The 109,512-nt window shown below is 63.1% G+C and carries 114 protein-coding genes, 2 tRNA genes, 5 pseudogenes and 1 riboswitch (1 of these 122 only partly in view); of the genes and pseudogenes, 68 read left to right on the top strand and 53 right to left on the bottom strand.

All coding sequences use genetic code 11. From position 1 onward, the window contains the following. On the bottom strand, positions 1-360 hold the 5' portion of the coding sequence (locus tag NP945_RS03835) for an Lrp/AsnC family transcriptional regulator (protein WP_164749052.1). The gene continues 120 nt to the left of window position 1, outside the view; 360 of the gene's 480 nt are visible here — the first part of the coding sequence; the start codon lies at positions 358-360; its stop codon lies beyond the left edge, outside the window. 106 nt (positions 361-466) lie between these two features. On the opposite strand from NP945_RS03835, the gene NP945_RS03830 reads away from it, so the two are divergent. From NP945_RS03830 to NP945_RS03795, 8 genes are all read left to right on the top strand, one after another. Then, entirely contained in the window at positions 467-1,675 is a 1,209-nt protein-coding gene (locus NP945_RS03830; RefSeq protein WP_256745620.1) for a diaminopropionate ammonia-lyase, read from the top strand. After that, positions 1,672-2,898, top strand: coding sequence for a Zn-dependent hydrolase (locus NP945_RS03825; RefSeq protein WP_256745619.1), 1,227 nt, complete (start codon positions 1,672-1,674; stop codon positions 2,896-2,898). Before NP945_RS03830 ends, NP945_RS03825 begins: the two co-directional genes overlap by 4 nt. A 17-nt stretch (positions 2,899-2,915) precedes the next feature. After that, positions 2,916-4,088, top strand: coding sequence for a M20 aminoacylase family protein (locus NP945_RS03820; protein ID WP_256745618.1), 1,173 nt, complete (start codon positions 2,916-2,918; stop codon positions 4,086-4,088). Between the two features lie 402 nt (positions 4,089-4,490). Next, the gene (locus NP945_RS03815) at positions 4,491-4,664 is read left to right on the top strand and encodes a hypothetical protein (protein WP_127321275.1); all 174 of its coding nucleotides are present in this window, start codon (positions 4,491-4,493) and stop codon (positions 4,662-4,664) included. 89 nt (positions 4,665-4,753) lie between these two features. After that, positions 4,754-6,847: an ATP-dependent helicase gene (locus tag NP945_RS03810; RefSeq protein ID WP_256745617.1), complete on the top strand. Its 2,094-nt coding sequence runs from the start codon at positions 4,754-4,756 to the stop codon at positions 6,845-6,847. 17 nt (positions 6,848-6,864) lie between these two features. Further along, positions 6,865-7,644: a 4-hydroxy-tetrahydrodipicolinate reductase gene (gene dapB, locus NP945_RS03805; RefSeq protein WP_256745616.1), complete on the top strand. Its 780-nt coding sequence runs from the start codon at positions 6,865-6,867 to the stop codon at positions 7,642-7,644. A gap of 396 nt (positions 7,645-8,040) precedes the next feature. Next, entirely contained in the window at positions 8,041-8,244 is a 204-nt protein-coding gene (locus NP945_RS03800) for a DUF680 domain-containing protein (RefSeq protein ID WP_256745615.1), read from the top strand. Between the two features lie 47 nt (positions 8,245-8,291). After that, entirely contained in the window at positions 8,292-8,519 is a 228-nt protein-coding gene (locus NP945_RS03795; RefSeq protein ID WP_127270735.1) for a DUF680 domain-containing protein, read from the top strand. 137 nt (positions 8,520-8,656) lie between these two features. On the opposite strand, the gene NP945_RS03790 is transcribed toward NP945_RS03795, so the two are convergent. The 4 genes from NP945_RS03790 to purM form a co-directional block, all read right to left on the bottom strand. Further along, complete coding sequence (locus NP945_RS03790; RefSeq protein WP_256745614.1) at positions 8,657-10,963, bottom strand: excinuclease ABC subunit UvrA; 2,307 nt, start codon at positions 10,961-10,963, stop codon at positions 8,657-8,659. A 189-nt stretch (positions 10,964-11,152) separates the two neighbouring features. Then, positions 11,153-11,668, bottom strand: a complete 516-nt coding sequence (locus NP945_RS03785; RefSeq protein WP_256745613.1) for a histidine phosphatase family protein — start codon at positions 11,666-11,668, stop codon at positions 11,153-11,155. A 15-nt stretch (positions 11,669-11,683) separates the two neighbouring features. After that, positions 11,684-12,397 carry a phosphoribosylglycinamide formyltransferase gene (gene purN, locus NP945_RS03780; protein WP_127270790.1) on the bottom strand — a complete coding sequence of 238 codons (714 nt, stop codon included), beginning with the start codon at positions 12,395-12,397 and terminating at the stop codon, positions 11,684-11,686. Next, positions 12,394-13,473 (bottom strand): phosphoribosylformylglycinamidine cyclo-ligase, encoded by a 1,080-nt coding sequence (purM, locus tag NP945_RS03775; protein ID WP_027037916.1) that lies wholly within the window; start codon positions 13,471-13,473, stop codon positions 12,394-12,396. The genes purN and purM overlap by 4 nt, the downstream gene beginning before the upstream one ends. Positions 13,474-13,712: 239 nt before the next feature. Here purM and NP945_RS03770 point away from each other — a divergent pair, with 239 nt between their 5' ends. The 3 genes from NP945_RS03770 to hdaA are packed head-to-tail and all read left to right on the top strand — an operon-like array spanning position 13,713 to position 16,150. Continuing rightward, on the top strand, positions 13,713-14,270 hold the full coding sequence (locus NP945_RS03770) for a CDP-alcohol phosphatidyltransferase family protein (RefSeq protein WP_127398435.1): 558 nt from the start codon (positions 13,713-13,715) through the stop codon (positions 14,268-14,270). After that, positions 14,242-15,444 carry an AI-2E family transporter gene (locus NP945_RS03765; RefSeq protein WP_127270784.1) on the top strand — a complete coding sequence of 401 codons (1,203 nt, stop codon included), beginning with the start codon at positions 14,242-14,244 and terminating at the stop codon, positions 15,442-15,444. Before NP945_RS03770 ends, NP945_RS03765 begins: the two co-directional genes overlap by 29 nt. A 1-nt stretch (position 15,445) precedes the next feature. Next, on the top strand, positions 15,446-16,150 hold the full coding sequence (gene hdaA, locus NP945_RS03760; protein WP_256745612.1) for a DnaA regulatory inactivator HdaA: 705 nt from the start codon (positions 15,446-15,448) through the stop codon (positions 16,148-16,150). An 8-nt stretch (positions 16,151-16,158) separates the two neighbouring features. Here the strand turns inward: hdaA and NP945_RS03755 are convergent, their stop codons facing one another. Both NP945_RS03755 and NP945_RS03750 read right to left on the bottom strand, forming a co-directional pair. Then, complete coding sequence (locus tag NP945_RS03755; protein WP_256745611.1) at positions 16,159-16,446, bottom strand: hypothetical protein; 288 nt, start codon at positions 16,444-16,446, stop codon at positions 16,159-16,161. 93 nt (positions 16,447-16,539) lie between these two features. Next, positions 16,540-16,616 (bottom strand) — tRNA-Pro (locus NP945_RS03750). A 140-nt stretch (positions 16,617-16,756) separates the two neighbouring features. Here NP945_RS03750 and NP945_RS03745 point away from each other — a divergent pair. Continuing rightward, positions 16,757-17,062, top strand: a complete 306-nt coding sequence (locus tag NP945_RS03745) for an ETC complex I subunit (RefSeq protein WP_023812590.1) — start codon at positions 16,757-16,759, stop codon at positions 17,060-17,062. Positions 17,063-17,109: 47 nt separating this feature from the next. Next, positions 17,110-17,186 (top strand) — tRNA-Arg (locus tag NP945_RS03740). 84 nt (positions 17,187-17,270) lie between these two features. On the opposite strand, the gene NP945_RS03735 is transcribed toward NP945_RS03740, so the two are convergent. Genes NP945_RS03735 through NP945_RS03725 form a run of 3 tightly spaced genes read right to left on the bottom strand, consistent with a single transcriptional unit; the run spans position 17,271 to position 18,154 of the window. Beyond that, on the bottom strand, positions 17,271-17,549 hold the full coding sequence (locus tag NP945_RS03735) for a hypothetical protein (RefSeq protein ID WP_256745610.1): 279 nt from the start codon (positions 17,547-17,549) through the stop codon (positions 17,271-17,273). Positions 17,550-17,588: 39 nt separating this feature from the next. Beyond that, positions 17,589-17,870 (bottom strand): helix-turn-helix transcriptional regulator, encoded by a 282-nt coding sequence (locus tag NP945_RS03730; protein ID WP_127270073.1) that lies wholly within the window; start codon positions 17,868-17,870, stop codon positions 17,589-17,591. After that, positions 17,867-18,154 (bottom strand): hypothetical protein, encoded by a 288-nt coding sequence (locus NP945_RS03725; RefSeq protein WP_164749088.1) that lies wholly within the window; start codon positions 18,152-18,154, stop codon positions 17,867-17,869. The genes NP945_RS03730 and NP945_RS03725 overlap by 4 nt, the downstream gene beginning before the upstream one ends. Before the next feature lie 307 nt (positions 18,155-18,461). Here NP945_RS03725 and NP945_RS03720 point away from each other — a divergent pair, with 307 nt between their 5' ends. Both NP945_RS03720 and NP945_RS03715 read left to right on the top strand, forming a co-directional pair. Further along, on the top strand, positions 18,462-18,683 hold the full coding sequence (locus tag NP945_RS03720) for a hypothetical protein (RefSeq protein WP_127270071.1): 222 nt from the start codon (positions 18,462-18,464) through the stop codon (positions 18,681-18,683). A 253-nt stretch (positions 18,684-18,936) separates the two neighbouring features. Next, positions 18,937-19,725: a GGDEF domain-containing protein gene (locus NP945_RS03715; protein WP_127319257.1), complete on the top strand. Its 789-nt coding sequence runs from the start codon at positions 18,937-18,939 to the stop codon at positions 19,723-19,725. Positions 19,726-19,770: 45 nt separating this feature from the next. On the opposite strand, the gene NP945_RS03710 is transcribed toward NP945_RS03715, so the two are convergent. Further along, positions 19,771-20,529, bottom strand: coding sequence for a glycosyltransferase family 25 protein (locus NP945_RS03710; protein ID WP_256745609.1), 759 nt, complete (start codon positions 20,527-20,529; stop codon positions 19,771-19,773). 374 nt (positions 20,530-20,903) lie between these two features. Between NP945_RS03710 and NP945_RS03705 the strand changes: the two genes are divergently transcribed. Further along, positions 20,904-21,866 (top strand): glycosyltransferase family 4 protein, encoded by a 963-nt coding sequence (locus NP945_RS03705; RefSeq protein ID WP_256745608.1) that lies wholly within the window; start codon positions 20,904-20,906, stop codon positions 21,864-21,866. A 133-nt stretch (positions 21,867-21,999) separates the two neighbouring features. Beyond that, on the top strand, positions 22,000-23,226 hold the full coding sequence (locus NP945_RS03700; protein ID WP_256745607.1) for an anion transporter: 1,227 nt from the start codon (positions 22,000-22,002) through the stop codon (positions 23,224-23,226). A 76-nt stretch (positions 23,227-23,302) separates the two neighbouring features. Here NP945_RS03700 and NP945_RS03695 read toward each other — a convergent pair whose 3' ends face one another. Next, positions 23,303-23,890: a TetR/AcrR family transcriptional regulator gene (locus NP945_RS03695; protein WP_256745606.1), complete on the bottom strand. Its 588-nt coding sequence runs from the start codon at positions 23,888-23,890 to the stop codon at positions 23,303-23,305. 87 nt (positions 23,891-23,977) lie between these two features. Here NP945_RS03695 and NP945_RS03690 point away from each other — a divergent pair, with 87 nt between their 5' ends. Next, on the top strand, positions 23,978-24,808 hold the full coding sequence (locus NP945_RS03690) for a crotonase/enoyl-CoA hydratase family protein (protein WP_127319249.1): 831 nt from the start codon (positions 23,978-23,980) through the stop codon (positions 24,806-24,808). A 104-nt stretch (positions 24,809-24,912) separates the two neighbouring features. Here NP945_RS03690 and NP945_RS03685 read toward each other — a convergent pair whose 3' ends face one another. The 5 genes from NP945_RS03685 to NP945_RS03665 all read right to left on the bottom strand — a co-directional run bounded on the left by NP945_RS03685 (position 24,913) and on the right by NP945_RS03665 (position 29,050). Continuing rightward, positions 24,913-25,221 (bottom strand): cupredoxin family copper-binding protein, encoded by a 309-nt coding sequence (locus NP945_RS03685; protein ID WP_256745605.1) that lies wholly within the window; start codon positions 25,219-25,221, stop codon positions 24,913-24,915. Positions 25,222-25,232: 11 nt separating this feature from the next. Then, on the bottom strand, positions 25,233-25,757 hold the full coding sequence (locus NP945_RS03680) for a DUF4142 domain-containing protein (protein ID WP_256745604.1): 525 nt from the start codon (positions 25,755-25,757) through the stop codon (positions 25,233-25,235). Positions 25,758-25,872: 115 nt separating this feature from the next. Continuing rightward, a complete protein-coding gene (locus tag NP945_RS03675) occupies positions 25,873-26,547 on the bottom strand; it encodes an RNA polymerase sigma factor (RefSeq protein ID WP_256745603.1) in 675 nt (224 codons plus the stop codon). 132 nt (positions 26,548-26,679) lie between these two features. Next, complete coding sequence (locus tag NP945_RS03670) at positions 26,680-27,741, bottom strand: HPP family protein (RefSeq protein WP_256745602.1); 1,062 nt, start codon at positions 27,739-27,741, stop codon at positions 26,680-26,682. Between the two features lie 130 nt (positions 27,742-27,871). Then, positions 27,872-29,050: a cystathionine beta-lyase gene (locus NP945_RS03665; protein ID WP_127269118.1), complete on the bottom strand. Its 1,179-nt coding sequence runs from the start codon at positions 29,048-29,050 to the stop codon at positions 27,872-27,874. 454 nt (positions 29,051-29,504) lie between these two features. Between NP945_RS03665 and NP945_RS03660 the strand changes: the two genes are divergently transcribed. The 7 genes from NP945_RS03660 to NP945_RS03630 all read left to right on the top strand — a co-directional run bounded on the left by NP945_RS03660 (position 29,505) and on the right by NP945_RS03630 (position 36,548). Then, on the top strand, positions 29,505-30,140 hold the full coding sequence (locus NP945_RS03660; protein WP_023814117.1) for a DUF1326 domain-containing protein: 636 nt from the start codon (positions 29,505-29,507) through the stop codon (positions 30,138-30,140). A 9-nt stretch (positions 30,141-30,149) separates the two neighbouring features. Continuing rightward, the gene (locus NP945_RS03655; RefSeq protein WP_256745601.1) at positions 30,150-30,995 is read left to right on the top strand and encodes a DUF2182 domain-containing protein; all 846 of its coding nucleotides are present in this window, start codon (positions 30,150-30,152) and stop codon (positions 30,993-30,995) included. Between the two features lie 441 nt (positions 30,996-31,436). Continuing rightward, positions 31,437-32,465: an amino acid ABC transporter substrate-binding protein gene (locus NP945_RS03650; RefSeq protein WP_023814120.1), complete on the top strand. Its 1,029-nt coding sequence runs from the start codon at positions 31,437-31,439 to the stop codon at positions 32,463-32,465. 62 nt (positions 32,466-32,527) lie between these two features. Continuing rightward, complete coding sequence (locus NP945_RS03645) at positions 32,528-33,715, top strand: amino acid ABC transporter permease (protein ID WP_256745600.1); 1,188 nt, start codon at positions 32,528-32,530, stop codon at positions 33,713-33,715. A 9-nt stretch (positions 33,716-33,724) separates the two neighbouring features. After that, entirely contained in the window at positions 33,725-34,882 is a 1,158-nt protein-coding gene (locus tag NP945_RS03640; RefSeq protein WP_127321837.1) for an amino acid ABC transporter permease, read from the top strand. Positions 34,883-35,020: 138 nt separating this feature from the next. Then, on the top strand, positions 35,021-35,770 hold the full coding sequence (locus tag NP945_RS03635; RefSeq protein ID WP_031213892.1) for an amino acid ABC transporter ATP-binding protein: 750 nt from the start codon (positions 35,021-35,023) through the stop codon (positions 35,768-35,770). A 109-nt stretch (positions 35,771-35,879) separates the two neighbouring features. Further along, complete coding sequence (locus NP945_RS03630; RefSeq protein ID WP_256745599.1) at positions 35,880-36,548, top strand: TIGR02117 family protein; 669 nt, start codon at positions 35,880-35,882, stop codon at positions 36,546-36,548. A gap of 238 nt (positions 36,549-36,786) precedes the next feature. On the opposite strand, the gene NP945_RS03620 is transcribed toward NP945_RS03630, so the two are convergent. Continuing rightward, entirely contained in the window at positions 36,787-38,028 is a 1,242-nt protein-coding gene (locus tag NP945_RS03620; protein WP_256745598.1) for an FAD-dependent monooxygenase, read from the bottom strand. Between the two features lie 19 nt (positions 38,029-38,047). Continuing rightward, the gene (locus NP945_RS03615; RefSeq protein WP_023814125.1) at positions 38,048-38,293 is read right to left on the bottom strand and encodes a zinc-finger domain-containing protein; all 246 of its coding nucleotides are present in this window, start codon (positions 38,291-38,293) and stop codon (positions 38,048-38,050) included. A 247-nt stretch (positions 38,294-38,540) separates the two neighbouring features. Between NP945_RS03615 and NP945_RS03610 the strand changes: the two genes are divergently transcribed. Then, positions 38,541-40,742 (top strand): RNA degradosome polyphosphate kinase, encoded by a 2,202-nt coding sequence (locus NP945_RS03610; RefSeq protein ID WP_127810804.1) that lies wholly within the window; start codon positions 38,541-38,543, stop codon positions 40,740-40,742. Beyond that, positions 40,742-42,277 (top strand): exopolyphosphatase, encoded by a 1,536-nt coding sequence (ppx, locus tag NP945_RS03605; RefSeq protein WP_127408977.1) that lies wholly within the window; start codon positions 40,742-40,744, stop codon positions 42,275-42,277. The genes NP945_RS03610 and ppx overlap by 1 nt, the downstream gene beginning before the upstream one ends. Before the next feature lie 236 nt (positions 42,278-42,513). On the opposite strand, the gene NP945_RS03600 is transcribed toward ppx, so the two are convergent. The 4 genes from NP945_RS03600 to betI form a co-directional block, all read right to left on the bottom strand. Further along, positions 42,514-42,930: a DoxX family protein gene (locus NP945_RS03600; RefSeq protein WP_256745597.1), complete on the bottom strand. Its 417-nt coding sequence runs from the start codon at positions 42,928-42,930 to the stop codon at positions 42,514-42,516. Between the two features lie 154 nt (positions 42,931-43,084). Further along, positions 43,085-43,504, bottom strand: coding sequence for a DoxX family protein (locus NP945_RS03595; RefSeq protein WP_127332224.1), 420 nt, complete (start codon positions 43,502-43,504; stop codon positions 43,085-43,087). A 236-nt stretch (positions 43,505-43,740) separates the two neighbouring features. Beyond that, complete coding sequence (fumC, locus tag NP945_RS03590) at positions 43,741-45,138, bottom strand: class II fumarate hydratase (RefSeq protein WP_256745596.1); 1,398 nt, start codon at positions 45,136-45,138, stop codon at positions 43,741-43,743. 362 nt (positions 45,139-45,500) lie between these two features. Further along, positions 45,501-46,139 (bottom strand): transcriptional regulator BetI, encoded by a 639-nt coding sequence (betI, locus tag NP945_RS03585; protein WP_256745595.1) that lies wholly within the window; start codon positions 46,137-46,139, stop codon positions 45,501-45,503. An 81-nt stretch (positions 46,140-46,220) separates the two neighbouring features. Here betI and choX point away from each other — a divergent pair, with 81 nt between their 5' ends. Together choX and NP945_RS03575 are read left to right on the top strand one after the other, a co-directional pair. Further along, positions 46,221-47,159 carry a choline ABC transporter substrate-binding protein gene (gene choX, locus NP945_RS03580; RefSeq protein WP_256745594.1) on the top strand — a complete coding sequence of 313 codons (939 nt, stop codon included), beginning with the start codon at positions 46,221-46,223 and terminating at the stop codon, positions 47,157-47,159. A gap of 8 nt (positions 47,160-47,167) precedes the next feature. Further along, positions 47,168-47,980, top strand: coding sequence for an alpha/beta fold hydrolase (locus NP945_RS03575; protein ID WP_256745593.1), 813 nt, complete (start codon positions 47,168-47,170; stop codon positions 47,978-47,980). Here the strand turns inward: NP945_RS03575 and NP945_RS03570 are convergent. Next, complete coding sequence (locus tag NP945_RS03570) at positions 47,977-48,756, bottom strand: NIPSNAP family protein (protein ID WP_256745592.1); 780 nt, start codon at positions 48,754-48,756, stop codon at positions 47,977-47,979. The genes NP945_RS03575 and NP945_RS03570 overlap by 4 nt on opposite strands. Before the next feature lie 242 nt (positions 48,757-48,998). Here NP945_RS03570 and NP945_RS03565 point away from each other — a divergent pair, with 242 nt between their 5' ends. After that, on the top strand, positions 48,999-49,652 hold the full coding sequence (locus NP945_RS03565) for a TetR/AcrR family transcriptional regulator (protein WP_256745591.1): 654 nt from the start codon (positions 48,999-49,001) through the stop codon (positions 49,650-49,652). A 20-nt stretch (positions 49,653-49,672) separates the two neighbouring features. On the opposite strand, the gene NP945_RS03560 is transcribed toward NP945_RS03565, so the two are convergent. Continuing rightward, positions 49,673-50,266 (bottom strand): hypothetical protein, encoded by a 594-nt coding sequence (locus tag NP945_RS03560; RefSeq protein ID WP_256745590.1) that lies wholly within the window; start codon positions 50,264-50,266, stop codon positions 49,673-49,675. 109 nt (positions 50,267-50,375) lie between these two features. Between NP945_RS03560 and NP945_RS03555 the strand changes: the two genes are divergently transcribed. Further along, on the top strand, positions 50,376-51,506 hold the full coding sequence (locus NP945_RS03555) for a metallophosphoesterase (protein WP_256745847.1): 1,131 nt from the start codon (positions 50,376-50,378) through the stop codon (positions 51,504-51,506). A 58-nt stretch (positions 51,507-51,564) separates the two neighbouring features. Here the strand turns inward: NP945_RS03555 and NP945_RS03550 are convergent, their stop codons facing one another. Next, a complete protein-coding gene (locus NP945_RS03550; RefSeq protein WP_027037831.1) occupies positions 51,565-51,744 on the bottom strand; it encodes a CsbD family protein in 180 nt (59 codons plus the stop codon). Between the two features lie 196 nt (positions 51,745-51,940). Here NP945_RS03550 and NP945_RS03545 point away from each other — a divergent pair, with 196 nt between their 5' ends. The 7 genes from NP945_RS03545 (at position 51,941) to NP945_RS03515 (ending at position 55,467) form a co-directional block, all read left to right on the top strand. Then, on the top strand, positions 51,941-52,594 hold the full coding sequence (locus tag NP945_RS03545) for a glutathione S-transferase family protein (RefSeq protein WP_128309027.1): 654 nt from the start codon (positions 51,941-51,943) through the stop codon (positions 52,592-52,594). A gap of 425 nt (positions 52,595-53,019) precedes the next feature. Next, positions 53,020-53,229 carry a cold-shock protein gene (locus NP945_RS03540; protein ID WP_010915421.1) on the top strand — a complete coding sequence of 70 codons (210 nt, stop codon included), beginning with the start codon at positions 53,020-53,022 and terminating at the stop codon, positions 53,227-53,229. A 365-nt stretch (positions 53,230-53,594) separates the two neighbouring features. Then, a complete protein-coding gene (locus NP945_RS03535) occupies positions 53,595-53,822 on the top strand; it encodes a hypothetical protein (RefSeq protein WP_013532399.1) in 228 nt (75 codons plus the stop codon). Continuing rightward, a complete protein-coding gene (locus NP945_RS03530; protein WP_013532398.1) occupies positions 53,822-54,229 on the top strand; it encodes a hypothetical protein in 408 nt (135 codons plus the stop codon). The genes NP945_RS03535 and NP945_RS03530 overlap by 1 nt, the downstream gene beginning before the upstream one ends. Position 54,230: 1 nt before the next feature. Continuing rightward, positions 54,231-54,398 (top strand): hypothetical protein, encoded by a 168-nt coding sequence (locus NP945_RS03525; RefSeq protein ID WP_127319514.1) that lies wholly within the window; start codon positions 54,231-54,233, stop codon positions 54,396-54,398. A 55-nt stretch (positions 54,399-54,453) separates the two neighbouring features. Then, complete coding sequence (locus NP945_RS03520) at positions 54,454-54,774, top strand: YkgJ family cysteine cluster protein (protein WP_256745846.1); 321 nt, start codon at positions 54,454-54,456, stop codon at positions 54,772-54,774. Positions 54,775-54,855: 81 nt separating this feature from the next. Then, complete coding sequence (locus tag NP945_RS03515) at positions 54,856-55,467, top strand: LysE family translocator (RefSeq protein WP_127270585.1); 612 nt, start codon at positions 54,856-54,858, stop codon at positions 55,465-55,467. Positions 55,468-55,554: 87 nt separating this feature from the next. Here the strand turns inward: NP945_RS03515 and NP945_RS03510 are convergent, their stop codons facing one another. From NP945_RS03510 to NP945_RS03495, 4 genes are read right to left on the bottom strand one after another with little or no spacing between them, the layout of a single operon-like run. After that, the gene (locus NP945_RS03510; protein ID WP_127396149.1) at positions 55,555-55,941 is read right to left on the bottom strand and encodes a nuclear transport factor 2 family protein; all 387 of its coding nucleotides are present in this window, start codon (positions 55,939-55,941) and stop codon (positions 55,555-55,557) included. Between the two features lie 16 nt (positions 55,942-55,957). Further along, positions 55,958-56,404, bottom strand: coding sequence for an OsmC family protein (locus NP945_RS03505; RefSeq protein ID WP_256745589.1), 447 nt, complete (start codon positions 56,402-56,404; stop codon positions 55,958-55,960). A 33-nt stretch (positions 56,405-56,437) separates the two neighbouring features. Then, a complete protein-coding gene (locus tag NP945_RS03500; RefSeq protein WP_256745588.1) occupies positions 56,438-56,692 on the bottom strand; it encodes a zinc-binding dehydrogenase in 255 nt (84 codons plus the stop codon). A gap of 26 nt (positions 56,693-56,718) precedes the next feature. Continuing rightward, the gene (locus NP945_RS03495; protein WP_256745587.1) at positions 56,719-57,444 is read right to left on the bottom strand and encodes an NAD(P)-dependent alcohol dehydrogenase; all 726 of its coding nucleotides are present in this window, start codon (positions 57,442-57,444) and stop codon (positions 56,719-56,721) included. 101 nt (positions 57,445-57,545) lie between these two features. Here NP945_RS03495 and NP945_RS03490 point away from each other — a divergent pair, with 101 nt between their 5' ends. Continuing rightward, positions 57,546-58,154, top strand: coding sequence for a TetR/AcrR family transcriptional regulator (locus NP945_RS03490; RefSeq protein WP_128290248.1), 609 nt, complete (start codon positions 57,546-57,548; stop codon positions 58,152-58,154). Positions 58,155-58,305: 151 nt separating this feature from the next. Here the strand turns inward: NP945_RS03490 and groL are convergent, their stop codons facing one another. From groL to NP945_RS03475, 3 genes are all read right to left on the bottom strand, one after another. Next, the gene (gene groL, locus NP945_RS03485) at positions 58,306-59,961 is read right to left on the bottom strand and encodes a chaperonin GroEL (RefSeq protein ID WP_127379092.1); all 1,656 of its coding nucleotides are present in this window, start codon (positions 59,959-59,961) and stop codon (positions 58,306-58,308) included. Between the two features lie 64 nt (positions 59,962-60,025). After that, positions 60,026-60,322: a co-chaperone GroES gene (gene groES, locus NP945_RS03480; RefSeq protein WP_006203049.1), complete on the bottom strand. Its 297-nt coding sequence runs from the start codon at positions 60,320-60,322 to the stop codon at positions 60,026-60,028. Between the two features lie 165 nt (positions 60,323-60,487). Further along, positions 60,488-61,285, bottom strand: coding sequence for a class I SAM-dependent methyltransferase (locus NP945_RS03475; protein WP_256745586.1), 798 nt, complete (start codon positions 61,283-61,285; stop codon positions 60,488-60,490). A 112-nt stretch (positions 61,286-61,397) separates the two neighbouring features. On the opposite strand from NP945_RS03475, the gene NP945_RS03470 reads away from it, so the two are divergent. Beyond that, on the top strand, positions 61,398-62,249 hold the full coding sequence (locus tag NP945_RS03470; RefSeq protein WP_256745585.1) for a hypothetical protein: 852 nt from the start codon (positions 61,398-61,400) through the stop codon (positions 62,247-62,249). Positions 62,250-62,276: 27 nt separating this feature from the next. On the opposite strand, the gene NP945_RS03465 is transcribed toward NP945_RS03470, so the two are convergent. After that, on the bottom strand, positions 62,277-62,903 hold the full coding sequence (locus tag NP945_RS03465; RefSeq protein WP_189367763.1) for a TetR/AcrR family transcriptional regulator: 627 nt from the start codon (positions 62,901-62,903) through the stop codon (positions 62,277-62,279). Positions 62,904-63,027: 124 nt separating this feature from the next. Here NP945_RS03465 and NP945_RS03460 point away from each other — a divergent pair, with 124 nt between their 5' ends. From NP945_RS03460 to NP945_RS03450, 3 genes are read left to right on the top strand one after another with little or no spacing between them, the layout of a single operon-like run. Continuing rightward, entirely contained in the window at positions 63,028-64,215 is a 1,188-nt protein-coding gene (locus NP945_RS03460; protein ID WP_256745584.1) for an MFS transporter, read from the top strand. Between the two features lie 13 nt (positions 64,216-64,228). Then, complete coding sequence (locus NP945_RS03455) at positions 64,229-65,506, top strand: D-arabinono-1,4-lactone oxidase (protein WP_256745583.1); 1,278 nt, start codon at positions 64,229-64,231, stop codon at positions 65,504-65,506. After that, a complete protein-coding gene (locus tag NP945_RS03450; RefSeq protein ID WP_256745582.1) occupies positions 65,506-66,645 on the top strand; it encodes a DSD1 family PLP-dependent enzyme in 1,140 nt (379 codons plus the stop codon). The genes NP945_RS03455 and NP945_RS03450 overlap by 1 nt, the downstream gene beginning before the upstream one ends. Positions 66,646-66,649: 4 nt before the next feature. On the opposite strand, the gene NP945_RS03445 is transcribed toward NP945_RS03450, so the two are convergent. Next, positions 66,650-67,483: an AraC family transcriptional regulator gene (locus tag NP945_RS03445; RefSeq protein ID WP_127331504.1), complete on the bottom strand. Its 834-nt coding sequence runs from the start codon at positions 67,481-67,483 to the stop codon at positions 66,650-66,652. A 255-nt stretch (positions 67,484-67,738) separates the two neighbouring features. Continuing rightward, positions 67,739-67,946: riboswitch (cobalamin riboswitch) on the top strand. Positions 67,947-68,107: 161 nt separating this feature from the next. On the opposite strand from NP945_RS03445, the gene NP945_RS03440 reads away from it, so the two are divergent. From NP945_RS03440 to NP945_RS03430, 3 genes are all read left to right on the top strand, one after another. After that, positions 68,108-68,896 carry an ABC transporter ATP-binding protein gene (locus NP945_RS03440; protein WP_127267057.1) on the top strand — a complete coding sequence of 263 codons (789 nt, stop codon included), beginning with the start codon at positions 68,108-68,110 and terminating at the stop codon, positions 68,894-68,896. 49 nt (positions 68,897-68,945) lie between these two features. Continuing rightward, positions 68,946-69,893 carry an ABC transporter substrate-binding protein gene (locus NP945_RS03435; protein ID WP_256745581.1) on the top strand — a complete coding sequence of 316 codons (948 nt, stop codon included), beginning with the start codon at positions 68,946-68,948 and terminating at the stop codon, positions 69,891-69,893. A gap of 135 nt (positions 69,894-70,028) precedes the next feature. Next, positions 70,029-71,015, top strand: coding sequence for an iron ABC transporter permease (locus tag NP945_RS03430; protein ID WP_256745845.1), 987 nt, complete (start codon positions 70,029-70,031; stop codon positions 71,013-71,015). A 24-nt stretch (positions 71,016-71,039) separates the two neighbouring features. Here the strand turns inward: NP945_RS03430 and NP945_RS03425 are convergent, their stop codons facing one another. From NP945_RS03425 to NP945_RS03410, 4 genes are all read right to left on the bottom strand, one after another. After that, complete coding sequence (locus NP945_RS03425; protein WP_292141403.1) at positions 71,040-71,888, bottom strand: metal ABC transporter permease; 849 nt, start codon at positions 71,886-71,888, stop codon at positions 71,040-71,042. Continuing rightward, positions 71,888-72,748: a metal ABC transporter permease gene (locus NP945_RS03420; RefSeq protein ID WP_127267054.1), complete on the bottom strand. Its 861-nt coding sequence runs from the start codon at positions 72,746-72,748 to the stop codon at positions 71,888-71,890. Before NP945_RS03420 ends, NP945_RS03425 begins: the two co-directional genes overlap by 1 nt. Then, positions 72,745-73,605: a manganese/iron ABC transporter ATP-binding protein gene (locus tag NP945_RS03415; RefSeq protein WP_256745844.1), complete on the bottom strand. Its 861-nt coding sequence runs from the start codon at positions 73,603-73,605 to the stop codon at positions 72,745-72,747. Before NP945_RS03415 ends, NP945_RS03420 begins: the two co-directional genes overlap by 4 nt. Before the next feature lie 86 nt (positions 73,606-73,691). Continuing rightward, positions 73,692-74,636, bottom strand: coding sequence for a metal ABC transporter substrate-binding protein (locus tag NP945_RS03410; RefSeq protein ID WP_372337955.1), 945 nt, complete (start codon positions 74,634-74,636; stop codon positions 73,692-73,694). 144 nt (positions 74,637-74,780) lie between these two features. Here NP945_RS03410 and NP945_RS03405 point away from each other — a divergent pair, with 144 nt between their 5' ends. Further along, positions 74,781-75,209: a Fur family transcriptional regulator gene (locus tag NP945_RS03405; RefSeq protein ID WP_023813521.1), complete on the top strand. Its 429-nt coding sequence runs from the start codon at positions 74,781-74,783 to the stop codon at positions 75,207-75,209. Positions 75,210-75,273: 64 nt separating this feature from the next. Here NP945_RS03405 and NP945_RS03400 read toward each other — a convergent pair. Then, positions 75,274-75,570 (bottom strand): annotated as a pseudogene (locus NP945_RS03400) (phosphatidate cytidylyltransferase); the annotation flags it as partial. 274 nt (positions 75,571-75,844) lie between these two features. On the opposite strand from NP945_RS03400, the pseudogene NP945_RS03395 reads away from it, so the two are divergent. From NP945_RS03395 to NP945_RS03360, 8 genes and pseudogenes are all read left to right on the top strand, one after another. After that, positions 75,845-76,029 (top strand): annotated as a pseudogene (locus NP945_RS03395) (2-aminobenzoate-CoA ligase); the annotation flags it as partial. Between the two features lies 1 nt (position 76,030). Continuing rightward, positions 76,031-76,176 (top strand): annotated as a pseudogene (locus tag NP945_RS03390) (tryptophan 2,3-dioxygenase family protein); the annotation flags it as partial. A 42-nt stretch (positions 76,177-76,218) separates the two neighbouring features. Beyond that, a complete protein-coding gene (locus NP945_RS03385; protein ID WP_127270513.1) occupies positions 76,219-77,355 on the top strand; it encodes an ABC transporter substrate-binding protein in 1,137 nt (378 codons plus the stop codon). 137 nt (positions 77,356-77,492) lie between these two features. Beyond that, positions 77,493-78,413 (top strand): branched-chain amino acid ABC transporter permease, encoded by a 921-nt coding sequence (locus tag NP945_RS03380; protein ID WP_127270515.1) that lies wholly within the window; start codon positions 77,493-77,495, stop codon positions 78,411-78,413. Positions 78,414-78,421: 8 nt separating this feature from the next. Beyond that, positions 78,422-79,393: a branched-chain amino acid ABC transporter permease gene (locus NP945_RS03375; protein WP_256745579.1), complete on the top strand. Its 972-nt coding sequence runs from the start codon at positions 78,422-78,424 to the stop codon at positions 79,391-79,393. Continuing rightward, positions 79,386-80,135 (top strand): ABC transporter ATP-binding protein, encoded by a 750-nt coding sequence (locus tag NP945_RS03370; protein WP_127321152.1) that lies wholly within the window; start codon positions 79,386-79,388, stop codon positions 80,133-80,135. Before NP945_RS03375 ends, NP945_RS03370 begins: the two co-directional genes overlap by 8 nt. After that, positions 80,132-80,818, top strand: a complete 687-nt coding sequence (locus tag NP945_RS03365; protein ID WP_127271619.1) for an ABC transporter ATP-binding protein — start codon at positions 80,132-80,134, stop codon at positions 80,816-80,818. Before NP945_RS03370 ends, NP945_RS03365 begins: the two co-directional genes overlap by 4 nt. A gap of 33 nt (positions 80,819-80,851) precedes the next feature. Beyond that, positions 80,852-80,986, top strand: a pseudogene (locus NP945_RS03360) (iron chelate uptake ABC transporter family permease subunit); the annotation flags it as partial. Positions 80,987-81,022: 36 nt separating this feature from the next. Here NP945_RS03360 and NP945_RS03355 read toward each other — a convergent pair. The 6 genes from NP945_RS03355 to NP945_RS03330 are packed head-to-tail and all read right to left on the bottom strand — an operon-like array spanning position 81,023 to position 86,820. Beyond that, positions 81,023-81,958 (bottom strand): phosphatidate cytidylyltransferase, encoded by a 936-nt coding sequence (locus tag NP945_RS03355; RefSeq protein WP_127267053.1) that lies wholly within the window; start codon positions 81,956-81,958, stop codon positions 81,023-81,025. Further along, positions 81,958-82,620 (bottom strand): 1-acyl-sn-glycerol-3-phosphate acyltransferase, encoded by a 663-nt coding sequence (locus NP945_RS03350; protein WP_127267052.1) that lies wholly within the window; start codon positions 82,618-82,620, stop codon positions 81,958-81,960. The genes NP945_RS03355 and NP945_RS03350 overlap by 1 nt, the downstream gene beginning before the upstream one ends. Beyond that, positions 82,617-83,060: a hypothetical protein gene (locus tag NP945_RS03345; protein WP_127267051.1), complete on the bottom strand. Its 444-nt coding sequence runs from the start codon at positions 83,058-83,060 to the stop codon at positions 82,617-82,619. The genes NP945_RS03350 and NP945_RS03345 overlap by 4 nt, the downstream gene beginning before the upstream one ends. Beyond that, entirely contained in the window at positions 83,057-84,382 is a 1,326-nt protein-coding gene (locus tag NP945_RS03340) for a phosphatase PAP2/dual specificity phosphatase family protein (protein WP_256745578.1), read from the bottom strand. The genes NP945_RS03345 and NP945_RS03340 overlap by 4 nt, the downstream gene beginning before the upstream one ends. 5 nt (positions 84,383-84,387) lie before the next feature. Continuing rightward, the gene (locus tag NP945_RS03335; RefSeq protein WP_164748934.1) at positions 84,388-86,172 is read right to left on the bottom strand and encodes a bifunctional alpha/beta hydrolase/class I SAM-dependent methyltransferase; all 1,785 of its coding nucleotides are present in this window, start codon (positions 86,170-86,172) and stop codon (positions 84,388-84,390) included. A gap of 39 nt (positions 86,173-86,211) precedes the next feature. After that, positions 86,212-86,820, bottom strand: a complete 609-nt coding sequence (locus NP945_RS03330) for a CDP-alcohol phosphatidyltransferase family protein (protein ID WP_127381491.1) — start codon at positions 86,818-86,820, stop codon at positions 86,212-86,214. 194 nt (positions 86,821-87,014) lie between these two features. On the opposite strand from NP945_RS03330, the gene NP945_RS03325 reads away from it, so the two are divergent. The 3 genes from NP945_RS03325 to NP945_RS03315 all read left to right on the top strand — a co-directional run bounded on the left by NP945_RS03325 (position 87,015) and on the right by NP945_RS03315 (position 90,511). Next, positions 87,015-87,494 (top strand): MarR family winged helix-turn-helix transcriptional regulator, encoded by a 480-nt coding sequence (locus NP945_RS03325; RefSeq protein WP_127267049.1) that lies wholly within the window; start codon positions 87,015-87,017, stop codon positions 87,492-87,494. Further along, complete coding sequence (locus tag NP945_RS03320; protein WP_127271614.1) at positions 87,491-88,672, top strand: HlyD family secretion protein; 1,182 nt, start codon at positions 87,491-87,493, stop codon at positions 88,670-88,672. Before NP945_RS03325 ends, NP945_RS03320 begins: the two co-directional genes overlap by 4 nt. 306 nt (positions 88,673-88,978) lie before the next feature. Then, on the top strand, positions 88,979-90,511 hold the full coding sequence (locus NP945_RS03315) for a DHA2 family efflux MFS transporter permease subunit (protein ID WP_127331522.1): 1,533 nt from the start codon (positions 88,979-88,981) through the stop codon (positions 90,509-90,511). Between the two features lie 2 nt (positions 90,512-90,513). Here NP945_RS03315 and NP945_RS03310 read toward each other — a convergent pair whose 3' ends face one another. Continuing rightward, entirely contained in the window at positions 90,514-90,987 is a 474-nt protein-coding gene (locus NP945_RS03310) for a CAP domain-containing protein (RefSeq protein ID WP_256745577.1), read from the bottom strand. Between the two features lie 206 nt (positions 90,988-91,193). Here NP945_RS03310 and NP945_RS03305 point away from each other — a divergent pair, with 206 nt between their 5' ends. Then, positions 91,194-91,766 carry a GNAT family N-acetyltransferase gene (locus NP945_RS03305; RefSeq protein WP_127269392.1) on the top strand — a complete coding sequence of 191 codons (573 nt, stop codon included), beginning with the start codon at positions 91,194-91,196 and terminating at the stop codon, positions 91,764-91,766. Here NP945_RS03305 and NP945_RS03300 read toward each other — a convergent pair. Continuing rightward, positions 91,763-92,125 (bottom strand): helix-turn-helix domain-containing protein, encoded by a 363-nt coding sequence (locus NP945_RS03300; protein ID WP_256745576.1) that lies wholly within the window; start codon positions 92,123-92,125, stop codon positions 91,763-91,765. The genes NP945_RS03305 and NP945_RS03300 overlap by 4 nt on opposite strands. A gap of 106 nt (positions 92,126-92,231) precedes the next feature. Between NP945_RS03300 and NP945_RS03295 the strand changes: the two genes are divergently transcribed. After that, positions 92,232-92,948, top strand: coding sequence for a glutathione S-transferase family protein (locus NP945_RS03295; RefSeq protein WP_256745575.1), 717 nt, complete (start codon positions 92,232-92,234; stop codon positions 92,946-92,948). Between the two features lie 136 nt (positions 92,949-93,084). On the opposite strand, the gene NP945_RS03290 is transcribed toward NP945_RS03295, so the two are convergent. Next, entirely contained in the window at positions 93,085-94,308 is a 1,224-nt protein-coding gene (locus NP945_RS03290; protein WP_256745574.1) for a TadE/TadG family type IV pilus assembly protein, read from the bottom strand. A 300-nt stretch (positions 94,309-94,608) separates the two neighbouring features. Between NP945_RS03290 and NP945_RS03285 the strand changes: the two genes are divergently transcribed. After that, complete coding sequence (locus NP945_RS03285) at positions 94,609-95,433, top strand: DUF2189 domain-containing protein (RefSeq protein ID WP_256745573.1); 825 nt, start codon at positions 94,609-94,611, stop codon at positions 95,431-95,433. A 10-nt stretch (positions 95,434-95,443) separates the two neighbouring features. Here NP945_RS03285 and NP945_RS03280 read toward each other — a convergent pair whose 3' ends face one another. Then, complete coding sequence (locus tag NP945_RS03280) at positions 95,444-96,076, bottom strand: LysE family translocator (RefSeq protein ID WP_256745572.1); 633 nt, start codon at positions 96,074-96,076, stop codon at positions 95,444-95,446. Positions 96,077-96,207: 131 nt separating this feature from the next. Continuing rightward, a pseudogene (locus tag NP945_RS03275) lies at positions 96,208-98,192 on the bottom strand (pilus assembly protein TadG-related protein). A gap of 230 nt (positions 98,193-98,422) precedes the next feature. On the opposite strand from NP945_RS03275, the gene NP945_RS03270 reads away from it, so the two are divergent. Then, complete coding sequence (locus NP945_RS03270) at positions 98,423-99,283, top strand: TIGR01459 family HAD-type hydrolase (RefSeq protein ID WP_256745571.1); 861 nt, start codon at positions 98,423-98,425, stop codon at positions 99,281-99,283. Between the two features lie 6 nt (positions 99,284-99,289). Then, positions 99,290-100,270 (top strand): bifunctional riboflavin kinase/FAD synthetase, encoded by a 981-nt coding sequence (locus NP945_RS03265; RefSeq protein ID WP_256745570.1) that lies wholly within the window; start codon positions 99,290-99,292, stop codon positions 100,268-100,270. 18 nt (positions 100,271-100,288) lie between these two features. Here NP945_RS03265 and NP945_RS03260 read toward each other — a convergent pair whose 3' ends face one another. Continuing rightward, positions 100,289-100,843: an HdeD family acid-resistance protein gene (locus NP945_RS03260; RefSeq protein ID WP_127331536.1), complete on the bottom strand. Its 555-nt coding sequence runs from the start codon at positions 100,841-100,843 to the stop codon at positions 100,289-100,291. A 194-nt stretch (positions 100,844-101,037) separates the two neighbouring features. On the opposite strand from NP945_RS03260, the gene NP945_RS03255 reads away from it, so the two are divergent. The 3 genes from NP945_RS03255 to NP945_RS03245 all read left to right on the top strand — a co-directional run bounded on the left by NP945_RS03255 (position 101,038) and on the right by NP945_RS03245 (position 105,925). Then, complete coding sequence (locus NP945_RS03255) at positions 101,038-101,844, top strand: MipA/OmpV family protein (RefSeq protein ID WP_127331538.1); 807 nt, start codon at positions 101,038-101,040, stop codon at positions 101,842-101,844. Positions 101,845-102,077: 233 nt separating this feature from the next. Continuing rightward, entirely contained in the window at positions 102,078-105,038 is a 2,961-nt protein-coding gene (gene ileS / locus NP945_RS03250; RefSeq protein WP_256745569.1) for an isoleucine--tRNA ligase, read from the top strand. 206 nt (positions 105,039-105,244) lie between these two features. Further along, positions 105,245-105,925: a hypothetical protein gene (locus tag NP945_RS03245; RefSeq protein WP_127271160.1), complete on the top strand. Its 681-nt coding sequence runs from the start codon at positions 105,245-105,247 to the stop codon at positions 105,923-105,925. Positions 105,926-105,961: 36 nt separating this feature from the next. On the opposite strand, the gene NP945_RS03240 is transcribed toward NP945_RS03245, so the two are convergent. Next, positions 105,962-106,411: a nucleoside deaminase gene (locus NP945_RS03240; protein ID WP_127271509.1), complete on the bottom strand. Its 450-nt coding sequence runs from the start codon at positions 106,409-106,411 to the stop codon at positions 105,962-105,964. A 281-nt stretch (positions 106,412-106,692) separates the two neighbouring features. Here NP945_RS03240 and NP945_RS03235 point away from each other — a divergent pair, with 281 nt between their 5' ends. Both NP945_RS03235 and rsmD read left to right on the top strand, forming a co-directional pair. Further along, positions 106,693-108,831, top strand: coding sequence for a pseudouridine synthase (locus NP945_RS03235; protein ID WP_256745568.1), 2,139 nt, complete (start codon positions 106,693-106,695; stop codon positions 108,829-108,831). After that, on the top strand, positions 108,831-109,385 hold the full coding sequence (gene rsmD / locus NP945_RS03230) for a 16S rRNA (guanine(966)-N(2))-methyltransferase RsmD (protein ID WP_127810766.1): 555 nt from the start codon (positions 108,831-108,833) through the stop codon (positions 109,383-109,385). The genes NP945_RS03235 and rsmD overlap by 1 nt, the downstream gene beginning before the upstream one ends. Positions 109,386-109,512: the final 127 nt, after the last annotated feature.

Here is a 109,512-nt window from a genome sequence, read left to right as displayed (position 1 = left end):
CATGTCGGCCACGGTGATGACCAGGATGAAATCGGCCTCGCCGGTGACGTAGTAGCATTGCTGAACCTCGGGGGTTGCCGAGAATTGCCGCTTGGCCGCATCGATCAGTTCGGCACGTTCGCTCTCGAGTTCCACCTCGACGAAGATGGTGATCGGCTGGCCGACCGCTGCCGGCTCGACGACCGCGACATTGCCGGCGATGACGCCGGTCTGCTCCATGCGCTTGATGCGGCGCTGCACCGCCGGCGCCGACAGGTTCACCGCCTCGCCGATCAGCCGCTGCGGCGTCGTGTTGTCGCGCTGCAGGATGGCAAGGATGGCGAGATCGAAACTGTCGAGCATGGGTGGCGATACAGGCAATGGAGAGGTCCTCGGCGAAACAAACTTGCATTTGGGAGGCCATATTGCAGCGCCCTTTGCACCGATCCTGCAATATATTCTCGCCGAACGCCAAGGAGGCCTGCCAGTGTTCCTGCTCAACCGCAATACTCTGCATCGCCTGCCACTCGATCCGGCCGATGCCGAAATCCTCGGCGTGGCCGGCGCTGACACGGTCGAGCGTTTTTTCAGCCATCGCGACGATCACCTGATGACGCCACTGCATGCGCTGCCGGCGCTCGCCAGCGAATTCGGACTTGGCGCTATCCATATCAAGGATGAAGGCTTTCGCCTCGGCCTCGGCAGCTTCAAGGCTCTGGGCGGCGCTTATGCCGTCTTCCGCCTGGTGCTGGAGGAGGCAGGCAACCGGCTTGGCCGGCCCGTCGATGTTGCCGATCTCGATCGGCCTGATGTACGGGCCGTCACTGCTGCGATGACATTTGCCTGTGCGACCGACGGCAATCATGGCCGCTCCGTTGCGCAAGGCGTGCAACTCGTCGGCGCGCGGGCGGCGATCTTCGTCCACGCCGGCGTCAGCGAGGAGCGCATAGCGGCGATCGCCCGCTATGGTGCCGAGATGATCCGCGTCGACGGCAACTATGATGATTCGGTCAGGCAGGCCGCCCAGGTTTCGGCCGAGAAGGGCTGGACCGTCGTGTCCGACACCTCATGGCCGGGCTATGAACGGATTCCTGGCCTGGTCATGCAGGGCTATACGGCGATCGTGCGCGAAGCGTTGCGTCAGCTCCCTCGGACACCAACCCACGTCTTTGTGCAGGCTGGCGTCGGTGGCATTGCCGCCGCGCTGGCCGGTCATCTCGCCATCGTGCTCGGTGACGCCAGGCCGACCTTCATCGTGGTCGAGCCGGCGCGTGCAGCCTGTGTTTTTGCGGCCGCCCAGGCCGGGCACCCGGTCAAGGTCGCGCATGGCCGGCCGACGGTGATGGCCATGCTTGAATGCTACGAGGCCTCCCCGGTAGCCTGGCGGGTGCTGGCGCGCGCCGCCGATGCCTTCATGACGGTGGATGAGACCGACGCCATCACGGTGATGCGGCGGTTGGCCCGGCCGGCCGGCGGGGATCCGGTGATCGTCGCCGGCGAAAGCGGCGGTGTTGGTCTTGCCGGGCTGATCCGGGCGATGGCTGACAACCCGACCGAGCTTGGACTGGACGGCAAATCGCGGGTGCTGGTGATCAACACCGAAGGTGCCACCGACCCGCATCGCTATGCCGAGCTGGTCGGCATGAGCCCGGCCGATGTGCTGGAAGGCAAGAGAAAAGCCGAGGCAACGGCATGATCGCCATCGATGCACAGCGCCTGCTTGGCCGTATCCGCGAACTCGGTGCCGTCGGTCGCGACGGCGAGGACAGGCTGATCCGGCTGGCCGCCTCCGACACCGACAAGCAGGGCCGCGATCTCTTCGTCGGCTGGCTGCGGCAGGCCGGACTCGATGTCGCCATCGACCGGGTCGGCAATATTCTCGGCACCTGGCAAAGCCCGGACAACAGGGAGCAGGCGCCGCTGCTCATCGGCTCGCATATCGACACCGTCATCGATGCCGGCATCTATGACGGCTGCTACGGGGTGCTTGCCGGGCTGGAAGTGATCGAGACGCTCAAGGCGACAGGCTTTTCGCCGTCGCGCCCGATCGCGGTCGCCGCTTTCACCAATGAGGAGGGCGTACGCTACACGCCCGACATGATGGGCTCGCTGGTCCACGCCGGCGGCATCGATGCCGAAACGGTGCTGGCGGCTGTCGGCACCGACGGCAGCGTGCTGGGCCAGGAGCTCGCCCGCATCGGTTATGCCGGCGACCGGGAACCCGGCTTCCTCAAACCGCATGCTTATCTCGAACTGCATATCGAACAGGGGCCGGTGCTGGAGCGTGAAAGCGTGCCGATCGGCGCGGTGGAGAATCTGCAGGGCATCTCCTGGCAGCGTATCACCATAGACGGCGTCGCCAATCATGCCGGCACCACGCCGATGTCGATGCGCAACGATGCCGGCCACGCCGCCGCCCGGACCATCACCTTCCTGCTCGACCGGATCAAAGCCTCGAACGCGCCGACGGTGGCGACCGTGGGTACGATCCGCTTCGAGCCGAATGCCATCAACGTCATTCCCTCGCGCGCCGTCTTCACCATCGATCTGCGCGACCCCGACGAACAGCGCCTCCAGGCGGAGGAGGCGGCGCTTGCCGCCTATCTCGAGCAGCTTGCCACCGATGAGAACGTGACGATCTCGGTCGAGCAACTGGCTCGCTTCGAGCCGGTGATCTTCGACCTTCGCATCGTCGAGCTGATCGAGGCCGCCGCGAAACGCCGTGGCCTTGGCGTCAGGCGCATGACGTCCGGCGCCGGCCACGATGCACAGATGCTGGCGCGCATCGCACCGGCGGCCATGATCTTCGTGCCGAGCGCCGATGGCATCAGCCACAGTCCGCGCGAACACACCGAAGATTCCGAGCTTGTTGCCGGGGCCAACATCCTGCTTGATGTGGCCGCGCAACTGGCAAACTAGGTCAGAAGGGGCGGAAAATGTCTGAACTCGATCGCGATGCGCTGAAGCAGGAAATGATTTTCTGGCGGCGCGATCTGCACGCGCATCCCGAATTCGGTTTCGAGGAGAAGCGTACCGCAGCCTTCGTCGCTGCCAAACTGCGTGAGTTCGGCCTCGATGACGTCAGCGAAGGCGTCGGCGGCACCGGTATCGTCGGCACGTTGACGCGCGGCAGCGGCAATCGGGCGATTGCGCTCAGGGCCGACATGGATGCACTGCGCATATCAGAACAATCGGACGCACCCTACCGGTCCGGCAATCCTGGCATCATGCATGCCTGCGGCCATGACGGCCACACCACCATGCTGCTCGGCGCGGCAAAGCTGCTGGCAGGTGAGGGCGGTTTCGACGGCACCGTGCGCTTCGTCTTTCAGCCGGCCGAGGAATGGGGCAGGGGCGCACTCGCCATGCTCGACGATGGGCTGATGCAGCGCTTTCCCTTCGACGAGATCTTCGGCCTGCACAACATGCCCGGCTTGCCGATCGGGCATTTCGAGACCCGTGCCGGCCCCATAATGTCGGCCGAGGATATCTTCGAGATCGTGCTCAAAGGGCTCGGCGGCCATGCCGCGCGGCCGCATGCGGGCAATGAGACGCTGGTCGCCGCCTGCGCGCTGGTCACCAATCTGCAGACCATCGTCTCGCGCCGGCTGAGCCCGGCCGACATATCGGTGGTTTCGGTGACCGAGCTGATCACCGACGGCACCCGCAACGCTCTGCCCGGCCTTGCCCGCATCCTCGGCGATGCGCGCAGCTTCCGCCCCGAGGTCAGCGCCGAGATCGAGCGGCAGATGCGCATCATTACGCAGGGCACCGCTGCCGCCTACAATGTCGCGGCCGAGGTCAATTACAGCAGGGAGTTCGTGCCGCTGCGCAACGATGCCGAACTGGTCGATGCAGCATTTGCCGCCGCAAGGCAGGTCTTCGAACCCGGCAACATCGCCGTCGCTCGCGAGCCGATGACCGCCTCCGAGGATTTCGCCCGCTTCCTCGACCATGTGCCGGGCTGCTTCGTCTTCCTGGGCAATGGCGAGGGCTCGGCGCCGCTGCACAATTCCAGCTACGACTTCGACGATGAGGGGCTGTTGTTCGGCACGAATTTCCATGTCGCGCTGGTCAGGCAACGATTGGGTGGCGAGGCGGGAAGATGAAGGAGATTGCCGGGATGCTGGCCGGGACAAGCTTGTGACGGACCGGCGACCGATAGGGCAGTGCGCCTCGGTACGCTTTTAACAAAGATAATCCGCCGATGACGCAGGGGAAAGACTCAGCTAGCCTTACCTGTGCGGCGGACCTAATTATCCGCTTGGCCGGCGCTTCACTCCTCCCAAGCGGCGCCGGCCTTCTTCTCCAAAAGTCCGTCCGGGACGCCACAGCGGGTTGCGGCAGCACGCGAACCCCGCAAACGCCAAGTTCCGCCTCCGGTTGCCTCGAGAATGCATCGGGGAGCGCTGGCGAAACCGCCCTCCATCTTCGACTGCGCGCGTGGACGATTGGCAAGGGAACCAAAGGCGGTTTCCCCGGTTGGTTCTACTCCAAAGGAGTGTTGCACTATGTTCCGTCTGCTCGTCGCCGGCGCCTTCGCCTATGTCACTTATCGTATCGCCAGGAAGATGGTCGAAACCGTGCCCGATACGGTCGACCCGCTGCTATTGCCGCCGTCGAAGCATGATCGCGAGACCTTGCGGCGGCAGTCGGCCGACATGGGTGTCGATCCGCAACGCTAAAGACAGGGATGTCGCGCTTCGGCCTGTCTAGCACGAGGCCAGCCCCGCATCGATATTGCGAACAAAGCAGAAACGATGCTTGATGGGCGATGAACCTCGCCACTGCTGATTCGACCTTTCGGGACCCGACCGTCCAGCCTGCCTATCTCGCCCGGCTCAACGATGCCCAGCGCCAGGCAGTCGAGCACGGCGACGGCCAGATAGCCGGTCCGCTGCTGGTCATTGCCGGCGCCGGTTCGGGCAAGACCAACACGCTGGCGCATCGCGTCGCTCATCTGGTCGTCAAGGGGGCAGACCCGCGCCGCATCCTGCTGATGACGTTTTCGCGCCGCGCCGCGTCCGAAATGGCCAGGCGCGTCGAGCGTATCGCCGGCGAAGTGCTCGGCCGCGATGCAGCTGTCATCACCGATGCGCTGACCTGGGCGGGAACCTTTCACGGCATCGGCGCGCGGCTGCTTCGCGACTATGCGCTGGAGATCGGCCTCGACCCTGCCTTCACCATCCATGACCGCGAGGACTCCGCCGACCTGATGAATCTGGTCCGCCACGAACTCGGCTTCTCGAAGACGGAAGCGCGTTTCCCCACCAAGGGCACCTGCCTTGCCATCTATTCGCGCGCCGTCAACGCACAGGCGCCGCTCAACCAGGTGTTGGGTTCCGCCTTTCCCTGGTGCGCCGGTTGGGCCGAGCAGCTGAAACAATTGTTCGCCGGTTATGTCGAGGCCAAGCAGGCGCAAAACGTGCTCGATTACGACGATTTGCTGCTCTACTGGGCGCAGATGGCGGGGGAGCCCGAGATAGCAGCGCATCTGGGCGGGCGTTTCGATCATGTGCTGGTCGACGAATACCAGGACACTAACCGCTTGCAGGCTTCGATCCTGATGGCGCTGAAACCCGACGGCGCCGGGCTGACGGTGGTGGGCGACGATGCACAGTCGATCTATTCGTTCCGTGCCGCCGAGGTGCGCAACATCCTCGACTTCCCCAACCAGTTCGCGCAAGCCGCCGACGTCGTGATGCTGGAGCGCAATTACCGCTCGACCGAAACCATCCTGGCGGCCGCCAATGCGGTGATAGGCGAAGCCTCGGAACGCTTCACCAAGAACCTGTGGTCGGAGCGCAAGTCCACCGACAGGCCAAAACTGGTGAGCGTGCGCGACGAGGTCGAGCAGGCCAATTTCGTCTGCGATACCATCCTGGCCGAGCGCGAGGCCGGCACGGCACTGAAATCGCAGGCGGTGCTGTTTCGCGCCTCGCACCACAGCGGGCCGCTGGAGATCGAGTTGACGCGGCGCAATATTCCCTTTGTCAAGTTCGGCGGGCTAAAGTTCCTCGATGCCGCTCACGTAAAGGATGTGCTGGCGGTGCTGCGCTTTGCCGAAAACCCGCGCGACCGGGTCGCCGGCTTCCGCGTGCTGCAACTGATGCCGGGCATCGGCCCTTCGGCTGCCGCGCAGATCGTCGAGACCATGACGACGGCGCTGGACGAGGCCATGGGGCTGGCCGGCTGGCGTCCGCCGCAACGCGCCGCGGATGACTGGCCGGGCTTCGTCTCGCTCTATTCCGGCCTGCGCGCCGGCGCCAAATGGCCGGCCGACCTCGAACAGATCAGGCTGTGGTATGAGCCGCATCTGGAGCGCATCCACGAGGATGCGACGACGCGGCGCGCCGATCTCTTGCAACTTGAACAGATCGGTTCGGGCTATGCTTCGCGCGAACGCTTCCTGACAGAACTGACGCTCGATCCGCCGGACGCCACCAGCGACCAGGCCGGGCCGCCGCATCGCGACGAGGACTATCTGATCCTGTCGACCATCCATTCGGCCAAGGGCCAGGAATGGAAGAACGTCTTCGTGCTCAACACGGTCGACGGCTGTATCCCGGCCGATCTCGGCGTCGGCACCAAGGAAGACATCGAGGAGGAGCGCCGGCTGCTCTACGTGGCGATGACGCGGGCCAAGGACAATCTCAACCTGGTCATGCCGCAACGCTTCTTTCCGCACGGCCAGGCGGCGCGCGGCGACCGCCATCTCTATGCCTCGCGCACCCGCTTCATCCCGGCTTCGATCCTGGCTGCGTTCCAGCAGGTGTCCTGGCCGAGCGCACAGGCGGCACAGGGCAGGGCGGCTCGGCCGGAGGTGCGCGTCGACATCGGCGCGCGCATGCGCGGCATGTGGAAATAGCTGCGGGATAGCGCCCCATGTTGAAACCACCGGTCAGGGTCGCCATAGCGGGTGCGCTGGGCCGCATGGGCCGCGAGATGGCGTCCGCCGTGCACGGCGACGCGCGGCTGGCGCTCGCCGCCCGCTTCCACCGGCCGGGCAGTATCGGAGAAGGGCTGGTGAGCCGCGACGAGGCGCTTGCCGTGGCCGACGTGGTCATCGACTTCACCACGCCGGCTGCCTCGGCTGATCTGGCCAGCATTTGCGCCGAGCGCGGCGGGCCGGCCCTGGTCATCGGCTCAACGGGCTTCGATGCTGATGAATCGGCTGCTATCGCCGACGCCGCGAAAACAATTGCCATCGTGCGCTCCGGCAGCTTTTCGCTCGGGCTCAACATGCTGGTCGGGCTGGTCGAGCAGGCGGCGCGGGCACTCGATCCCGGTGACTGGGACGTGGAGATTGTCGAGGCGCATCATCGCCACAAGGTCGATGCGCCATCGGGAACGGCGTTGATGCTGGGGCATGCCGCAGCCGGTGGACGCGGCATCGACCTGGACACGGTCGCAAGGCGTGCACGCGACGGCGTCATCGGCTCGCGGCCGACCGGCGAGATCGGCTTTGCGGTACTGCGTGGCGGCAGCATCATCGGCGAACACAGCGTCAGATTCTGCGCCGAGGGCGAGACCTTGACCTTGTCGCATGCAGCCGGCGACCGCGTCATGTTCGCACGCGGCGCCATCGCCGCCGCGCTCTGGCTCGAGGGACGTCCGCCCGGCGAATATGACATGCGCGACGTGCTGGGCATGACCGGCCTATAGCGGCCGGTTTGTCGTCCCGGTTGGACGTACGCACCCATATCTCGTCCACCTCCGCACCGAAAAAAGAACGCTGGAGGGGTCAGGTCTCTTCAAACCGAACCGTTCGGTTCGATTTCTGTTGACGGACTGTATAGCAGATGGTGAACGCTGGCCTGGTTGTCGGCCTCGGATAGTGGGAGAAGAATCTCACTAAAGATTTGATTTCGAACAATAAAATTATGACCGCCGGGGGCCTGTGCCAAATTTCAAGGCCCGGATTCAAGCTGCGGAGGAACATCTTCGTGATTGGAATCCGCGGCAGGGCAAACCCATCTCGGGGTGGTCCGAGCGACGCGAAATTCCTCCCAAGGGCACGCCACCAGACGGACAGAACAAAGAAATACTGGAGTAACTAAAATGACCAAGATCGCTCTTACCGCCGCCGCCATCCTCGTTGCCACGGGGACTGCTTTTGCCGGCAGCGACAACTATGGCTCGGCCAACGCCAATCAGCCTGCCGTCACTGTCGACCATTCGGTCACCGCTTCGACCTCGAAGTCGACACAGACCGTCCAGGCCCCAGCGTCGCAGGGCGCTGACCGCAATCTCTTCGGCCGCTAATCGCGACTGCCGATATCAACCCAATCTTGAATTCAGGAGTAAACAAAATGACCAAGATCGCTCTTACCGCCGCCGCCATCCTCGTCGCCACGGGCACCGCTTTTGCCGGCAGCGACAACTATGGCTCTTACAATGCCAACCAGCCGGTTGCGAACCAGTCCGTGTCCAACATCGACACCACACACACCGGCTCGATCCCGAAGTCCGTAAAGACGCAGGGTGATGCCAATGCCAAGGTGCCGGCTCAGTCGGGCCAGGGCATCTGGGGTCGTTGATTTTCTGAAGTCTGCGACCACAAAGAGCGGTGGGCTTTGCCCGCCGCTCTTGTTTTATGCGTTGGGAAAATATTTCGAAATGACGAGCAGTCGGCTAAAGCTCGCCGGGCGCCGGAAAAGTGCTCCACATCCATAATTCAGGTTTCGAGTGATGCACCCGCCCTGATCCAGGGCGCCGTCTGAGACGTTTCCGAGTTGATCATCTCGATCGGATTGCCCTTGAAGATAACGCTGCCGCCATTCTGCCCGGCGCCCGGACCCATCTCGATAATCCAGTCGGCTTGTGTGATGACGTCGAGATTGTGCTCGATCACCAGCAACGTGTTGCCGCTGTCGGCCAGCCGCCCCATCAACCTGACCAGCCTTGCGACATCCGACATGTGCAACCCTGTTGTCGGCTCGTCGAGGATGAAGATGCGTCCGGTATTCTGCAACTCCGTTGCCAGCTTGATGCGCTGGCGTTCACCGCCAGAGAGACTGCTCAGGGGTTGGCCAAGCGTCATGTAGTCAAGGCCGACCTCGGCCACACGGTCGAGTGCCGGGCGGATGTCCGGCTCGTGGAAGAAGCGCTGGGCGTCTGAAACGCTCATGCTCAGCACGTCGTCGATGTTCTTGCCGCGAAGTTTGTAAGCGAGCACCGCGTCGGTGAACCGTCGGCCGTGGCAGACCTCGCAAGCGCTGACGATGGTGTCCATGAAGGCCATATCCATGCGGGTGACACCGAGCCCTTTGCACCCCGGACAGGCCCCGGCCGAGTTGGAACTGAACAAAGAGGCACCGACGCTATTGGCTTCGGCGAATAGTTTTCGGATTGGGTCGAGGACCCCTGTATAGGTCGCCGTGTTCGAGCGTATGGAGCCGCCCAGCGCACCCTGGTCGATGCATACGGCGTCGGGGTAGCGACGCGAGAACACGCCGTTGATCAGTGAACTCTTGCCCGAACCGGCAACGCCGACGACCGCAGTGAGCACCCCTTGTGGAATGTCGACGCTGACGTTCTTGAGGTTGTGGAGGTTGGCGTTGCGCAGCTTCAACCAGCCTGTCGGGGGGCGCAGCACCGCTTTCGGGTGCGGTCGGGCCTTCATGAAGCGGCCGGTTAAAGTGTCGGATCGTTCGAGATCGGCCACCTTGCCCTCGAAGACGACGCGCCCACCACTCTCGCCCGCGCCCGGACCCATATCGATGACATGGTCGGCGATGGCGATGATCTGAGGATCGTGCTCGACCACCAGCACAGTGTTGCCCTTGTCGCGGATCTCTCGTAGCAGCGCGATCATCTGGTTGACGTCGCGAGGATGCAAACCGATGCTCGGTTCATCGAACACATAGGTCAGATCGGTGAGACTGCTGCCGAGATGCCGGAGCATTTTGACGCGCTGCGATTCCCCGCCCGATAGCGTCGATGTTTGCCGGTCCATGCTGATATAGCCGAGCCCGATGCCAGTCATGTGGTCAAGTCGGGCGCAGAGCGCCGCGACGATCGGCACAGCCGCGGTCGTGGAAATTTCCGCGACAATGGGCACAAGATCGCTGGCCGGCATGGCGGCAAGGTCGGCTATGCTGTTGCCGTTGATCTTGCATGCCAGGACTTCCGGCCGCAACCGCGCCCCATGGCAATCCGGGCATAGCCCGCTGGTCACCACGCTCTCCAGCGCCTCGTTCCGGTCTGAACTCGACCGGTTGTGCAGAAAGCTGCGGTGAAAGCGCGGGATCAGCCCCTCATACATCGAACTCGCCCACCAGCCTTTGGCCGGATGCGGCGGCTTGTGTGGCTCGGCATTCAGCAAAAGCTCCCATTCCTCGGGACTGTAGTCTTCGAATTTCTTGTCGTTGTCGAAATAACCCGACAGCACATAGCGCTTCCAGCGCGCGCTGCCGACAGCGAGAAGCGGGAAGCGGATAGCGCCATCGTTGAGTGATTTCGAGCGGTCGAGCAGTGCGTCGACATCAACCGTGGTGATGGCGCCGATCCCCTCACAGCGCGGGCACATGCCGTCCGGATGGTTGAAGGAAAAGACGCTGGACAGGCCGACAAATGGTTCGCCGACCCTGGAAAACAACAGTCGCAACAGGGCTTGGATGTCGGTGGCTGTGCCGACGGTCGAGCGGGCATTGCCGCCTAGGCGCTTCTGATCAACAACGATCGCCACCGCCAGATTCTCGATCAAATCCACGTCTGGCTGTCCATAGTGCGGCAGGCGATGGCGGGCGAAGGAACTGAAGGTCTCATTGAGTTGGCGCTGCGATTCCGCCGCGATTGTATCGAATACCAGCGAGGACTTTCCCGAACCCGAGACGCCGGTGAAAACGGTGATCAGCTTTTTTGGAATGTCGATGCTGACGTTCTTGAGATTGTGCTCGCGGCTGCCGACGACACGAATGGCCTCATGACTTTGCAGTTCGTGAGACCGCCAGGCGGTTTTGCGCAGGGGAGATCCGGTCATTTCCGGCTCGCGAGTTCAGTCAGCGGGATGGCGCACGTGCGGACCGGTTCGCTCGATTATCGGCGGCCCATGTGGAAAAACTCGCTATATGCGGTCTGGTTCCCAACCAGGGCGGCTTCGCTGGAACATGCGATCGGCAACGTGCCCGACGCGTCGTTTTGCATGGGACGAAGCCGTGCGGGACAGGTCTTAGCGGAGATCCTTCGGCCTGAGGCAATGCGTCAGCCGCGCTCCGCCGAAGGCGAGATCCGTCCAGTCGGTGTCAACGGTGAAACGGGCCAGCGCCGCGGTCGGGAATTTTTCCTCAAGCCGGTTCCGAGCCGAGCCATCCGATTGCGAACCGGCAAGGCGTCGTGCGAATTCTTCCAGGCCGGGATTGTGGCCCAGCAACAGAATGGTGTTGGTTGCGGCCTTTACCTTGCGCAGCCCGGCGAGAATGTCCGCCGCCGTCGCTTCGTAGAGCGCTTCGACAAATTCGACAGGCGCCTCCATGGGCCACTCGGCCGCCACCAGCCGCCAGGTCTCACGGGTGCGCAGCGCCGGCGACACCAGCGCCAGGTCCGGCAGCCAGCCGCGCGCCGCAAGTTCGCGCCCCATCAACCGGGCTGCCCTCGATCCGCGTTCGGCCAAAGGCCGGTCGAAATCATCAAGGCCAGGGTCGTCCCAGCTGGATTTGGCGTGACGAAGCAGGAAAAGCTGTTTCATCGTCACGCTCTCGCCTCACGGCGTGATGCGCGCCAGATGCTCGAGGTCGGTTTCCTCGCGCAGCGGGTCGGGGGCCATCACCACCGAAGTGCCGTTGTCGGCATCGTCGGCGAAGTGGGCAAGCACGGTGCGGCCGGCCTCCATGCGCGCCTTGCCTTCGGCAACCAGTCCTAATGCCAGCGGATAGAGCCGGTGCTCGGCCTTCAGCACGCGGGCTGCCAAAGTATCGGCGGTGTCGCCGACCATCACCGGCACGGCCGCCTGTGCGATGATCGGACCGTCATCCATCTCGGAGGTGACGAAGTGCACGGTGCAGCCATGGATGCGGATGCCGGCGGCCAGTGCGCGCACATGGGTGTCGAGCCCCTTGAACGCCGGCAGCAGGGCAGGGTGGATGTTGATCATGCGGCCCTGCCATCTCTGGACGAAGCCGGGGGTGAGGATGCGCATATAGCCGGCCAGCGCCACGATCTCGGCGTTGAAGGCCGCGAGCGCCGCGTCTATTGCCGCGTCATGCGCCTGCTTGCTGCCATGGTCGGCACGCGAGACGATCTGCGTGGCGATGCCGCGCGCTCTGGCGATGCCGAGCCCGGCGGCGTCCGCCTTGTCGGAAATGACACCGACGATCTCGGCCGGGAACGCCGGGTCGCTGGCCGCGGCAATCAGCGCGGTCATGTTGGAGCCGCGCCCCGAGATCAGGACGACGGTGCGTTTCCTCTGCGCGTTCATAGGCCGATCGAGCCCCGATAGATGACGCCGGCGTCGCGGCGCGGCACGATGCGGCCGATCGGCGTCACCGTCTCGCCGGCCTCCTGCAGCACGGCGGCGACCTGTGCTGCCTGGCCGGACGCGACCGCCAAGATCATGCCGATGCCGCAATTGAAGGTGCGCATCATCTCTTCCGGCGCCACGCCGCCGGTCTTGGCCAGCCACGAAAACACCGCAGGAACGTCGATCGCCTCGAGATCGAGTTCGGCCGAAAAATCCTTGGGCAGCACGCGCGGGATGTTTTCCGGGAAGCCGCCGCCGGTGATATGGGCGAGCGCCTTGATACCATGCGTGTTGCGGATCGCCTTGAGAATCGACTTCACGTAGATGCGGGTCGGCTCGAGCAGCGCCTCGGCCAGAGTGGCCTCGTCGTTGAACGGCGCCGGATCGCTCCACGACAGACCGCTGACGGCGACGATGCGGCGCACCAGCGAATATCCGTTCGAGTGCAAGCCGGAGGAAGCCAGGCCCAGCAGCACGTCGCCTTCGACAATATCGTCGGTGGGCAGCAATTGGCCGCGTTCGGCGGCGCCCACCGCAAAGCCGGCGAGGTCGTAATCATTGCCGTGATACATGCCGGGCATCTCGGCCGTCTCGCCGCCGATCAGCGCGCAGCCGGCCTGGCGGCAGCCCTCGGCAATGCCGCCGACGATCGCGGCACCCTGGTCGGGATCGAGCTTGCCGGTGGCGAAATAGTCGAGGAAGAACAGCGGTTCGGCGCCTTGCACGACGATGTCGTTGACGCACATGGCGACGAGGTCGATGCCAATCGTGTCGTGCTTGCCGGCATCGATGGCGATCTTGAGCTTGGTGCCGACGCCGTCATTGGCCGCCACCAGCACCGGGTCGGTAAAGCCCGCGGCCTTGAGGTCGAACAGGCCTCCGAAACCGCCGATCTCGCCGTCGGCGCCCGGCCGCCGCGTCGCACGCACCAGCGGCTTGATCTTCTCGACCATGAGATTGCCCGCGTCGATATCGACACCGGCCTCGGCATAGGTGAGCCCGTTCTTGCGCTTGTTCACGTCGCGCTTGCTCATTTCTGGTGCCCGTTCAACAATTTTCCTTGTCGCGGGCTCTTCGCATGAACGGTTTCTGTCCGCAAGGATAACGGCCATTTCGGCCCATAAAACCGTGGACAGGGCGCGCATATAGGCGCTCGTGATTGGCGAAAGCCAAGCTGAAAGCCGCTCTCCCGTGAGGGAGATCGGCAGCTTCTCCCTTGTTGCCACCCGCCATCTTCATCATCTATCTCCGACCAAGAGGAGGTGCCAAGCATTTGACCATCCCAAACCTGATCACCATCCTGCGCCTTATCCTGGTGCCGGCGGTGGTGCTGGCGATGCTGCAGGCGCGCTGGGACTGGGCTTTTGCCGGGTTCCTCGTCGCCGGGATTTCCGACGGCGTCGACGGGTTCATCGCCCGCCGTTTCAACCAGCAGTCCACGCTCGGCGCGTATCTCGACCCGGTGGCCGACAAGCTGCTGCTGGTTTCGGTGTTCGTGGTCATGAGCTTCATCGGGCAATTGCCGCTGTGGCTTGTCGTCATCATGGTGTCGCGCGACGCATTGATCGTCTGCGCGGTGGTGTTGTCCGCCGTCATGACCCATCCGGTCGAGATGAAACCGTTGTTCGTGTCGAAGGCCAACACCGCGATCCAGATCGTGCTGGCCGCGCTTGTGCTGGGAGAACTTGCCCTTGCCGTTCACCTCGACCCGCTGAGGTCAGCCCTCATATTGCTGTCCGGGGTCTTGACCGTGGCTTCGGCCGCAGCCTATCTCGTCACTTGGCTGAGGCACATGAGCGGCTATGGCGAAGGCTCCACTCCGGACATCTGAGACAGAAGCGGCAGCGATCGAGGCCGCGGCCGCCGACATCGCCGCGTCCGCGACCTTTCGCCGGCAGATCTTCTTCTGGCTGGCCGGTGCCGCGCTGCTGGCGCTTTTCCTCTATGTTTTCAGCGCCATCCTGCTGCCCTTCGTCGCCGGCATGGTGCTGGCCTATTTCCTCGATCCCGTTGCCGACCGGCTGCAGCGGCTCGGCCTGTCCCGTTTCATGGCGACGGTGGTCATCCTCATCACCTTCCTCATCGTGCTGGTGCTGGCCTTCGTCATCCTCATTCCGGTTCTGGCCACGCAGATGGCCGATTTCGCCGGCAAATTGCCGGAATATCTGACCCGGCTGCAAAGCCTGATCACCTCGTTCGATCCGAAATGGCTGGAACAGAAGTTCGGCGTCAACGCCAACAGCTTGCGCGACGGGCTGAATTCGCTGCTGACCTCGGGCTTCGGCCTGGTCACCACCGTCTTCACCTCACTGTGGAGTTCCGGCATGGCGCTGGTCTCGGTGGTCAGCCTGTTCGTGGTGACGCCGGTGGTCGCCTTCTACATGCTGCTCGACTGGGATCGCATGGTGGCGGTCATCGACGGTTGGGTGCCGCGCGACAACGTCCAGACCGTGCGCGCCATCGCTCGTGACATCAACACCGCAACAGCCGGTTTCGTGCGCGGCCAGGGCACGCTGTGCCTGGTGCTGGGCGCCATGTATGCCACCGGGCTGACGCTGACCGGACTGAATTTCGGCATCCTCATCGGCCTGTTCGCCGGGCTGATTTCCTTCATCCCCTATGTCGGATCGCTGACCGGGCTGGTGCTGGCCGTCGGCGTCGCCTTCGTCCAGTTCTGGCCGGACTGGACGATGATCGTCGCGGTCGCGGTCGTGTTCTTCATCGGCCAGTTCATCGAGGGCAACATCCTGCAGCCGCGGCTGGTCGGCAAGAGCGTCGGCCTGCACCCGGTATGGCTGATGTTTTCGCTTTTTGCCTTCGGTGCGCTGTTCGGCTTCGTCGGCTTGTTGATCGCGGTGCCGGCTTCTGCGGCCGTCGCCGTGCTGGTGCGGTTCGCCATTGCCCGCTATCTCGAATCGCCGCTCTACAAGGGCCGCGGCGCGGCACCTGTGCCGCAGCTCCCGGCCGATCGCGGCGGCGGCCACCGCACGCAACCGCGTCGCTGAAGTGACTGCCCAGCCAACCGACCCGCCACGCCAGTTGCCGCTCGACCTCGGCCATGGCACCGGCTATTCGCGCGACGAACTCGTCGTCTCCGGCACCAACAACCAGGCGGTGGCGCTGGTCGACCGCTGGCCGGACTGGCCATCGCCGGTGGTGGTGCTGGCCGGTCCCGCGGGTTCGGGCAAGACGCATCTGGCCTCGATCTGGCGCACGCGTGCCAATGCGGTGGCGGTCGACGCCAGGCGCATCGGCGACAGCATTGCCAATCTCGGCGCGCGGCCGGCACTGATCGACGATGTCGATACCGGCGCGGTCGATGAACAGGGCCTGTTCCATCTGATCAATGCGGTGCGTGGTGCCGGCTCGCAACTGCTTCTGACGGCGCGCCGCTTTCCCTCGGCCTGGGGTGTGGGCCTGCCTGATCTTGCCTCGCGGCTGAAGGCGGCTGCGACAGTCGAAATTCATGAGCCCGACGATCTCCTGCTGGCAGGCGTCATCACAAAACTCTTCGCCGACCGTCAGATCGAGGTCGAACCGCATGTCGTGCAGTATCTGGTCCGCCGCATCGAGCGCTCGCTGGCGACAGCGATGCGCGTGGTGGAGCGGCTCGACCGGACCGCGCTCGAACGCAAGACGCCGATCACCAGGGCGCTGGCAGCCGAAACCGTCAACGCCATGGATGAAGGGCAGGGCGAATTCGAGATTTAGCTGAGAGGTCAGTCCCAGAGCCACATTCTGGCGAAATGACGGACGGCGAGGTAGACGGCAGAGTGAGCGGCGATATAGCCGGCGGCGACCAGCACAAACATTCCGATACTGACACGCCAGGAGCGGAAGACGACGGCGCCTGGGGCCTGCCTCGCCTGTCTGCGGCTTTCACGGTTGTTCCACAACGCCAGCGCGGCGCAGGCAATTGCCCACGTCACCATGAACGGAACGGTGATGCCGGCATAGGCAAAGTAGGCCGGTCCGAAAAGCGACACCCAGGCTTCCATTCCAAGCATCTGAACCCCCTGTTGCCGAACCGGCCACGGATGCACGACCGGAGCCGGAGCAAGTGACCATATGGCTGCGCCGGGCATTGGGCTATGAGGGGATGGTCGGAGTGGAGAGATTCGAACTCCCGACCCTCTGGTCCCAAACCAGATGCGCTACCAGGCTGCGCTACACTCCGAACGGTCTGTTGCCTATTCATTTCGGTGGTGCATGGCAAGTGCAAAAACCTGCGAGAGCAAAAACCTTGCCGCCGTGCGCATTGCGCAGTAATGACGGGCGAAGGGTGGCGATGCTGCCTTGCACAAGAACGAGGTGGCCATGTCCGCGCGCATTTTCAGCCCAGCCAAAACCGCGATGCAGTCCGGCAAGGCCAAGACCGGCCACTGGGTGCTGGAATTCGATCCCGAGACGCGCAAGAAGATCGATCCGCTGATGGGCTATACGACGTCGGCAGACATGAGAAGCCAGATCAGGCTTAGCTTCGACACGCGGGAAGAGGCGGTAGCCTACGCCGAAAAGCAAGGGCTCGCTTTCCGCGTCGAAGAGCCGAAAGAGACCAAGCGCCGCCAGATTTCCTATGCGGAGAATTTCCGCTATGACCGCAGGACGCCCTGGACGCATTGAACGGCGGCCAATGCCAGAATATCCAGCCGGCCCAAAGGCCGGCCAGCGGTCCCGTAGCTCAGCTGGATAGAGCACCGGCCTTCTAAGCCGATGGTCACAGGTTCGAATCCTGTCGGGATCGCCAAGCCTTTCGGTCCGTTCCGGACACATAGGTTACGGTTTATACCGGAGACATGGGCTTTCAGAGAGCGGCATCGGGCTCGTGCGCTCAAACCGCCGCCGCCAGAAGCAGCGTTACCCCCAGGACCGTCGACGCATAGATCGTCGCTAGAAGCACGATCGGCCGAGGATACTCGGCGGGTGTCGCGAGGCCGGCAAAGTCGGGATTTCGGGTTTCGGTGCCGGGCCACGGGACGTCGTCGTCGTCGTCGGCGTTGTCATTGCAAGCGCGCACAGAAAAACGCCGGGCTATATCGGCGGCGATCAGAGGATCGTCCGCCACCAATTTCGACCAGTCCGAAACAATGCCGATTTCACGTTTGAACATCGCTCGCCTCCCGTTTGCGCTCTAACAGCGATATCTAAATTATGTTCCACCGATAGTTTGACGAGGCGGACCGCTCTTGGTCACTGCGGCCTTCTGATTGACGAAAATCACGCCTGCTGCCTCCAACCCTCGACGGATGGCAGCCAGCTTGGCCGAACTCGGAATCCTTCGTCCGCTCTCGAAACTGCCAATCGTTCCTTCGCTGAGGCCGCACTTCGCGGCGAGTCGCACCTGCGACCATTTCAGCATCGCTCGTGCGGCTCTGCACTGCTGGGATGTAAGGGGCTGGATCCCTGAGACGGTGGAGCTTCGCTTGTTCACATCCTCAGATCCCTTCGCTTCGGCGGGACGTGGCTTTGCACCAGGCGCACCTTGTCCCTATCCACTGTGACCATTGTCCCGAGCGATACCGTGACCTTGTCGCCGTCGATCCGCGTAACGCCGCCGGATAATTCCATCAGCTGGCCCTTGGTCAGCCTGGTCGCCGGATCAATGACCGAATGCGGAAAATTGTAACCGGGGATCGACACGCTGACGCGGTCTTCCGTGACGCGCTTCAGCACCGTCGCCATGACCGCCACTTCGTCGCCGACCTTTATTGCCATGCGACTGATTCTGGGGCGTCATCTGCCGGCGTCAAGGATTAGCTAGGTCTGATATAGCAGAATCGCGGAATCAGCTTTCTTCATGCAGGGTCGCCCCCGACAGCGGCAAATACCGCAAGCCGTCCAACTCTGTTCGGTGATGAGGCGTTGGCGTGGCTCGGGCAGCCGCCCGGCGCCAGCGTATTATTTCGTGACTCCGCCTTTTCGGAACCTTCCTGCGCACAGCGCGTTCGGCCCGCTGTATTCGAGGACCCTCATATAAAAGTGGACAGGCGGGAGGCAAACAAGGGTGGGGAGGAGTGTTGCCATGTCGAAGCGAGAAATAGGCATATCTTCGGCTCTGGATCGGCGTATCGCCGATCTCAAGGCCAAGATGCAGGACGCCCGGATCACGGAATACGAAATGAAAACCTTTCAAAAAGTGGCTTCAGCCATGGGAGGCGACGGAGGTTCCCTGCGCCTCGATGCCGACGACCTGATCGCGGCATCCTTTGTCGTCGATGCGCTGAGTGAGTCAACGCTCAACTGACGACGCGGTCTGGTTCGCGCGCCGTTTTGCCCTTGTCCGGCCGGCAATTGGCTCACGCCTTCAAGCTCTGAAACAGGATGGCTGCTTTCAGCGGCCGTCTTGTGGCACGTTTGCGCAAGCCTCCGTCGCAAGTCACCGATCGGGGCTGGCGGGTGGATTTGATTCCGCCGCCCGACAGAAATTGGAGGGAAAGTCTTATCAATTTGTTTGGGTTGGTGCGTCATAGTAGCGACGGCTAACGGAGTTGAACGGGATGAAGCTCGATCTGTCGCCGACGAGCTGGGGCAGGGTGATCGCTGTCACGGTAGTCGGTACTGCATTCTTCATTGCCGTGGCGTTCTTCGTCGATTCCTTCAATTTCCCCTATCTTTCGCCCGAGGCCGTGTGGCGGGCGAAGATGACCGACTTGTTGCTGCCTTTGGTGCTGGGCGGCTCGTTTCTGTTTTTCCTGATGTGGAAGATTCGCCAGCTGGCCATCGCGCAGCGCGATCTCAGCATCATCGCCGCGACAGACAGCCTGACGGCGGTGCTGAACCGTGGCGCCTTCTCTATGCTGGTCGAAGCCTATCTCGAGCAGACCCGAAAGCAGGAGCAGACCCGTTCGGGGGCGCTGCTGATCATCGACGCCGACCACTTCAAGTCGATCAATGACCGCCTGGGCCATGACTGCGGCGACCAGGCGCTCAAACTGATAGCGCAGGCGATCAAAGGGCAACTGCGTGGCGGCGATATCGTCGGCCGCATCGGAGGCGAAGAATTCGGCGTGTTTCTGCCCGGCGTGGACCCCTCGCAATCCTGGGTGGTCGCCGAAAGCATCCGCCGGCGTATCAGGGAGATGGAATTCTCACCCGGCGGCAGGCCTTGTCCGCTTTCCGTCAGCATTGGCGGCACAAGCTTTACCGGTCCGATAACCTATGAGGAAATCTTCTCCGCTGCCGACAAAAGGCTTTACACGGCCAAGTCGAACGGACGCGATCAAGTCAGCTTCGATCCGGCCGGAACGTCTCCGGCGCCTCCGCCCGGGGTTGCCACCGTGCATTGATGGGTGACTCGGGACCGTCACGCAGCAGTGCTTTGGCTGCCGACATCACGCTAAAGAGATAGTTTTCTCACGCCTGAAGCGCCAGATATCGAAAATCTGTCGACTTATACGCCTTGCTTCGACCAGGAGCTTTTCCGCGGGACTCCGCTTTGGAGCGGAATTTGCGCTGGCTCTCACGAGCCGCTCCTCACTAAGAAGGCTGGTCAACCCCAAGGCCTTCTCACGAATAAGGTCATTTTGCACACACAGTGCGGGCAACAGTTGGTAGATCGCTTTGCTTGACGATGTCGGAAGCGACGGATCGAAGATAACGTGATCGGCGGGCGCATCGAGACTTCGGGCGATCAGATCGCGCGCTGCTTGCTTCGAAATGATGTACCCGGCCGCTCCGATGTGGGACCCATATAGCCTAACAACCGAAAACACCCGACTGACGCAGGTGCGCTTCATCGCGATAACGGTTTTCTTTAGGTAGGTTTCCAGCTTGACGATATCGGCGTTGGCCGGAATCCATCCATCATCGGAAAGCATTGGGCCAGCTGCTTCGGACAACAGGACATCATCCTCGAAGATCGCACCAAAGGCATCCTCACCATCTGCGATGATGGTCCAGCAAACCTTGTGGCTCATAAGGCAAGCCGCTTCCGTGGGAGTTAAACTTGGTGAAGTCGCAGCAAATTCCGGTCGATGCAACGCGTCTACGGCAGGAACCCGGTCGAACGAAACACCAACCTTCGCGAATTCAGCCGTGACATGGGCAAGTCGATCGGGAGACCGATCGAGGTTAATAACCATACATTTCATTGATGCCCCCCACAGGCTATCGGTCGATAATTACTGCCTCGACCTTGAAATAACTTGCTTAACTAAATAGCGAGACTCTGCAAGGGGTAGGCGACGCAGCTTAGGCTGCCAGTGATGTTTTTGAGCAATAGATGGACGACTTAGCACTCACCGAATGCCCCCGTATTGACGCAACCTGCGTAATGGGCGACCGATATCTCGGGCAGCTAAATACCAGCTGAAGGTAGATGTCTCTGTTCACAGCGATTTTTCAGCAGCTGCGTTAGCTCTGCTCGGCCACAAGTAAGGCCTCCGATCGCCATGTGGGCAGCACGGCAACGGCCAGATTTTCACTATCGGCAAACAGCCGGCCAAGCTAACAAAGCGCAGCGACCATGATCCATTTGTTCAACGGCTTTCAGGATCCCTTCGGCGGCAGTGACCTTGAAGCTCTGGAACTGTACCGGCTGTTGAGTGCCGATTCCGAGGTGCATCTGTGGGCAACCTCCTCCAGCGTGTCCGGCGAGTTGATGCGGAATTTCCCGATTCGCCGCGTCTCGCTGTCGAAGTGGGATGTCCCGAATGGCGGCACCTACGTCTTTCTCGGCTCGCATTGGCGCAACAAGGTGTGGCCTTACCTGATCCCGCGGCCGCGCCGGCTGATCTATGTCTTCAATACCTTTCACCCGAAAATCATCGCGCTGACGACGCGCATGCCCCGCATGCTGAACTGGCCAGACGCCGAACTGGTGCTGATTTCCGATTTTCAGAGACGGATGCTGCGGGTCGATGGCGTCGTGCATCCATCGCTGATCGATGTCGAACGTTTTTCACCCCGGCGTCTGGCTTCGGATCGTCCGTTCACCGTCGGACGCTTGAGTCGCGACGGGCCGGGCAAACATCATGCCGATGACATACCCCTCTACGAGACATTGCTGGCCGAGGGCACAGCCTTGCGGATTCAGGGCGGGGCAGGGCTCAAGGACAGCCTCATGCCGCATCCGCAACTCGAACTGTTCCCACCCGGCCGATTTTCCGCCGAAGAGTTTCTGCGGACGCTCGACGTGTTTTATTATCGCACCGGTTGGCATGTGGAGACCTTCGGTCGCGTCGTGTTGGAGGCGATGGCCTGCGGTTTGCCTGTGGTCTGCCATTCCCATGGCGGCTATTCCGACCACATAAGGCATGGCGAAAACGGTTTCTTGTTCGAGACGACTGAACAGGCGTTGCGCATCCTTGCCGATCTCAAAGCCGATCCGACATTGCGGGCGACAGTGGGAAAAAGGGCGAGGGAGTCCTTCGAACAGATCTATTCTTCCCAAGCTGTGCGACAGAGGCTGGATTTCTATTTGCGTTAGCCCGGCGTCTGAAACCGTCTGCCCGGCCGGTTTGGCATCCAGATCGACATCGCGTTAAAGGGTGAGCACCCGAATGGCCTCCGGGTGGGTGGCAGGCTTCGGCGCGGAAACAGACTGGGCAGGACTTCTATCGATGACATTGATGGGCGCGGCGGCACTGCTGATCCTGATGCTGACTTACGCCGGTGTCGCCATTGGCCGCATCCCCGGCCTGCGCCTCGACCGGGCAGGGATCGCCCTGCTCGGCGGGGCCGCGATGATCGCCATCGGCGCGCTCAGCATGGAGGATGCCTACCGGGCGATCAATTTCGACACCATCACGCTTCTGCTCGGCATGATGATCGTGGTGGCGCATCTGAAAGTGTCAGGCGCCTTTCGCGGTCTTGGCGCCATCGCCATCGAACACGCGCACGCCCCCTTCATGCTTTTGGTGATGGTGACGCTGCTGACCGGCGTGCTGTCCGCCTTCCTGGTCAACGACGCCATCTGCCTCGTCATGGCGCCGATCGTCGTCCATGTCACCCGTGTGATCAAGCGCAACCCGATCCCCTATCTGATCGCCACCGCCACCGCGTCGAATTGCGGCAGCGTCGCTACCATCACCGGCAATCCGCAAAACATGGTCATCGGCGCGCTGTCGGGCATTTCCTATCCGGCCTTTTCGGCAGCGCTGGCTCCGGTCGCCCTTTTCGGCCTCGTCGCGGTCGTTGTCATCATCCGCATCGTCTACCGGGCCGAATTCGCCCGAACGGTCCAACTGACGCCCGAGGTCTCGCGTGGCCGCATGCACAAGGGGCAGGTGCTGAAGGCGGTGGTGGTCTGCATCGGGCTGGCAATCGCCTTCTTCGCCGGTGTGCCTGTCGCCAAGGCCGCACTCATCGGCGGCGCCATCCTCTTGCTCACCCGGGCCATCAAGCCGGAACGCATCTACCGCGAGATCGACGGGCCGCTGCTGTTCATGTTCGCCGGTCTGTTCGTGGTCGTCGCCGGCGCCGAAAAGACGCTTCTTTCGCCAGACATGATCGCTTCGGCCAAGAACCTCGGGCTGGACGATGTCTGGCGCCTGTCCGGGTTCACCGCGGTGCTTTCCAACATCATGAGCAATGTCCCGGCCGTGCTGGCGCTGCGACCCTTCATACCCGGCCTGGAAAACCCCGAGCGCGCCTGGCTGGTCGTCGCCATGAGCTCGACACTGGCCGGCAATTTCACGCTGCTGGGTTCGGTCGCCAACCTGATCGTCGCCGAACAGGCACGCGCCGCCGGCACGACGCTGTCGTTCGGCGCTTTTTTCAAGGTCGGCTTGCCGCTGACGCTGATAACGCTGGCCGCCGGCACCGCATGGCTGGCGTTTGGGTTCTAATGCATGTCGCCCAAAAGTGGCCCCGGTTTTGGCGCAACGACATGCATAAAACCAAAGGCTTAAAGCGCGTCGCGTATTAGACCTGGCTGCCTGAAATTCGCGCCCGCACCAGCGTCGCCGCGGCGCGTCCGGCGGCCTCGATGTAATCGGGGTTGCGGTGGATCAGCATGATCGAAAAGCAGCCGTCGATCAAAAGCACGATCTCGCGTGCCAAGGCAGGCGGCTCACCGACGCCATGGTCCGACAAGGCGCCGGCCAGCCATGTTTCGAAATTCAGCTTGTGCCGCGCGCCGACCTTGACCGCCGGATGTCCGGGCATCGAGGCGAGTTCGGCGGCCGTGCGCAGGAAGCCGCATCCTTTCCATTTCGGGTGACGAGCGGACCTCGCCAGATTGGTGAAGATCGCCTCGACCTTGCGATCCGCGCCGCCTTCGGCGGCATCGAACCAGCCGGCCATCCGCTTCAGATTGGGTTGGTCGCGGCCATCGAGATAGGCGGCGATGAGGTCGTCCTTGCTCTTGAAATGGTAGTAGAGCGTGCGCTTGGTGAGACCCGCTTCCTCGGCGACGGCATCGACGCTGACGCGACCGATTCCTTCGGCATAGAAGAGCTTGGTCGCGGCATCGACAATGCGTTTGCGTGTAGGACTTTGCGTGTCAGGCATGAGCTTAGGTATACCGACTAGTGAATATACACAAGCGAAAAGGGGCATAGTCTTCCGGTCATCAGTATGATGAAGAAGGAAGAGCCAATGACCGATCTTGTCCTCAACGAAACCCGGGATGGGATTGCCATCCTCACCCTCAATCGGCCGGAGAAGCTCAACGCGCTGAACTATGCCCTGATCGATCGCCTGCTTGCGATCCTTGACGACATTGAAGTCGATGACAGCGTTCGTGCGGTCATTCTGACCGGAGCAGGGGAGCGGGCGTTTTCGGCCGGCGGCGACATTCACGAGTTCTCGGCCAGCGTGGCGCTTGGCGTCGATGTCGCGATGCGTGACTTCGTCATGCGCGGGCAGCGGCTGACGGCAAGACTGGAAGCGTTTCGCAAGCCCGTCATCGCTGCCGTCAACGGCATTGCCTTTGGTGGCGGCTGCGAAATCACCGAAGCGGTGCCGCTGGCCATCGCCAGTGACCGCGCTTTGTTCGCCAAGCCGGAAATCAACCTCGCAATGCCGCCGACCTTTGGTGGAACCCAACGCCTGCCGAGGCTCGCCGGGCGCAAGCGGGCGCTGGAGTTGCTGTTGACCGGTGACTGGTTTGCGCCGCCGCGGGCGCTTGAGCTGGGTCTCGTCAACGAGGTTGTGCCGCATGCCGAATTGATGCCGGCCGCGATCGGCCTGGCCAGGCGTATCCTGCGACACTCCGATCTGGCGATTGCCGGCATCCTCACGGCAGTGGCCCGCGGCCTCAACCAGAGCATCGCCGAAGGTTTGCTGGTCGAGGCCGAGCAGTTCGCCCGCATGGCCCCGACCGCTGATCTGCGCGAAGGGCTGAATGCCTGGATGGCACGCCGCGAGCCGGGCTATGACGGCTCGTGGACGCATATCGCGCGTCCCGACGAGGCCAGGCGAGCCTGAAGCGGGTCGCCTGAAAGGCCAGGCGACCAGGTCTTTGTTTTTATGCATGTCGTTCTCCCAAAACCGAGGTCACTTTTGGGCGACATGCACTCGTTGGCGTTGGATCAGGGCGTCACCACCAAACGGCCTTTCATGTTGGGGTGAAAGCGGCAGAAATAGTCGACCGGTCCCGCGGCCTTCAATGTCAGGCTTGCGGATTTCTTCGGCGGGATCATCACTTCCCAGCCGCCTTTCACGGTGGCCGTGTGGGCGAACACATCCTTGTTCACCCACTCGATCGTGTCGCCGACCTTGGCCTCGACGGTGGCTGGCGAGAACACCAGCCTGTCGATGATGACCTGGATGGTTTCCGCTCGCGCCGGAACGGTACCGACGGCCAGCGTCAACGCAATCCACAGATAGCGTTTCGGCATGCTCCCGGTCCTTACTTGAGCCTGCCGGCGACGTGCTCGGCGTGCTGCTCATGGCCCTGGAAAATCTTCAGGCCGGTTTCCAGCAGGCTCTTCAGGTCGGCATTCTGCGCCGACGGGATCAAAAGGGTTTCGAGCGCGCCGTTGACCTGCTTGTGGTAGGCGACCTCGTTATCGACATAGGCCTTGTCGAAGGCAGCGCCGTCGAGTTTGGCGAGCTTGGCCCGCTCCTCCGCCGCAGCTTTGGTCAGCGCCTGGCTGGTGGCGTTGTCTTCCGGCGTGACCTTGAGCTTCTTCACCAGATCGAGCGCCTGCACGTTCACGGCTTCGTGGTCGCGCACCATGTCGTTGGCGAAATCCACGACCTCCTTGGTCTTCGATTTTTCGATGGCCAGCTTGGCCGCTTCAACGTCGATGACCCCGGCCGTATAGGCGATGTGGGCGATCTGCGGATCGCTTGGCTTGTCGGCGGCTTGTGCGAACGGGGCGGTGCCGAGCAGCAGCAGGGCGGCGAGCGCGGCAGTGTGTCGGATGGACATGGCATCTCCTTCGCCGGACGCTGAAAATCTCGCCGGACTGTGTTTTCGGTTGACGGTCATTGGATGCTGGCCAGCGGCAAACGTTCCCGCCAAAATCAATTGAATCCGGTGAGGCTCAGCTTTCCAGCCCGAGCCGCCGCATGACCGCGCTGGTCAGTCGTTCGCAACGCCGGCCGGCGAAGGGGAAGGCATCGAGCAGCACCGGCCCGATCTGATCGTCCAGCGCCTTGCGCACGAGGGCGCGGGCGCGGTGCAGCCTTGTCTTGACGGTTTGCGCCCGCACGCCGAGGAGGTCGGCGGTCTCTTCGATGCTCAGGCCCTCGATCACTCGCGCCACGAACACCGTCCGGTAGACGTCGGGAAGGCTGTCGGTGGCCTGTTCGACCAGTTGGAGGATCTGCCTTTGCGCCATCGTCCGTTCCGGATCGTCGCTGGGGTTGAGGGGGAACCGGATGATCTCGGCTTGCGGATTTTCCGGCATTGTCACCGTTCTGCGCCTTTTGCGCAGGCGACCGAGCGCCTCGTTGATGACGATGCGCGACAGCCATGTGGCGAGCGAGGAGTCGCCGCGAAACGCATCGAGATGGGCGAAAGCCTTGACGTAGGCCTCCTGGACGATGTCCTCGGCCTCGCTGTCATTGCGCACGACGCCGCGCGCGATCCGGTAGAGCCGCTGATTGTGTGTCTTGATGATGGTGCGGAAGGCATCGCCGTCGCGCGCCAGCGCGCGGTGCACAAGCTGCATCTCGCCTGGCGCAGCGGAAGGCACGGCCGTCAACACAGCGGGCATGGCCACTTTCCTCAACCCAATCTCCGAACCAAGATCTCGATCGGGAGATTGGACGCTGTCGCCGGCAAAAGGTTCCCGAAGATTTTCTGCCGGGCCCGGCGGCCGCTACCCTACAGTGCGAGTGAAGGCTTGTCAGGCAGCCTGCAGGCGCGCCGTGGCCGCCAACAGATCGGTCTGGGTGATCAGCCCGAGAATCCGCTTGTCGTCGTCGACGATGATGACCGCGTGGCTGCGGCCGTCGGTGAGCACGGGCAGCAGACCCATGGCGGCGAAGCCGGCGGCGGCTGTTGCCGCGGGCGATATGACGGATCCGACCGTCCCGGAGGCCTGGGTGAGTTCGCGCAACCCCACGGTGCCTGCCAGCCTGTCCTCCGCATTGACGACCGGCAAGGTCCGGATGTTGTGGTCAAGCAGCAATTGGCGCGCCGCCCCGGTCGAGGTGTGAGCATCGACCGAGATGACATCGCGCGACATGATGTCCTCGCACAGAAGGGTCTTGTGCGCGCGCACCATCGCCTGCAATTCGACCTGCCGCAGCAGCCGGTCGAGATCGTTGCGATCGATATCGAACGTCTCGTCGAGTGCGCCAAGCGCGGCATCGATGTCTTCGGAGCGGAAGCCGACGCGCAGTTGCGCCGGCGGATCGCCGGTGCCGTGGCTGTTCGCCGGCGCTGCAACCGGCACATGCGGATAATTGCGCCGGGCCAGCCTGTGGAAGCCGTAGCCGAGCGCCACCAGCAGGATCGAGTTCAGCGCCACCGGCACGAATGGAAACAGGAAGCCGGCGCTGATGACGGCAGGCCCTCCCAGCACCGCGGTCAGCGCGGCCGCTCCGCCCGGCGGATGCAGGCAGCGCGTGAACGACATGGCGGCGATGGCCAGTGCCACCGCGATGCCGCTGGCAAGGGCGGTTTCGTGGATGAAATGCGCCACGATCACGCCGACCAGCGCCGATATCGTGTTGCCGCCGATGATCGACCATGGCTGTGCCAGCGGACTGGCGGGCACGGCGAACAGCAGCACCGCCGACGCCCCCATCGGCGCCACCAGCAGCGGCACATGCGGGCCGTTGCCGAGTACAAGGCTGGCGATCACGCCGGTGAGCGCAATGCCGATCGTCGCGCCGATACAGGCGACGAGACGCTCGCGCAGCGTCGCGCCGGCAAGAATGGGAACAAAAAGGCGGAAAGCCATGGGGTCGAAAACTCTGCCGGTATTCCAGGGGAAGTCGAAAATGTGCTGATCGCACCGCAATGACGCGGCATCGTTGAATTTGAAAGCCAAACTGATCCGGCAAACCGCAATTTTAGGGAATAGAATTCCGCTACGCAGCCGCCGCGGCGGTCAGGCCGCGCGAGATGTCGGCCTTCAGGTCGTCGACGTCCTCGAGGCCGATCTGCAGGCGGATCAACGGACCCTCATAGGGCGCTTTTGCAACGACGCGGTCGCCGAGCCAGACCGGTACGGCAAGGCTCTCATAGCCGCCCCAGGAATAGCCGAGGCCGAAGATCCGCAGCGCGTCGAGAAAGGCGTGCTGCTGCTTCTGGCCGCCACCGGCAAGAACGATGGAAAAGATGCCGCTGGAGCCGGAGAAATCTCGCTTCCACAGAGCGTGGTCCGGATGGCTGGGCAGGGCCGGGTGGAGCACGCGCGCCACGCCCTTCTGGCCCTCGAGCCAGGAGGCGATGGCAAGCGTACTGCGCTGATGGTGTTCGAGGCGCACGCCCATGCTGCGCAGGCCACGCAGCACCTGGTAGACGTCGTCGGGCCCGGCGCAACAGCCAAGCGTGCAGAAGCTCTCGTAAAGATGCGTCCAGCAGCTCTCATTGGCCGACACCGTGCCGAGCAGCACGTCGGAATGGCCGGCTGGGTATTTGGTCGCCGCATGGATCGAGATGTCGACGCCGTGGTCGAGCGGACGGAAATAGAGTGGCGTCGCCCACGTATTGTCCATCATGACGATGGCGCCCGCGGCGTGCGCCGCCTTGGCGATAGCCGGGATGTCCTGCACCTCGAACGTGTTGGAGGCCGGCGATTCCGTGAACACCACCTTGGTGTTGGGCTTGATCAACGCCGCGATGCCGGCGCCGACATCGGGGGCGTAATACTCGACCTCGACGCCCAGCCGCTTCAGCATCGTGTCGGCGAAATTGCGGGTCGGATGATAGACGGTATCGACGATCAGCAGATGGTCGCCGGCCGAGACGAAGGCGAGTAGCGGCACCGTCACCGCCGCAAGGCCCGACGGCACTACGATCGTGCCTGCCGAGCCTTCCAGCGCGTCTATGGCATGGGCAAGCGCATCGGTCGTCGGTGTGCCGCGCGTGCCGTAAGTGTATTTCTGGGTGCGTGCCGCCATCGAAGCCGCGTCGCGAAACAGCACGGTCGAAGCATGCACCACCGGCGGATTGACGAAGCCGAAATAGTCATGCGGATTGTTGCCCGAATGGGCAAGCCGCGTGTTGATGCCCATCCCGCCGTGCTCGCTGCCGTCTTTCGCCATTCTGCGTCGCCTTGTTTGACAAGCCGCTAGCCATAGTGCGGCGCTATGGACCGTGCAACAGCCACCGCCCGCCAGGAGGCGGACTTCGATATGCCAGTTCGTCACGGCAAAAACAGCGATGCTGGGACAGGGTATCAAACGAAAAACCCGCCTGTGCGGCGGGTTATCGGCGCAAATCAGCACCATGGACGAATATGTACCATAGCTGAGTGCAGGGAGTCAAGAAAAAATTCCTATCGCGAAAGGCGCGGCCTTTATTGACCTGCGTTCGGAGCCCTTATCTCAGCCGATCGGCCTATTGTGGGCGGCTGTGGATGGTATATGATCGTCGGCTAATGTTAATCGCCGGATTGCTTCGATCAGATGCTGCCGGATGGTTGCTGCCGGTTGACCTCTGGTCCTCCACGATCCGGATCGCGCTCACGAAGCGTGAGCGCGGCCAGGGAGGAATGCCATGCCGGACGTCAAATGGGCCATGAAGGCGAGCGAATTCATCAACTGCAACTGCGCCTATGGCTGCCCGTGCCAGTTTAACGCCATGCCGACATACGGATTCTGCCAGGCGGTCGCCGGCATGGAAATCGAGAGCGGCCATCACGGCGACACCAAGCTCGACGGGTTGCGGTTCGTCGGGATTTTCAGCTGGCCCGGCGCCATACACCAGGGCGGGGGTGAAGCCGCGGTGGTCATCGACGAGAGGGCGACGGAAGCCCAACGTGGCGCGCTGCTTCGCATATTGGGCGGTCTGGACACCGAGCCAGGTGCAACGATATTTCAGGTCTTTTCGACCACGCTGGAGAAATTCCACGATCCGATCTTCGCGCCGATCGAATTCAAGATCGACGTCGACGCGCGAACCAGTCAGCTGCATGTCGAGGGTATAACCGACGGTCGCGGCGAGCCGATCCGGAATCCGGTCACCGGCGCCGCGCACCAGGCGCGCATCGACTTGCCGCACGGCTTCGAATACGCGATCGCCGAGGTCGGGCGCGGCTGGACCAAGGCGACGGGCCCGATCAAGTTCGAACTGGCCGATACGCACAGCCATTTCGCCAATCTGCATCTTACGCAGAGCGGCATCGTGCATTGACCTGATCCAATGGGCGATACGGCCCTCGAGGCGGTGCTGAGGCGCGATCGCGCGGTCGTGATGGCCGCGCTCGTGGTGATTGCCGTGCTCGCCTGGACCTATGTGCTGTGGCTCGCCGCCACCATGGTCATGCCCGGCTCCCCCTTGCCGGATAGCGGAGGCGGCGACATGGCCGGCATGGATATGGCCGGCATGGATATGGGCGCCGCCATGGCGCCCGGCTTCCGGCCCTGGGCATTGGGCGATTTCGCCTTCACCTTCACGATGTGGGCGGTGATGATGGTCGGCATGATGACGCCGTCGGTCGCGCCGATGTTGCTGCTCTATGCCGGTGTCGGCCGCAAGGCGCGGGCGGATGGCCGGCCCATCGCTTCGACGGGATGGTTTTTTGCCGGCTATCTCGCCGTCTGGGTCGTCTTCAGCCTCCTGGCGACCGGTGCGCAATGGCTTCTCGCCCGTCTAGCCTTGCTCGATCCCTCGATGGCGACCGGCAGCGCGATCCTCGGCGGCCTCGTTCTGATCGCCGCCGGTCTCTATCAATGGACGCCGATGAAGGGCGTCTGCCTGCGCCAATGTCAGGCGCCGATCGCGTTCCTGGCCGGCCGTGGCGGATTCCGTTCCGCTCCGCTCGGCGCGCTTCGGCTTGGCATGGATCACGGCGCTTATTGCCTGGGGTGCTGCTGGGCGCTGATGGCTCTGTTGTTCGTCGGTGGCGTCATGAACGTGCTGTGGATCGCCGGCATCGCCATCCTTGTTCTGCTGGAGAAGACGGTGCCGACCGGGCAGCTGATTCCGCGCGTTTCAGGCGCGTTGATAGCCGCCATCGGGATCTGGATCGTCTTTCAAGCCCTTTGAGAACAGTCTTCGTCGGCGGTCTGTATTGGTATGCAGCCGTCAGTAAATTGTCAGATGACAATCCTGGGACCTGGTAGTTCGTCGCACGGGGAGGTCAACAACGACGAGGTATTGCCCGGGATGGATTTCGCTGCCGCGGCCCGTATTGGCCCCGCGTTGGCGTTGCATGAGATTTGCCGCCTTTATTAGCCCTGCTGGCTAAATCGCGGGCGTGTTTGTCTGTAAATCGGGCATTTGCGGCAATCGGTTTTCAAACTCTTTGGGTTTCGGTCATTTCCCTTGACCTCACAGGAATTATCGCCTTCGATGACATTTGTGAATGGGAGGCGGCGCGTCGGTTACGATGCGGGGTTTCGGGAATGGGCCGGGATGAAGCCGCGTTCACACGGGAGAAAAAAATCAGGATTTACTCCTGAAAACAGAGAAAAGGGTCTGTGGGTCATGAAACACATTGCTATCGGCATTCTAGGCGCCGCCACGCTTGGATTGATGGCGTCCGCCGCGTCGGCGGCCACGCTCGACACCGTCAAGGCGAAGGGCTTCATCCAGTGCGGCGTCTCCACCGGCCTTGCCGGCTTTTCGGCGCCGGACGACAAGGGTGACTGGCAAGGCATCGATGCGGATTTCTGCCGCGCTGTCGCGGCCGCCGTCTTTGGTGACGGCTCCAAGGTCAAGTTCACGCCGCTCAGCGCCAAGGAGCGGTTCACCGCGCTGCAGTCGGGCGAGATCGACATCCTGTCGCGCAACACCACCTGGACCATCAACCGCGATACGGCGCTTGGCCTGAACTTCATCGGCGTCACCTACTATGACGGCCAGGGTTTCATGATCAACGCCAAGAAGCTGCCGGGCGTCAATTCGGCATTGCAGCTTTCGGGCGCGGCCGTCTGCGTACAGAGCGGCACCACCACCGAGCTGAACCTCGCCGACTACTTCAAGGCCAACAAGATGGAGTACAATCCCGTCGTCTTCGAGAAGCTGGAAGAGGTCAACGCCGCCTATGATGCCGGCCGCTGCGACGTCTACACCACCGATCAGTCGGGCCTCTACGGCATCCGCCTGACGCTGGGAGCGCCGGCCGACCACGTCGTGCTGCCCGAGATCATCTCCAAGGAGCCGCTCGGACCGGCCGTTCGCCAGGGTGACGACCAGTGGTACCACATCGTCAAGTGGACCTATTTCGCGCTGCTGCAGGCTGAAGAGCTCGGCATCACCAAGGCCAATGTCGATGAGATGAAGAACTCGGCCAGCCCCGAGATCAAGCGCGTGCTCGGCCAGGAAGCCGATACCAAGATCGGTACCGATCTCGGCGTCTCCAATGACTGGGTGGTCAACATCGTCAAGGCCGTCGGCAATTATGGCGAAATGTTCGAGCGCAATGTCGGCTCGGGCAGCCCGCTGAAGATCGCGCGCGGCATCAACGCGCTGTGGACCAAGGGCGGCCTGCAATACGCGCCGCCGATCCGCTGATCGAAATGTGATCCGGGAGGCAGATCATCTGCCTCCCGGTTTCTCTTTCCAGGGACGGTCGAATGGCATCGCAGGAAGTACTTCGCGAGGAGCCCAGCCGCGGTTCCTTCATCAACGATCCGAAAATCCGGGGCATATTCTTCCAGGTGCTGGTCGTCGTGCTGCTGGTGGCGGGCGTCTGGTGGATTGCCCACAACGTCATCGACAATCTGACGCGGCTGCGCATCGCTTCAGGCTTCGGCTTCCTCAAGGGCCGCGCCGGCTTCGACATCAGCGAGAGCGCGATCGCCTATTCATCGGATTCGACCTATGGCCGCGCCATTCTGGTCGGCCTCATCAATACCTTGATCGTCGCCATCGTCGGCATCATCACCGCGACAATCATCGGCTTCGTCATCGGCATCGGCCGGCTCTCGCAGAACTGGCTGATCAGGAAGATCTGCACGGTCTATGTCGAGGTTTTCCGCAACATCCCGCCGCTGCTGGTCATCTTCTTCTGGTATTCCGGCGTGCTGGCCGTGCTGCCGGCGCCGCGCGACAGCATCGGTTTGCCGTTCGGCTCCTTCCTCAACCAGCGCGGTTTCTATTTTCCACGCGCCGTGTGGGGCGACGGCTCATGGCTGATCTTCGTCGCCCTGCTCGTCGGCATCGCCATGGCGTGGTTCGTCGCGCGCAAGGCGCGGCAACGGCAGATGGCGACCGGCCAGCAATTTCCAGTGTTTTGGACATCCGCGGCGCTGATCGTCGGGCTTCCGCTGCTCGCCTATGCGCTGAGCGGCTTTCCCCTGAGCTTCGACTACCCGAAGCAGTCGACTTTCAACCTGACCGGCGGCTTCCAGGTCCGGCCGGAGTTCCTGTCGCTTTATCTGGCGCTGTCCTGCTATACCGCCGCCTTCATCGCCGAGATCGTGCGCGCCGGCATCAGGGGTGTCAGCGCGGGCCAGACGGAAGCTGCTGGTGCGTTGGGCTTGCGGTCCGGATCGATCCTGCGGCTGGTCGTCGTGCCGCAGGCCATGCGCATCGTCATTCCGCCGCTGACCAGCCAGTATCTCAACCTGACCAAGAACTCCTCGCTGGCCATCGCCATCGGCTATCCGGACCTGACGGCGACCGCCGGTACGGTGCTGAACCAGACCGGCCAGGCCGTCGAGGGCGTGGTGATCATGATGGTGATCTACCTCGCCATCAGCCTGCTGACCTCGCTTGTGATGAACTGGTTCAACGCCAAGATGGCACTGGTGGAGAGGTGAGGTAAGGACATGCAAGAACATGATATGTCCTGGGTGCGAACCGAAATGGTGCTGGCGCAGCCGGCGCCCGCCAGCGTCACCGGCCTCGGCGCGTGGGTGCGCAAGAACCTGATCGCTTCTGCCGGCGACACCATCTTGACAATCGTCGGCATCGCCCTGGTGGCGATGATCCTGCCGCAAATCATCAATTGGGCGTTCATCAACGCCGTGTGGACGGGACCGGACCGAACCGTATGCGCCACGGTGGCGCAAGGAGGCATCCAGCCGGATGGCTGGACCGGCGCCTGCTGGGCTTTCGTCAACGCCAAATTCGGCCAGTTCATGCTCGGCCGCTATCCCATCGAGGAGCGCTGGCGGCCGATCCTGGTCGCTATCCTGTTCGTGGCGCTGCTGGTGCCGATGCTTATCCCGAAGGTGCCGCGCAAAGGGCTGAATGCGGTTCTGCTGTTCTTCGTGCTGCCGATCGTCGCCTTCGTCCTGCTGGTCGGCGGCATGTTCGGCCTGCCGCATGTCGAGACCTCGCTTTGGGGTGGGCTCTTGGTAACGCTCAGCCTGTCCTTCGTCGGCATTGCCGTGTCGCTGCCGCTCGGCATCGTGCTGGCGCTCGGCCGCCGTTCCAAGATGCCGATCATCAAGACGCTGTGCGTCGTCTTCATCGAGACGGTGCGCGGCATCCCGCTGATCACCGTGCTGTTCTTCGCCAGCGTCATGCTGCCGCTGTTCCTGCCGGAGGGTGTGTCGTTCGACAAGTTCCTGCGCGCGCTGATCGGCGTGTCGCTGTTTGCCGCGGCCTATATGGCCGAAGTGGTGCGCGGCGGCCTGCAGGCGATCCCCAAGGGCCAGTATGAAGGTGCCGATTCGCTCGGCCTCGGCTATTGGCAGAAGATGTATTTCATCGTCATGCCGCAGGCGCTGAAATTGGTCATCCCGGGCATCGTCAACACCTTCATCGGCATGTTCAAGGACACCAGCCTGGTCATCATCATCTCGATGTTCGACCTGCTCGGCATCGTCAAACAGAATTTCTCCGATGCAAACTGGGCGACCGCGCAGACGGCGAGGTCCGGCCTGATCTTCGCGGCCTTCGTCTTCTGGCTGTTCTGCTTCGGCATGTCGCGCTATTCAATGTACACCGAACGCCGGCTCGACACCGGCCACAAACGCTGATGCATGTCGCCCAAAAGTGTATAGCGGTTTTGGGATAACGACATGCATCACTACCAACGACAAAAGAACAAGGGGATCCCTGTCATGGCCACCGAAAATGCCGTCAGCGCCGAAGAGATCAAGGTCAACGCCGCCAAGATGCAGATTTCGACGACCGATGTCGCCATCGACATCATCGCCATGCACAAATGGTACGGCGAGTTCCATGTGCTGAAGGACATCAACCTGAAAGTGATGCGCGGCGAGCGTATCGTCATCTGCGGCCCCTCCGGCTCCGGCAAATCGACCATGATCCGCTGCATCAACCGTCTGGAGGAGCACCAGAAGGGCAAGATCATCGTCGACGGCAAGGAACTGACCAACGATCTCAAGAAGATCGACGAGGTGCGCCGCGAGGTCGGCATGGTGTTCCAGCACTTCAACCTGTTCCCGCACCTGACCATCCTGGAGAACTGCACGCTGGCGCCGATCTGGGTGCGCAAGACGCCGAAGAAGCAGGCCGAGGAAATCGCCATGCATTTCCTCAAGCGCGTCAAGATCCCGGAACAGGCCAACAAATATCCCGGCCAGCTTTCCGGTGGCCAGCAGCAGCGTGTGGCGATCGCCCGCTCGCTGTGCATGAACCCGCGCATCATGCTGTTCGATGAGCCGACCTCGGCGCTCGATCCGGAGATGATCAAGGAAGTGCTGGAGACCATGGTCGGCCTTGCCGAGGAAGGCATGACCATGCTGTGCGTCACCCACGAGATGGGCTTCGCCCGCAAGGTCGCCAACCGGGTGATCTTCATGGACCAGGGCCAGATCGTCGAGCAGAACACGCCGGCCGAGTTCTTCGACCATCCGCGCCACGAGCGCACGAAGCTGTTCCTGTCGCAGATCCTGCACTAGGCCTCGACGGCCACGAAGAGCCCGGCTGAAACACTGCCGGGCTCTTTTGCGTATGGGAGAACAGGCGGGCGTTCGTGTCGCCGGAGTGCGTTTGCAGGGCCGCCTTTCAATGAAAAGACTGGGACGTTTTCTGGGTCTTCTGTTGGTTCTCGTCGCACTCGCCGTGACGACGGGCACCCTCGTGCCACGGCCGCTGTGGCCGGCCGCCGCCGCCGTGCCAGCCGCGACACGCCACATCCTGGTGCTGAACAATCCGATCCACACCGATATCGCCATCCCGGTCGATGACGCCGTGCGCCGGCGTTTCCATTTCCTGGTCGACGCGGGCATACCGGCCGACAGGCCGGAGGTCCGCTACATCGTCTTCGGCTGGGGCGGCCGCGCCTTCTACCTGGAGACGCCGACATGGTCCGAGCTGAAGGCGGTGCCGGTGATGAAGGCACTGACACTCGACGCGTCGGTCATGCATGTCGATGTCGCCGGTGACATCGTCGAACCGCGCGCTGATATCGCGGGGTTCGACATCGGCGAGGACCGGTTCGCGGCGTTGCTCGATTTCATCGATGCCAGTTTCCAGCGGGGACCGGAAGGCCCGATCCTCGTTCCGGACGCAGCCTATTCCAGGTTCGACGGCTTCTACGAAGCCAATGGCCATTTCAACGCACTGGTCGGCTGCAACACCTGGACGGCGGCGGCCTTGCGCATCGCCGGCCTGCGCACCGGCTGGTGGAACCCGCTGCCTGCATCGCTCGGGCTATCGATGCGGCTGTATAATTAGCTGTCTCGTCTTGTCGCGTTTCGCCAATGCGAGACGCCTCATTCCTTCGCGCCCCCCTCTGTCCTGCCGGACATCTCCCCCACGAGGGGGGAGATTGGCGGTTCGGCGCCCCGCTCTTTCCTGCGGCCCTGCAACGTTCGAGATTGGTGAAATCGGCGGTGCCGGCCGATCTCCCCCCAAGTGGGGGAGATGTCCGGCAGGACAGAGGGGGGCGCTGTCCCGCCAGCCTGTCAGGCTTTCAACGCCTGACAGCAGCCTCAACTGCCCGCCACCCATAGAGCCAATCCAGATCCGCCGCGAGCTTTTCCGAGCGCACCTTCAGGAACACATTGCGCGCAATCGCCACCGGACCCGAGGCATGCCAGGCCAGCCGGTTGACAGCGCCGCGTCGGGCGACCTGCGCGACACGCGGTCGCCGTGACTGCTCCCAAACCGCAAGCGCGGCCAAGGGGTTAGTGGGGGAGGCGTAGACGGCCTCGGCAAGCGTCGCCGCATCCTCGATCGCCATGGCCGCGCCTTGCGCCGCGAACGGGGTCATCGCATGCGCGGCGTCGCCGATCAGCGCGATGCCGTTCGGCGTTGTCCAGGGCTGTTGCGGGTCAACAGTGTGGATCGGCCATGCGGTCCATGGGCCGGCCTGCTCGACCAGGCGGGCAAGTTCTGCCGCGGTGCCGCGCAGGGCTCGGGTCAGGATCCCGGCGTCGGCGTTGCCGGACCAGCCTTCGGCAATGCGGTCGCCCCTGGTGAAGGCCGCGAGATTGAAGGCCGCACCCTTGCTGACGGGATAGGCGACCATATGGAAGCCGGGATGCAGGAAGGTGGTGACGCAGTCCCTGGCGCCGATGGCTGCAAAGCTCCGGCCGGCGGCACTGTCGGCCGCGACGGTGGCGCGCCAGGCCAGTTCGCCGGAGAAACGGCTCGTTGCGAGGGTCGCTCCCTTGGCCGAGCGGGCAAGCCTGCGCACCGACGACCAGACGCCATCGGCCCCAACCAGCAGGAGGCCCTCCGCCTCGACGGTTTTGCCATTGATCTCGGCCGTCGCGGTGATGCCATCCGGGCCGGTGTCAACGTCGCCGATGCGGGCGCCGGTGGTGAGATGGATATCCGGCATCTCGGCAACGCGCGCGGTCAGTGCGCTCTGCAGATCGGCCCTGTGCGCCACGAGATAGGGCGCCTGCCAGCGCGTTTCGGCGGCTTGCCCCAGCGGCACGCGCGCCAGTTCGCGCAAGGTCGCGGCCTCCTTCAACACCACGGCTTCCGGCCGCACCGCTGCCGGCAGCAGCTTGTCGAGTACGCCAAGCTGGCGAAGGATACGTGTCGCGTTGGGAGAGAGCTGGATGCCGGCGCCGGCAGCTTCCAGGCGCTGCGCCTGTTCGAACACCCGAACAGGGTAGCCGCGTTCGGCGAATGCAAGCGCTGCGGTCAATCCGGCGACACCCGCCCCGGCGATGACAATTTGCCGGGATCGCGTGTCGGTCATCGGGCTGGTCGCGAAAGACTCAGGCGGCCTGATCGATGTAGATGCAGCCGGCCGGCAGCGTCTCGGTCGCCTTCAGCTTCGGAGAATAGCGGTAGAGCGTCGAGCAATAGGGGCAGACTTTTTCGTTGTCGTCGCCCATGTCCAGAAACACATGCGGGTGGTCGAAAGGCGGATTGGCGCCCGTGCACATGAATTCCTTCACGCCGATGTCGATTGCCTGATAGCCCGCATCGTTCTGAAAATGGGGAATGGAACCGCCTGCCATCGTCGTCTCCTTAACGCAGTCTCGTCTGCATCTGGATCATATCAGGCCTCTTTGCAAGTTCGATGAAATGAAACTGTCGCAAAAGCCTGTCAGAGGATAAGTTAAGCCGGTTAACGCATGGCCCCGAAGACCGACATCGGTTTTCGGCAAGGACCATGCGTCGCCTTGGAGTGGCAGAGCGTCCTTTGCGCGTCCTGAATGACGCACGACGCTTTAGCCTGGCTGACGGTGTGGAAGAGCGGGAATCATGAACGAACTAAAGCCGGTGCAGAACGAATTCGTTGATGTCGAGGTGGCTCGCCCGGAGGGCGGCAATCCGGACCGGTTTGTCAACCGCGAGTTTTCCTGGCTGCAGTTCAACCGGCGCGTCCTCGAGGAGTCGCTGAACCTCAATCATCCGCTGCTGGAGCGCGTCCGCTTCCTGTCGATCTCGGCCGCCAACCTCGACGAGTTCTTCATGGTCCGTGTTGCCGGTCTTGCCGGCCAGGTGCGCGAGGGCATCACGCTGAAGAGCCCTGACGGACGCACCCCCGAACAGCAGCTCGAACAGCTGCTGCGTGAGGTCGAGCGGCTGCAGGAAGACCAGCAGAAGAGCCTTTCGGCGCTTACCGTGCTGCTCAACAAGGAAGGCATCGAGAGCATCACCCGCGATGCGCTGACCAAGGACGAGAAAATCTGGCTGGAAGACCATTTCCAGGAACAGGTTTTCCCGGTGCTCACCCCGCTGTCGATCGATCCGGCGCACCCGTTCCCGTTCATTCCCAATCTCGGCTTCTCGATGGCGCTGCAATTGCGCCATCGCAAGAATGGTGAGGAGATGAGCGCGCTGCTGCGCCTGCCGGTGGCGCTGAAGCGCTTCATCCGCCTGCCAGACCGCAAGCATCATGTCCGCTTCATCCCGCTGGAAGAGGCGGTCGGCCTCTATATCGGCAAGCTCTTCCCCGGCTATGAGGTCAAGGGCTCCGGCACGTTTCGCATCATTCGCGATAGCGATATCGAGGTCGAGGAGGAGTCCGAGGACCTCGTGCGCCTGTTCGAAACGGCGCTGAAGCGGCGGCGGCGCGGTTCGGTGATCCGCATCGAATTCGACAGGCTGATGCCTGGCGAATTGCGCGACTTCGTGGCAGGCGAGCTTGGCGTGTCGTCGAGCCGCATCAGCGTGCTCACCGGGCCGCTGGCGCTCAGCCAGATTTCCGAGATCGTCGCCGTCCCTCGCGACGACCTGAAATTCATGCCCTACAATCCGCGTTTTCCCGAGCGTATCCGCGAGCATGGCGGCGATTGTTTCGCCGCCATCCGCGAGAAGGACATCGTCGTCCATCACCCCTACGAATCGTTTGACGTCGTGGTGCAGTTCCTGCGCCAGGCGATGGCCGATCCGGAAGTGGTGGCGATCAAGCAGACGCTTTACCGCACCTCCAATGACAGCCCGATCGTGCGTGCGCTGGTCGACGCGGCCGAGGCCGGCAAGTCGGTCACCGCGCTGGTCGAGCTCAAGGCGCGTTTCGACGAAGAAGCCAACATTCGCTGGGCGCGCGACCTGGAGCGTGCCGGCGTGCAGGTCGTGTTCGGCTTTCTCGAGCTGAAAACCCATTCGAAAATGTCGCTGGTGGTGCGGCGCGAGGACGGCAAGCTGCGCAACTACGTGCACCTCGGCACCGGCAACTACCATCCGGTAACGGCGCGCATCTACACTGACCTGTCCTTCTTCACCACCGATCCGACGATTGCCCGCGATGTCGCCCAGCTCTTCAATTTCATTACCGGCTATGCCGAGCCGACGGACGAAATGCGGCTGGCGATCTCGCCGTTCACGCTGAGAAGCCGCATCCTCAAGCACATTGCCGACGAGATTGCCTACGCGGTGCAGGGGAAACCGGCGCGCATCTGGATGAAGATGAACGCACTCGTCGATCCGATCATCATCGACGCGCTCTACGATGCCAGCCGCGCCGGCGTCGAGATCGACCTTGTCGTGCGCGGCATCTGCTGCCTGCGGCCGCAGGTTCCGGGCCTGTCGGAAAACATCCGCGTAAAATCAATCGTCGGCCGTTTTCTCGAGCACAGCCGCATCTATTGTTTCGGCAACGGTCACGGCCTGCCGTCGGACGAAGCGATCGTCTACATCTCCTCGGCCGATCTGATGCCGCGCAATCTCGACCGCCGCGTCGAAACCATGGTGCCGATCACGAATCCAACTGTGCACGAACAGATCCTTGGCCAGATCATGCTGGGCAACATCATGGACAATCAGCAAAGTTTCGACGTATTGGCTGATGGAACCTCCCGGCGCGTCGTGCTGGAGGAGGGCGAGGAACCGTTCAACGCGCAGGAATATTTCATGACCAATCCGAGCCTGTCGGGACGGGGTGACGCGCTGAAGTCGCATGCGCCCAAGCGCATTGCGCAGTTCAAGCGCCGCAAGAAGAACGCTGCAGCGTCCGGCTGATGCTGTCTGATTCCCAGGGCCGGCTGCAGGACCGCCGACCGCTGTCCATCATCGACATCGGATCGAACTCGATCCGCCTCGTCGTCTATGAGGGGCTGGCGCGCTCGCCGACCATGCTGTTCAACGAAAAGATGCTGGCCGGTCTCGGCCGGGGCATCGTTTCGACCGGCAAGCTCGACCCCGAGGCGGTGACGCGCTCGATGGAAGAGTTCCGTCGCTTTCGCGCGCTTTCCGACCAAGCCGGCGCCGAGCAGATGTATGTGCTGGCCACCGCCGCGGCCCGCGAGGCGGTCAATGGCCCTGATTTCATTCACCGCGCCGAGGAGGTGCTGAAGACTGAGATCCGTGTCATCAGCGGCCGTCAGGAAGCGTATTATTCGGCGCTCGGCGTCATTTCCGGCTTCCATCCGGCCGACGGGATCGCCGGCGATCTGGGCGGCGGCAGCCTCGAACTGGTCGACGTCGCCGGCGAAGCGATCGGCGACGGCATCACGCTGCCGCTGGGCGGCTTGCGCCTGCAGGACATGGCGAAGAACTCGCTGACCCAGGCGGCGAAGATCGCGCGTGACGAACTGGCGAAGGCCAAGCTGTTGAAAGGCGGGCAGGGCAGGCCTTTCTACGCCGTTGGCGGCACCTGGCGAAATCTCGCCCGGCTGCACATGGAAATGACCAACTATCCGCTTGGCGTCATGCACCATTACGAGATCTCGGCCGAAAGCGCGGCGAATTTCCTCAAGCAGGTGGCCAAGGCCGAGATCGAGAAGGTCAAGGGCATCGAAGGCGTTTCCAAGAACCGCCGTTCGCTGCTGCCCTATGGCGCCGTCGTGCTGCAGGAGATCATGGCGGCGATGCAGCCGTCGAAGATCGTCGTCTCGGCGCTCGGCGTGCGCGAAGGCTTTCTCTATTCGCTGCTCGACGAGGCGGAGCAGAAGGCCGATCCGCTGATTTCGGCCTCGGAGGAGCTTGCACGCCTGCGCTCGCGCTCCGTCACCCATGCGCATGAACTTGTCGACTGGACCGCCAAGACGTTTGCCGCTTTCGGCATCGACGAGACCGAAGACGAGGCGCGCTACCGCCACGCGGCCGCATTGCTGGCCGATATCGGCTGGCGCGCACACCCCGAATATCGCGGCAAGCAATCGCTCAACATCATTGCGCACGCCTCCTTCTTCGGCGTCGACCATCCCGGCCGTGCCTTCCTGGCCATGGCCAACGCCTATCGTCACGACGGCATCTTCAACGAAGCCATCGCCCCCGAGATCAAGGCGCTGGCGCCGCCGCGTTATCTGGAGCGGGCGCGCGTGCTCGCCGCGATGATGCGCGTCGTCTACCTGCTGACGGCGTCGATGCCGGGCATCATGCCCAGGCTGAAATGGGAACAGCGCGCCAACGGCGTGCTGGCGCTGGTCTTGCCGGCATCGCTGGCCGATCTCTATGGCGAGCGGCCGGCCGGGCGCCTGGCGCAACTGGCAAGGATCACCAACCGCCGTCTGGTGCTGGCTGTCGAGGGTGGGCCCAGCATGTCGGTGAAGTAGGGCGTGTCGGTCAAGTAGGCGTTACGCCGAACCACGCCCGTCGACGCAGGGCCATGGACTCTTGCGAAGAGGACCCCCACCCTAGCCCTCCCCACAAGGGGGAGGGAACGCTGCCGCGTGCCTCTAATTCTTCTTTGGCGCCGAAAAGACAGGCGATTCGCCTAGGTCGGCCAACGGAAGTCTCCCTCCCCTTGTGGGGAGGGGTTAGGGGCGGGTGTCCGTGCCGGGCAGACATCTCAGGAATTCCACATGCGATAGCCCCGTCCATCGACCGACCAGGCTCCCGCACCGGCCGTCGCCAGCGCAACAGATCCGCCTGATATCGCAATGTCCTTCATCAGCATCTGCTGGTGCAGGAAGGCTAGCATCGCGTCGCCGCCGCCCTGGCCATAGTGGCCGATGAAGCCGGCGGCAATGCAGAAGGCGGCGAGTAGCAGCGCCGCGATCCCGGTCTGGAAACCGACCAGGATGAGCAGCCCGGCGATCACTTCGAACAGTCCCGTGCCCCAGGCCGCAAGTGTCGGGAGCGGCAGGCCGAGGTTGGCGAAATAGCCTGTGGTGCCGGCTATGTCGCTCAATGCATGGATACCGGAGGGCACGAACAGGGCGGCGAGCAGCAGCCGGGAGAGCAGGAGCAGCGCGTTGCGAGGCATGTTCACCTCCCTTATCGGCCGCAGGCCGGCCTCCCGATAGCCCCGATCCTATCAGAAAACCCCGGCCGACAGATCGGCGGGCATGTAACAACAACGAAAAAGCGGCACGGAAAATTCCGCGCCGCTTTTTGTTCGGCTATTGCCAGTTTTTGGCTCAGCCGCGCTTGGCGTCGATCGAATAGGCGCCGGCGCCCGAGGAAGCCAGCACGAGGAAGCCGCCCGCAATGGCGAGGTTCTTGAGAAACTGGATCATCTGCATCTGGTCGGCCCAACCGGTATGGGCGACCAAACCGGTGGCGACGGTGAAGATCGCCAGCACCCAGGCAACAATCCGGGTCTTGAAGCCGACGAGGATGGCGAGGCCGCCGAGAAGCTCGATCAGGCCGACGACAATGGCCGTTACGGTCGGCAAGGGCAGGCCGAGGGCACCGAAATAGCCCGCCGTGCCGGCGATGGCGGTCAGCTTGCCGAAGCCTGAAAGCAGGAAGATGACGGCAAGCAGGACGCGGCCGAGGAGGATGGTGGTCGAGGCATTGGATGCGCCGGAACCGGCGACTGAAGTGTTGATGGACATTGTGGCTCTCCGGGATGGGTTGATACCGGGGAGATAGAGCAAGCCGACTGTTCACCAAAGCCACCAGACTGGCGACACATTGTTCACAGTACTTACGTTTCCGTGATCGGGCGGCCTGCGCAAAATTCGCTTCGGGTCACGTCGTGACGGAAGTAAATTCTCCCGTCACGAAATACCGGGCTTTTGGTTGACGCAATTCCGGACCGAAAACCGCAAGACACTTTTCCTGGAATTGACTACCCCGGATGCGTCATGTCCTCCGGCCGCACCAGCCGGTCGTAATCGGCTTCGCTGACCAGCCCGGTGGCGAGCGCTTCCTCGCGCAGCGTGGTGCCCTTCTTGTGCGCGGTCTTGGCGATCTTGGCGGCATTGTCGTAGCCGATGGTCGGCGCCAGCGCCGTCACCAGCATCAGCGAGCGGTCGAGGGCCGCCTTGATGTTGTCTTCGCGGGCCTCGATGCCGACGACGCAATTGTCGGTGAAGGAGACAGAGGCGTCGGCGAGCAGCTGCACCGACTGCAGGAAATTATAGGCCATCAGCGGGTTGTAGACGTTGAGCTCGAAATGGCCCTGACTGCCGGCGAAGGTGAGCGCCGCATTGTTGCCGAACACCTGCACGCAGACCTGCGTCAGCGCCTCGCATTGGGTCGGGTTGACCTTGCCCGGCATGATCGACGAGCCCGGCTCGTTTTCCGGCAGCGACAGCTCACCGAGGCCCGAACGCGGGCCGGAACCGAGGAAACGGATGTCGTTGGCGATCTTGAACAGTGCGGCGGCCGCCGCATTGATGGCGCCGTGCGAAAACACCATGGAATCATGGGCCGCCAGCGCCTCGAATTTGTTCGGCGCGGTGACGAAGGCGATGCCCGTAATGCTGGCGATGCGATCCGCCACCCTTTCGGCGAAGCCGACCGGCGCGTTGAGGCCGGTGCCGACGGCGGTGCCGCCCTGCGCCAGCTCCTGCAGGCCGGGCAATGTCAGCTCGATGCGCTTGATCGACGAGGCGACCTGCGCTGCATAGCCCGAAAACTCCTGGCCAAGCGTTAGCGGGGTGGCGTCCTGTGTGTGCGTGCGGCCGATCTTGATGATGTGATTGAACTCTCTGCTCTTGGCGGCGAGCGCCTTGTGCAGATGCTTCAGCGCCGGCAACAGATCGTGCACGATGCGTTCGGCGCAGGCGATGTGCATGGCCGTCGGATAGGTGTCGTTCGACGACTGGCTCATATTGACGTGATCGTTGGGATGCACCGGCTTCTTAGAGCCCATGACGCCGCCCAGCATCTCGATCGCCCGGTTGGAGATCACCTCATTGGCGTTCATGTTGGACTGCGTGCCCGAGCCGGTCTGCCAGACCACCAGCGGGAAATGGTCGTCGAGCTTGCCGTCGATGACCTCTTGCGCCGCCGCGACAATCGTCTTGCCGATCGAAGGATCAAGCCGCTTGAGCTCCATGTTGGCTTCGGCTGCCGCCCGCTTGACGATGCCCAGCGCGCGCACGATCGACGCCGGCTGCTTCTCCCAGCCGATCTTGAAATTGCCGAGCGAACGCTGCGCCTGCGCGCCCCAGTACCGGTCGGCGGCAACTTCGATGGGACCGAACGTGTCGGTTTCGGTTCTGGTATTTGCAGCGGTCACGGGTCTCTCCTTGTCGAAGTCGGCAACGGCGTATCGCGTTGCACAAACGGCTTCAAGCGGAGATTGCGGGCGGCAAGTATGCAAATCGGTTGAAGGTGATCTCCCCCCTCGAGGGGGAGATGTCGCCGAAGGCGACAGAGGGGGTCGGTTCGACCGGGCGTGACCTCTTATCGCCGCCGGAAGAGGCTGGCGCTCCACGCCTGCTGCCATCTCCCTCAAAGGCGGGGGATTCTTGCGAAGGAGGACCCCCACCCTAACTTGCCGGGGCGAGACCCGTGGCTCGCCCCGGCAAGTTAGGGGTGGGGGTTCGTGCCGGGCAGACATCTCAGGAATACCATATTCGATAGGCCAGCCGAGGCCGGTTACGCGCCGGTGGTCGCAAGCTCCCGCAGGGCCAGCCGGCCCGCGACATAATTCTTGACCTGGCGGACGGCCTGTTCGCGCGAGACGCTGCCCGGTTGCAGGCCGAGCCGCAGCCAAAGCCCGTCGATCAGCGCCGTGACGCCAAGCGCGATGTCGTCGGCATCCGCCGGCGAGGCGAGGCCGTGCAGGCCCGACAACAGGTTCGAGCGCATGCGCGCATGGATCACCCGCTGGATACGGGCCATCTTCTCGTCGCGCGGCACCTCGGCGCAGAGCGACAGCCAGGCATGGCACAGAGGCGGCTGGAACAGATGCTCTTCGAAATTACCCTCGATCACCGCATCCATGCGCTCCATCGGCGTACGCGCCCGGCGAAGCCGCGCGATCACCGCCTGGCACAGGACGGCATTGGCTTCGCGCATCGCGTGCTCGAACAGTTCCTGCTTGTTGCGGAAATAGTGCAGCACGATGCCTTTGGAGGCACCTGCCTGGGCGGCCACTTTCTCCAGGGTCGCGCCGGCAATGCCTTCGCGCTCCAGAACCACGAAAGCCGCCTGCCGTAGCTCCTTGCGGCGTATCTCACTGAGACGCTTGAGTTTCACGGGATCGGTCCATGCATCGCGAATCCACGTTGACATTTTCGTCCGCTCAGATCAAGAATTGACCCATGGGACAATAAAAAGACCAAGTGGTCAATTTCACGAATGAGGAGAACCGAAATGTTGCGCATCCTTGCAAACGGCGTCTGTTTGGCCGCCCTCATGTTGGCCTCTCATGCGGCTCAGGCGGCCGAGGGCCAAGAGTGCAGGACGGTCCGTATGGCCGAACCCGGCTGGAACGACCTTGCCTTCACCACGGGGGTCGCCAACGTCCTGTTGGAGGCGCTCGGCTATCAGCCGCAAAGCCAGGTGCTCGGCATCAACGTCATCTACGAGGGCATGAAGAACAGGGATCTCGACCTGTTCCTGGGCTACTGGGATCCGGCCATGGTCACCTATTACGAGCCCTACAAGCAGGACGGCTCTGTCGAGAATGTGCGCGTCAATCTCGTGGGCGCCAAATACACCTTCGCCGTCCCGACCTACGCCTGGGACGCCGGCGTCAAGGACATTTCCGATCTGCACAAATTCGCCGACAAGTTCGGCAAGAAAATGTACGGCATCGAGCCCGGTTCAAACCAGTTGATGATGGACGCCATCGCCGATCCCGCCTTTGGCCTGGACGGCTGGCAAGTGGTCGAGTCCAGCGAAGCCGGCATGCTTTCCGAGGTCGGCTACGAGATCAAGGAAAAGCAGTTCATCGTCTTCCAGGGCTGGGCGCCGCATCCGATGAACACGATGTACGACTTCAAGTACCTGACCGGCGGCGACAAGTTCTTCGGCCCGAACTTCGGCGCCGCGACGGTGACGACGCAGGTGCGCAAGGGCTATCTCGAGCAATGCCCGAACGTCGCGCAATTCCTCAGGAATCTCGCCTTCGACATCGATTTCGAGAATGTCGGCATGGGCTATCTGATCAATGACGGCATGAAGCCGGAGGACGGCGCGCTGAAGGCAATCACGGCCAACAAAAGCCGCCTCGACGCCTGGCTCGCCGGCGTCACCACCTTCGACGGCCAACCCGGCCTCGCCGCGGTCAAGGAAAAGCTCGGTCTGTGAGAGCGGCGGTGCTTGATGCTTTGCCGGAGCAGGGCGCCTGGTCCGGCCGCAAGCAATTCGTCACTGTCGGCGATCTCGACATCGCCTATGTCGAGGTATCAGGCGCCGAGCCGGCACTGCTGTTGGTGCACGGCTTCACCGACACCAGCCGCAGTTTTTCGCTTCTGGCGCCATATCTGGCCGGCCGTCGTCTGATCATGCCGGATCTGCGCGGCCACGGCGCCTCGCAGGCTGGCAAGAACTGCGGCATCGCCGATCTTGCCGATGATATGGCCGGGCTGATCCAGAGTTTACAACTCGACCGACTGGTCGTCGTCGGCCATTCGCTGGGCGCCATGGTGGCTGTCGCCTTGGCTGCGGGGCACAAGGAGTTGATCGGCGGGCTGGTGGTCCTGGCCGGCACGTTGAAGCCCGATTTCGCGCCGGGTCATCCGCTGGTGGTGAGCGTCGAGGCCCTGCGCGACCCGATATCGCCGGCCGATCCGTTCTATGCCTGGTGGCATGCCTGTCGTCCCGACGTGCCCGCAGCCTTTCTCGCCGGCTTGGCGCAAGAGGCCTCGGCGATGCCGACCCCGCGCTGGCGCGCGATTCTCGAGGAAATCCGCCGCGCCGACCTGACCGATGCTGCACGAGCCGTGCAAGCCCGGACGCTGATCATCGCCGGCGCCTGCGACCCGCTGTTCGGCGAGGCGCACCAGCAGGCGTTGCAATCCGCCCTTGCCGGAGCCGTCTTCGTTCGGGCCGAGAGCTGTGGCCACAACCCGCATTGGGAAGACCCGGTCCTTGTCGCAAAGGCGATCATCGAGGCATTTGAAGTCTAACGCCCGACCAATGATTGCGATGTGGGCGACAGCCGCAAAGTCTCCGTTTGTTTGGTCAGGCCGAGCTGCGCGGCCTGCAAAAAACCCCGCCATGCCGGAGAAGCGGCAAGCGCAGCCTGGTGGCGGGCATGCGCCTCGGTGCTGGCAAAACCCATGACGCTGATGAAGACGTTTTCATCAGCCCGTACCGGCAGGCGCGGAAAACTGTTCTCGGCATGCTCGGTAACGAAGGCGGCGAGCAGGCGTGCGTCGGCCGTCATCAGGCACGCCGTCTCAGTCTCGAAGCGAGTGGCGAAATCTGCCTCCGTGCCGGGCTGCAAATGATGAATCTCGATGACAACGATGCCGGTCAGCGGTTTGTTTTGAATGGGCTTTCCGTCGGCGGCCAGGCTTGGCCGCTGCTTGCCCGCGAGGTCGAACCCGGCGCCCGGCCACGCCGGCTTCAGCAGCAGCACATCGTCGGAATCGATCATCGTTGCGTTGGCCGCATAGCTGTGCGCCGCCCAGACCGGCCCGCCATAAAAAGCGGCGAGAGCATTTTTCCGCGCATCCATGTCGTCGAAGCCGCGCATCCAGACGAACATGTCAGGCCGATCGAGGTTCCGGAACTGGCCGATGATGGTCATGCTGGCGTCCTCCTGGCCCTCGATCAGCCTGCCGTCGAAGATGCCGATGAGTGTGTCGCGCCGACCAGGCTTCAGCGTGTATTGCCGAAGCTCGACGACAGGCGAAGCGAGCGCTGAGGGCTTCGTCGCGACGTTCTGGGGCAGGTTCATCCGACATTCTCCAAAAACAGGGTGATCGTCCTGTTTTGTAAAACAGACCGGTTGTCCTGTTTTGTCAACATGCTATCTTCTTTTGCCTTCTCCCCTTGTGGGAGAAGGTGGATTGGCGCGCAGCGCCGAGACGGTTGAGGGGTGCTCGACGGTGCGCCGTTGGTGTCAAGCTGGAGCACCCCTCATCCGCCTTCACTTCGTTCAGGCACCTTCTCCCACAAGGGGAGAAGGGGGAGATCCGCATGGCGGGAAAACGCACCAACGACCCTGAAGGCATGCGCAAGAAAGTGCTCGATGTCGCCGAGGACGCCTTCCAGGCGCGTGGCTATCACGCCTCCAGCATCGGCGATCTGATGGCGGCGGCTGATGTCAGCGGCGGCGCGCTGCATCACCACTTCCCGACCAAGAAGGCGCTGGCGCTGGCTGTGATCGACGAGCGTGTGGCGGCAGCGGTCGAAGAGACATGGATCGCCCCGGTGCTGGCGGCGGCATCGGCGCGCGAGGGCGTGCGCTCGGTGTTCGAGGCCGTGGCGGCGGAACTGGAGCAGCAGGGTTTCGTGCGCGGCTGCCCGCTCAACAATCTGGCGCACGAACTGTCGCTTGCCGATCCCGATTTCCGCCTTGCCCTTGCCGGTATCTTTGCCGGGTGGCGGCGCGCGATTGCCGACAAGGTGCGTGCCGACCAGCAGGCGGGCAAGGACGAGGGCACGGACCCCGAACGCTTCGCCGCGCTGACGGTCGCCGCCTATTCCGGGGCGATGTCGATGGCCAAGACGGCGCAGGATGCCGGTGTGCTGCGGGATTGCCTGGCGGGGCTGGAGCGCAGCGCGCCGTCGCCGGGCGGCTTGGTTGCCAGGCGACGCAACAGGATACTGCCACGGCCGAGAACCCCTTGACTCGCCGGGCTTTGGTTCAGCTACTCGGCCAGCGGCTTGATCGTCTCGTAGCCGTTGACGGATTCCGAACTGGTGCCTTCATCGTAGCGCCGCGCGAGCGCGGCTTGCAGATCGGGCGCATAGAGGGCGGTGAATGAGTCCAGCGTCTCGCCGGCGCCGTTCTTGAAGGTCTCCTTGACCGCCAGGACATTGTATTTGCACGCGCCCAGACTGAATGTCTCCTTGCCCTTGACGACCAGGCTCAGCGTCTTGGTGCCCTTCGGCGGCTTGTTCGGCGACAGCTCGACGAACTCTATCGTGGCCTTTGCCCCCGCCTTCAGCGGGAACAGCTTTCGCAGATCGGAAAACGGGATCATCGCCTGGCGGCCGGTGTCGCTGTCGCGAAACACCTCGATCAGGCCGGCGAACAGATATTGGGTCTGGGGCGATTGCGATTCGTAGGTGTTGGCAACCGACATCATCCCGCCGGCCACGGGCCGAAATTCGCTCTGGATGCCGGGTCTCGCCAGAACGAAACCCTTCCTGGCGGACTTGGCATCGACGCAATCGGCGGCATGCGCGGTGCTCGCGCACAACATCGCGGCCAGGATCATGCAGATAGCTGCGGCTTTCATTTTCGTCCTCCTCCGCTCGCGCAAGCGAGACATGCCAGACCCATGGCGTCATGTCGATGATGGCGCAGAGGCGCTGGACGACCGGCTGCTGGCCATGCTGAATCAGCAGATGATGAATCGCCGTTCGACTGGATCGTTTTCCCGACGCAACTTCCTGGTACAGGCTGCGGGATTTGCCGCGGCCGGCGCCTTGCCGCGGCCGGCCTTCGGCCAGACCGGGCAACGCGTCCAGTCGATCGACGCCACCTTCCTGTTCATCGCCGATGTCCATGCCTGCCGCATGGCGAGCGGCTTGAGCCCCAACTGCCTGCAGGAGGGCAAGACCGACGCCGCGCTGCTGCGCAACGTGGCGGTGCTGAATGCGCTTGGCGACAAGGACTGGCCGGCCGAGATCAATGGCGTCGCCACCGGCCTGCGTTCCGCCGGCAGGATAGGCACGCCGCTCGGCCTCGTCGTCGGCGGCGACGTCACCGACGATGGCGGCGGCCAGATCACGCAGCCGAGCGAGGGCACCCAACTGCTCCAGTTCAGCCAGCGCTACAGCCAGGGCGTCGGCCCGGATCGCGTGCACATGCCGGTCTATGTCGGGCTCGGCAACCATGATCTCGACCAGAACGGGCCGCCGCACCATGTCGACTGGTACCGGCGCGAACTGCGCGACTATGTCGAGGTCAACCATCGCGCCGGCGTGTTCTTCAAGCCGCCGGTGCCGGCCACCGACTATGATGTCGACACCGACTGCTACTCCTGGGACTGGGGCGGCCTGCATCTGATCCAGACGCATCGGTTCGCCGGCGATACCGGCCACGGCGCCGAGAGCAGCCTGCCATGGCTGAAGCAGGACCTGGCGACCTATGCGGCGGACGGCCGTCCGGTCGTCCTGTTCCAGCATTATGGCTGGGACACTTTTTCGGTGGAACGCTGGGATGCCGCCAAGAGCCACTTCGATGATGACGGCACCGGTGCGCCGCATTGGTGGAGCGAGGCCGACCGGCAGGCGTTGCTGGCGGCGCTGAAGGGCTACAATGTCGTCGGCATTTTCCACGGCCACCAGCACGAAACGCCGCTGATCTATCGCAGGGACGGGATCGACCTGTTCAAGCCGAAGGCTGCCTATATGGGCGGTTTCGCGCTGGCCAGGGTGACCAGCGACGGCATGGACGTGGTGCTGGGCGAGGCGACCGGCGATCATGGCGAGGTTGCCTTCACCAATGCTTTCAGCAAGGGCTGGAGCACATGAAAAAAGGCGGCCTTCGCGGCCGCCTTTCCCTCGATAAAGCGCGTTTCTCGATGTCGGATCAGAGCGCCTTCTTGACCTTGTCCTTGACGTCGCCATAGGCCTTCTGCACCTTGCCGGCGATCCTGTCGCCCGTGCCTTCGGCCTGGGTCTGCCTGTTGCCGGTTGCCTTGCCCGCGGCTTCCTTGACCGAGCCCTTGACCTGCTTGGCCACGCCCGCGACCTGATCCTTGTTCACCATTTTTGCGCATCTCCTGGGGTGTGAATTCGGAGGAATTCATTTGCGGGTAGCTAACGAGCCGGCGTCGGTTAGGTTCCAGGCGTCGCCCGGACGGCAGATCAGGTCGCGCGGCCGCCGCCCGGGGCAAGGTCGGTGGGCTAGGCTGTGAACATGCGTTCGCAATGGGATTATCGAGGCCAGGCGTGCGGGGAGAAAAATGGCAGAATTTACGCTCTATATCGGCAACAAGTGTTTCTCCTCATGGTCGCTGCGGCCATGGCTGGCGATGAGGCATCTGGAGATCCCGTTCGAGGAAGGTTTCGTGCGGCTGCGCACGCCTGAAACCTTTGCCAATCTGGCGAAAGTGTCGCCGACAGGTCAGGTGCCGGTGCTGAATCACAGTGGCAAGATCGTCTGGGAAACCCTTGCCATCCTTGAATATCTCGCCGACCTGTTTCCCGAAAAAAAGCTCTGGCCGGCCGATATCGACGCCCGTGCGCTGGCGCGTTCGGCTGCGACCGAGATGCATTCCGGCTTTCGCGAGGTTCGCTATGGCTGGCCGATGAATTTGCGTCGGCCCAAGGCCCACAAGCCGCTCGACGCCGAGGGCGAGGCGCAACGCGCCCGCATCGAGGCGCTGTGGCGCCAGTGCCGGGAAAAATACGGCAAGGGCGGCCCGTTCCTGTTCGGCCACTTCACCGCGGCCGATGCCATGTATGCGCCTGTCGTCACCCGTTTCGACACCTATGGCGGCACGCTGGCGCCGGATACGCGCGCCTATGTCGACGCCGTGCTGGCAACGCCGGCGATGCGCCACTGGTATGCCGAGGCGGCCAGGGAGACGTGGCCGGAACCCGGTCCGGACGAATAGGATCCAAACGAAAACGCCCCTCGCACCTTTTATCGTGCGGGGGGCGTCTTTGCCATCAACTGTTATTCGATTGCTCTCATGAACTGCTGATGACACCGAATAAATGCGCGTCTGCGCAGATGGTTCCTGGATGCCGGAAAACTTTTCTCAAGTTGGCGCAAGCGCGCTGTTTGGCGTCCGATTTGCCGTCATGCAAGGTGTTTTGGCCAGGTGGTTTGGGAGAATTCCGCAGCTGTGGCTTTATGCAAATTTGACAGCGCGCCAAAAGAAGCCTATAAGCAAATCGTCGATATTTGTTTGACTGACTTTTGTTATCCGCGCTTTCGAGCGCGCCTTTGACGAACTTCCCACATCAAAAATCGGGACAAACGACGTTGTGCATCCGCATGGCGTCGAACGAATATTTGCCATGGAAAGGGTTCGTCATGAGCACCGGCACAGTTAAATGGTTCAACGCCACCAAAGGTTTTGGTTTTATTCAGCCTGACGACGGCTCGGCCGACGTTTTTGTCCACATCTCGGCCGTAGAGCGCGCCGGCATGCGCGACATCGTCGAGGGCCAGAAGCTCGGCTACGAGATGGTCCGCGACAACAAGTCGGGCAAGATGTCCGCCGACCAGTTGAAGGCGGCCTGAAAAAAGAATTCAGCTCTCCCGGTGACCACGGATGTACTGGCACCGGTGAGTGGCGAATTCGGGCGCATGGCCGCGGAGACTTGAGTTTCCACGGCATGTCATGCGCATGAGAAGGGCGTTTCGTGCATCCCCGGTGCATCTTTTTTGGATGTCATCTGGTTGCGCGGCGCCTTTACGGAAGGTCAGGCGGTGCCTGGCCTTTTTCATTTTGCGGGCCTCGCCGCCGAAAGTGCGCTGCGCGCCAGCCTGGACGTGCTAAGGGACGCTCCAGCAATTTGAATTCGCCGCGCGTATTGCTTTGTGCGTGATCCTGACCGAAGACCCGGTCTCGCTCCATCGGCACAGGCTCCTGACAGGAGAAAGATTTGACCACCAGTTCAAAGACAACCGTCGATCAGGCCGTGTCCCTGTTCAGCAAGACGCAAACCCAGTCGATGTCGCTCAACCGCATCAATTCCGAGCGCGACGCCGTCAGCGAGGCACGTGAAGCCAAGACCGCGCGTCTGCGCGAATTGCGGCTGGAGAAGGAGGCCGACGAGATGGCCGCCGCCGCCGCGCTAGCCGCTTTGCCGAAGCGGGCCGGAAGACGCTGATGGCTACCAAACGCGTACCGCCAACACCGATCGCCGCCGACGCAACCATTGCCGATATGGTCGAAGGCCTCGACAAGCCGGTCGAATTCGTCCGGCGTGTGCTGGAAAAGCTCGAACGCTGCAAGCGTGCCCACGGTGATGCCCAGGTGCGCGTCGGCGTGCGTGGCCGCGCCGAATGTCCGAACTACCTGATCGAATATGTCCGCGAAGACGCCAAGACCCATGAGCGGGTGACTTATCAGGACGCCGCCTACAGCGGCAGCACGCATCGCGAGCTGGCGGCCCATCACATCGAGGCGGTGAAAAATTGGTCGCCCGAGGAAATGAACATCACGGCCGTTTCGGCGCTGATCGGCCGCCTGCGCAATCCGCGCGCCCCATCATCGCGCTTCGCCGACGAGGACTGACATGGCCATAAAATTCTCCTCCAAGGATCAGACGGCAGCCTCGGGTGCTGCGGCAAAACCGGCCAAGCCGGTTGCTGCGCCGAAAGCAGGCGACGCCACCGAGGCCGCGACCGATCTGTTCAAGTCGCCGGCGGATTCGCCGAAGGGCAAGACGGCTAAGAAGAAATAGCGCCTTGCCGCAAGACGCCGATCAAAACCCCGCCGCGCCGGGGCTGTCCGCCCTGGTGACCGCCGCGAGCGTTGTGTCGTCGCAACACGGCACCTTCGATTGCCAAAGCTGCGGTGCCTGCTGTTCCTATTCGGCCGAGTGGCCGCGCTTTTCCACCGAGGATGACGCACAGCTCGACCGTATCCCGGAAAAATATGTCGCATCTGACCTGTCAGGCATGCGCTGCGAGGGCGTGCGCTGCTCGGCGCTGTCCGGCGAGATCGGCAAGTCGACCGCTTGCGGCATCTACGACGTCCGGCCGGACGTCTGTCGCGCCTGCATGCCCGGCGACGAGGAGTGTCTGATGGCACGCCAGGCGCTCGGGTTACCGGTGTAGCCAATCTCCAATCGCCTCCGCTTGTGCGCCGACCCGCAGCCCGATACCTTCCTGGTTGGGTAGGGTGCCGGAGGAACCATCGTGAGCATCGAATTTCTGTTGACGTCCCTGATTGTCGTGGCTTCGCCCGGCACCGGCGTTCTCTACACGCTGAGCGCCGGCCTCTCGCGCGGTGCGCGAGCCAGCGTCATCGCCGCCTTCGGCTGCACGCTCGGCATCATCCCGCACATGGCCGCTGCCATCACTGGCCTGGCGGCGCTGCTGCACACCAGTGCGCTCGCCTTCGAGACGCTGAAATATCTCGGCGTCGCCTACCTGCTCTACATGGCCTGGAACACACTCAAGGAAAATGGCGGCCTCAGCGTCGACCAGGATGTGACGCCGCGTTCGGCCGGCAAGGTGATTGCCACCGGCATCCTCGTCAACGTGCTCAATCCGAAACTCTCGATCTTCTTCTTCGCCTTCCTGCCGCAATTCGTCAGCACCACGGAGCCCAACGCGCTGTCGAAGATGCTGGAGCTGAGTTCCGTCTTCATGCTTTTGACCTTCGTGGTTTTCGTCGGCTACGGCATCTTCGCCGCCTCGATCCGCAGCCACGTCGTCTCGCGGCCAATGGTGTTGACCTGGATGCGCCGGACTTTCGCCGGCGCCTTCGTCATGCTTGGCGCGAAGCTGGCGCTGGCGGATCGGTAGAGCCACGGGGAGCGGCTCAGTCTTGCTGATCCGCTCGCCTTGTTGCGCTGTTCCGGGCGATGCCCTTTGGGAAATTGCTCGGGCGCGCTACCCCTTCACATAGCCCATCGCTTCGACGATCCGCCCGTCGGCCACGCGCATGAGGTTGACGCCGCGCAGCGAATTGCCGTCGGCCATGAAATAGCGCCAGCGGATCGTTGCCCGGTCGCCGGCAACGAAGGTTTCCTCGACATCGAAGCGCGTGCCGGCCTGGGTTGCTATCGCCGTCCAAAGCCCGACGCACGCCGCTTGACCGGCAAAACGAGCGCCGTCCGGCGCCGGCACGGTGTTCTCGATCACGCAATCCTCAGCCACCAGTTCGGCGAGTGCCGAGGGATCATGGCGTTGGAATACGTCGTTGTAGCGCCGCATGATCTCGGCCGTCTGCTGGGACAGATCGTACGCGGTTGCGTCCATGACAAGCTCCTGTGTCATCTTCTTCCTCCTGGCTTCATTGGCCTTTGGTGGCTTCAACGAGCGTTGCCTTGAGGGTGATCTGAGACACGCCGGCAAGGGCCCGCGAGACGAGGCAGCCCGCCTTGGCGGACTGTGCAAGGCGCTCGAATTCATCTGCGGCGAGTCCTGCGGCCTCCACATCGGTTTCGAGTTCGATCCGGGTGATCGTCGGCCCGGCCGCGGTCGCGCCGAGATGCACCTTGGCGATCGTGTGGATATTGCGGGCAACATGGCCGGCGCCGCCCAGTATGGCGCTCAGCGCCATCGAGAAGCAGCCTGCATGCGCTGCGGCGATCAGCTCTTCCGGGTTGGTGCCCGGACCGTTCTCGAAGCGCGACGGGAAGGAATAGGCGCCTTCGAAGACGCCGCTGCCGAGCCGCAGCCGGCCCGCCCCTTCCTTCAGCGTGCCTTGCCATTTGGCCGAGGCTTCACGAATTGTCATTGTCGTTCTCCCTTGGTTTGAGGACTTGATGGGTCAGGCGCCGTCGATGATCACCTTCCCGAAGACGTCGCCCTGCTGGAAATAGCGGTAGGCATCGCCGGCCTCGGTGAAGGCGAAGACCTTGTCGATGACGGGCCGCAGGCGATGCTGCGAGACGGCGCGCAGCATGGCTTCGAGATTGGTCCGGTTGCCGACGAACAGGCGGCTGATGGTGGCGAGGCTGCGCTGGTAGAGTGCCGCCGGCAACTGGATCGATCCGCCTTTCGCATCCTGCAGCGTCAAGAGCACGATGTGCCCGTAAAGCGTGCTGGCGATCAGCGACTGGGCGAAGGTCGCCGGCCACCGGTCTCGATGACGAGATCGATGCCGCCGGTCTGGTCGCGGACGGCCGCGCCCCATTGCGGCATATCCGATGTCGAAATCACCAGGTCGGCGCCCAGCGCCCGCAGCCTGTCGGCTTTCTCACCGCGCGAGGTGACGGCGGCGACATGGCAGCCGAGCAGCTTGGCGAACTGCAGTGCAAAGAGCGAGACGCCGCCCGAGCCGACGACCAGAACCCATTGGCCGGGCTTCGGAATTCCGGCGCCCGTCACGGCATTCCAGCCGGTCAGGCCGGCACAGGTCAGCGTTGCCGCCTCATGCCAGTCGAGATGATCGGGCAAGCGCACCGCCCATTGTTCGTCGAGAACGGCGTATTCGGTCAGCATGCCATCCAGCGTGCAGCCGAGTTGGTCGACGAGGCCGGCATGGATGCGGCCGTCGATCCATCGGGGGAAATAGCTGCCGGTCACGCGGTCGCCGACAGCAAAGCGGGTGACGGTATCGCCGATAGCGACAATGTCACCGGCCCCGTCGCTCAGCGGAACGACGCCTTGGCGCGGCGGCAGCGGATAGGTGCCGTTGAGGATCATCGTATCGCGCCGGTTGAGCGAGGTGGCGCGAACGCGCACCACGATCTCATGCGGTCTCGGCTCCGGCTGCGCCGTGTCGCGCAGCATCAGGGGTTCGGTCCCAGACCCTTCGAGGCGGTAGCTCCGCATGCGTTCCTCTCGAGAAATATATAGACTGATCTACATATTATGTAGACCGATTGTCATATTTTGCGCAAGGCCTATAATGATTCCTGCTGACAGAGGTTGACATGGCCAACGACACCCGCACCCGCATACTCGAGACGACTGGGCTGCTGCTCAGGCAGCGCGGCTATCACGGCACCTCGCTGAACGACATATTGAGCGCCAGCGGTGCACCGCGGGGCTCGCTCTATTTTCATTTTCCCGGCGGCAAGGACCAACTGGTCATCGAGGTGACGCGGGCCAGCGTTGCCGACGTGACGGAGAGGCTGGGCGAAGCGCTGGCTGCCGAAAAGTATCCGGCGGTGGCTGTCCATCATATCTACCAGTCGGTGGGACGCATGCTGGAAGACAACCAGTTTTCGCTCGGCTGTCCGATCGCGCCTGTCGTGCTGGACTCGCCCACCGACGTGCCGGAACTGGCGGAGTTGTGCCGCTCGGCCTTCGAACAGTGGATAGGCCTGCTGCGGGACGCCTTCGTCAGGGCAGGGGTGCCCGAGCGCCGCGCGCATGCATTGGCACTGCTGGTCGAATCGTCGCTGGAGGGGCTGATGGTGATCGCCCGCGCCACCCACGACCGCGCCCCGGTGCAGGCTGTGGCCGATGAGGTCGCAGCGCTGATCGAGCAGGCGGTACTGGCCGGCGAGGTAAAGCAACGCGCGGATGCCGCCGTCTGAGACGCCGACCGCTGCGCAAAAAAAGGGCGGCATCTCTGCCGCCCTTTCCGTATCTGAAGGCTGATAGGGCTGGACTAGAAATCCATGCCGCCACTCAAGCCCGCTTGCGGGCTTGAGTAATGTTAGTTCATGGGCGTGCTTTATGGACTTCTTAGAAATCCATACCGCCCATGCCGCCCATGCCGCCGCCCATGCCGCCAGGCATGCCGCCGCCGCCAGCCGACTCCTTCTTCGGAGCCTCCGCGATCATGGCTTCGGTGGTGACGAGCAGGCCGGCGACCGAGGCCGCGTCCTGAAGAGCCGTACGGACAACTTTGACCGGATCGACGATACCCATGGCGATCATGTCGCCATATTCGCCGGTCTGGGCGTTGTAGCCGAAGGTCGCGCCCTTGTTCTCAAGGATCTTGCCGGCAACGATCGATGCTTCCGCACCAGCGTTGGCCGCGATCTGGCGGGCCGGAGCCTGCAGCGCACGACGAACGATGTTGATGCCGGCGGCCTGGTCGGCGTTGACGCCGGTGGCCTTGATGTTGGCCGAAGCGCGCAGCAGCGCGACGCCACCACCAGCAACGATGCCTTCTTCGACGGCCGCGCGGGTCGCGTTGAGGGCGTCATCGACGCGGTCCTTCTTTTCCTTGACTTCGACTTCCGTCGCGCCGCCGACGCGGATCACCGCAACGCCGCCGGCGAGCTTCGCCAGACGTTCCTGCAGCTTCTCCTTGTCGTAGTCCGAAGTGGTCTCTTCGATCTGCTGCTTGATCTGGGCGACGCGGCCCTGGATCTCGGCCTTCTTGCCGGCGCCGTCGACGATGGTGGTGTTCTCCTTGGAGATCGACACCTTCTTGGCGCGGCCGAGCATGTTGAGGCCGACGTTCTCGAGCTTGATGCCGAGGTCTTCCGAGATGACCTGGCCACCGGTGAGGATGGCGATGTCTTCCAGCATGGCCTTGCGGCGATCACCGAAGCCCGGCGCCTTGACGGCAGCGATCTTCAGGCCGCCACGCAGCTTGTTGACGACCAGCGTGGCCAAAGCCTCGCCTTCGACGTCTTCCGAGATGATGAGCAGCGGCTTCGAGGTCTGCACGACGGCTTCGAGAACCGGCAGCATGGCCTGAAGGTTGGACAGCTTCTTCTCGTGCAGGAGGATGTAGACGTCCTCGAGCTCGGCAACCATCTTGTCGGCGTTGGTGACGAAGTAGGGCGAGAGATAGCCGCGGTCGAACTGCATGCCTTCGACGACTTCGAGTTCGGTCTCGGCGGTCTTGGCTTCCTCAACCGTGATGACGCCTTCGTTGCCGACCTTCTGCATCGCTTCCGCGATCATCTTGCCGACCGACTCGTCGCCATTGGCCGAGATCGTGCCGACCTGGGCGACTTCCTCGGAGGTCTTGATCTTCTTGGCAGCCTTGCCGAGCGCGCCGACGACTTCGGTCACGGCCAGATCGATGCCGCGCTTCAGGTCCATCGGGTTCATGCCGGCGGCAACGGCCTTGTGGCCTTCCTGGACGATCGACTGTGCCAGAACGGTTGCGGTCGTGGTGCCGTCGCCGGCGATGTCGTTGGTCTTCGAAGCAACTTCGCGGACCATCTGCGCGCCCATGTTCTCGAACTTGTCTTCAAGCTCGATTTCCTTGGCGACGGTAACGCCGTCCTTGGTGATGCGCGGGGCGCCGAACGACTTGTCGATGACGACGTTGCGGCCCTTGGGGCCGAGCGTGACTTTCACCGCGTCGGCGAGGATGTTGACGCCGCGCAGCATGCGCTCGCGGGCATCACGGGAGAATTTTACGTCTTTGGCAGCCATTTTTAGCTCCTGGCAGGGGCTTTGATCGAGCCCGGGAATTCAGTTGACGGGGAAAGGCCTGATATCAGCCGATGATGCCCATGATGTCGGATTCCTTCATGATCAGAAGGTCTTCGCCATTGAGCTTGACTTCGGTGCCCGACCACTTGCCGAACAGGATGCGGTCGCCGGCCTTGACGTCCAGCGGGACCAGCTTGCCAGCTTCGTCACGAGCGCCGGAGCCGACGGCGATGATCTCGCCTTCCTGCGGCTTTTCCTTTGCCGTGTCGGGGATGATGATCCCGCCAGCGGTCTTGGATTCGGATTCGACCCGGCGAACGACCACGCGGTCATGAAGCGGGCGGAACTTCGACTTTGCCATTTTTTCTTCCTCGATGAGAACGGTGAGAAACAGTTCCTCCATCCGGCGGCGCCGGACTTGTGGTTAGCACTCACCAAAGGCGAGTGCTAACGTGGCGCTGAAATAGGCTGGCGGCGCGCCGGAGTCAAGGCGCTCGGAGCGGCTCTTGGCGGTATGATGATGAACTTACCGGTGCCTGGCCGAACCGAGTACCAGAAGCGGGCACCGTTCGGCCAGCGGATAGCTGCCGCTCGGCACGACGCGCACCTCGCCGAACCAGTCGGCGGCCTCTTCGATCAGCGTGGCCAGCGTCGCGAAACTGTAGCTTATGTCCGAGCCGGCATAGACGTCGATCGTGTTGATCGAGCTCATGCTCCACCCCGTCCTTGCGGCAAGAGCTTCGCGGTCTGGGAACAGTCTGCCGAACGTATCGCGCATCGTTGCCACCTTGATGGCGAAATCGGGGTCGTTCGTCGTGGACGCCATCGCGATCCGCCATTTGAGCGCGTGGAAATTCTCGACCCCGCCGGCCAGAACCAGAGCTTCGATCCCGCGCAGATCATCTGCCGTTTCCGGTCGTGCGAAGACGCGGATCGCTGCGCGCCTGCCAGGCTTCAGCACCCTGGCGACCTCGCCAAACAACGAACTGCGCGCCGCCTGGGAATCGACCGCCGACAGGCATCCGTCGCCGATGACGGCGTCGATGCTTGCGTGATCCACGGGCAGGTTAAGCCAGTTGCCGGCGATTGCCCTTCGCGAGCCGTCATCGCCGGCCCATACGCCGGAAATCATGGCCGCCGACTGGTCGACCGCCAACATCGACTTGCCCAGAATTGCCAATTCCGGGGTCACCCCCAAGAGGAGGACATCGGCATTTCCGAGATCAAGTTCGCGATCGAATATAGCGACGGTTTCCGCTGTTGGCCGGAGCGGCGCTTCCAGAAGTTTCCAATGGCGGTGGTAATCGTCCCAATGATTTGTCATGCAATTTATTGGCCCCTGGACGCCTGGATTTGGATACCCGCCGGGGCTTAATAGAGGTCGTCGGACAAGCCAAGACATTTCAAGAATTTACAGACAGTCCAAGAGGTAGATAGTGGCGCGCATCGTTGTGATAACGCACGAGCATGACAGGTTCCTGGGCAGGCGCGACATCCTGCTGCGCAGGAGCAGCCCATACATGCTGTTCGACATTCTTGCGGAATTGAAAAGGCGCGGCCACTCGGTTCAGGTTCAGCAAGGCCTGTCGAAGCCGGTCAGCGCCGATATGGCGGTATTGCATGTCGATGCCACGGTGACGCCCACGGACTATGTCGACTACGCCCGGAGTTTTGCCTTCTGCCTCAACATCGGCGCCGCCGACATATCCAAGCGGCGGATCAGCGGCGCATTGGTCGACAGAACCGACAGCTGGCAAGGTCAGGTGATCGTCAAAAGCAATCTCAACAATCGGGGTATTCCGGAGACGCTCCTCAACCGGCGATCCGAGCGTGCCGGGAAACAGCAGCCGTTTCCGCGCTTGCCAGCCTTGCATCCTTATGAGGTCCATGGATCTCTCGGCGACGTTCCAGATGGCGTCTTTGATTGCGACGATCTCGTCGTGGAAAAGTTCATTCCGGAGAGAGAACCCGACGGTTTTGCTGTTCGTTTCTGGGTGTTTTGCGGAGAGCGCGAGCGCTGCACCCGCTACGTCTCCCCGAACGGGCTGGTCAAGGCATCGGAGACGATCCGGCGCGAGCCCGTCCCGGTGCCCGACGAATTGCGTGAGCGCCGGCGTGAACTCGGCTTTGACTATGGAAAATTCGATTTCGTCATGCATGAGGGCAAGGCCGTCCTCCTCGATGCAAACAAGACTCCCGGCCGTCCGCAAAACCTCGTCAAGATGTTCGCGGCCGGCGCTTCCGATCTGACTCACGGCTTCGAAGGCCTCATCCATCGGGCGAAATAGGCCGCGGCTGAGATCGCCGCGGACGCCCTATAGAAACAGCCGCAGCTGCGTGTGAATGATAGACCGGTAATCCTCGATGGTCTGGCGGCTTTCCGCTTCGCCCTCGGCGAGCGCCAGGCGCACCACGCCGCCGGCGAGCTGGAAGATCAGCAGGACCATGCGTTCGAACTGCTCGCGCCTCTCGGGCTCGAGCAAGGCGATGACGTGGTCGCAGAACATTTTGGCCTGGTGTCGGGTTTCGGCGATGTCGAGGTTTTTGAGCGCCTTGTCGGCCTGGATGGCGTTCTGCAGATCCTGGATGGCCGGATCGCCGGCGACACGGCTGAGATAATCATCGAGCAGCCGGTCAGCGGCCACGATCACGTCGTTCGCGTCGCGGATTTCGGCGATGATCGTCGTCAGCCGTGCCCGGCTGACCTCTGAAAACCGCTCATAGAGCATCGCCAGGATCGCCGATTTGTTGGGAAAATAGTGGTAGACGGTGGCGATCGGCCCGCCCGCCAGCATGCCGACTTCCTTCATGGTGACGGCGTCGATACCCTTTTCCCCGATCAGCCGCATGGTCGTCGACAGGATCGCGTCGATGCGCTCGCGGCTGCGTTCCTGCTTGGGCCTGCGCCTCGGCTCGGTCGCCATTCTCTTCAATTCCGTCATGCACCGATCTTTCGCACGGCTTCCCAAATTCCGGTTGACAAGAAATATGATCAAGTATCAGTTTCTGAAATACTGACAGGTTGTCAGCTTTTTTGCCGCACGGCAAGGACGTTGGGAGGCGCCTTTGGCTTCGACAGATACCGGCCACGCAGGCAGTGGCGACTGGCTGGTCGGCAATCCGACCGGCTGGCAGCTCGCCTCGGCCTTGTGGATCGGTTCGGTCGGCCTGCTCATCCTCGGCCTGCAGCCGGTGCTGCTCGGAGCTCTCTACACTGAAGGCCATGTCAGCGGCGACGAACTGGCGCTGGTCGCCACAGCCGAGATGATCGCTATTGCGATCGGTTCGGCTGTCGTGGCGATGCTGCTTTCGGCGCACCACATGCGCTGGAAAAGTGCCGTCCTTCTGCTGCTGCTGGCGCTGGCCAATGTGTGGACGGCCTATGCCGCGAGCGCTAGCACGCTGATTGCGGCCCGCGCCCTGGCCGGGCTCGCCGAGGGCGGTCTGGTCGCCATCGCCACCGAACTGATCGCCCGCTCGCGGCGCGCCGAGCGCATCGGCGGCTATTTCGTCACCATGCAGACGCTGGCGCAATGCGCGCTCGCCCTGTTGCTGGCGCTCTATGTCATCCCGGCCGCTGGGTCGGCGGGCGGCTTCATCGTTCTTGCCGTCGTCTGCGTCGTGTCGCTGGCGGTCGCTTTCACCGTACCCGGTGACTATGCCGACCTGCCCAAGGAAGAGAATTTGGCCAATGTGCTGACGGTTCCCTCGATGACCGCGCTGTTGTCGGTCTTCTGCTACTTCATGTTCTTCGGCGCGGTCTGGGCTTTCCTGGAGCCGCTAGGCGCGCAATACGGCATCGATGGCCGCACCGTCGGCCTGATCGTCTCGGCCAGCCTCGCGGTGCAGGTCCTGGGGGCGATGACGGCGACCGCGTTCGAGGCGCGCATCGATTATCGCCCTACCATCGCCGTCATCGGTGTCGTGGCGCTTGTCAGTTCCCTGGTTCTTGCCAGTAGCCCCGGCCTGACGACGTTCTGGGTCGCTGCCCTGGCCATGGGCTTTATCCTGCTGTTCATCGTGCCCTACCAGATCCGTCTGGCGATCACCGCCGACGAGACGCGCACCGCCGTGCTGCTGGTGCCGGCAGCCCAGCTGTTCGGCCTGGCGATCGGGCCGATCGCGGCGTCGCTGCTCATCGATGGCAAGGATTTCCGGCCAGTTCCGGAATTCGCCGCCGCCAGCGCGGTCGCCAGCGTGGCGCTGCTCGGTCTCTTCGTCCTTGTGTCGCGTCACCGTCGTGCGGTTGCCTGAGCGGGGAGGTGGCATGTCTAACATTTGGAGCAACTGGTCGGGCTTTGTAAGCGCCGAGCCCAAGCTGATCGCCAGCCCCGGCGATGCCGGTGAACTCGGTGATCTCGTCCGGACCGCGCCTGGCCCGGTGCGCGTCGCCGGTGCCGGTCATTCCTTCACGCCGCTGGTGAAATCGCAAGGCACGATCCTGTCCCTGGAGAGGCTGGAAGGGCTGGTCTCGCACGACGCCGAAACACATCGGGCGCGGGTGCGGGCAGGGACCCGGCTCGGCCCGCTGATGCGCATCCTGCAAGGCATTGGCCAGGGCCTGCCCAACATGGGCGACATCGACCGCCAGGCGATCGGCGGCGCGCTGGGTACCGCCACGCATGGCTCGGGACCGACGCTCGGCGCCTATCACACGCAGCTGGAGACGGTGCAGATCGTCGACGGGCTTGGCAAGGTCCGCGACTTCAAGCGGGCAGGGGATCAGGACATGATCCATGCCATCGGTGTCGCGCTCGGCGCCTTCGGCGTGCTCACCGAAGTGACGCTGAACAACATCGCGACCTACCGGTTGCGCCGCCGCAAATATGTGCTGCCGATCACTGAGATGCTGCGCGATTTCGAGGCGATGATGGCCGCGCATCGCTCGGCCGAATTCTACTACATTCCGTTTTCCGGCTATGCGCAGTTCATCGCCAGCGATTTCAGCGCCGCCGCACCCACCGCACGGCCGCCGGAAGAGGACGAGTCGGGTTTGAGGACACTGCGCAGGCTGCGCACCGCACTTGCCTGGCTGCCATCGCTGCGTGGCCGCCTGATCCGTTCGGCGGCCGCCAGATTTCCCGCCGAGGACTACGTGCAGGACTGGCTCAACGTCTATGCCAGCGACCGGCAGACCAAGTTCAACGAGATGGAATATCATTTGCCGTTCGAGGAAGGGCCGAAGGCGCTGGCCGAGATCATCGAGCTGACCGAGAAGCGTTTTCCCGAGGTCTATTTCCCGATGGAGGTGCGCTCGGTCGCGCCGGACCAGTTCTGGCTTTCGCCATTCTACAACAGGCTGACCTGCTCCATCGCCATCCACCATGATGCAGCGAACGATCCTCTGCCGTTCATGCGGGCGGCAGAGCCGATCTTCCGCAGATATGGCGGCAGGCCGCATTGGGGCAAGATGCACAGCCTGAAAGCGGCGGATCTGAAAAAGCTCTACCCGCGCTGGGACGATGCCATGGCGGTGCGCCGCGACATCGATCCGCAAAACCGCTTCGTCTCCCCCTACATGGCCGGCTTGTTCGGCATCGAATGATGAGCACCTATTTTTCCACCCTCTCGGATGCGCTGAAGGAAGCCGGCATCTTCCAACCCTGCCTGCTGCTCGATCGCGACCGGCTGGACGGCAATATTGCCCTGGTGAAGGGCAGACTCTATCCCGGGCTGGCGGTGCGGCTGGTCGACAAATCGCTCGCCTGCCTGCCGCTGCTTGCGTATATCGGCAAGGCGCTTGGCAGTGAGCGCTTCATGACCTTCCACCCGCCGATCAGCGAGGCGGTGCTGAAGGCGTTCCCGGATGCCGATCTGCTCTACGGCAAGCCGATGCCGATCGGCGCGGCAAGGGCGGCGCTGGTGAAAGCCGATACCGACTGGTCGCACGTCTGCTGGCTGGTCGACAGCGAGGAGAGACAGGCGGAATATGGCGCGCTGGCAGACGAACTCGGCATCGGCCTGCGCATCGCTTTCGAGATCGATGTCGGGCTGCATCGCGGCGGGTTCGCCAGTCCTGAGGCCTTGTCGAAGGCGTTGAGCGCGTTGCCGGCCCGGCTGCATTGCGAAGGCGTCATGGCCTACGAGGCGCATGCGCCGCTCATTCCCGGTCTTTTCGGCGGACCGGCAAAGGCATTGGCCAAGGCGTCGGCGCAGGCCTCGGCGTTCGTCGCCTGTCTCGGCGCCGACCAGCGCCGCATCCTGAACATCGGCGGCAGCAAGACCGCGCTGCTTCATCATGGCGGCGCGGCCAATGAGGTCTCGATGGGCTCGGCCTTTGTGCTGCCCAGCGACTTCGATACGCCAGGCCTCGACGGCTTCCAGCCGGCGGCCTTCATCGCCACGCCGATCCTGAAAATGGTCGAGCCGATGCTGCCCGGCCCGCCGGCCGTCACTCGCCTGCTGCAGGCGCTCGGCCGGTTCCCGCGCAAGGGTTGCTACCTCTATGGCGGCAAGTGGATGGCCGAGCCGGTCTTCCCAGAAGGCATGAAGGCGAACGGGCTGCTCGGCCTGTCCTCCAACCAGCAATTCATGGGCTTGCCCGCCGACGCGACCGCAAAGCCCGGCGACTACGCGTTTCTAAGGCCGACGCAGAGCGAAGCCGTGCTGCAGCAGTTCGGGTCGATCGCGGTGTTTTCCGGCGGCCGGATCGCCGATCGCTGGCCGGCGTTGCCGATGGCCTGACCGACTACGCCTTCACCGGTATCCAGATCTCCAGCCCGCCCTTGCCGCTGCGCGGGTCGAATTCGGGGCCGTAGCGTTCGAATTCCGGCGCGTCCGCGATCTCATGCCCGGAGGCCGGCAGCCATTTGTTCCAGATCGTGTTGACCGTCCGGCGGATGGTCGAGATGTGTTCGCGGTGGGCAAAGACCGCATATTTCTGCGCCGGCACCCGCACCCGGTAGAAGTCCCTGGGCAGGTCGGAGAAGTCAGACACTTCGACGCCGGCGATGTAGTCGAAATTGCCGGCATCGTCGCCGTTGACGCAGACGCCATAGGCGACGTCGCCGGTCTCGCCCGGAATGTTGCCGATATAGGGGCCGAAGCGCTGCCACTGCATCGGGATGGCGGCGCTGGTTTCGCAGCTGTAGCGTTCGCCGAGGCCGGCGATCAGGAACGGCCGGCTGGTCTCGAAACGCGGCGGTTCGAGATTGGTGAGGAGGGACTGGTCCATCAGGATCGGCTCCACGAGGTCGAGCTTGTCGAGTGTGCCCTGCGCGCGCACCAGTTCCGGCGTGGTGCCGAACTGATCGCGGAAGGCACGGGTGAACGCCTCATGCGAGTTGTAGCCGGCGTCGAGCGCGACGGCGAGGATGTCGGGCGCCCCGCCCGCCAGCTTGCGCGCCGCCTCGGTCAGCCGGCGTGAGCGCATGTAGCCCATCACCGACCGGCCGGTGGCGGCGCCGAAGGCGCGCGTCACATGAAAACGCGACACGCCGCTGCTTTGCGCGACATCATCAAGCGAGATCGCCTCCGGCAGATGGCTTTCGACGAACCACAGCGCTTTCTCGGTCGGGTCCATTTTCTCCTCGCATTGGCCAGATCATCCTGCCGTTTCCTGGCGCGGCCAGTTTGATCGAAATTGCGCATCCCGTGCAATCTGCGCCGATGCCGGTCGCCATCCGGCCAACCGCCCCATGAGCTTTCGCTTGACAGCGACCGGCGTCATCTCTTAGGTATGTTATATTATTACATAAAGAGAGCATGCGATGCCTGTTTCCCTTAGCTGGCCCACCACTCCGTCCGAGAAATCCATTGCGAAGCGATCGGCGCAAATCTACGCTGAAGCGGTGATGGTCCCCGAGTCGAAAGGCGAGGGGTGAAAAGGGAACACGGTGAGGCCTGCTCAGGTCGAGACCGTGGCTGCCCCCGCAACTGTAAGCGGCGAGCAAAATCCGTGAATGCCACTGGCCGGCAAGGCTGGGAAGGCTGGATGGCGCAACGACCCGTGAGCCAGGAGACCTGCCATCACTGAGTTGACCGGACGGGGTGTGCCGGGAGGAAACGCGAATCCCGGTCTTGTCGGCCGGTTCGCCAGCTTCCTTCCGTCGCCAGTTTTGGAAAGTGACGGAAAGTTGGACGGCTCCATCCATCGCATCGTCGTATATACGCTTTGCCGTCCCGGCAAGCCGGCGGGCAGCAGCCGATGACCGTAGCGCTTCTCGAAGCCCGTGACCTCTGCGTCACGGCGAATGGGCGGGATCTGGTTCAGGCGGTCAGCTTCTCGGTGGCCGCCGGCGATCGCCTTGCCATCATCGGTCCCAACGGCGCCGGCAAGACGACGCTGCTGCGCATGCTGTCGGGCATGCTGCGTCCGAGCTCCGGCGAGGTGAAGCTCGGCGGGCGCCGCCTGGACAGGATTTCAGCCGCCGAACGGGCGCTGCACATTGCCGTGGTCGGCCAGACCGACCAGCCCGATCCGCGGCTGGCGGTGATCGACTATGTCGAGCTTGGCCGGGTTCCGCACGCCGGGCTGCGGCGTAGGAGCGAGGAGCGCGAGATCGTCGTCGATGCACTGCGCCGGACCGGCCTGCTGCCGCTATTTGGCCGCACCATCGGCTCGCTGTCGGGCGGCGAGCGCCAGCGCGCCCAACTTGCGCGCGCCATCGCCCAGCAGCCAAAAATCCTGTTCCTCGACGAGCCGACCAACCATCTCGACCCGCGTGCCCGCGGCGAACTGCTCGACCTCGTGGCAGGCTTCGAGATGACGGTGATCGCGGTGCTGCACGATCTGGCGCTGGTGGCACCGTTCGCCACCAGGGTGGCGGTGATGAACCATGCCCGTCTGCAAGCGCTCGCCGCACCGCGCGAAGCGCTGACCCAAAAGCTGATCCGCGAGATTTTCGGCATCGATGTGCTGCGTCTGCGCCATCCGACCGAAGACCGCGAACTGACGGTGTTCGATGTGCCGAACCGTGCCGCGCCGCCGACGTGATTGAAGCCATTTCGTAGTCGACCCAATCCCATCCACAAGGAGCAAACCCGTGAAACGCCTGGCCCTTTCGCTTGTCCTCTCGCTGCTGGCCTCGACAGCCCTGGCCTTCCCGGTCACGGTCGACAGCTGCGGCAAGCCGCTGACCTTCGATGCACCGCCGAAGCGCGCCGTCATCCAGGATCTCAACATGGCCGAGATGGCTTTCGCGCTGAAACTGCAGCCGTCGATCGTCGGCCTGACCGGCATCACCGGATGGTACAAGGTGGGTCCCGAATTCAAGGCCGAGCAGGGTTCGATCCCGGAACTGGCGCCGAAATATCCGACGCTCGAAAACCTCGTCGCGGTCGAGCCGGATTTCTTCTTCGCCGGCTGGTATTACGGCATGAAGCCGGGCGGCGAGGTGACACCCGATACGCTTGCCCCGCACGGCATCAAGACGCTGGTGCTGACGGAAAGCTGCGTCCATCTCGACAAGAGCCGTCCAGCCGCCTCGATGGACCTGCTCTATGGCGACGTCGAAAAGCTGGGCAAGATCTTCGGCAAGGAGGCCGAGGCGGAGAAGCTTGTTGCCGGCTGGAAGACGCGGCTCGCCGACATCACCGCCAAGGTCGGCAACGGCAAGGCAACGCGAGTGTTTCTCTATGATTCCGGCGAGGACAAACCGTTCACCGCAGGCAAGTTCGCCATCCCCAGCGCCATGATATCAGCCGCCGGCGGCGACAACATCATGGCCGACATGGACACCAGCTGGGGCAACATGGACTGGGAAACGGTGGCGTCGCGCAATCCGCAATTCCTCATCCTGCTCGATTACCAGGATGGCGGCGGCTACAAGAAGCTGCTCGATTTCCTGAAGGTCCATCCGGCCATGAAAGAGACGGACGCGGTCAAGAACGAGCGCTTCGTCGCCCTGCGCTATGCCGAACTGACACCCGGACCCGCCAATATCGAAGCGATCGACAAAATCGCCAAGGCCATGCATCCGGAAGCGTTTTGATGCCTGTCGCCCAAAAGTGCGCAGCGGTTTTGGGGCAACGACATGCATGAGCAAAAGATCCTGGAAGTGCGTCGCACGCGTCCTGACAGACACGACGCATTTCCAGGTTTGCGCCATCCGGCATTCGCACTGGCCATGCTGGTGGGAGCGGCGGCGATCGCTGCTCTCGCATTGCTGTCGATCGCCTATGGCTCGACGCTGATCCCGCTGACCGACGTTGTTGCAGCACTTGGCCGCGCAATCGGCTTCAGTGGGCACGACGTGTCCGGGCCGGTCGGCAAGATCGTCGTCGACCTGCGGCTGCCGCGCACGGTCCTGGCCATCTGCGTCGGGGCCGGTCTCGGCGTCGTCGGTGCGCTGCTGCAGACGGTGACCCGCAACGACCTTGCCGACCCGTTCCTGTTCGGCCTGTCGTCGGGCGCCGCCGCGGGTGCGGTTTCCGTCATCACCGTCTTCGGAGACAGTTTCGGCATCTGGACATTGCCGGTCGCGGCCTTCACCGGCGGCATATTGGCTGCCGGTGTCGTCCTGCTGCTGGTTGCGCGGGTGAGGGGGCAAGGCCCGGAGCGGCTGATCCTTGCCGGCCTTGCCGTGTCCTTCATGTTCACCGCCTTGACCAATTATCTTGTCTTTGCCGGCGACCAGCGCGCCGCGCACTCCGTGCTGTTCTGGACCATGGGTGGGCTCGGCCTGGCGCGCTGGGACAATATCTGGCTCGGCGCCTTGGGTGCGGGCACTATCCTGGCTTACGCGCTGTGGAACCACCGCCGGCTCGATGCTTTCCTGGCCGGCGAAAACGCCGCCGAAAGCCTGGGCGTGCCGGTGGCGTGGATGCGAAGGATGACCTTTCTCGTCGCCGCCTTCTCGACGGCGATCCTGGTCTCGGTCGCCGGCGTCATCGGCTTCGTCGGGCTGATGATCCCGCATCTGTCGCGGCCGCTGGCGGGCCCCTTGCACCTGCGCCTGGTTGCCAGCTGCGCCGTGTTCGGCGCGGTGCTGTTGCTGGCCAGCGACCTTCTGGCCCGAACGCTGCTGCCGCCGCAGGAACTGCCGATCGGCATCATCACCAGCTCGGTCGGCGCGTTCTTCGTCGTCACCATGCTCATCCGCAACCGGCTTTAAGCGTGGCCTCGGTCAGGGTCGCGATTACTCTCCCGAAATGCCCAGTTGCACCTGTTGCTTTGGGCGCTTCGACTGGAACAGGGCAAGCAAAAAAACGCCGGCCTGAACCACGACGATGGTCGGACCCGTGGCTGCGTCGATGTGATAGCTGAGGATCGTTCCCACGACGCTCGACCCGATGGCGGCCGCGGCAGCAATGGCGAGCATGCGCTCAAAGCTCTTCGTCAAAAGAAAGCCGATCGCTCCCGGCGCGATCAGCATGGCGATGACAAGGATGATCCCGACAGCCTTCAGCGAAGCCACGATGGTCAACGCGAGCAGCGTCAACAGCCCGAAATGCAGCAGGTTGACGGGTAGGCCGATCGCGCGGGCATGGGCCGGATCGAAACAATAAAGCAGCAGATCCTTGCGTTTTGCCAGAACGATGAGGATCGCCGGCACGACGATGACCGCCGCCTCGATCACGTCGCGCCACTGGACGCCGAGCATGTTGCCGAACAGGATATGATTGAGATGCTGGTCGGTCTCGACCTTGACGAACAGAACCAGGCCAAACGCGAACATGCCTGAGAAGACGATGCCCATGACTGCGTCCTCCTTGATCCGGCTGTGCTGCTTGAGGTAGCCCGTCGCCAGCGCGCAGCCAAGCCCTGCCACGAATGCGCCGAAGGCAAGCGGGATCCCGGCGATATAGGCGAGCACAATACCCGGAAGCACGGCATGCGAAACGGCGTCGCCCATGAGCGACCAGCCCTTCAGGACGAGATAGCAGGACAACACCGCGCAGATGGCGCCGACCAGAATGGCGACGGCGAGACCGCGACGCATGAATTCGTGGCTGAGCGGTTCGGCGATCCAGGACCAGATTGTCATCATGACGCGACCTGGGATGCGGCACGTGCCGCCCGGCGCGCGGCGAGACGGCCATGTTTGGGTGCGAAGACGAAGGCAGTCAGAAAGACCACGGTCTGCAGCACCACGATCAGTCCGCCAGTCGCGCCATCGAGAAAGAAGCTGAGATAGGCGCCGACCGCGCTCGTCGCCGCGCCGATCGCCATCGCGAGCAGGATCATGACGCCGAACCGATCGGTAAGCAGGTAGGCGGTGGCGCCAGGCGTTACCACCATCGCGATCACGAGGATCGCGCCGACGGTCTGGAGCGCGGCGACGATGCAGGCGCTGAGCAGCACGAAGAACAGGACCCGCAGCCGCCACGGATTCAGGCCGACGCCGCGCGCATGGTTCTCATCGAAGAACACCAGCATCATATCCTTCCATCGAAGCCCCAATACAGCCAGCGAAACCGCTGCGATGAGGATGACCTGGGTTACATCCTCGTCGGAGATTGCGAGGATGTTGCCGAGTACGATGGACTGGATGTTTACGGAGGTCGGACTGATCGACGCAATCAGCAGCCCGCCAGCGAACAGCGTTGTAAAGACAAGGCCGATCACGGCGTCTTCGCGAAGTTGCGTCACGCGCCGCACCAAGGTGATGCCGAGTGCGGCGATGAGGCCGGAGGCGAATGCGCCGGCGGCATAGGGAAGGGCCAGCATGTAGGCGGCCGCAACGCCCGGCACCACCGAGTGGGCAAGCGCGTCGCCCATCAGGGCCCAGCCCTTGAGTATGAGATAGCAGGACAGGAACGCGCAGACCATGCCGACCAGGGCGCTGACCCAGATGGCCTTGGCCATGTAGTTGTAGGTGAAGGGTTCCAGCAGGATGTCAATCACGGGGCTGGCGATCCGCTGTCGGGCTTCATCATCTTCTCTTGATCGCGCTCGCCGTAGAGCACCAGAGGACGCTCGTCATCGGTCAGCACGGTCAGGTGGCGAGCATCGGGGTCGTCATGAAGGTCGGCGCCGCCGAGGCGTAGATGCCTCAGCACGCCGCCAAAAGCTTTCGCAAGATTGGCTTGCGTAAACGTTGTCTCTGTCGGTCCGGAGGCCAGCACCGTCTTGTTGAAGATGACGACATGGTCGCAGAAATTGACGATGCTGCCGAGATTGTGCGTCGACACCAACATCAGCTTGCCGTCGTCGCGCATCGACCGAAGGAGATCGATGATCGCTGCTTCGGTCTGCACGTCGACGCCGGTGAACGGCTCGTCGAGCAGGATGATCTCGCCGCCCTGCGCCAGAGCGCGCGCCAGGAACACGCGCTTCTTCTGGCCGCCGCTCAGTTCGCCGATCTGGCGCTTGCGAAAATCGGTCATGCCGACCCGTTCCAGCGCCGCGTCGACCGCCATGCGATCGGCTCTACCTGGGATACGCAGAAAATTCATGTGGCCATAGCGGCCCATCATGACGACATCTTCCACCAGCACCGGAAAGTTCCAGTCGACATCCTCGCTCTGCGGCACATACGCTACTAGGCCGCGCTTCAGCGCTGCGTGGACCGGCAATCCGGCGATAAGCACTGTTCCGGTCGACGGCGTCAGGAAGCCCATCAGCGCCTTGAACAGCGTCGATTTGCCGGAGCCGTTGACGCCGACCAGCGCGCAGATGGTGGAGGCGCCGAGTCTGAAAGAGGCGGAATGTACGGCCGTGACCCCGCTTGAATAGCTGACGGTGACGTCGTCCACGTCGATGGAGGCAACGACCCGGCCGCTACCGGTCGATGTTCGATCATGGCTGCCCTGGACACTGTCCGGAGCGAGCGCGGTGCGAACCCCGGTCACCCGCCGAACCCCTGGACGATCGTCTCGACGGTGGTTTCGAGAAGCTTCAGATAGGTCGGAACCGGGCCGTCTTCCTCGCTCAGCGAATCGACGTAGAGAATGCCTCCATAGGTGGCTCCGGTTTCGCGCGCGACTTGCTTGGCCGCCTTGTCGGAAATGGTGCTTTCGCTGAACACCACTGGAATCTTGTTCTCGCGCACCAGGTCGATGAGCTTGCGCGCCTGTTGCGGAGTGCCTTGCTGGTCGGCGTTGATCGGCCACAGATAGGCTTCGCGCAGATCGAAGTCGCGTGCCAGGTAGCTGAAAGCGCCTTCGCTTGTAACCAGCCAGCGTTGGTCCGTGGGGATCGCCGACAGGCGCTTGCGCATGGGCTCGTCGATTGCCTTGATCTTTTCCGAATAGGCCGCGGCATTGGCGGCATAGACCTGGGCGTTTGCCGGATCCGCCTTGGACAGCGCCTTGCGGATGTTCTCGACATAGATGAGGGCGTTCTTCGGCGACATCCACGCATGCGGATTGGGCTTGCCTTCGTAGGGCCCCTCCTTGATCCCCATCGGCTCGACACCGTCCGTGACGACGGCGCTCGGCACGTTCTTCACGTTGTCGAAGAATTTCTCGAACCAGCGTTCGAGGTTCATGCCGTTCCAGAGCACGAGGTCGGCCGATTGCGCCTTCACCACGTCGAGCGGCGTCGGCTGATAGTCGTGGATTTCGGCGCCGGGCTTGGTCACCGACTCTACGATTGCCGCGGTCCCGGCTACGTTTTGCGCGATATCCTGGATGATCGTGAACGTCGTCACGACGCGCAGAACCTTCCCTGCCGCAGGCTGGGTCTCCTGTGCCATGACCGGAACGAGGCTCGCCGTCGCAAAACCGATGGCCACAAGGCCGCCAAGCGCCCGCAGCATCGTCCTGCGGGTTGGGGAAGCAGAAACAGTCATCGGATGCCTTTCGACTGGAGTTGATCGTCGCCCATGCGCTGCTCACGTCATGCTAATGCGTTTGATTTGCATCTAATATTGCAGTTGCAACTGATTTGCAAGTAGCTAATTGCAGTCGCGTGGCAACGCGGCTAAGTATGGCGGATGAAAGCGGATAACGACCTTTTCGAGCGATTCCGGAGCAATTTGAAAGCCGCCGGTGTCCGGATGACCGAACAACGCAAGGTGATCTTGCGGCTGCTGGCGGATGCGCACGACCATCCGGACGCGAACGAATTGTATTCTCGTGCCCACCAGATCGACGGCAGCATTTCCTTGTCGACCGTCTACCGGACGTTGCGGCTCCTGGAGGAGAAAGGCGCCATCCAGCGTCATGCCTTCGACGAGGGCCGCGCCCGGTTCGAAAACGCGGACCGTGAACATCACGACCATCTCATCGACCTCGACACCGGTCAGGTGATCGAGTTCCGTTCCGACAAAATCGAGAAACTGCAGGCCGAGATAGCGTCGGAGCTTGGCTTCGAAATCGTCCGCCACAAGCTGGAACTGTATGTCAGGAAACGCGCTAAATAGCGTGGTTTCTGGTCGTCACCATGCTCATCCGCAAACGCTTTGAGCGCGGCAACAGATCGCCGGATCACACGGTCCAGAAACAGCGCACGATGTGGAAGAACACCGGGGCGGCGAAGACCAGGCTATCGGTGCGGTCCATCATGCCGCCATGGCCTTCGACCAGATGGCCCCAGTCCTTGACGCCCTGGTCGCGCTTGAGGGCCGAGGCGACCAACCCGCCAAGAAATCCCATCGAGCAGGCGACGAAGGCCACGGCCGCCGCATGCAGCGGCGAGAAGGGCGTGCCGATCAGGCCTTCCCAGGTTTTCGACGGCGAGACGTTCGGCGAAAAACGATGTTTTCCAAAGAGCTTGCCGAAGATGCCGAACATGCCGCATTTGTGCACCAACGCTCGGGCAGGGCTAAAAACTTTAGGCTTGAAATAAATTTGGTCTGGTGCAATTCTCAATCGTCAGTCGAGAGCGTGGGAGGTCTCGCTGTGCCAAATGCCGGTCGCATATCGATCGCGCCGGGTGCTGCCGCATATGCCGGATGACCAGCCCGGCGTCGGCGCAAAGCCTCCCCGCAAGTTGCGTATTCAAACACACGCACGGCGACAAGACCGTGGCAACGAGCATCTAGGGGACAGCCGCAGAATGCTTGGACCGTCAGCGCATATCGACACTTTCACGCGCGACAACCTTCCGCCCGAGGAACAGTGGCCGAACTTCCTGCTCGATGGCTTCGACTACCCCGAATACCTTAATGCCGGTGTCGAACTGACCGACGTCTGGTCGAAAAGGGTCTGGGTGACCACACCGCGCCGATCGGCAATGGCCGGGCGCTGGCGCTTCAATCATGTCACCACAGTCGAACGCATCATCGGCATGAAACGCAGCACCGGCGGCACGTCGGGCGCTTCGTATCTGAAGAGATGCTGGAGGTTGAACTGTTCACTGAACTCTGGAAAGTTCGCACCCGGCTCTAAAGCTATTTTATCTATATTGAAAACACTGGGAAGGAGAGAAAAATGAAGAATATCCTGGCATCCAGCATGTTCGCTTTGTCGCTGGCCACATCTGGCCTTGCCTATGCCGAACCCGTCAAGATCGGCGTCATCACCACGCTTTCGGGCGGCGGTGCGGGTCTCGGCGTCGACATGCGCGATGCCTTTACGCTGGCGATGAAACAGTCCGGCAACAAGGATGTCGAGCTGGTCATCGAAGACGATGCCCAGAAGCCCGAGATCGCGGTGCAGCTCGCCGAAAAGATGATCCAGAGCGACAAGGTCGACCTGCTCACCGGTATCATCTGGTCGAACCTGGCGATGGCGGTGGTGCCCAACGCGGTGGCGCAGGACGTCATCTATCTGTCGCCCAATGCCGGCCCGTCGGCCCTTGCCGGCGCCAAGTGCAACAAGAACTATTTCAACGTTGCCTACCAGAACGACAATTTCCATGAGGCGATGGGTCAGTACGCCAACAAGGACTACAAGAAGACCTTCATCCTCGCGCCCAACTACCCGGCTGGCAAGGATTCGCTGACCGGCTTCAAGCGCTACTACAAGGGCGAGCTGGCAGGCGAGGCCTACACCCAGATCGGCCAGGCCGACTACGCCGCCGAGATCGCCCAGATCCGCGATTCCGGTGCCGACTCGGTGTTCTTCTTCCTGCCTGGCGGCATGGGCATTTCCTTCATGAAGCAGTACGCCCAGTCGGGCGTGAACATCCCGGTCATGGGTCCTGGCTTCTCCTTCGACCAGGACATTTTGCCCGCGGTTGGCGACGCAGCCCTTGGCGTCAAGAACTCGGCGAGCTGGTCCAGGGACCTCGACAACGAAGCCAACAAGCAGTTCGTCGAGGCCTTCAAGGCCGAATACAATCGCCTGCCCTCAATCTACGCCGCCCAGAGCTGGGATACGGCGAACCTGATCCTGTCTGCGCTGTCCAAGGCCAGTGTTAAGGACAAGGACGCGTTCCGCGCGGCCCTCAAGGCAGCCGATTTCAAGTCGGTGCGCGGCGAGTTCACCTTCAACACCAACAATCATCCGGTCCAGAACATCTACGTCCGTGAGGTGGTAAAGGAAGGCGATGTCTTGACCAACAAGATCATCGCCACCGCCTTCGAACACCACAAGGACGCCTATGCCGACCAGTGCAAGATGTAGCCCAAGGCTGCATCCGCTTTGCTAAAGTGCCGGCCTCGTCATCGACGGGGCCGGGGCCGCGGCGAGGCCGCATCGCCGTATCTTGCAGCGGCTTGCTTCGGCATTTCCCGCCTTGAACCACAGTCCGGATCGTTCATTTGTCCATCGCCCTTCTGATCGAACAACTTCTCAACGGGCTGCAGCTCGGAGTGATGCTGTTCCTCATGGCCGCCGGCCTGACGCTGATCTTCGGAGTCATGGGCCTGATCAACCTCGCCCATGGCTCGCTCTACATGGTCGGCGCCTTTGCCTGTGCCACGGTCGCCGCCGCCACTGGTTCGTTCTGGATCGGTCTGGTGGCGAGCCTGATCGCTGCGGCAGCCGCCGGTGCGGTCATGGAGATCGTTGTCATCCGCAGGCTTTATGAGCGCGACCATCTTGACCAGGTGCTGGCGACGTTTGCGCTGATCCTGATCTTTTCGGAAGGCACGCGCTGGCTGTCTGGCTCGTTTCCGCTTTATCTCGACATCCCACCGCTGCTGCAAGGCGCGGTGCCCTTGCCCGGCGGTGGCCAGTACCAGCTCTACCGCCTCGCCATTATCGGCGTCGGCATCGCCGTTGCTGTGGGGCTCTATCTGCTGATCTCGCGCACCCGTCTCGGCATGCGCATCCGCGCCGGCGAATCCGACCGCGAGATGATCGCAGCCCTCGGCGTCGACATCCGCACGCTCTACACTGTTGTCTTCGCGCTAGGTGCTGCCCTTGCCGGCCTTGCCGGCGCGCTGGTCGGTGCGCTGCAATCGGTGCAGGTCGGCATGGGCGAGCCAGCACTCATCCTCGCCTTCGTGGTCATCGTCATCGGCGGCATCGGCTCGATCAAGGGCGCGCTGTTCGGTGCCATCCTCGTCGGCCTCGTCGACACGATGGGCCGCTTCCTCCTGCCCAAGGCGCTGGCGTTGATGATGCCGACGGCACAGGCCGGGCTGATCGGTGCCTCACTCGCCTCCATGCTGATCTACATAGTCATGGCCCTGATCCTCGCTTTCAGGCCAAGCGGCCTGTTTGCGGCGCAGTCGTAAGGGCCACCATGAGCCGCGAAACCATCATCAATATACTGCTGGCACTTCTGCTGCTAGCGATCCCGTTCAGTGCGTCTGCAATGGGCGAGCAATTCTACGTCACGCTTGCCACGCGCATTACGATCCTTGCGCTCGCTGCTGTCGGGCTCAACATCGCGCTTGGTCTTGGCGGGCTGGTATCCTTTGGCCACGCCGCCTTCTTCGGCCTTGGCGGCTATGCCGCCGGCATCCTGGCGACCCATGCCTTCAACGCCGAACCGCTGTTGTTTGGCCTGCAAGGCACGACCTCGATGCCGGTCATCTGGTCGGTGGCTATCCTGGTTTGCGGCCTTGTCGCCTTGCCGATCGGCGCGATCAGCCTGCGCACGACGGGCGTCTATTTCATCATGATCACGCTCGCTTTCGCGCAGATGATCTACTACTTCGCCATCTCCTGGCCGGCCTATGGCGGCGAGGACGGGCTGTCGATCTATGTCCGCAATGGCTTTCCCGGTATGAACACGGCGCAGTCCCTGACCTATTTCCTGATCTGCTATGTCGTGCTGATGGCAGCACTTGGCCTGTTCTGGCTGCTGCGCGGATCGCGCTTCGGTGCCGCATTGCAGGCGGCACGGCAGAACGCGACCAGGCTGTCCGCCGTCGGCATCGCACCCTTCAACATCAGGCTCGTTGCCTTCGCCATCTCTGCCATGGTCACAGGCCTCGCCGGCGCGCTGTTTGCCGATCTCAACCGCTTCGTCAGCCCCTCGATGCTGTCCTGGCACATGTCGGGCGAGCTGATCGTGCTCATCATCCTTGGCGGCAAGGGTCGGCTGTTCGGCCCGGTTGCGGGCGCGATGCTTTACGTGCTGTTCGAATTCGCGCTTGGCGGCTTCACCGAACGCTGGCAGTTCTTCCTTGGCCTGATCCTGCTCGGCGTCGTTTTGTTCGCGCGCGGCGGGCTGCTTGGCCTTTTGGCTGGAGAGGCGCGTCATGGCTGAGCTGGTCCTCGAAATACGCGATCTCAAAAAGACTTTCGGCGCGCTGAAGGCCACCGACGGCGTCAGCCTCGATCTCAAGCCGGGCGAAATCCACGCGCTGATCGGCCCCAATGGAGCCGGCAAAAGCACGCTGATCCACCAGATCTCGGGCTCGCTCCGGCCAGACAGCGGCAGTATCCGCTTTCTCGGCCAGGATATGGCCGGGCTCGACATGGCGGCCCGCGGGCGGCTTGGGCTCGGCCGCAGCTTCCAGATCTCATCACTCGCGCAGGAGTTTTCCGCGCTGCGCAATGTGATGCTGGCGGTGCAGGCACGCCAGGGAACGAGCTTCCGCTTCTTACGCCCCGTGATGAGCGACAAGAGCCTGACAGAACCGGCGATGGCGATGCTGGAGCGCGTCGGCCTTGCCGGGCGCGCCTACGTGCCAGCCGCTGAGCTGTCGCATGGCGAACGCCGTCAACTCGAAATCGCCATTGCGTTGGCCCTTGGATCGAAGGCCTTTTTGTTCGACGAGCCGATGGCCGGCATGGGGCCAGACGGATCGAAAGCGTTGACGAAATTCCTCGACGGCCTGCGCCACGAAGCGCCGATCCTGCTCGTCGAGCACGACATGGATGCCGTCTTCGCGCTTGCCGACCGTATCTCGGTCCTCGTCTATGGCCGCGTCATCGCCACCGGCACGGTGGACGAGATCCGCAACGATCCCGAAGTGCGCCGGGCCTATCTCGGAGAAGCTGCGTGAGCCTGCTGGAACTCAACGGCGTCGAAACCTTCTACGGCGCATCGCAGGCGCTGTTCGGCGTCTCGCTCGACGTCAGGGCGGGTGAGGTCGTGGCGCTCATGGGCCGCAACGGCATGGGCAAGACGACGACGATCAATTCCATTCTCGGCCTCGCGAAACCGCGCTCAGGCTCGATCAGCTTTGGCGGCCGCCAAGTCGCCGGCATGCGCCCGCACCGCATCGCGCGTCTTGGCCTGGGTCTGGTGCCGGAGGGAAGGCGCTGCTTTCCCAATCTGACCGTACTGGAGAACCTGCTGGCCGCAGCACGCGGCAGCGCGTGGACATTGGAAAAAGTTGTCGAGCTGTTTCCGCGTCTCGGCGAACGCCGCGACCAATATGCCGGTACACTGTCGGGCGGCGAGCAGCAGATGGTAGCCATCGGCCGCGCGTTGATGACCAATCCGAGCCTGCTCATTCTGGACGAGGCGACCGAGGGTCTGGCACCTGTGATCCGCCAGGACATCTGGGCAGCAATCCGCAAGCTCAAGTCGAGCGGACAGTCGATCCTTATCGTCGACAAGACGCTTGCCGAGCTTCTACCTGTGGCCGACCGCTGCTTCGTTCTGGAAAAGGGCATGACCGTCTTCGAAGGCACGCCCGAGGCGCTGACGCCAGAAATTCAGGACCGCTATCTCGGCGTATGAAAAAAGGGTGTCAAACGGCTTCCAAACTGACCCGGCGCGGTGCTGTTGCTGGCCAGCGATCTTCTGGCCCGAACGCTGCTGCTGCCGAAGGAGCTGCCGATCGGCATCATCACCAGCTCCGTCGGCGCGTTCTTCGTCGTCACCATGCTGATCCACAACCGGCTCTGAGCGCGCAATGAACCGCTCTTGCAACAGGCCGCCGGCTCAGACCGTCCAGAAATAGCGCACGATGTGGAAGAACACCGGGGCGGCGAAGACCAGGCTGTCGGTGCGGTCCATCATGCCGCCATGGCCTTCGATCAGATGGCCCCAGTCCTTGACGCCCTGATCGCGCTTGATGGCCGAGGCGACCAGCCCGCCGAGAAACCCCATCGAGCAGGCGACGAAGGCCACGGCTGCTGCCTGCAGCGGCGAGAAGGGTGTCACGAACGATAGCAGCGCGCCGAGCAGGCTCGCCGACACCAGTCCGCCGATCAGCCCTTCCCAGGTTTTCGACGGCGAGACGTTCGGCGAAAAACGGTGTTTTCCAAACAGCTTGCCGAAGATGTATTGCAGCACGTCGCTGCCTTGCACGACGATGATCAGGAACGCGATCAGCAGCAGGGTGCGGCCTTCGAAGCCCGGCACCTCGAGTGTCAGCAGGGCAGGGACATGGCTGACGCAATAGACCGAGATCATCACCGCCCATTGCTGCGCGGCGATGCGCTCGAGGAAGCGTTCAGTGTCGCCATGCAGCGCCGTGATGGCCGGCATCAGCAGGAAGCAATAGACCGGAATGAAGATGACGAAGAGCCCGTACCAGGCGGTCCACACCAGCCAATATTGAAACGGTATGATGATGCCGAACATGCCGAGCAGCACCCAATGGTCGCTGCGGCGGGTGTGCGTCAGCGTCACGAATTCGCGCAGCGCGGCGAAGGAGATCAGAGCGAACAGGATGGTCATCCCGTAACGCCCGAAGAAGAAGGCGACCGTCATCAGCGCCACCATCACCCACCAGGCGTTGATCCGCTGGCTGAGATTGACCAGCGTTGAGCTAAGCGGCTTCGGCGCTCGCGCCGAAAGGATGGTCGCGACGATGCTGGCGGTGGTCAAAACCGCCAGCAGGCCGATGATCAGAATGGAGATTTCGTGGCGCATCAATCGTCTCGCTCGGGACGCGGGTTGAGCGCCAGAAGCGCGGCGTGGGCGCGTTCGAGGAAGGCGCGGCGTTCTTCGCCCGGACCGATCGCCACCGGCGCGCCGAAGACGACGCGGCACAGCAGTGGCACCGGCAGGAACTGGCCCTTGGGCAGCACGCGCGACATGTTCTCGATCCAGCACGGGATCAGCTCGACCTGAGGCCGCGCCGTCGACAGATTGTAGAGCCCGGAGCGGAAGGCCAGCAGCGGCTCTTCGGTCATGTTGCGTGTGCCTTCGGGAAACAGGATCAGCGAGTGGCCCTGGTCGAGAACCGACAGCATGATCTCGATCGGGTTTTCCTCAGGTCTCGTCCACTGCCGGTTGATGAGCACCGACGACAGCATGTCCTGCGCGATGAAGCGGCGCAGCCGCGACTTCCCCCAATATTCGCCTGCGGCAACAGCATGGGTGATCGCGCGCTCGCTTTCGCTGAGACAGGCCGACAGCAGGATAAAGTCGCCATGGCTGGTGTGGTTGGCGAAATAGATGCGCTGGCGGTCGGAGGGCAGGCTGCCGTTCCAGATCGGACGCACGCCCGTCACCATCCGGGCCAGCGCCGAGAGGCCGACGGAGGTTACCGTCTGCAGCAAGGTGAAGGTCTTGAGCGAAAGCCTGTTCATCGCGGCGCCCAAAACCCTGACGCCAGAAGTGCTGCGGCGAACAGAGCCAGGGCGGCGCGCTGCTTGAACAGTAGGCGACGCGTGCCAGCAATGCGGTCATCGAGCGAGCGTGTCGCGGGCGGGGCCGTTTTCAGGCGCATGCGCGCCAGCATGTCGTCCACCGCGGCACCGCCGGAAGCTTCGTCATCATGGCCAGCCATGACCCGGAACAACAGGGCGTCGAATGCCAGCAATGCCGACAGCGCCAGAACGGCGACAGCGCTCGCGGCTGTGATCGACAGCGCAACGGCCGCCGGCAAAGTCTCGAAGCCGCCGCGCGTCGAGGCAGCCAGCGGCGCAAGGATATTTGCCGCCACCACGATTGCGGCAGGCCACGCTGCCTGCCGCATCAGCATGCCGGCGAAGCGGTCGGTGCGGTCCTGATAGGCATTGCCGGTCATGACGCCGCCGGATCCGTGGCTTCTGCGAGATGAACCGGCCGGCCGAGGGCCGCGAGCATTTCGCGGGCAAGCGCCGGCGTCTTGGCCCTGCCGGTCGCCACCAGCCATTCGGCGACGACGCCGGCGCTGCGCTGGAAGCCGAGCGCGCAGCACACCAGCACGGTGCCGTCGCGGCGCGCACTCTCCAGCGCGCCGGCTGCCTGTTGCCGTATCGCCACTGGCGGCGGCAACAGGTCGACCATCGGAAAGCTGATCCAGCGGCAATCGGCTGCCGCAGGCCTCTTAAGTTCGGCGGCGAGATCGATGACCGTGCCGAAGCTGCTGGCCTCGCGTGCCGTGGGAAAGCGCCCGAGAAAGACGCCGTCGGCAATCGCCACCTGGGGAGCAAGTTTGCGCGTCCAGGCCCATATGTTGGCCCTGGCGCCGAGACGGTAAGGCAAGAGCAGGACACGGCTTGCGAGCGTGATGCTGCCATCGGCGGATTTCTGGAACACTTTTTCGCCTGCTCCTGCATAGGCGAAGGCGACGATGGCCAGCGCCATCGCCGGCCAAAGCAGGAAGAGCGCGACGGCGCAGAACAAGGCGCCGAGCGCTGCACCGGCCAGCGCGAGGACCGCGCCCAGCGCGTAGAACCGCGCCAGCCGCCGCGCTTTCACATCGCTGGTCAGCCGGAAGCCTGAAAACGGCAACGCGCCGCTGCGCGGAAACAGCCACAGCGCAAAGAACCCGAGCAGCGCGCCGGTCGGAATGTCGATGAAGTGATGCTGCCAGGTCGTCAGCACCGAGGCACCGATCAGGAAGCTCCAGCCATGCCAGAGCGGCAGGAGCAACCCGCGGAGCCGGTGGCGCCAATGATCCCAGATGATCACCAAAAGGGCGATGTGCAGCGAGGGTGCCTGGTTGAACGGCTTGTCGAAACCGCCGAGCACGGCAAACAGGAAGCCCGGCAGGCCGGTCGTCGCCGGTCGCACGAATGTCGCGGTCAGCGGGAACAGGATGAAGCAGATAACGGCGACGACCTGCGCGGTGAGATAGCGCCCGGCCAGGCGGTCGACGCCTTGCTTGTCGTTGTTGAGCAGCAGCGACAGGCCATAGAACAGATTGATCGACCAATAGGGCACGATGGTCCAGGCGACGAACGGAATGCTGTGTTCCCACGAGAACACGATGCTGCCGACCTCGTCGCGCCGCGAGGCCAGCCAGTTGGCGAAGCCGTAGCTGAGATAGAAGAACGGCGCCAGGAAGGCCAGCCACAGCGCCGCCCTGACGATCACCCGTCCATAAGGCTCGGTGCGCGCGGTGGGGGCAGGCGATGAGACCATGCTGTTCAGCGGCGCCGCGCGACCGAGACGGTGAAGATGCCCCATTGGTCGATGCGCTGGTCGAGTTTTTCGAAACCGGCGGCTTCGACGAGCTGGTCCATCTCACCCTGCGTGCGCCGCCGCATCACCCAGGCCTCGCCGCCGCGATGCGAAGTCAGGCTGCGGGCGATCATCTCGAGCTGCGGATGCCAGGGCTGGTTGGTGTAGAGCAACAGGCTTCCCGGCTGCATGGCGCTGGCCAATCCACCGAGCGAGCGGGCTATCATCGCATTGTCGGAGAACAACTCGTAAAGGCCGGAAACGATGGCAAGATCCGGAGCCGGATCGATCGATGCGAGCATGTCGGCATCGAAGGCGTCGGCGCGCTGGAATGAGACATCAGCCGGCAATTGCCGCTCGGCGATCAGCTTGCGGCCAAGCTCGACGTTGAGGTCGGAATAATCCTGCAGGCGAACGCTCGCCGGCTGATCGGGGCTCTTCACGATGGCATCGAGAACATAGCGGCCATGGCCGGCCGCGATGTCGAGAATGTGCACCGGCCGGCCAGCGGCCTTGAGCGTCGCCAGGCAAGAGCCGATGAGCTCTTCGAGATGCAGCTTGCGCTGGCGGATGCCGCGCCAGCCAATGGCCTCCAGGAAAATGCGGTCGACGACGCGGCCAAGAGGCGTAAGCCCGCGCGCATTGTTCTCGTAGACGTAGTCGAGCGTCGAGCCGGAATCGAAGCCGGTGGTCACGCCGGCCTTCATACCTTGCGAGACCCAGGCGCCCATGCGGATGGAGGCACGGCTGAATGCCCAATAGAGGCCCTTTGGCGACATCAGAGCGAGCGGCGAGGCAAGCCTATCGGCCTCGTCGCGTGTGTAGCCGGCGATGTCCGCCTGCTTCAGGTCGACCGGCGCATCGGCTGCCTCGAACTGCCTGGCCAGGAATGGCCGGATCAGGTCGAGGGCCTGCGCCCTGTCGCGCTCGCCCAGCGTGTCGTGGAAGAAACCAGGCAGCACATGGCGTTCCTTGGTGCGGCTGCCGAGATTGACGAAGAACTCATGCTGCGGGCCGTGGCGCACGACCCAGTCGCTGCCCGAAAGCAGAAGCTGCGTCGGCACGGTGATGGCGCGGGCGTCACTGACGATGCGTGCGGCATGCTGGTAGAGTTCGACCAGTATGTTGGAGGCGATCGGCCGCGTGATCAGCGGATCGCTCTCGAAAGAGGCGATGCGCACGGGATCATGGGTCAGGAATTTCGCCTTGACGTAGGAATTGACGAAGAAGCGGCCCTTGATCTTCTGCCAGAGTGCGATGCCCTCCTTGGCGAAGGGCACGTAGAGTTTTACCGAGAAGGCCGGTGAGGCCAGCACCATGGCGCGCAGCTTCGGCGCATAGTCATGCACCCAGGCGGCAGCCAGCACGGCGCCGAAGGATTGTGCGATCAGCGCGATATCCCGAGTGGCAAAGCCATCCCTGGCAGCGGTCTCGCGCATGAAGCAGTCGATGTCGCGCACCAGCGCCGAGAAGGAGGGCGCATAGCCGCGCTCGCCGGACGAGCGGCCATTGCCGCGGGCATCCCAGGCATAGAAGGCGTGGTCCGGCATCTGCAATTCATCGACGAGATGGGCCATGCGGCCGCCATGCTCGTGGCCGCGATGGAAGAGCACCACTGCGCCCTTGGCATCGGCGGAGGCCGCCGGCCAGAATCGGTAGAAGATCTCCGTCCCGTCATGGCTGCGGAAAACCCGCTCCTGTGCTTGCCGCGCAAGGCTTTCCGTGGCCGCGGCGGCGATCGGTTCGTGCATCATGGTCTTCCCCTCTGGCGGCATGGCGAGCCTCGATGCTCAGCTGGCGCTGCCAATAATGCCGGCGCGTATCCGGTTTATGGCGGTCAGCAGCGAAAGCGTTGCCATGGCCGGAAACACAAACGGCGTTATCGATGCCGGCCACAGCCCGGCGGCACACAGCGTGGCGACGACGCCGAGCGCCAGCGCCCTGTCGCTCTTGCCGAACGGCCCGGCATAATTACGCCCGACCTTGGCAGCGATGCCGAGCACGCCGGCGAACTCGGTCAGCACGGCCGATATCGCGAAGGCGACGACGCCCCATGCGCCAAATTCGGGAAAGACGGCAAAAGGGAGAATCAGCGCGAGGTCCGAAACGACGTCGCACAACTCGTTCAGATACATGCCAAGCGTCGAGGCTTGGCCATGCTCGCGCGCCAGCATGCCGTCCACGGCATTCAACGCCATGCGCACGAACATCACCAAGGGGATAAGCAACAGCAGCCAGCGCCATTCGTGCCAGATCGCAATGGCCGCGCCGGCGGCTATCGACATCGCGGCCGCCAGGATGGTTATGCTGTTTGCCGTGACCCCGATTGCCGCCAACCGATTGACCAGCGGCCGCAGTCGACCCTGGAAGGCCGGCTTGAGAGCGTAAAGCGTCGGCATTGCGTTGATCCCCCGATCCTGTTCAGCGGCTGTACATCAATATGCCAGACGCGACCAGTGTAGAGGCGGCGCGGCCATCTGCGTTTGCAAATCGATAACCATGATTGGTCCGGCAAAGCTGTCATGCACATTTGCCGGCTTCTCGTGCAACGCGGCGTCTTGAATAGTAAGCACGCTTATTATATATCTCGCTCATGGTTTCCGATGGCATCGACAGATTGGGCTTCTTGATCCACGACGTGCAGCGCTTGATGCGCAAGCGCTTCGAGGCGAGGGCCAGTGGCTTGGGGCTTTCTTCGGCGCAATGGCGGCTTCTGGTCCGCGTTGCCAAGGAAGACGGTGTCGCGCAGGCGCGGCTGGCCGAACTTCTCGAAATCGAGCCGATCAGCGTTTCGCGCCTGGTCGACCGCATGGAAGAGGGAGGCTGGATCGAGCGTCGGTCCGACGCCGCCGATCGTCGCGTCCGCATGATCTTCCTGACGCCCAAGGCAAGCGATGCCTACGCCGTGATCAAGAGCATTGCCGGAGAAGTCTATGAGGAATCGCTGGTCGGCGTGAAGCCGGAAGCCCGTCGCGTCCTCATCGAAGGGCTTGAGGCGATGGTCCGCAACCTGACCGACGACGAGACGCCGTCCATTGAAAAAGTGAAGAATATAGAGGGCGCAGCAGCATGAACGCGGTAGCCAAGATAGACGAGAAAGTGACCGAACTGGACATGGAAGCGCCGGCGCAGCCGGCCGCGGCCCCGCCGGCGGTTGCTCCCCCGGTGCAGCCGGCCCCAGTGCCCGTGAAGAAAAAGCGCCGGCTGGGCCGCTTCCTGCTGATGGTCGCGCTGCCTGCGGCATTGGCTGTCGGCGGCGGCTATGTCTGGGTCACCGGCGGCCGCTATCAGGAGACCGAGAACGCCAATCTGCAGCAGGCCAAGGTGTCGATCGCTTCCGACACGGCCGGCCGCATCGTTAAGGTCGACATCTTCGATAACCAGCTGGTCAAGCAGGGTGACGAGCTGTTTGCCATCGACCCCGAGCCCTACCGGATCGCGCTGGCGCAGGCCGACGCGGCGGTGGCGGGCGCGCGTCTCAATGTCGAGCAGTTGCGCGCGGCCTATGGCCAGTCGATGGCTCAGCAGAAATCCGATGCCAGCCAGGTCGCCTTCGCCCAGTCGCAGTTCGACCGCGCCGCCGATCTCGCCCAGAAGGGCATCAACGCCAAATCGTCGCTCGACGAAGCCAAGAACGATCTCGACAAGGCCAAGCAGCAGCTGGCGGTTGCCGAGCAAGGGATCATCAGCGCCAAGGCAGGCCTTGGCGGCAATCCCGACATCGAGACCGACAAGCACCCGACCGTGATGGCCGCGCTCGCCGCGCGTGACAAGGCGGCCTACGACCTGGCGCAGACCACGGTCAAGGCGCCGGCGGACGGCATCGTCAGCCAGGCCTCGTCGTTCAAGGTCGGTCAGTATGTCGGTTCCGGCACGCCGCTGTTTTCGCTGGTCGAGACCGGTGACACCTGGATCGATGCCAATTTCAAGGAAACGCAGCTCACCCACATGAAGCCCGGCCAGAAGGCCGAGATCGTGGTCGACACCTATCCAGGGCGCACCTTCGAGGCGACGGTCAAGGCGATCGGCGCCGGCACGGGAGCCGAGTTCTCGCTGCTGCCGGCCCAAAATGCCACCGGCAACTGGGTCAAGGTCACACAGCGTATCCCGGTTCGTCTCGAACTGATCGATGCGGACGCCAAGATGGCGTTGCGCACCGGCATGAGCGCCACCGTTACCGTCGACACCGGCGTGGCGCGTGGCCTGCCCTCGATCTTTGGTCACGCCACGGCTGGCGAGGCCGCGCAGTAACGTCAACAGATTGCCGCAGGACCAGCGGCGGAGGTGAATAGCAGGATTGGTCTGATGGGAGGAGCTGGAAGGATCAGCGTTTTGGCGCTGCCGCGTCGCGGCCTGGCCGAAATCTGAAATCTCCGACGCGGACCCGTCGGTCCTCATGTTTCCGGGCGGCAGGCATCCGCTCATCAGAGACTTTCAGTCGATGTAACCCCCACATCGACGATCGCGTCCCACCGCGACGAGGGTCTCTCAACGGAAGGCGTTGCCGCCCGGAAACCCCTTGTACACGTTTTTGTTACCTGCTGGAAGTTCCACGCCATGAGCACGCCCGAACCTTTCAAAGAAGTGCCGCATCGCGGCCTGATCACGGTCGCGCTCATGCTGGCGACGGTCATGCAGGCGCTCGACACGACGATCGCCAACGTGGCGCTGCCGACCATGACCGGCGACCTCGGCGCCTCGCCTGACAACATCAACTGGGTGCTGACCTCCTACATCGTTGCCGCCGCCATCATGACGCCGGTCACCGGCTGGCTGGCCGACCGCTTCGGCCGCAAGGAACTGTTCCTGACGGCGGTGGTCGGTTTCACCATATTCTCGATGCTGTGCGGCATCGCCTGGAGCCTGGAGAGCATAGTGTTCTTCCGGCTGATGCAAGGCGTGTTCGGCGCGGCGATCGTGCCTCTGTCGCAAACCTTCCTGCTCGACATCAATCCCAGGGAACGCCATGGCCAGGCGATGGCCATTTGGGGCGCCGGCATCATGTTGGGGCCGATTCTGGGCCCGACGCTGGGTGGCTGGCTGACCGAGAATTTCAACTGGCGCTGGGTGTTCTTCATCAACCTGCCGGTCGGCATCGTCGCCTTTCTCGGCATGGCCGCCTACTTGCCGGCCGTTGCCCGGCGGGTGCGCGGCTTCGATTTCTTCGGCTTCGCCATGATATCGCTCGGCGTCGGCGCGCTTCAGCTGCTGCTCGATCGCGGCGGCGAGGTCGACTGGTTTTCCTCGGTCGAGATCTGGATCGAACTTGGTCTTTCGCTCACCGGCTTCTGGGTGTTCATCATTCACACCATGACCGCCGAACACCCCTTCATCGATCCCAAGATCTTCCTCGACCGCAATTTCGTGACCGGGCTGGCGTTCATCTTCATCATGGGTGTGCTCATCCTGGCGAGCATGTCGCTGTTGCCGCCGATGCTGTCGACCATCTTCGGCTATCCGACCGTCACCATCGGCGTCGTCATAGGGCCACGCGGTGTCGGCACCATGATTTCAATGCTGGTCGTCGGCCGGCTCATGAGCAAGATCGACGCCAGGATCCTCGTGGTCATCGGCTTCCTCCTGACCGCACAGTCGCTCTACACCATGTCCAGCTTCACGCCGCAGATGGACAATTGGCTGATCATCAGCTCCGGCGTCATCCAGGGCCTGGGGATGGGAATGGTGTTCGTGCCGCTGTCGACCGTCGCCTTCGCCACGCTTGACGTGCGCTTCCGCACCGATGCCACGGCCTTGTTCAGCCTGGTGCGCAATCTTGGCTCGTCCATCGGCGTGTCGGTCGTGACGGTTCTGATGGTGCGCAACACGCAGATCAATCACACCGAGCTTTCGGCCTTCATCAACCCGTTCAACCCCAATCTTTGGGCGGTCTCTCCTGCCGCCGCGAGCGGCGATCCGACGGCGCTTTCGCAGGTCGATCGCATGGTCAATCTGCAGGCGATGATGATTTCCTACGTCAACGACTTCAAAATACTTATGGTGATGACGCTGCTTGCCATCCCGTTTGTTTTCCTGCTGCGCAAGCCCAAGCAGGCGCCTGCCGGCGGCGCGCCGGCAGCGCATATGGACTAGCTCTATTTTCCGAGCACGAGGCTCCAGTAACGGAGCTTGCTGTCGCCGCCGTCGCGCACATAGGCAAGGCCGAAGCGGGTGAAGCGCGGGTCGAGCATGTTGCGGCGATGGCCAGGTGAATGCACCCAGATGTCGAACAGCTTCTCGAGGTCGAAACGACCCTCGGCGATGTTCTCCGCCGCGGCGCCGGAAATTCGATTGTCCTTGATGCGCGAGGCGAAATCCTTGCCCCAGCCGGTGGTGTGGCTCATGCGGCGGCGCTGCGCCATGTAGCCGGCCTGCTGCAGGGCAGCCTGTTCGAGTTGCCGGTCGGCGACCAGCGGCGCGAGCCCCGCCGAGGCGCGGATGCTGGCCAGCGTGCTGGTGGCGGAGGAGGAGACCCCGGCGCCTTCGCCTGACGGCAGTGAAACGGTGCTGCAGGCGGCGAGGCCCGCCAAGGCTGCGAGGCCGGTCAGCACCATGCGCCTGCTCGGCATCGGGCGCGGTTCGATGGAATGGGAATGATCAATGGCCATTCCTGTCTGAATAGTCGCGATCATGGCTTTTGACGGGCAAGCGGTGAAAATTGCGCGAGAACCCATACGTTTGGTTTTTCGCAAAAAAATGCATCGCGTAATGTTGAAGTGTTGAAGCGCCCCCTTTCGGGCAATAGTCCAGGTGTCCCGAGTGAGGTGAGAATCCGATGCCAAAAACTGCCCGCACCTTCCCGACGCTCTCTACAGCCCGTCTGCTGCTGCGCGCTCCGGCCCTCGAAGATGCCGATGCCTTCCGGAATATCCTGTCGATCCCCGAGGTCACCCGGTTCTCGAACTGGCGGGATGCGCCGTCCAAGGCGGTGGCGGATCGGGCAATGAGATGGATGTGCAAGGTCTTTCCTACTGGCAAAGGCTGCGCCTGGATCATCGAGGATCGCGCTTCGAAGACCATGGCCGGTGCGATTCGCTACAATTGGTTCGTCCCTAAATCGAAGTGCGGCGAGATCGGCTACGAGTTGCATCCGGACTTTTGGGGCAGAGGTCTGATGACCGAAGCGGCTGCTGCCGTCGCTCTTTGCGGCCATCGGTTTTTCCTGCTCAATCGCATCGAGGCGTGGACGCTGCCGGGCAATACCGGATCGGACCGTGTGCTGGAGAAAGCCGGCTTCCGCTACGAGGGGACGCTACGGCAGAAAGCCCGGTTCAAGGGCGCCTACCACGACTTCAGGATGTTTGGACGACTGGCCGGCGATCATCCTGCCTCAATCGATCAGAATTAACCTGCCGCCATGCCGGCGTAAGTCTCCAGTGTCGATGAAGTCTGACGATCGTCTTCCGTATGCACCCACCAGGCGCCCAGCGCGTCGATGAGCGGTACAAGTTTGCGGCCAGGCGCCGTGAGGTCATAATCGACCCGCAACGGATAACCCGGACGCACCGTGCGCCGCACGATGCCGGCCTCTTCCAGCTTGCGCAGTTCCAGCGTCAGGATGCGATGCGACACCGTCGGGTTGTCACGTCTCAGGTCGCTGAACCGCTTGGTCCCGTCCTTCAGATAATAGAGCAGCAGTGTGGGCCAGCGACCGCTGAGCACGCGCATGGTCTCTTCGATCGGGCAGCGTGAGACGACGTCTTTCATAGGCGGATCCTGGTTACAGAATTGTGCGTAATTTACATGGGACGACAAGCGTTTAGGGTCAAGTTTCGCTGCGCGGCGTGATCCTCTCAATCACGGAAGAAAACAAATGGAACCTATCCTCCTTTACGGCTTCCCGGCGGGAAGCTCGATGGGGCTTGTCGCTGCCTTTGAACGCGTCGGGCAACCCTATCGCCTGTGCCGCGTCGACATGCTCACCGAGATGAAAAACGATGCCTATGCCAGCATCAACGACCGTCAGGAAACGCCGGTGCTGATCACCGACGAAGGCCGGGTGCTCACCGAGACAATGGCCATCGCCTCGTGGCTCGAAGCCCGCGACACACAGCGCCGCATCAGCTTCGAACCGCGCACGCCGCAAGCCGACCGCATGCACCAGCTGATGGCCTTCGTGAACACCGGTTTCACCGCCGCCTTCAGCCCGCTCTGGGTGGCATTGGAAATGGCGGCGGATGAACCGGCGCTGAAGGCGACCTTGCGGGAGTTCGGCCGCAAGGTCGTTGCGGAACGTCATGATCGGCTCGAGGCGATGATCGCCGACACGGATTTCCTGGTCGGCGACCGGCTGACGCTGGCCGATACCACGCTGATCGGCGTGGCGCGCTGGGCGGAATTTCACCAGGCGATCGACGGCGCTGCCTATCCCAAGCTGGCCGGATTGCGCCTTCGCATCGAATCCGATCCGGCCGTGGGTTATGCGCTGGCTGTCGAGGATGGCGAACAGCCCGCCGGTTCTGGCGCCTGCCTTGGCCACGTCCCCCTGACTGAGGTGATCGATCGCTTCGCGGCGGCGGCGAAATCGTAGCGACACTCTGTTTTCAACCAGGATGTGCCTTTGTGAGAGGCGCTGATCTGCCGGAGTGCGGTCGCCGCCGCACTCCGGCATTGTTAAAGGGGACCGCCATTTTTCTCAACGCTACCGCTTGGGCCGCCTGTCGTTCTCATTTCACCAGAGTGATCATCCGATCGGCGTACATTGTGCGATTTCCAAGCGCCGCCGCGCAGTCCGACTTGACGGACGAGTTTCCGGTCATCTGAATCGTATTGCCGACAAGCCTGAGACAGTCGCCCTGGGCGCTCATATCAGAGTTGCCGGCGTAGGAAATGGGCGCGTCCGGCGCGTAGATGAAACCGCTGAGCACGGAATTTGCGCCGCCATTCAATGTCAGAGCAGACGTGTTGCCGTGATCCTGGAAAATGGTGATGCCAGCATAAGGGCCGCTGGTGGGCGGGGAAAGGTTCACCTTCTCATTGGCATTTATGTAGATCTCAGCACTTTCCATGAGGAATATGGTCACGCCCTGGCCAGCCAGGCTGCCGTTCCCCCCTGGCTTTATGGTGGTGCCGCGCATGATGTAGACGCCCGGATCAAGCGTGATGTCCCCCGACAATGTCTTGTCGCAATACGTGCCGGGCGACAGCGTGTAGGTTTTGCCGTTCGGGACAGGCAAACACAATGTGTAAGGGGGAGGAACGACGTCGGCCAATGGATCAAAGGACGCGTACCTATGTTCGTGCGGCGTTCCGCAGGCGAGACTGGCGCTGGGTGGCAACAGCCCGCTGGTGCCGCCGACGGTTGAGACACAGCCGGCTGAAACCAGTGCGGAGCCACCCCTGTTGACGGAATCGGACGCGTCCGAGTTCGCCGCGATCACGCAATTGTCCATCGAGACGTTGGTCGAGCCCTGGAGGTTCACGGCGGCGGACGCATGCGGATCGAGCGCCAGCACGCAGGCCTGTGCGCCAGGTTTTACCTTGACCGAGGCCGAGCGGGAGGCCTGCCAGGGGGCCGAGGTGCTGATGAAGCTTGGGCGGCTTATGCTGGACGACAGCGAGATAAAGTAGGCGCTTGGGCTGCCGCTTGCCGTTGCCGCGAAAGCGGAGACGCTGCCCAAATATTCCTGCTGGTCGGCCGCGCTCATATTGGCGGCGAAGAATTGCAGCCCAAGCTGCTGGACATCGCCGGCCGCCATATCGGGAGAGAACTTCGTGCCGATGGCGAGCCCCGCCGCGTCCAGCGAGTTCTGCAGTTGCGAGGCGTCATGGCTCGTGCCGATCAGATCAACGGCGCCGGCCAAACCAATCATTATCGGCAGCATCGCGATGGCGGTCGTCATGGCAAAGTTGCCGTGCTCCGAAGACCAGAAGCCTCTCAATGCGAACATAGTTCCTCGCCGAACCTCGTAAAGCTCAGGTGATACGCCAGAGATCCCTACGAGTAATTTAAGTAAATGCTAAAATACGTAAATGCTAAAATGCAGAACAATGGTTGGCTAAAACGAAAGACTGCCGAGGCACGCCATATGAGAGGCCATACGGAGAGTTGAACACTACGAGGAGTTGCGCCCCAGGCAATTGACGCGGCGACAATCGCCGCCAACTCTGCTATCATGCCTCTTGATCTTGAAGTGGCAGCTCTGGCGGCCATCCAGGCGGTGACCGCCCCGACACACGGGAGGAAGGTTATGGCCGGCTTTCATGTCATGGCGGACGCACGTGGAACGCATGTGCAGCCAACGGTGCGCCGCATCACCACGTCGGACCTTTGGGATGCGCTGCGCCTCGGCTTCGAGGATTTCTGGGCAAAACCATCGCACTACGTGTTCCTGTGCCTGATCTATCCCATCGTCGGCCTGATCCTGACGCAGTGGACGTCCGGCGCCAATGCCATCCAGCTCATCTATCCCCTGATGTCGGGTTTCGCGCTGGTCGGGCCGTTTGCGGCGCTCGGCCTTTACGAGATCAGCCGCCGGCGTGAGCTCGGCATGAACACCTCCTGGTGGCACGCGTTTGATGTGCGGCGCTCGTCCGCTGTCCCGTCGATCGCTGTCATCGGCGTCATGCTGGTGGCGCTGTTCCTGTTGTGGCTCTATACGGCGCAGTCGATCTACACCGGCCTGTTCGGCGACCAGCCGCCAGCCTCGATCGGTGGCTTCGTCCGCGACGTGCTGACCACCAGCAAGGGCTGGACGCTGATCCTTGCCGGCAATGCCGCGGGCTTTGTCTTCGCCGTAATCGTGCTGGCCACTACCGTGGTTGCCTTCCCGCTGCTGCTCGACCGTGACGTCGGCGCCGTTTCGGCGATCGAGACCTCGGCCCGGGCAGTGATGGCTAACCCGCTGCAAATGGCGCTGTGGGGCTTGCTGGTCGCCGTGCTTCTGGTGATCGGTTCGATCCCGCTGTTTGCCGGGCTCGCCGTCGTCATGCCGGTGCTCGGCCATGCCACCTGGCATCTCTACCGCAGGGTGGTCGAGCCGGAGCGGGCACAGCAGATAAGGCGGCCGATGTAGATCAGCACTCTCAGCGCTGCGCCTCTGTCGCCATCTTCAGCGCAAGTGCCGTCAGCACGGTGCCCATCATCCAGCGCTGGATGACCAGCCACAAAGGCCGTCCGGCAAGAAAGGTGGCGATCGAACCGGCCGTCACCGCGATGACGGCATTGACGCTGAGGCTGATCGAGATCTGCGTCGCGCCGAGCATCAGGAGCTGCGACAGGACGTGGCCCTTGTCGGGGCTGATGAACTGCGGCAACAGCGACAGATAGAGCACGGCCACCTTCGGATTGAGCAGATTGGTCATCAGACCCATGGCGAAAAGCTTGCGCGGCCGGTCCCTCGGCAGTTCGCGCACTTCGAACGGCGAGCGTCCGCCCGGTTTCACCGCCTGCCAGGCCAGCCACAGGAGATAGAGCACGCCGGCAAAGCGCAGCGCATCATAGGCGTAGGGCACGGCGAGCAGCAGCGCGGTGATGCCGAATGCCGCCGCCAGCACATAGAAGACAAAGCCGAGTGCCACGCCGCCAAGCGAAATGAGCCCCGCCTTCGGCCCCTGCGACAGGGAACGCGAGATCAAATAGATCATGTTGGGGCCAGGCGTCAGCACCATGCCGAGGCAGACCAGCGCGAAGGCGAGATGATTGGCTGTTTCGGGCATCTGTTCTTCCCCAGCGCGCCGCGAATGGACGCGCGATCCGGCAGGCGGCCAAGATGTGCCTGTCCCGGCAGGCGCGCGCAAGTGCATGGCGGCGCCAACTATTGTTCCAGCTAGCCGCCGGTGCCTACGGATCAGCCGACGATGCGCAGGTTCGACAGTTCGTTGCCGATTTCCTTGAAATCGTTCGACAAGCTGGCGCCGGTAGCGTTCCAGAACAGTTTTGCCGGCTTGCTCGCGTCCGTCGGGTCCTTGCGGAAGCGCGAGTTCGACGAGCAGGATTTCAGCGCCTCGATCGCCTGCTGGTCGGCGATTTTAGTCGTCGACAGATCGAGCGCCACAGTCATCACCATGATGTTGGCTGCCTTGGCATTGTTGCAAAGCGTCGCCATCTGCTCGTTGAGCGCATTGGTATAATTGCCGTTAGAATAATCGAATTGGCCAATGGTGCTCGATGTGCCCATGAACAGGCGGCCCACCGACGTGCCGTTGTAGCCGGGTTTGAGATAGCCGAAGGATGCATAGGTCGACTTCGAATCGGCGGGGTCGGAATAGCCGAGCGAGGAAGGCGTGTAGTAGGTGTTGGCGCCGTCGGTCAGCACGATCACGACCTTGTCGTTGCCTCTCTCGGTTTCCGGGCGGCCTTGCGTGAAGGGATCGCCGCTCGAAACCACGCGCCATCCCCAGGCCATGCCTTCGGGAACATTGGTGCCGCCATCCGGCTTCATCAGGTCGATCGCGGCCTTGATCGCAGTGAGCCCAGTGGCAACGCTGACATCGGTCAGCGGCGTAATCGGGTTGGTGGAGCAGCTGTAGTTCGGCCCGTTGCCGGCGGCCAGCGCCGGCGCATTGATCGGCCGCGGCTGGAAATATTTGGCCATGTTGCGCAACCGGGATTGGCCGGTGCTGCTTGTCGGGTCGTCGTTCCACCAGCTGTTCACGGCGCCGTAGGTCGTCGGCGTGGCCTCATCGGGATCTTGGGTGAGCCTCCAATGGTTGCCGGGTTCGTCCGGGGCGAACATCGGCACGAACATCGTCGCCGGATCGCCAACCCCTATGCCGGTGTTCGCCGAGCCGCCGGACGGCGCCGCATCGTTGACATTGTAGGGATAGGGCCTGGCCTCGACGCAGCCCTGCCAACTGGCGAATGGACCATAGGAATCGATGTAGTCGTATTCGTCATGGCTTCGTTTGCAGGTGTTGTTCGAGTTGTATTCGTCGCAAACCACGCGCTTGCTGTTGGTGACACGCTCATGGTTGGTGACGACCTTCATGTCCCGGTAGAGCGAAAACCGGGTCAGCATCTGGCCTTCGTCGGTACCCCATCCGGTGCCGCGCTTGTACCAGATACCGTTGGTCTGCTGGGCGTATTTGTCGACCGCGTTCAGCGTCGACCAGTCGAAATTCTCGTTCGATACCGGCGACAGTCCTTCGGTGTCCATCCAGGACGCGTTACCGTTGCCGGGTCCGACATTGACCGAGGCGGCAAACGGCACGAGGCCGAACTGCACCGGCCTGTCGACCTGCTTGATCATCGCCGCCTGCTGGGCCAGCGTGTCGACCAGCTGTTTGGCCGCGGTCTTGAGAAGGTCGATGCGCGTTTGCCCCGAGCCCGTTCCGGTCTTGGTCATCGACCCGGAATTGTCGAGCGCCAGGGCGACTTCAAGAGTGTTCTTCAGCCGCACTTCCGAGGTCACGTTGAAGCTGATCTTCTGGTTGGCGTCGGTTTCGGATTTGCCGACGAGCTGACCGAAGACCGGATAGAAATAGGGCTTGTAGTCAAGCCGCGCGCTCATCTTGAGCAAGCCGCCTCCGGTGGTGTTGCTTGGCAAGGTGACGGTGAGCGTCGTGTTGGCGGGGTTGATCTTGTTGAGGTTGGCATTGAAGAAGTCGAGCGCATAGGCTCTCAACTGATCGTCGGTGGCACCCTCCGTCAGCCGGCGCGCCGTGGCGAAGTTTGCGGCATCGAGCGCATTCGAAACCGCCTGTTTTCGCGGCTCATCTCGGTGAAATCGACGGCTATCGCCAGGGCGCCCATGAGCGGAACCATCGCGACGACGGTCATAAGAGCATAGTTGCCGCGTTGGTCGCGGCAGAACTGACGCCAAAGTCCATACATGTCTTGCAGCGGCCCCCGCCGGCGGATTCTCGATTGATGCCAGCTTTCCACAAAACGCTGAAGGCCGCGTTTGGGAAATCGCTCTATTGCCGGGGCAGCGCTTCACCAACCGCTAACCAATCGTGACTGGCGAAAGCTGGTGACAGGCCGGGGCGGTTCGGCTAATCCGAACCGGCTGCGGCGAACCGTCGGTGGCAGCGATCGCAACGATCATGACTGAAGGAAACGGCATGGCGGATTCGCCTGAAATCATCGGCTCGCTCGAAGACGTGTCGAAGGCCTATTCGGCAATCCTGTGCGATGTCTGGGGCGTGGTCCACAATGGTGAAACGCATTTCCCGGTGGCGGCTTCCGCACTGGCAAGGGCTCGAGAGGCGAAAATCCCCGTCGTCCTGATCACCAATTCGCCGCGCAGAAGTGCCGATGTCGTGGCGCAGATGAACGCGATCGGTGTTCCACCGTCAGCCTACGACCGGGTGGTTACCTCAGGCGACGTGACGCGGGATCTGATCGCCGAAGGGCCGCGCAAGATTTTCCATATCGGCGCCGACCGGGACTTCACCCTCTATGAAGGTCTCGACGTCGAGCTTGTCGAGGAGTTCGAGGCGTCCGGCGTCGTCTGCACCGGCCTGTTCGACGACGAGGTCGAAAAACCCGAGGATTACACGGAGCTCCTGCGGCGGCTGCGCGCCAGGAACCTGCCTTTCATCTGCGCAAATCCCGACATCGTGGTCGAGCGTGGCGAACGCATCATCTGGTGTGCCGGCGCGCTGGCGCGTGACTATGCCCAGCTTGGCGGCCGCACATTGATCGCTGGAAAACCATATGCGCCGATCTACAATCTCGCGATGAAGGAGGTTGCCGAGATTCTTGGCCAGCCGGTCGAGCGCGGCCAGGTGCTTGCCATCGGCGACGGCATGATGACCGATGTGAAGGGCGCCGCCGACAATGGCTTCGATGTTCTTTATGTCTCCGGCGGCATCCATGCCCGCGACTATGGCGATGCCCTGCAACCGGATCCGGCAAGACTGGCGGCGTTCCTGGAAAAGCATGGCTATGGTCCGGTGGCCGTCATTCCCAGACTTCGGTAGGTGACGATGGCAGCCTTCCAACGCGTCCTGGCAACCGCGCCGCTTCCCGCCGACCTGCGCGGCGGCGTGGTGGCGATCGGCAATTTCGATGGCGTCCATCGCGGCCATCAGGCGGTGCTCGAGCGCGCCTCTGCCGAGGCCGGACGGCGCGGCGTACCGGCCCTGGTGCTGACGTTCGAACCGCATCCGCGCAAGATATTCAGGCCTGATATCCCGTTGTTCGTGCTGACGCCGCCGCCGATGAAGGCGCGGCTCCTGTCGCTGCTGGGCTTTGCCGCGCTGGTCGAGCAGCCGTTCACGCACGACTTCGCCTCGCTGTCGGCGGAAGCGTTCGTGACGGACGTGCTTGAAACGAACCTTGGCATTACCCACGCCGTGACCGGGTTCGATTTCCACTTCGGCAAGGATCGTCAAGGCGGCCCGGCCTACCTGATGGCGGCGGGTGAGCGTCACGGCTTCGGCGTCACGCTCGTCGACGCCTTCCGGGACGAGGGCGCCGAGGTGGTGTCGTCCAGCCGCATCCGCGGATTGCTGGGCGAGGGCGAGGTGGCTGAAGCCGCCGGCCTGCTCGGCTACCGCTTCACCGTCGAAAGCGAGGTGGTCGGCGGACAGCAGCTTGGCCGCACCCTTGGCTTTCCAACCGCGAATATGAGGCTGTCGGCGGAAGCCGCACTCAAGGAGGGCATTTATGCCGTCCGCTTCCGCCGCGCCGACGGCACGCTCCACGACGGTGTCGCCAGCTTCGGCCGTCGCCCGACGGTCGACGACAATGGCGCACCGCTGCTTGAAACCTTCGTCTTCGACTTCTCCGAAGACCTCTATGGAGAGGTCTGTCAGGTTTCCTTCTTCGGTTTCCTGCGCCCGGAGGTGAAGTTCGAAGGGCTCGATGCGCTGGTCGCGCAGATGAAGCGCGATGAAGCCGAGGCACGCGCGCTGCTTGCCGGCGTCAAGCCGCTCTCCGATCTCGACGCGGCCATGGCTTTTTGAGTCCAGGCGTGATCCCGGCTACTTTTTCAGCGCCAGACCGACGGCGATGAAGGTCCAGCCCTGGAAGATCAGGTCGATCGCAAGGAACAGACCGAGCACCCACAGGCTGTTGACCGGCCAGCCCATGGCGATGATCAGACCTGCAAGCGCGCTGATGACACCGGCGGCGACGAGCCAGCCCCAGCCGCGTTCCGGCCGGTGGCTGTAGCCGACCCAGGCCCTGAGCACCCCTGACGCGACCAGCGCGATCGCCAGCAGGAACGTCAGCACCGCCGAGGCAAGCAACGGATTGCCGAAAGCGAAGAAGCCGGCGACGGCGTACAGCAGTCCGCTGAGCAGCCAGTAGAAGAAGCGATTCCAGGACTTGACGCCGAACGCGTGCACGATCTCGATGATACCCGCCATCAGCATCAGCCATCCCACGACGTAGACGGAAGCCACCGTGGCGACGAACAGATTGGCGAAGGCAATGCCGCCGAAGATGAGCAGCAGCACACCGAGTGCGACAAACCATCCCCATTTTGTCCGTGTCTGTTCGATCCCGATTTTCAAGGCATCGCCATGCAGGGTCATTGTCGCGGTCTCCATCGAGGGCTGCGGAATACTGCGGATGGAAGGTAATCCGGGCGCGAGCCAACGTCCAGCCGATGACCGGCAGCGGGATCGCGGCAAAGCGCGAGCATATGTCTCGGGTTTAAATCAAATTTTACCAAACGGCCGTCAAAGCTGTCATCGGCAATCATATGCGTTGTGTTAGTGGAGTGGCCATGAGTTCGGTCGGAAGAATCTCTCTTGTGTTGGCCGCCGCGGTGCTGGGTGGGACGGGCGCTGCCAATGCGGGCGAGGGCAGCTGGCTGTCCGGCGACTGGTATCTGACCGTAGGTGCCACCGGCATGGTGGCGCCGAATTTCGAGGGCGGCAAAAAGTACCTGCTCAGCGCCTCGCCGATCATTTCGCTGGGCAAGGCCGGACCTGCTGCCCGCTTTGTCTCGCGCAACGACAACATCTCGCTGGCGCTGGTCGATGATGGCGGTTTCCGCGCTGGCCTGACCGGCAAGTTCCTGTTTTCCCGCGATGATGACAACGCCGATGAGCTGAAGGGCCTCGATCCGGTGCGCTGGGGCGGGGAAGTCGGCGGCTTCTTCGAATTCTATCCGACCGACTGGCTGCGCGCCCGCGCCGAGCTGCGCCACGGCATTCGCGCTCACAACGGCTTTGTCGCCGACATCGCCGCCGACGCCTTTTACGATGTGACGCCGACCGTCAGGATTTCGGGCGGTCCGCGTGTTTCCTTCGCCTCAGGCAATTATTTCGACGCTTATTACGGCGTCAACGCGCAGGAAGCCGTGGCTTCCGGTCTGAGCGAATACCATCCTGGTGGCGGGCTGAAGTCGACCGGCCTCGGCGGCGCCATAACCTGGAAGGTGACCGAGCCGATGACCGCCAGCCTGTTTGGCGAATATTCGCGCCTGATGGGACCGGCGGCCGATTCCAGCCTGGTCAAGGAGCGCGGCGACCGCAACCAGTTCATGATTGGCGTGTCGACCACCTACCGCTTCGATTTCACGATGTAAGTGAATCGAACGAGACGCTTTATTCCTGCCGTGGCTTCGGCTAAAAGCCCAGCCATGACCAGCTTTTCGCGCCTTTTCGCGATCGCGATACGAATTACAGGCCCGGTGTTCCGGGTGGCCTGAGCGCCGCCGGAGCCGCCGGGAGTTTCTGCGCGCCCCCTCGCGCTTTTTCCATAACATGATAGTTCACGCCCGAGCTTGTACGCCCGCCGGGCAATGCAAATGGCAGACCAATGACCGATACAACTGAAACGATCGACTATTCCAAGACGCTTTACCTGCCGCAGACGGACTTCCCGATGCGTGCCGGCTTGCCGGAGAAGGAGCCGCTGCTGGTCAAGCGCTGGCAGGACATGGATCTCTACCGCAAGCTGCGCGAGAGCGCTGCCGGCCGCACGAAATACGTGCTGCATGACGGGCCGCCCTACGCCAACGGCAACATCCATATCGGCCACGCGCTGAACAAGATCCTCAAGGATGTCATCACCCGCTCGTTCCAGATGCGCGGCTACGACTCGAACTATGTGCCCGGCTGGGACTGCCACGGCCTGCCGATCGAGTGGAAGATCGAGGAGCAGTACCGCGCCAAGGGCAAGAACAAGGACGAGGTGCCGGTCAACGAATTCCGCAAGGAATGCCGTGAGTTCGCCGCGGGTTGGATCGCTGTGCAGGGGGCCGAGTTCCAGCGCCTCGGCGTCATCGGCGATTTCAAGAACCCCTATACGACGATGGCTTTCCATGCCGAGGCGCGCATCGCCGGCGAGCTCTTGAAATTCGCCATGTCGGGCCAGCTCTATCGCGGCTCCAAGCCGGTGATGTGGAGCGTGGTCGAGCGCACGGCGCTGGCCGAGGCCGAGATCGAGTACCACGACTATGAGAGCGACACGATCTGGGCGAAGTTTCCGGTCGCCAGCTTGGCCCGCCCTGTCGATGGCGAGACCAAGCTGACGGAGGGCGCGCTCGATCTGCTGCAGGCCCACGTCGTCATCTGGACGACGACGCCATGGACGATCCCCGGCAACCGCGCCGTCAACTATTCGCCGCGCATCAGCTACGGCCTCTACGAGGTCACGGCGGCCGAGAACGCGTTCGGCCCGCAGCCGGGCGAAAAGCTGATCTTTGCCGACGCACTGGCCGAAGACGCCTCGGCCAAGGCGAAGGTCACCTTGAATCGTCTCCGCAGCGTTTCGGCGCAAGAGCTTGGAAGCCTTACGCTTTCACATCCGTTCAAGGGTCTGGGCGGCGGCTACGAATTTGCCGTTCCGATGCTCGCCGGCGACCATGTCACCGACGATGCCGGCACCGGCTTCGTCCACACCGCGCCCGGACACGGCCGCGAGGACTTTGACGCCTGGATGGATGCGGCGGTGGATCTGCGCGCACGCGGCATCGATCCCGCCATCCCGTTCACCGTCGACGATGGCGGCTTCTTCACCAAGGACGCACCAGGTTTTGGTCCGGATCGTGAGGGGGGGGCGGCGCGCGTCATCGACGACAACGGCAAGAAGGGCAACGCCAACCAGGCCGTCATCGACGAGCTGATCAAGCGCAACGCACTGTTCGCGCGCGGACGGCTGAAGCACAGCTATCCTCACTCCTGGCGGTCGAAGAAACCGATCATCTTCCGCAACACGCCGCAATGGTTCGTCTACATGGACAAGGACCTCGGCGATGGCTCGACGTTGCGCAGCCGGGCGCTCAAGGCCATCGACGACACCCGTTTCGTGCCCGCCGCCGGCCAGAACCGCATCCGCGCCATGATCGAGGAGCGCCCGGACTGGGTGCTCTCGCGTCAGCGCGCCTGGGGCGTGCCGATCGCTGTCTTCGCCGATGCCGACGGCAATGTGCTGAAGGACGAAGCGGTCAACCAGCGCATCATGGACGCCTTCGAGCAGGAGGGCGCCGACGCCTGGTTCGCTGCTGATGCCAAGGAGCGTTTCCTTGGCAATCACGACGCTTCGAAGTGGAAGCAGGTGATGGACATCCTCGACGTCTGGTTCGATTCGGGCTCGACGCACGCCTTCACGCTGGAAGATCGTCCTGACCTGAAATGGCCGGCCGACGTCTATCTCGAAGGCTCCGACCAGCATCGCGGCTGGTTCCATTCGTCGCTGCTGGAAAGCTGCGGCACCAGGGGCAGGGCGCCTTACGACACCGTCGTCACCCATGGTTTCACCATGGACGAGGATGGCCGCAAGATGTCGAAGTCGCTGGGCAACACTGTGGTGCCGCAGGACGTCATCAAGCAGTCGGGCGCCGATATACTGCGTCTGTGGGTGGTGACGACCGACTACTGGGAGGACCAGCGGCTCGGCAAGAACGTGCTGCAGACCAACATCGACGCCTACCGCAAGCTGCGCAACACCATCCGCTGGATGCTGGGTACGCTTGCCCATGACGATGGCGAAGAGGTGCCGCTGGAGAAGATGCCGGAGCTGGAGCGGCTGATGCTGCACCGGCTGGCCGAGCTCGATGAGGTCGTGCGCTCGGGCTACGACGCCTTCGAATTCAAGCGCATCACCCGCATGCTGCTCGATTTCATGGTGGTCGAGCTGTCGGCGTTCTATTTCGACATCCGCAAGGACGCGCTCTACTGCGACGCGCCGTCGAGCTTGAAGCGCAAGGCTTCGGTGCAGGTGGTGCGCCATCTCTTCGACTGCCTGGTAAAATGGCTGGCGCCGATGCTGCCTTTCACCATGGAGGAGGCCTGGCTTGACCGTCATCCCGACGCCGTCTCGGTGCATCTCGACCAGTTCCCGCAAATCCCGGCGGACTGGAAGAACGAGGCGCTGGCGGAAAAGTGGCGCCAGGTGCGGCAAGTGCGGCGCGTCGTCACCGGTGCGCTGGAGATCGCGCGCGCCCAGAAGGTGATCGGATCGTCGCTGGAAGCGGTGCCGGTCGTCACAATCAACGACGCAGCGCTCGAAGCGGCGATTTCAGATGTCGACATGGCCGAGATGGCGATCACCAGCGATCTGGTCATCGCTCATGGCGAGGCACCGGCTGGCGCCTTCGCGATCGACGACGTCAAGGGTGTCGCCGTGGTGGTCGAGAAGGCCGAGGATCGTGGCCTGTTAAAATGTGCACGCTCCTGGCGCTACACCGCCGATGTCGGCCAGGATCCGGAATTCCCGGATGTTTCGGCCAGGGATGCGGCGGTGCTGCATGAATTGAAGGCGCTTGGCCGACTTTAACGGTTAGTCGGCTGGATCGGTGCACAAATGCCACGCCGGGCGGGCGAAAACCGCCCGCGCGTTGCCCTTAACGAGTGGTTGAGGTAAACACGCGAAACTCCGGAAGACAAATTGTCGCCGGATTTCCGTCGCAAGTGCTTGGACGATGGGGACCGGCCACAAGGCTGGTGGCAATCGAGAGGCTGTCTAGAGTGGGACTTTTTGGCATGACCGAGAGATATAATGCGCGCTTGGCGCTGCTGGCGCCGCTTGTCGCGTCGGGCCTCGCTTTGTCCGGCTGCATGGGCTCTCCGACCTACGGCACCGACAAGACCGCCGGCGAACAGCTGGCCGGCGATATTTCGGGCGCCTTTTCATTCGCGCCGAAGCGCAAGGAACAGATCGACTACAAGCCGCGTCCGACGCTCGTGAAGCCGGCGCCAGGCCAGAAGGAAGCGCTGCCGGCCCCGCAGGACAGCATCGAGACGGCGAGCGCCGAATGGCCCGAATCGCCCGAGCAGCGCCGCGCCCGCTTGCGCGCCGACGCCACCGCCCATCAGAACGACCCGGCCTATCAGTCGGAGATCATCGACGACGTGCAGACGGACCCGGCCTCGGTGAAGAGGGCGATGGCGGAGTCAGGGTCGAGCCACCCGCCGGCATGGACACCGGCCGATTCCGACAAGGGCCGTGCCGCCGAGATCCAGCGCCGCCTTGCCGACAGCAAGCAGGGCGATCCGAACACCCGAAAATATCTGAGCGAGCCTCCAGTGCAGTATCGTGTCGCGGCCGGCACGGCGCCGCAAGATCAGCTTGGCGAGGACGAGTACAAGAAGGAACGCCGCCTGAAGAAAGAGGCGGAAGGCAAGAAGGGCAGCGGCTGGTTCGACTGGATGCCGTCTCTGTAAGAACACCACGTTGTGTCGCCGGGCGTTGCGCCCGGTTCAGCCGCGCCGTTCCCGGAAAAATTCCTTGAGCAATAGACCCGCTTCGGTCTCGCCCATGCCCGGATAGATGTCGGGCGCGTGGTGGCAGGTCGGCGAGGCGAAAAAACGTACGCCATTGACCACGGCACCGCCCTTGTCGTCGGCGGCGCCGAAATAAAGCCGGCGCAGCCGGGCGAAGGAAATGGCGCCGGCGCACATGGCGCAAGGTTCCAGCGTCACATAGAGATCATGGCCGGTCAGCCGCTCGGCCGACAGTTTGCGGCAAGCTTCGCGGATGACCAGCATCTCGGCATGCGCGGTCGGGTCGGCAAGTTCGCGTGTGCGGTTGCCGGCGCTGGCGACAACACCAGCGCCATTGGCGATGACGGCGCCGACCGGCACTTCGCCTCGCAAGGCGGCAGCCTCGGCCTCCTTCAGCGCCAGCGCCATGAAATCGGGCCGCTTCACGCGATTTCCACTCCGATTATCTCCTCGCCACCTGACGGAGCAAGTTCGTTTCGAATGAACCGCACTTGCTCCAGGCTTTTGATTTTCGTTTGTCTTTTTGGAAAAACCGGTCTCCACTTTTCCCTGACAAACTCCAGTGATCCTGTTATTGAGCGCAGGACCTCGAAAATCGGGACTCGGTTTTCGAAAATGATCATGCGCCACATCAAAAGTGCTACAGCGTTCGTTGCGCGCCCGAAAGGATGCGCCACGCTGTAGCAGCGCAAACGGATAAAGGCCACATGGACGACAACGACAAGAAATTCCGACCCAGGAAGGGTCCGGCCAAGAGTGGGCCGAAAGCCGCGGGACCGCGCAGCCGTGATGGCGCCGCGGGCAAGGGCGGCAAGCCGTCCTTTGGCGCCAAGAAACCTTACGCACCGCGTGGCGATCGGCCGATGGCTGCCGATGGCGAGCGGCCGAAGCGCGATTTCAAGGGCGGCGACAAGCCTTTCAGCAAAGGCCCGCGTCCCGAAGGCAAGCCTTTTGAGAAGCGCGAAGGGCCGCGCAAGCCCTACGCACCGCGCGGCGACCGCCCGATGGCCGCCGAGGGTGAGCGCAAACCGTATGAGAAGCGCGAAGGACCACGCAAGCCCTATGCGCCACGTGGCGACCGGCCAATGGCGGCCGAAGGCGAGCGCAAGCCCTATGAGAAGCGTGAAGGACCGCGCAAACCCTACGCACCGCGCGGCGACCGGCCGATGGCCGCAGAAGGCGAGCGCAAGCCCTATGAAAAGCGCGAGGGGCCGCGCAAGCCTTATGCGCCCCGTGGCGATCGCCCGGTGGCCGCCGAAGGCGAGCGCAAGCCCTATGAAAAGCGCGAGGGGCCGCGCAAGCCCTATGCACCGCGGGGCGACCGACCGGCTGCGGCGGCAGCGGGCGGCGAAAAGCGTTTCGACCGTCCCACGCGTGATTTCAGTGACCGCGCGCCGCGCGCCGCCGGCGATCGCCCGAAGCGGGATTTCAACGATCGGCCGCAAGGCGCGTCAGACGGCAGCTTCAAGCCACGCCCGCGTCCCGCCGAGGGCGCGGAAGAGGCAGGCGAGCGCATCGCCAAGCGGTTGGCCCGCGCCGGCCTGGCCTCGCGCCGCGATGCCGAGGAGCTGATCGCCGCCGGCCGCGTCAAGGTCAATGGCCGCGCCCTGACTTCGCCGGCCTTCAACGTCATGCCTGATGACATCATCCATCTCGACGGCATGGAAATCCCGCCGATCGAGCGCACCCGGCTGTTCCTGTTCCACAAGCCAGCCGGCGTCGTCACCACCAACCGCGATCCCGAGGGCCGCAAGACCGTCTTCGACGTGCTGCCGGCTGAATTGCCGCGGCTAATGACCATCGGCCGGCTCGACATCAACACCGAAGGCCTGCTGCTGCTCACCAATGATGGCGGCCTGTCGCGCGTGCTCGAACTGCCGGCCACCGGCTGGCTGCGCCGCTATCGCGTGCGCGTCCACGGCAAGGTCGAGGAAAGCGCGCTTGCCGGCCTGCGTGAAGGCATTGCCGTCGACGGCGTGTTCTACGGTGCCATCGAAGCGACGCTCGACCGTGAGCAAGGCACCAATGCCTGGCTGACGATCGGCTTGCGCGAGGGCAAGAACCGCGAAGTCCGGAATATCCTGGGCTCGCTTGGCCTCGACGTGACGCGGCTGATCCGTATCTCCTACGGGCCGTTCCAGCTCGATGACCTCGCCGAGGGCCATGTGCTGGAGATCAAGGGCAGGGTGTTGCGCGATCAGCTTGGCGAGCGCCTGGTCGAAGAATCCGGCGCCAATTTCGACGCCGATGTCACCAAGCCATTTTCCAACAAGCCGGTGCGGCGCACGGAAGTTCGCGAGCCGGAGCCGGAGCGGCCGAAATTCACCCGCGACGGTGAGCGCCGCCCGATCGGCGAGGGCGGTTTGATCAAGAACCGCAAGCGCCGCGAAGGCAGCCGCGACGAGGCTCTGGGCAAGCTGTCGACAAGCCCCGACAGAAGCGCGGAGAAGAGTTTTGGCGAACGCGGCCCGCGTCCCGAACGCAGCTTCAGCGACAAGCCACGCGGCAGTTTCGGCGACAAACCGCGCGGCAGCTTCGGCGACAAGCCGCGTGGTGCTTTTGGCGGCAAGCCGGGCGGCGGGAAAAAGTCCGAGCGCGAGCAGCGGCCGATCGAGCCGCCCGGCCAGCGCAAGGCCAATGTCTGGATGGCACCGGGCGCGCGGCCGATCGGCAAGGGCAGGGCCGATGCAGACGCAGCCAAGGCCGCTGAAGCAAAGGCGCGAAAGGCATCGTTCAAACCGACCTATGGCAAACCGGCCGGCGCAAAGCCGTTCGGCAAGCCGCGCGGCGACCGTCCGACCAGCACACGCGGTGAGCGGCCGCGCGGCGGCCCCAAGGGCAAGTAATGCGGATCGTCGGCGGTGAGTTTCGCGGGCGTCCGCTGGCCACGCCGCGCAGCGACGCCATCCGGCCGACGACCGATCGCACCCGCGAGGCGGTCTTCAACGTGCTGGCGCATCGCTTTGCCGAGCAGTTGGACGGCGCGCGTGTGCTCGACCTGTTCGCCGGCACCGGTGCGCTCGGGCTGGAAGCCCTGTCGCGCGGTGCCTCCTACGGCGTCTTCATCGAGGAATCGGCCGAAGGCCGTGGCCTGATCCGCGACAATGTCGAGGCCTTCGGCCTGACCGGCCGCACCAAGATCTTCCGCCGCGATGCCACCGGCCTTGGCGAGGCGGGCACGCTGGCGCCGTTCGGCCTCGTCTTTGCCGACCCGCCCTATGGCAAGGGCCTTGGCGAGCGCGCCTTGCAGTCGGCGAAAGCCGGCGGCTGGCTTCGCCCTGGCGCGCTGTGCGTGGTCGAAGAGGCGGCAGTGGCGCCCTTCGAGCCGGGCCCCGGCTTTTCCGTGCTGGACGAGCGCAACTATGGCGAGACCGTCATCCGCTTTATCGAGGCGGCCTGATACGCCTTCGCGATTGTGTCCAGCCGATAGATGGGTAACAGTTTGAACCGGATAGATAGGTAACAGTTTTCCCCCTTATGATGGGTTCGCGGCAGCGCCAAACGGTTGGGTTGGCGCGGCGCTGCGG

Source organism: Mesorhizobium sp. LMG17149 (genome assembly GCF_024518695.1).
Lineage (GTDB): Bacteria > Pseudomonadota > Alphaproteobacteria > Rhizobiales > Rhizobiaceae > Mesorhizobium.
The sequence above is the reverse complement of the archived record's forward strand: the minus strand, read 5'-3'. Positions and strand labels throughout refer to the sequence as shown.

Bases quoted from the DNA above. Each gene is read 5' to 3' on its own strand.
- NP945_RS03245 (WP_127271160.1), top strand. From the start codon at position 105,245: ATGACCGAGAGATATAATGCGCGCTTGGCGCTGCTGGCGCCGCTTGTC.
- NP945_RS03765 (WP_127270784.1), top strand. From the start codon at position 14,242: ATGGCGAAGGCTCCACTCCGGACATCTGAGACAGAAGCGGCAGCGATC.
- NP945_RS03235 (WP_256745568.1), top strand. From the start codon at position 106,693: ATGGACGACAACGACAAGAAATTCCGACCCAGGAAGGGTCCGGCCAAG.
- NP945_RS03475 (WP_256745586.1), bottom strand. From the start codon at position 61,285: ATGACAAATCATTGGGACGATTACCACCGCCATTGGAAACTTCTGGAA.
- NP945_RS03655 (WP_256745601.1), top strand. From the start codon at position 30,150: ATGGGCGATACGGCCCTCGAGGCGGTGCTGAGGCGCGATCGCGCGGTC.
- NP945_RS03620 (WP_256745598.1), bottom strand. From the start codon at position 38,028: ATGACCGACACGCGATCCCGGCAAATTGTCATCGCCGGGGCGGGTGTC.
- NP945_RS03710 (WP_256745609.1), bottom strand. From the start codon at position 20,529: ATGAAATGTATGGTTATTAACCTCGATCGGTCTCCCGATCGACTTGCC.
- NP945_RS03570 (WP_256745592.1), bottom strand. From the start codon at position 48,756: ATGAACCTGCCCCAGAACGTCGCGACGAAGCCCTCAGCGCTCGCTTCG.
- dapB (WP_256745616.1), top strand. From the start codon at position 6,865: ATGTTGAAACCACCGGTCAGGGTCGCCATAGCGGGTGCGCTGGGCCGC.
- NP945_RS03455 (WP_256745583.1), top strand. From the start codon at position 64,229: ATGTCTAACATTTGGAGCAACTGGTCGGGCTTTGTAAGCGCCGAGCCC.
- NP945_RS03335 (WP_164748934.1), bottom strand. From the start codon at position 86,172: ATGCACGAACCGATCGCCGCCGCGGCCACGGAAAGCCTTGCGCGGCAA.
- NP945_RS03310 (WP_256745577.1), bottom strand. From the start codon at position 90,987: ATGCCGAGCAGGCGCATGGTGCTGACCGGCCTCGCAGCCTTGGCGGGC.
- NP945_RS03685 (WP_256745605.1), bottom strand. From the start codon at position 25,221: ATGCCGAAACGCTATCTGTGGATTGCGTTGACGCTGGCCGTCGGTACC.
- NP945_RS03430 (WP_256745845.1), top strand. From the start codon at position 70,029: ATGCTGGTGGGAGCGGCGGCGATCGCTGCTCTCGCATTGCTGTCGATC.
- NP945_RS03340 (WP_256745578.1), bottom strand. From the start codon at position 84,382: ATGGTCTCATCGCCTGCCCCCACCGCGCGCACCGAGCCTTATGGACGG.
- NP945_RS03680 (WP_256745604.1), bottom strand. From the start codon at position 25,757: ATGTCCATCCGACACACTGCCGCGCTCGCCGCCCTGCTGCTGCTCGGC.
- NP945_RS03510 (WP_127396149.1), bottom strand. From the start codon at position 55,941: ATGACACAGGAGCTTGTCATGGACGCAACCGCGTACGATCTGTCCCAG.
- rsmD (WP_127810766.1), top strand. From the start codon at position 108,831: ATGCGGATCGTCGGCGGTGAGTTTCGCGGGCGTCCGCTGGCCACGCCG.
- NP945_RS03425 (WP_292141403.1), bottom strand. From the start codon at position 71,888: ATGACAATCTGGTCCTGGATCGCCGAACCGCTCAGCCACGAATTCATG.
- NP945_RS03355 (WP_127267053.1), bottom strand. From the start codon at position 81,958: ATGCGCCACGAAATCTCCATTCTGATCATCGGCCTGCTGGCGGTTTTG.
- NP945_RS03285 (WP_256745573.1), top strand. From the start codon at position 94,609: ATGGCCGGCTTTCATGTCATGGCGGACGCACGTGGAACGCATGTGCAG.
- NP945_RS03495 (WP_256745587.1), bottom strand. From the start codon at position 57,444: ATGCGGAGCTACCGCCTCGAAGGGTCTGGGACCGAACCCCTGATGCTG.
- NP945_RS03295 (WP_256745575.1), top strand. From the start codon at position 92,232: ATGGAACCTATCCTCCTTTACGGCTTCCCGGCGGGAAGCTCGATGGGG.
- NP945_RS03560 (WP_256745590.1), bottom strand. From the start codon at position 50,266: ATGAAAGCCGCAGCTATCTGCATGATCCTGGCCGCGATGTTGTGCGCG.
- NP945_RS03265 (WP_256745570.1), top strand. From the start codon at position 99,290: ATGGCAGCCTTCCAACGCGTCCTGGCAACCGCGCCGCTTCCCGCCGAC.
- NP945_RS03280 (WP_256745572.1), bottom strand. From the start codon at position 96,076: ATGCCCGAAACAGCCAATCATCTCGCCTTCGCGCTGGTCTGCCTCGGC.
- NP945_RS03505 (WP_256745589.1), bottom strand. From the start codon at position 56,404: ATGACAATTCGTGAAGCCTCGGCCAAATGGCAAGGCACGCTGAAGGAA.
- NP945_RS03445 (WP_127331504.1), bottom strand. From the start codon at position 67,483: ATGGACCCGACCGAGAAAGCGCTGTGGTTCGTCGAAAGCCATCTGCCG.
- NP945_RS03300 (WP_256745576.1), bottom strand. From the start codon at position 92,125: ATGAAAGACGTCGTCTCACGCTGCCCGATCGAAGAGACCATGCGCGTG.
- NP945_RS03820 (WP_256745618.1), top strand. From the start codon at position 2,916: ATGTCTGAACTCGATCGCGATGCGCTGAAGCAGGAAATGATTTTCTGG.
- purM (WP_027037916.1), bottom strand. From the start codon at position 13,473: ATGAGCAAGCGCGACGTGAACAAGCGCAAGAACGGGCTCACCTATGCC.
- NP945_RS03490 (WP_128290248.1), top strand. From the start codon at position 57,546: ATGGCCAACGACACCCGCACCCGCATACTCGAGACGACTGGGCTGCTG.
- NP945_RS03635 (WP_031213892.1), top strand. From the start codon at position 35,021: ATGCAGATTTCGACGACCGATGTCGCCATCGACATCATCGCCATGCAC.
- NP945_RS03610 (WP_127810804.1), top strand. From the start codon at position 38,541: ATGAACGAACTAAAGCCGGTGCAGAACGAATTCGTTGATGTCGAGGTG.
- NP945_RS03255 (WP_127331538.1), top strand. From the start codon at position 101,038: ATGAGTTCGGTCGGAAGAATCTCTCTTGTGTTGGCCGCCGCGGTGCTG.
- NP945_RS03810 (WP_256745617.1), top strand. From the start codon at position 4,754: ATGAACCTCGCCACTGCTGATTCGACCTTTCGGGACCCGACCGTCCAG.
- choX (WP_256745594.1), top strand. From the start codon at position 46,221: ATGTTGCGCATCCTTGCAAACGGCGTCTGTTTGGCCGCCCTCATGTTG.
- NP945_RS03370 (WP_127321152.1), top strand. From the start codon at position 79,386: ATGGCTGAGCTGGTCCTCGAAATACGCGATCTCAAAAAGACTTTCGGC.
- NP945_RS03325 (WP_127267049.1), top strand. From the start codon at position 87,015: ATGGTTTCCGATGGCATCGACAGATTGGGCTTCTTGATCCACGACGTG.
- NP945_RS03405 (WP_023813521.1), top strand. From the start codon at position 74,781: ATGAAAGCGGATAACGACCTTTTCGAGCGATTCCGGAGCAATTTGAAA.
- NP945_RS03410 (WP_372337955.1), bottom strand. From the start codon at position 74,636: ATGACTGTTTCTGCTTCCCCAACCCGCAGGACGATGCTGCGGGCGCTT.
- NP945_RS03540 (WP_010915421.1), top strand. From the start codon at position 53,020: ATGAGCACCGGCACAGTTAAATGGTTCAACGCCACCAAAGGTTTTGGT.
- NP945_RS03715 (WP_127319257.1), top strand. From the start codon at position 18,937: ATGAAGCTCGATCTGTCGCCGACGAGCTGGGGCAGGGTGATCGCTGTC.
- NP945_RS03315 (WP_127331522.1), top strand. From the start codon at position 88,979: ATGAGCACGCCCGAACCTTTCAAAGAAGTGCCGCATCGCGGCCTGATC.
- NP945_RS03705 (WP_256745608.1), top strand. From the start codon at position 20,904: ATGATCCATTTGTTCAACGGCTTTCAGGATCCCTTCGGCGGCAGTGAC.
- NP945_RS03790 (WP_256745614.1), bottom strand. From the start codon at position 10,963: ATGACCGGATCTCCCCTGCGCAAAACCGCCTGGCGGTCTCACGAACTG.
- NP945_RS03645 (WP_256745600.1), top strand. From the start codon at position 32,528: ATGGCATCGCAGGAAGTACTTCGCGAGGAGCCCAGCCGCGGTTCCTTC.
- NP945_RS03270 (WP_256745571.1), top strand. From the start codon at position 98,423: ATGGCGGATTCGCCTGAAATCATCGGCTCGCTCGAAGACGTGTCGAAG.
- NP945_RS03785 (WP_256745613.1), bottom strand. From the start codon at position 11,668: ATGAAACAGCTTTTCCTGCTTCGTCACGCCAAATCCAGCTGGGACGAC.
- NP945_RS03755 (WP_256745611.1), bottom strand. From the start codon at position 16,446: ATGCTTGGAATGGAAGCCTGGGTGTCGCTTTTCGGACCGGCCTACTTT.
- NP945_RS03555 (WP_256745847.1), top strand. From the start codon at position 50,376: ATGATGAATCGCCGTTCGACTGGATCGTTTTCCCGACGCAACTTCCTG.
- NP945_RS03670 (WP_256745602.1), bottom strand. From the start codon at position 27,741: ATGGCTTTCCGCCTTTTTGTTCCCATTCTTGCCGGCGCGACGCTGCGC.
- NP945_RS03550 (WP_027037831.1), bottom strand. From the start codon at position 51,744: ATGGTGAACAAGGATCAGGTCGCGGGCGTGGCCAAGCAGGTCAAGGGC.
- NP945_RS03290 (WP_256745574.1), bottom strand. From the start codon at position 94,308: ATGTTCGCATTGAGAGGCTTCTGGTCTTCGGAGCACGGCAACTTTGCC.
- NP945_RS03735 (WP_256745610.1), bottom strand. From the start codon at position 17,549: ATGTTCAAACGTGAAATCGGCATTGTTTCGGACTGGTCGAAATTGGTG.
- NP945_RS03545 (WP_128309027.1), top strand. From the start codon at position 51,941: ATGGCAGAATTTACGCTCTATATCGGCAACAAGTGTTTCTCCTCATGG.
- NP945_RS03440 (WP_127267057.1), top strand. From the start codon at position 68,108: ATGACCGTAGCGCTTCTCGAAGCCCGTGACCTCTGCGTCACGGCGAAT.
- NP945_RS03800 (WP_256745615.1), top strand. From the start codon at position 8,041: ATGACCAAGATCGCTCTTACCGCCGCCGCCATCCTCGTTGCCACGGGG.
- NP945_RS03320 (WP_127271614.1), top strand. From the start codon at position 87,491: ATGAACGCGGTAGCCAAGATAGACGAGAAAGTGACCGAACTGGACATG.
- ileS (WP_256745569.1), top strand. From the start codon at position 102,078: ATGACCGATACAACTGAAACGATCGACTATTCCAAGACGCTTTACCTG.
- NP945_RS03640 (WP_127321837.1), top strand. From the start codon at position 33,725: ATGCAAGAACATGATATGTCCTGGGTGCGAACCGAAATGGTGCTGGCG.
- NP945_RS03450 (WP_256745582.1), top strand. From the start codon at position 65,506: ATGAGCACCTATTTTTCCACCCTCTCGGATGCGCTGAAGGAAGCCGGC.
- NP945_RS03465 (WP_189367763.1), bottom strand. From the start codon at position 62,903: ATGACGGAATTGAAGAGAATGGCGACCGAGCCGAGGCGCAGGCCCAAG.
- NP945_RS03305 (WP_127269392.1), top strand. From the start codon at position 91,194: ATGCCAAAAACTGCCCGCACCTTCCCGACGCTCTCTACAGCCCGTCTG.
- NP945_RS03660 (WP_023814117.1), top strand. From the start codon at position 29,505: ATGCCGGACGTCAAATGGGCCATGAAGGCGAGCGAATTCATCAACTGC.
- NP945_RS03695 (WP_256745606.1), bottom strand. From the start codon at position 23,890: ATGCCTGACACGCAAAGTCCTACACGCAAACGCATTGTCGATGCCGCG.
- NP945_RS03565 (WP_256745591.1), top strand. From the start codon at position 48,999: ATGGCGGGAAAACGCACCAACGACCCTGAAGGCATGCGCAAGAAAGTG.
- NP945_RS03375 (WP_256745579.1), top strand. From the start codon at position 78,422: ATGAGCCGCGAAACCATCATCAATATACTGCTGGCACTTCTGCTGCTA.
- groL (WP_127379092.1), bottom strand. From the start codon at position 59,961: ATGGCTGCCAAAGACGTAAAATTCTCCCGTGATGCCCGCGAGCGCATG.
- NP945_RS03525 (WP_127319514.1), top strand. From the start codon at position 54,231: ATGGCCATAAAATTCTCCTCCAAGGATCAGACGGCAGCCTCGGGTGCT.
- NP945_RS03720 (WP_127270071.1), top strand. From the start codon at position 18,462: ATGTCGAAGCGAGAAATAGGCATATCTTCGGCTCTGGATCGGCGTATC.
- NP945_RS03815 (WP_127321275.1), top strand. From the start codon at position 4,491: ATGTTCCGTCTGCTCGTCGCCGGCGCCTTCGCCTATGTCACTTATCGT.
- NP945_RS03665 (WP_127269118.1), bottom strand. From the start codon at position 29,050: ATGGCGAAAGACGGCAGCGAGCACGGCGGGATGGGCATCAACACGCGG.
- NP945_RS03350 (WP_127267052.1), bottom strand. From the start codon at position 82,620: ATGAACAGGCTTTCGCTCAAGACCTTCACCTTGCTGCAGACGGTAACC.
- NP945_RS03745 (WP_023812590.1), top strand. From the start codon at position 16,757: ATGTCCGCGCGCATTTTCAGCCCAGCCAAAACCGCGATGCAGTCCGGC.
- NP945_RS03690 (WP_127319249.1), top strand. From the start codon at position 23,978: ATGACCGATCTTGTCCTCAACGAAACCCGGGATGGGATTGCCATCCTC.
- NP945_RS03615 (WP_023814125.1), bottom strand. From the start codon at position 38,293: ATGGCAGGCGGTTCCATTCCCCATTTTCAGAACGATGCGGGCTATCAG.
- NP945_RS03385 (WP_127270513.1), top strand. From the start codon at position 76,219: ATGAAGAATATCCTGGCATCCAGCATGTTCGCTTTGTCGCTGGCCACA.
- ppx (WP_127408977.1), top strand. From the start codon at position 40,742: ATGCTGTCTGATTCCCAGGGCCGGCTGCAGGACCGCCGACCGCTGTCC.
- NP945_RS03330 (WP_127381491.1), bottom strand. From the start codon at position 86,820: ATGCCGACGCTTTACGCTCTCAAGCCGGCCTTCCAGGGTCGACTGCGG.
- NP945_RS03345 (WP_127267051.1), bottom strand. From the start codon at position 83,060: ATGACCGGCAATGCCTATCAGGACCGCACCGACCGCTTCGCCGGCATG.
- purN (WP_127270790.1), bottom strand. From the start codon at position 12,397: ATGAACGCGCAGAGGAAACGCACCGTCGTCCTGATCTCGGGGCGCGGC.
- NP945_RS03260 (WP_127331536.1), bottom strand. From the start codon at position 100,843: ATGACCCTGCATGGCGATGCCTTGAAAATCGGGATCGAACAGACACGG.
- NP945_RS03675 (WP_256745603.1), bottom strand. From the start codon at position 26,547: ATGCCCGCTGTGTTGACGGCCGTGCCTTCCGCTGCGCCAGGCGAGATG.
- NP945_RS03600 (WP_256745597.1), bottom strand. From the start codon at position 42,930: ATGCCTCGCAACGCGCTGCTCCTGCTCTCCCGGCTGCTGCTCGCCGCC.
- betI (WP_256745595.1), bottom strand. From the start codon at position 46,139: ATGTCAACGTGGATTCGCGATGCATGGACCGATCCCGTGAAACTCAAG.
- NP945_RS03530 (WP_013532398.1), top strand. From the start codon at position 53,822: ATGGCTACCAAACGCGTACCGCCAACACCGATCGCCGCCGACGCAACC.
- NP945_RS03795 (WP_127270735.1), top strand. From the start codon at position 8,292: ATGACCAAGATCGCTCTTACCGCCGCCGCCATCCTCGTCGCCACGGGC.
- NP945_RS03700 (WP_256745607.1), top strand. From the start codon at position 22,000: ATGACATTGATGGGCGCGGCGGCACTGCTGATCCTGATGCTGACTTAC.
- NP945_RS03825 (WP_256745619.1), top strand. From the start codon at position 1,672: ATGATCGCCATCGATGCACAGCGCCTGCTTGGCCGTATCCGCGAACTC.
- NP945_RS03630 (WP_256745599.1), top strand. From the start codon at position 35,880: ATGAAAAGACTGGGACGTTTTCTGGGTCTTCTGTTGGTTCTCGTCGCA.
- NP945_RS03650 (WP_023814120.1), top strand. From the start codon at position 31,437: ATGAAACACATTGCTATCGGCATTCTAGGCGCCGCCACGCTTGGATTG.
- NP945_RS03595 (WP_127332224.1), bottom strand. From the start codon at position 43,504: ATGTCCATCAACACTTCAGTCGCCGGTTCCGGCGCATCCAATGCCTCG.
- groES (WP_006203049.1), bottom strand. From the start codon at position 60,322: ATGGCAAAGTCGAAGTTCCGCCCGCTTCATGACCGCGTGGTCGTTCGC.
- NP945_RS03725 (WP_164749088.1), bottom strand. From the start codon at position 18,154: ATGGCAATAAAGGTCGGCGACGAAGTGGCGGTCATGGCGACGGTGCTG.